The following is an 87481-nucleotide window of genomic DNA, read 5'->3' as shown; positions in this document are numbered from 1 at the left end:
CCTCTATCGGGGCTAGATTCAAACAATTGGCTTTTCAATACAATATAAAATATAAATCTTACAAGATATAAATAATCTTATATTTGCAAGACTTATTAAAAGATAATGAAAATAGTACTTACTGAAAATGCTGAAAAACTTATTTTGATATCACAAATCAATATCCTGAGACAAAAGCAGCTTTGTTTTCTAAAAATACTATTTCAATTCTAGATATGATTCAGTAAAATAATAATATTGGATCAAGACATAAAAAAACTCTCTACAGAAATTTTTAATATCAAATCAGGTGTATTTATTTTACAAAACTGAACAACAAATAATTTATGTTGCTTTATTCTGGAATAACAAGAGAAATCCTTTGAATTTAGATGTTATACTTAGTTCTTAGTTTTTCTTTAAAATCTTCAAAATTGATAGTTCTACCTGCTTTTATATCTTCCTCACTTTTTTGCAATTCCAGCATTAAAATTTCTTGTGGGAATAGTAAGGTTGTTAGCAACTTTACTTCTTGATTTGTAAAACTTTTAGATTTCAATTTTCTATAATATGTAGCATGTTTTAAACCCAATTTTTGCATAAAAAACTCAGCTTTATAGTAAGACTTACCTATCAAATCGGGTAAATTATTAATATAATTCTCGTAATTCTCTACTATTTCTATCATTTTATGATATTATAAGTTGTTATATTTAATACAAAGATAGTTTATAATTTGATAATCACAATTTAAAAACTCGTCCTTAATATTAAAAAAATCAGAACCTTAGCAACTCAGCCTCTCAGTGCCTTACTTATAAAACACATCATAAGCAAACCGAATTAAAGTACCGATTACAACAATCAAAAAGAAAACTCTAATAAAACCGTTTCCTTTATTTATTGCCAGTTTAGCACCAAGCCAGCCTCCAAAAGCATTACTCGCTGCCATAGGTAAAGCAATTGCCCAAATGATCTTTCCTTTTAACATAAACAAACAAATAGACCCAAAATTTGTCGCCAAATTAACCATTTTAGCATTTGCCGAAGCGTGCAAAAAGTCAAAACCCATTAAAGCTATAAAAGCAACTACAAAAAAACTACCTGTTCCAGGACCAATAAAACCATCATAAAAACCAACGATTATACTGATTACAACAGCATATAGAATTTGAGTTTTAGCCGAATGATCTTTGGCTACATGTTGCCCAAAATTCTTCTTAGCGTAGGTATAAATTAATAACAGAGATAAAACCACTAGTAACAGCGGTTTCATAAAATCATTACTTACATAAGTCAATAAAGTAGATCCTAAGAATGCTGATGGTACTGCTAAAACCATCATAATGAGTAACAACTTCCATTGAATAACAACTTTTTTCATGTATTGAAATGCAGCAAAAGCAGTTCCGCTAAACGCAGGTAATTTCAAAGTACCGATAACAGTAGAAACAGGTAAATTTGGTAATAAAATCAACCCCATCGGAGTTTGAATCAATCCACCGCCACCTACAATGGCATCAATAAATCCTGCAGCAAAAGCAGCTAAACAAAGTAAAATTATAATATAGTCTTCCAATTATTTTGTAGTATTTGGTTTGATTTTTAATGTTGGCAAAATTAACCTTCTTAAACAAATATTACAATTAAAATGATGTTGAATTACAACCAAAAAGTATATTTTTGTTTCCTTAAATTATAAAAATGGATTCAAACAAAATTATAGAAGTTCTAGCTTATACTATACCTTCAATCATAACTGGAAGCGTTGCTTATTATTTTTTCAAATCGTATCTTCAGGATAAACAAAATACGAGAAAGTGGTTATTGCAAAAAGATGCTCAAAAACAAGCCTTACCTTTGCGTTTACAAGCTTACGAACGTATCACATTATACTTAGAACGCATTAGTTTAACTAATTTATTGATACGCGTTGCACCGATATCTAATGACAAGAATGATTATGAAAATTTAGTTATTGCACAAATCGAGCAAGAATTTGAACATAACTTAACGCAACAAATATACATGTCTGATGAATGTTGGACAATTGTAACTACAGCTAAAAATGCTACAATCCAAATGATTCGTAAAGCAAATATGAGCGACCGTGTTGATAGTGCCGATAAATTACGTGAAGTAATCTTAAACGATTTATTCGATAAACAATCGCCAAGCAGCGCTGCTTTAGGATATATTAAAAGAGAAGTAAGCGAAATGTGGTAAGGCTTAATTTTAGATTTTAGAGTGAAGAATAAAACATCTGACTTATATAGAATTTAAGATTATAATAAAAAAGTTAACCATATAAGTGATGTAAGTTCATTTAAGTTTTATGCTGATTAGTTGCGCTTATATTTACTTATATCACTTACATCCTTAAAATGATTCAGTGAATACTAACTTTTTTAATTAAGTTCAATCTTTATTAATCTAAAATCTAAAATCATCATCACCTGTTATCACTCATAATTTCAGATTTATTCTGAGCATATTCATACCCTTCTTCCCACCATTTTTTCATTTCTTCTTTATTAAAAATGAGTGCGTTATTAGTTAGCTTTGTTGGAGTATAAAATAAATTTAGTTTTACATTTTTGTTTTTTGCAACCAGTTTTCCAAGAGCGATATCGTGTTTTTCGACTTGATCCAGGGCAATTCGGAATAAATCAATCATTAACGAAAACGGATTTTTACCAATTGTACTTTTTGTAGTATTTACTTCAGTTTCCAGAATAACTACATCTATTTCGGTGGCGCCGCGTTTTATTGCTTCACGTATCGGAACCAAACTCGAAAATCCTCCATCGCCATATTCCGAGTTATTTTTGGATACTAAACTCATAAACGGAATGTAATTACTGGAGATCCAAATCCAATCACAAAACTCGTCGTAACTGCAGTCATTTATCGATTTATACTCGGCTTCATTTCGAGATAAATTTGTAACTGTTACAACAACATCGGTTTTGAGTTTTTTTAGCTGGTTAAATTCTGATATTGAGAAATGGTCTTTAATATATTTTTGCAATCTTTTGCTTTCTCCAAACGTCCTTTTTCCTCTAAAAAACTGACGAATTACATTAAAATGATTAATTGTAACAATATCAATACCTCCTTTTTCTTTCACTACAAAAGGGCTAATATTAAATATTTTACTCATGTTTACATTGGTGTAGATACCGTGGATTTTCTCAATATTTCCAAGTGCCAAATGCGGAATAAGTAAACTTCCTGTAGATGTTCCTAGGAATAAATCATACTCACATTTTTTTATTTCTAACAAATATTGTGCAACTCCTCCGGCAAAAGCTCCTTTGCTTCCTCCTCCTGAAATAACCAATGCTCTCATAAATGTATTGTAATTTTTTTTAGAGACGAAAATAGATGAAAGAACAAAGAAAATAGACAAAATCTACACTCTTTATTTTCTTCTCTTAACTCTCAATAATCTTGATTCTATTTGCTCTTGACTCTATAAACTTTCTTCTATTCTCTACTATCTATTCTCTAGATCCTATTCTTTCAACAGACGATTCAATTGAAACTGTTCATTCGAGGACAAATTAGGAAAAATTCTCTCAAACGAACTACGCATTTCACTATTTTTTAATAATAAGCGAATGGAATCCCTTCCAAATTTAGAAAACTGCCACATATGGTGCGTTGTAGCATTTACCAAATTTGTTAAAACAAGATCATTTATTAAACCAAAATCAATTAATTTTTCTAAAGCATTTTGACGTGTTGTAGCTTCATATTCTGGAGAAGAATAACTAATTAATTCATTTATTAAAACTTCAGGCTCAGTTGTGTAATTAGGTGTAGATAATGCCAATGAAAGCCACAATGTTTTCAAATTATAATCATTAAATCCAATCCATTTTTTTGATTTATCCAAATATTCTGCGCGATGAGAAGGAAAATTATTCCACAAATAAAACAACGCAATTTCTTGGGTTTGATAGGATTTATCATCCAGTAGAGTCTCATATTGAGTTCTAAAATCTTCCGGAATTTTAGGTAAGCTACTTGCAACTTCCTGACGTACCTGTAGATTCCCTGTATTCAATGCTAATATAAGTAGTTCTTTTTTCGCGTCGTATTTTTCATTCCTCAACTGGCTCACAATCGCTTTTTTAACTGTATAATAAACATCCGATTGTAATACTTTGGATAGAAAAGCTTCTTTCTCTATCAACGGCTTTTTACTCACTTTATCAACTTCAAAACGAACTTGAATCGCTTTATTTCTACCCAATAACTCATTAGCTTGTTGTGTATTAAAAGCAAATGATTCTAACCAGATTTTCGAAAATGCTTTCAAATCATAATCAGATACTTTTTTTATTTCGTCAAAAAAATCTTCTGTACTTACAGTTTGAAATGCATATTTTTTCAGATAACTTTTGATTACTTTTTTAAAGGCTTTATCACCAAGAGCATCATGCAAAACAAATAATGTCCATGCTCCTTTTTCATAAAAAGTAAGCGAACTGGCTTTGGCATTCAAAACCGGAATTGTATCGGTTCGTGAAGCATATTTTAACTGTTGTGCAGTTTCATACAATTTGGAATAAAAATAATCTTCACCATAAATTTCCTTCTCGGCTAGTAATGCATAATAAGTCGCAAACCCTTCTTGCAGCCAATGATGTGTGCTACTCTCGGCAGTAATTAAATTTCCAAACCAATGGTGTGCCAATTCATGCGCATTAACATTCGTATATCTTCTATCTTCAAAACCAATAGAATCAACAACATATCGAGTAGAAAATAAAGTCGCGGTTGTATTTTCCATTCCGGCATATAAAAAATCACGAACAGGAGCTTGTTTGTAGATTTCCCAAGGGTACTTTACTCCTATTTCTTTTTCCAAAAAATCAAAAATTTGCTTCGAATAACGATATGTTGGTTCAAAACGCGACATATCTTTATTTTCTATATAATACTCTAAAGGAATTTTGGATTTAGATTTAAGTGTTTTCTCTTCATATTTTCCTATGGCAAGCATTAATAAATAAGAACTCATCGGATTTTGCATGCGATATTGCCAAACAAAAGAATCTACATTTATGAGCTTATTCTTAAGGACACCATTTGAGATAACCTCATAGTTTTTATCGAAAGTTATATCCAAATTAAAAACTACTTTTTCATTCACATCGTCAAAACTAGGAAACCAATTACTAGTGTATCTTCCTTGCCCTTGTGTCCAGATTTCCAGATCGTCTTTACTCTCTGTGTTCACAAAATACAAAGCCTGTTTTGGTTTTGTTATATAACTAAAAGTTAAGGTGTTTTTTCCTTTTTGGAACGGAAAAACCAGTTGTAACTGCTTGTTTGTATTTATATATATTATTTCGTTTCCATTTACTTTTAAATCAGAAAACGTCATATTTTGAGCGTCAATCTTAATAGTATCAATAGGTTGTGTAACCTCAAAATTATAATTTACATTACCCGAAACCGATCTATCGACTGGATTTATGTTGATTTCTCCTAATACAGTTTTAAAATCAACAGATTTTGTTTGTTGTGCAAAAGTAAAAATGGAAAAGAATAAAAATAGGTATTTCATATAGATGAATTTATATTGAAGGTATTAATAGATTCTGAATTCCAATTTGCAGGATTATTTGTTATATAAGAATCAATTTTCTCTAATGATTTATAATTCCGAACGATGTGGTCATGATAATTAGATTGCCAAATTGGTGTTCTAGAAACGAACGTCTTTTCTATAGACATACACATAGAAGCGCGTGCCAGTACGTCTACACCTTCTATATCATTTAATGAAAGAATTTGTTTTGTCGTAACCGATTTAAATATGGCGATAAATGATGAAATCGAATTGCGTTTACGGGATGGTTTTAATGTCGATTGGTTCGCGTTCTGGTTCTGTAGAGGCGCACCGCAGTGCGTCTCCGCAATATATGTATTCGCAAAATGCGTTTCTGTATTGTTTGATATGCTGGACGTAGACGCACTGCGGTGCGTCTCTACGGATTGTGTGTCAATAGATTGTGTATTTACGGTTTGAATTTCAATTAATAAATGAATATGATTGGGCATTACAATCCAATTATGAAAAATCCAGTTATCTCTGATTTCAATGGATTTTATAATTTCATTCTCAATAATTTTTCCGCTATTATTTAGAATCATCAAATCAGAATCGATTGATCCAAAAATACATTCTCTATCGTAAGTTGCTAATGTAATAAAATAAATACCTTCATTGGAATAGTCCCAATTTTGCAATCTATTTGACTCTGATTTGTATTTATTTTTGAATAAAGGCATAAATTGATTCGTGTGCTTTCAAAGTTACAAAGGTTTGATGAACAAATCGAAGGAAATTTGTATGTTTACTTACAGAAAAAATTAAACAATTCCATTGAAAAAAATCGCCTTATTTAACTGGAGCAGCGGAAAAGACTCTGCTTTAGCATTATATAAAATACAACAAGAAAAAGAATTTGAAATAAACTGTTTACTCACAAGTGTAAACCAACAGTTTCAGCGTATTTCGATGCATGGCGTTCGGGTAGAATTATTAGAACAACAAGCAAAAAGTATCGGAATACCCCTAGAAATCATGCAAATTCCCGAGATGCCAACAATGGAAGTTTATGAAAAAGTCATGACTGAAACATTGGCTAAACTTAAAAATCAAGGCGTTAAATATTCTATTTTTGGTGATATTTTTCTGGAAGATTTAAGAAAATATCGTGAAGATAAATTAGTTGATATAGGATTTGAAGCAGTATTTCCGTTATGGAAAACACCAACACAAGATTTAATTCAGGAATTTATTTCTTTGGGTTTTAAAACAATAGTGGTTTGTGTAAACGAACGCTTTCTAGATAAGAGTTTTGTAGGTCGTGTAATTGATCAGGATTTTATAAATGATTTACCAGATAATGTAGATGTATGTGGAGAAAATGGTGAATTTCATACCTTTACTTTCGATGGCCCTATTTTTTCGGAACCAATACAATTTGAAATTGGAGAAATTGTACATCGAAAATATGAAAAACCTAAAACCGAATCTAGTGATACTGCTTGTGATACGAATACAAGCGATGCGTTTGATTATGGATTTTGGTATTGCGATTTGATATGAACATCAGAAAATTAAACATGTAAGCAAGTGTAAACTTAAATGACTTATATCACTTATATGGTTGGCTTTTTCTTCTAGCAGTCTTAAATTTATGTAATCTAATGATACAACTCAATAATATTATTTAAAATTCATTAATATGCCAACAAAGAATAAAAGTTTAGAACTGGAAAAAGTTTTATCTTTCCTTGAAGAAATAGGGATTAACATTATTGAAAAAGAATTAGATACAACCTTTTTACCAGGATTAAGCTTAGGTCCAAATTGTCTTTATATTGATTTTGAAAAATTATTGTATCCCGGAGATATATTACATGAAGCCGGACATCTCGCTGTAACGCCTACATCTGACAGAATGCTCGCCGGAACCGATAAAATATCTGCCGATTGGCCTACACAAGGTGAGGAAATTGCGGCAATCTTATGGTCTTTTGCGGCAGCGAAACATTTAAAATTACCTATTGAATTCGTATTCCATCCCAATGGTTACAAAAATGAATCGGAATTGTTAATTTCAAATTTTAACAATGAAAATTATATTGGATTACCTTTTCTAGAATGGGCTGGACTTGCATTAGGAAACGAACGCGCAATGAAAGAAGGAAAAGAAGCATTCCCAACAATGATAAAATGGTTAAGAGAATAAATTATGGATAAATTGATACGCTCTATAAAATTCCCAATTGTTTTTGATAAAGAAAAACTACAAAATGATCTAAAAAAAATCATTGATAAAAATTGGATCGATCATTACAATACCAATGATTATTCGGGAAAATGGACATCGCTTGCATTAATGTCTCACAACGGAAAATCGGATACTATTATTGCTTTACCAAATAGTGATGAAAAACTTGTTGCTACCGAGATTCTTGATTCTTGCCTATATTTCAAAGAGATTCTGGATGGTTTTTTATTTGAAAAAACTGCTGTACGCTTATTACAACTAGCTGTCGGTGCCGATATTAAACCACACAGTGATCATTGTCTTGGATATGAAGATGGTTCTTTTCGATTGCACATTCCCATAATTACCAATAGTGAAGTAGAATTTATTCTGGACGGAACTCGACTAATAATGAATGAAGGGGAATGCTGGTATATAGATGCTAATTTTATCCATTCGGTTGCAAATCGCGGTACGCAGGATCGAATTCATCTTGTAATCGATGGCGTAAGAAACCAATGGACAGATAATCTATTTTACAATGAAGCTTCCCAAGATCAATTCATTAAGCCTGTTCCAGTGATGAGCGAAGAACAAAAACAACTTATGATTGCCGAGTTGCATCGAATGAATACTCCAATGGCAAATCAGATCCTTAAAGATCTGGAGTAATCGAGCATTTTAATTTCAATTACGAACGCGTTCAAAGCAATTATTTTAGATATAAATGAATATTTCAAATTTTCAAAAATACCAAATAATAATCCTCACGGTTATTGTGTCATTTTCATTTCAAAGTTGCTTAGTAAGCAGGTGCAAAAGACCACGACTTATTGGTTATATCTACGATGAAAGCACCAATAAGCCTATAGAGAGTTGCAAAGTAGGAGAAAGTTTGACCAACTCCGCAGGATATTTTGATTTAAAAGAAATACGGTATTCTCAATTTACCTTCGTGGCATTTGAAGCGCCTCCATTAAGCGTAAATGAACCCATTTATAAAGAAGGATACGAAAAGAAATCTATCAACTTTCTCAATCCTTTTAGTGGCGGAATGAGAAAGGGTGCTATCCAAAATATGGATACTATTTATCTAAAAAAAGTTGTGATCCCTGTTTCTAATTAATCTTTTAGGTCGAGACATCAATCCAAGTTACAAGTTTCCATTCTCCTTGAATTTTTTCGAAAAAATAATCAATAAAAATCCCATTATTAAGTCCGCGTTGTTGAATTACAGCTTTATCCTTATTTAGGATTAATGTTTGCTTGTAATCTCTGTCTTCATCCTTTTTGTCTAAATTTATTGGAGTATATTTTTCCTTAGTAATAGCATAATCAACGAGTTCTAAATCATCGTTGTTTATCATTACTTTTAGTGGAAATTGGATTCTGCTTATTTGAAAATTAGTATCGTGATTAAACAATTTAAAGAAACGATTAAAATCTTCTTGTGTCTTTTTATCGATTACAACTCCCGATTCTGTTTCTTCGGTAATAACCAATTTTTTTGTTTCGTTATTTAAAATCGGTTCATCTTGAAGCGCAACTTCTTTTTTGCAACTTATTAAAATCAATAGTAACATTATAAAATATAATACTGATATTATTTTATATAGCTTGCCTTTCTTCATATATTTTTAATAACTGAGTTACTGTATTCCAGTTTCTTATAGTTGCTGTAACATTTAATTTTTTCTCAATATATTTTTGATCAAATCTTGTTTTTCCTGCACCAACAGCATATTTAATAAATATTCTATTCTCATCAATACTTGCTTCATCTGGTTTAAACTGGCTAATTTTTAAATCATTGATGCTTTCGCTTCGCAATGCTATCGAGATAAAAGCTACGTATAGTTTTTTAATGTCAGCATCTTTTTCTTTCAAGAAAGGATTATTTTTAAAACAAGCTTCTAAGTCTTGCTTATTAATAACTACAATAGGCACTTCGTGTCCAAAAGCTTTAAATATTTCCTGCTTTATTAAAAATCCAACTTTGGAAGCATTATCTTCATCAGTATCTACAAAAACATTTCCCGATTGGATATAAGTTTGCACATTTTTAAAACCAATAGCTTCGAGTGTAGTCTTTAAAGCTTCCATTTTTATCATGTTGTGTCCAGAAACATTAATACCACGAAGGAGTGCGAGATGAGTTGTCATTGTATTTAATTTATTTTTTCAAAGATATAAATATTCAAAGTCTAATCTGTCGATTTTTAAATTTCCTAATTAAAATCTATCTTCGCCTTATGAAAAAAGAGTATCGAATAAAGAATATAGGTTAACATCTATTCTCTTTATTCCATCTTCTAAAATATCCAATAATCGAGCAAACAAAAAATGTCTAATAATCTCCTTCAAACTCCTATCGAATACTTAAAAGGTGTTGGTCCTAGTCGTGGCGAATTACTTCGTAAGGAATTGGGGATTCATAAATATGTCGATTTAGTTAATTTTTTTCCAAATCGGTATATAGATAGAACTCGTTATTATAAGATTAACGAACTACAGAATACTGGTACAGAGGTTCAGATTATTGGTAAAATCATCAATATAAAAACGGTTGAGTTTGCCAAAAATAAAAAACGATTAGTAGCGACTTTCGTAGATGATACGGGACAAATAGATCTTAACTGGTTCCAGGGACATAAATGGATTCGCGAAAGTTTAAAGCTCAACGAAGTATGTGTTATTTTTGGAAAATGCAGCTTATACGGAAGTCAGTTTAGTATGGCTCATCCCGAAATTGAGTTAATGAGCGAACATGAACAAAGTTTGCGTTCGGCGATGCAACCTGTTTATCCATCTACAGAAACACTAACAAATCGTGGAATTTCAAATCGTGTGATTAACAAACTCATGCAGCAGTTATTCCTCGAAACACATGCTTTATTTACAGAAACATTACCCGATTATTTAATCAATGAATTAAAACTGATTCCTAAAAGAGCCGCTTTATTTAACATACATTTCCCAAAAAGCACTGATGTTTTGGCGAAAGCCCAATTCCGATTAAAATTTGAGGAATTGTTCTTTATTCAGCTGCAGCTAATAACAAAAAACCTGATTAGAAAACATAAAATTAAAGGACATCCATTTACAAAAGTAGGTGAGTTTTTTAATGTATTTTATCAGAATCATTTGCCTTTTGAACTTACAAACGCTCAAAAAAGAGTAATTAAAGAAATTCGTATCGATATGGGTAGTAATGCTCAAATGAACCGATTATTACAGGGAGACGTAGGTTCCGGAAAAACTATCGTAGCGTTTATGAGTATGTTATTGGCACTCGATAATGGTTTTCAGGCTTGCTTGATGGCTCCAACCGAAATCCTCGCCAATCAACATTTTATAGGATTATCTGAGCTGGCAGCTACATTAAATATCAATATAAAAATACTAACGGGCTCGACTAAAATTGCTGCCAGAAGAATTATCCACGAAGAACTGGAAAATGGCAGTTTGCATATTATAATTGGTACGCACGCTTTACTAGAAGATAAAGTAAAATTTAAAAATTTAGGATTAGCTGTTATCGATGAGCAACATCGTTTTGGTGTAGAGCAACGTTCTAAGTTATGGAAGAAGAATGAGATTCCGCCACACGTATTAGTAATGACCGCCACACCTATTCCGCGTACTCTGGCGATGAGTTTATACGGTGATTTGGATATTTCGGTAATCGATGAATTACCTCCGGGACGAAAACCAATCCAAACCGTTCATCGTTATGATAGTAATCGTCTTAAAGTGTGGAAATTCCTGAGAGATGAAATTGCTTTAGGTAGACAAATTTATATCGTATATCCCTTAATTCAAGAATCCGAAAAAATGGATTTCAAGGACTTAATGGACGGTTACGAGAGTATTTCGCGCGATTTCCCTCTACCCAATTATTCAATTTCTATCCTTCATGGAAAAATGAAACCTGTAGATAAAGATGCCGAAATGAAACGCTTCTCAGAAGGGAAAACTAATATAATGGTCGCTACAACCGTTATAGAAGTTGGTGTAAACGTTCCCAATGCCAGTGTAATGATTATAGAAAGCGCCGAACGTTTTGGGCTTTCGCAACTACACCAATTACGTGGTCGTGTGGGTCGTGGCGCCGAACAAAGCTATTGTATCTTAATGACTTCACATAAGTTAAGCTCGGATAGTAGAACCCGAATGGAAACGATGGTTCAAACAAATGATGGTTTCGAAATTGCCGAAGTAGACTTAAAACTCCGCGGTCCGGGTGATTTAATGGGAACGCAACAAAGTGGTGTATTAAATCTACAAATTGCCGATATTGTTCGTGATCGTGATATTTTATCCCTAGCTAGAAATTATGCTTTAAAAATCCTAAAAGAAGACGCTCCATTGCAAAAACCAGAGAATGCAATACTTAAAGCGGTATTTATTGAGCTGACTAAGAAAAAAAGTATCTGGAATTATATAAGTTAGTTTTTTGAGGAAGGTTCTGAGATACTTCGGGGCTAAGGTTTCTTGTAGAGATGCACAGCTCAGCTTAAGTCGCTCTACACGGTATAGAGTAAACTCTCAATTTATAAAATAGACTATGTACTCAATAATATCCTACTCTTTAATTATCTTCCTAATTAATGCGATCCTTCCTCGGTATGGAAAACAAAATTAAAATTATGTGTGTTTTCGTGCCCATAAAAACGCACTGCTATACGCCTCTACAAGAAACCTTTGCCCCTCTTAACCGTTGTACCTTTAAATCTTTTTCTCAAAAGCTTTAAACCTTCCTGCGTGAATCAAGTCTAAGTTCAAAACTTTTGAATTTATGCAACTATGATCTTTATACATAAAAAACCTTCCTCCCTTTGTAACTCTGAACCTTTGAACCTCTTTGATCACTAAATAATTAATATTTGTACATACAATTGTTAAATAAAAGAATAAGGTCTTCAGTATTCATTGCAAAAAACTAAATTTGTGAATTCACTCAAAAAACAAAACTATTAATTCAAGCTTTACCAAAATCTCATGAAAATTAAAAACCTAGTTTATGCCCTACTAATTATCGGAATAGGAGGATTTATTGCCTATCGGATAGTATCTAATAAAAACAAAAATGACGAATCAAAGGGTCAAAACAGTAAAAATAAAACCATCACTGTTTCTGGAATTGTAGTAGACACGCAAACCTTTGACAATAATTTATCTTTATCCGGATCTATTGAAGCCAATGAACAGGTTGAAATTCGTAGTGAGGTTTCGGGAATTGTCGAAGGAATCTATTTTAATGAAGGAAGTAATGTAACCAAAGGTCAGGTGCTTTTTAAAGTTAATGATATAGAGTTAAAAGCACAATTAAGACAAGCTACTACTAAGGAAAGCTTGGCTGCCGAAAATGCAAGAAGAGCTAAACTACTATTACAAAAAGAAGCTATTAGTCAGGAAGAATACGATGTTGCCAAAGCCGATTACGCATCTGCGCAAGCACAAAGTCAATTAATTCGCGCACAAATCGCAAAAACATCTGTAAAAGCTCCTTTTTCGGGAAAAATAGGATTACGATCAATTTCTCCGGGTACTTATATTACACCAACAATTTTGGTGGCCAAATTGGTTAACACAAGTAAGCTTAAAATCACCTTCTCTATTCCTGAGAAATACGCAAGTGAGGTGAGAAATAATTCAACAATTACCTTTACAGTTTCGGGCTCAAACACTCAATATACTGCCAAAGTATATGCAATAGAACCAGAGGTTGCTATAGAAACCAGAACATTACAAATTCGCGCTATTGCCGAAAACAAAGACGGTAAATTATTCCCTGGAACTTTTGCCGATGTAAAACTACCTTTGGATATCATAAAAGACGCGATTGTAGTTCCTACAGAAGCTATTATACCTGTACAAAATGGTAAAAAAGTTTTTATCTCAAATTTTGGCAAAGCCAAAGAAGTAATGGTCGAAACTGCTACAAGAACAGATGCATCCATCTTGGTACTTTCTGGTCTTAAAAAAGGTGATACTGTTGTAACTAGTGGTGTTATGTCGTTAAAAAATGATGACAAAATTAAAGTAAAAACTAAATAAGTCTAGATTTTGAGATATGTAGTCTGATTTAGCATTAAATCTGAAACCTAAAATCTGAAATCTATCCCGAACCGTCGGGGCTAAAATATAAAATCTCGTATGAGTTTATCAACCACAAGTATAAGGAGACCCGTATTAACAATTGTATTAAACCTTGCAATTGTATTATTTGGTCTTATTGGATATAGTTTTTTAGGAGTCCGAGAATTTCCGTCGATCGATCCGGCGCAAGTTTCTGTTCGTACTAATTATACGGGAGCAAATTCCGACATTATAGAATCTCAAATTACCGAACCATTAGAAAAAGCTATTAATGCTATTGATGGGATTCGTAACATTACCTCGTCTAGTGTACAAGGAAGTAGCAATATTACTATCGAATTTAATCTGGATAAAAATCTGGAAGAAGCTGCAAATGATGTACGTGATAAAGTTTCGCAAGCCGTTCGAAGTTTACCACAGGATATCGATGCTCCTCCGGTAGTTTCTAAGGCCGATGCCAATGGTGAAGCTATTATTTCTATGACAGTTCAAAGTGATACGCGAAGTGCTCTTGAATTAAGTGATTATGCCGAGAATGTAATTTCGCAACGATTAGAAACAATTCCAGGAGTAAGCGGCGTGCAAATTTGGGGTCAAAAAAGATATGCCATGCGTTTATGGATTGACCCTGTAAAACTGGCCGCCTACGGATGTACAGTATCGGAAGTTCGTAATGCATTGAATGCACAAAATGTCGAATTACCATCTGGGAAATTAACCGGAAACAATACCGAATTAACAGTAAAAACAGTTGGTAATTTATCCAAACCCGAAGAATTCAACAATATCATTATTCGCTCTGATGGAGAAAAAATTGTTCGTTTAAGCGATATCGGAAAAGCTGAATTAGGCCCTGAGAATACCGAAACAAAACTAAGTCAATCTGGACTTCCTATGATTGGTCTGGCGATTGTTCCTATGCCGGGAGCTAATTATCTTGATATTTCGAAAGAATTCTACAAAAAATTCGACGCATTAAAAAAAGATCTCCCTAAAGATATTAAACTAGACATTGCAATTGATAGTACCCTTTTTGTTAAAAAATCGGTTCTGGAAGTTGCCGAAACATTATTAATATCTATCGTATTGGTTATCCTGATTATCTTTTTATTCTTTAGAGATTGGGCGATAGCTTTTAGACCTTTAATTGATATTCCAGTTTCCTTGATTGCAACATTCTTTATTATGTGGCTTTTTGGGTTCTCTATAAATGTATTAACATTACTGGCAATTGTTCTGGCGACGGGACTTGTGGTCGATGATGGAATTGTAGTAACCGAAAATATCTTTAAGAAAGTCGAAGAAGGAATGTCGCCTATCGAAGCTGCGATTAAAGGATCTAATGAAATATTCTTTGCCGTAATTTCTATTTCGATAACACTTGCAGCAGTATTTTTACCTGTAATTTTTCTGGAAGGATTTGTCGGACGATTGTTTCGAGAGTTTGGTGTCGTCATTGGGGCAGCAGTATTAATTTCGGCTTTCGTTTCCTTGACATTAACACCAATGTTAAATGCATATTTAATGAAAGGTGGAGAACAAAAAAAATCAAATTTCTATATTAAAACAGAGCCTTATTTTGAAAAATTAAATAGTGGATATGCCGATGCATTATCTCGTTTTATGAAAAAGAAATGGCTAAGTTTTCCAATTATCGCTATTTGTTTTGGATTGATTTATTTATTTTTCAGCATTCTGCCAAAAGAAACAGCTCCGTATGATGACCGAAGTTCGTTGGTTTTAAGTATAACAACACCCGAAGGTTCCTCTTATGAATACACAGATCGTTTCATGCAGGAAATAGGACAACTTATTGATGATTCGATTCCGGAGAAAAAAGTGAGTTTGGTAATTACTTCCCCAGGATTTGGTTCATCATCTGTAAACAGCGGAAGAGTTCGAATAGCACTTAGCGAACCTGATGAAAGAACTCGTTCTCAAAAAGAAATTGCGGACAAATTAACGCAATGGACAAAAAAATATTCGCAAGCGAAAACGTCTGTAACAGAGCAACCAACTATTGCGGTAAATCGTCGTGGTGGTTTGCCAATTCAGTATATTATTCAGGCACCGACCTTTGAGAAATTACGAGAAAAGATTCCGTTATTTATGGAAGAAGCCAATAAAAATGATACATTCTCGGTAACAGATGTCAATTTAAAATTCAACAAACCCGAAATTAATGTAAGTATCAATCGTGAAAAAGCCGAGAGTTTAGGTATTTCTATAATTGATATTGCACAAACATTGCAACTTTCATTAAGCGGACAACGTTTTGGGTATTTCATTAAAAATGGAAAACAATATCAGGTTATTGGGCAATTTGATCAAAAAGACCGTGCAAAACCATTGGATTTGACCTCTATGTTTGTAAAAAACAAAAAAGGACAATTAATACAAATGGATAACGTGGTTACGATTGAAGAGCAGAGTAATCCGCCGCAATTGTATCATAATAACAGGTACATGTCGGCTACGGTCTCGGCTGGTCTTGCCCCAGGCAAAAGTATCAGTGATGGTATTGATGCGATGAATCAAATAAAAGCCAAAGTTCTGGATGATAGTTTTACTACCGATTTAGGTGGAGAATCTAGAGATTTTGTTGAAAGTAGCTCGAATACTTCATTTGCCTTTGGATTGGCATTATTATTAATATTCTTAATCTTATCTGCACAATTTGAAAGTTTTATAGATCCGTTTATTATTATCCTTACTGTTCCTATGGCGGTTGCCGGAGCGTTATTCTCATTATGGTTGTTCAACCAAACATGGAATATATTTAGCCAGATTGGAACCGTAATGCTTATTGGTTTGGTAACCAAGAATGGTATTTTAATCGTAGAATTTGCGAACCAATTACGAGAACAAGGAAAACCAAAATTAGAAGCAATTCTCGAGGCTTCGGAAGCCCGTCTTCGTCCGATATTAATGACGAGTTTGGCTATTGCATTAGGAGCTTTACCAATTGCTTTATCACTTGGTGCTGCCTCTACAAGCCGAATCGGAATGGGAGTTGTAATTGTGGGAGGAACTATTTTCTCATTAGTTTTGACATTATTTGTAATCCCTGCGATGTATTTAATGTGGTCAAAAGCACGTAAACATTATCCGGAGTTTGATCATATCGAAGAATATGAAAAAGAAAGTAAATAATCTTTCGAGCTAAACTTTAAATAAAATAGTAGTCACGAATCAACTTTTAATAGAAAAATCGATTGCTGATTCGTGATAAAAAATATAAAAAATGATGTACACAAAAGCTCTATTTAAATGCTTGGTTTTATTACTTCTTTGTGTTGCAAAAAGCAATGCGCAAGAAGTTCTTACTATCGAAGACGCAGTAAAAGTAGCATTAGAGAATAATTTTGAAATAAAAATTGCTTCCAATAATCTAAAAATTAATGAGACTAATGTAACCATAGGAAATGCAGGAATGTTACCTACAGTGACAGCTACAGTTGTTGATAATAATGGTATTCAAAATAGTTCACAAACGCGTCAGGACGGAACATCTACCTCATTGAACAATGCCAAGAATAATAGCTTAAATTATGGTGTTGGACTCGATTGGACCATATTCGACGGTATGAAAATGTTTGCACAATTGGATCAATTAAAAGAACTTCAGAAATTGGGAGATGCCGAATTGCGACGTACCATTTTGGTTAAAGTTGGACAAGTAAATTCTACTTATTATGATTTAGTACAACAGCAGCAACAACTAGCTGCATTGGATACCACGATTGTAATTTCTAAGCAAAGATTAACTTTGGCACAAAATAGATTTACCATCGGAAAAGCTTCAAAATTGGAAGTTTTAAATGCTCAGGTAGATTTAAACACAGATCAGGTAGCACTTTTAAGACAGAAAGAATTGTATGCAAACACAAAGATTTTATTAAACCAAATTCTGGCTCGCGACTCTAAAATTAATTTCAAAGTTATTGATGCTGTTAAAGTCGATAATTCATTGATTTTGGATAATTTAATCGAATTGGCAAAAAAACAAAATCCGGAATTAGAATCGCAAATTATAAATATCCGAATTGCCGAATTGCAATTAAAACAAGTAAAGGCAAACCGCTATCCTACTGTAAAGCTAAATACTGGTTATAATTTTTCTGAAAATCAATCGAGTCTTGGGTTTACAAGTCAATCATCATCTCGAGGATTAAATTATGGTTTTAGCGCTTCGCTAAATATATTTGATGGTTTTGCCCAACATAGAAATGAAAAGACTTCTAAACTGCAAATCGAGAACACAAAATTTGCTTTGGAACAACAAAATCAAACTTTGACGACGCAACTATCAACTGCATATCAAACCTATTTGACCAATTTGGAGTTAATCAATTTAGAAGATAATAATGAAGCTATAGCTAAACAAAATTTAGATATTACGCTTGATAAATTCCGTATTGGAACTATCACCACTTTAGAATTTAGAACGGCGCAGCTTAATTATGTAAACGCAAAAGTACGTTACAGTAATGCCCAATTTGAAGCTAAATTATCTGAAATTGCTTTAAAGGAATTAGCAGGTAATATTAGTTTTTAACCTAAATTTGTTTAAAATTCTATTAAATGATCTCATACAATACCAAAGATTGGTTCACTTTTATCTTTCATTTTCATAAATCAGATACAGTTAGAAAACTGTTCCCGATTATGATTGCCATCGGAATTTATTCTGGAACTATTGGTTATCTGGAAGTTCAATATTTTAAAATAGGAAAAAACGATTATATACAAAACATCCCGATTATGCACGGAATGTTAGGTTTTGTAATTTCATTACTTCTTGTTTTTAGAACCAATACTGCTTACGACCGTTGGTGGGAAGGAAGAAAATTATGGGGAGGACTGGTAAACAGCAGTCGTAATCTTGCTATTAAACTTTCGGCAATTTTAAAAGATGAAAACGACCGAAAGTTCTTTAGAAAATTTATTCCGGTATATGCCGATATTTTGCATAAGCATTTAAACGACTCCGAAACTAGTAAACAACTTTTTGAAGATGTAGATTTAGAGATTGATCATCATAAGCATAAACCAAATCAGGTAAAAAGAATCATGTATCACAAAATCAATGATTTATACGATGCGAAAAAAATAACAGGAGATCAATTAATTATTTTAAATAGTGAATTACAAGCTTTTACAGATATTTGTGGTGCTTGTGAACGTATAAAAAATACGCCTATTCCCTACTCTTATAGTGCCTTTATAAAGAAATTTATTTTCTTTTATATAATGACTTTACCTTTCGGTTACTCTATTAGCTTAGGTTATTATGTAGCTCCTGTAGTTGTTTTTATATTTTATGTACTTGCGAGTTTGGAACTTATTGCCGAAGAAATTGAGGATCCGTTTGGTGATGATGAGAATGATTTACCTACCAAAAAAATATCGGAAAATATTAAAAAACATATAGAAGAGCTGATTTAATTAAACGTTAAATCTGCTTTTCTTATATTTATTTTCATTAAATTTAAGTTTTATCTTTTAAAATTTAATTGCAATGAATAATCAGCCTGTTTTAATAGATTTACCTAATTTATCCAAAGAAAAATCCTTAAAAACTCTTGTAGAGAATAGGACGATATACAACCTTAATCACTGTGAATTAAACCTTTTTGAGACTTATGAATCTTCTCAATTAGTTCCATTAAAATTCAATGATCTGGTTGTGACAAGTATGTTGAGAGGAAAAAAAATCATGCATCTTTATGATGGGCCTGGATTTGATTATTTACCGGGGCAAACTGTTGTGATACCTTCAAACGTAGAAATGAAAATTGATTTCCCCGAAGCAACCAGAAATAATCCAACACAATGTTTAGCGTTAGCCATTGATCAGTCCAAGATTACAGATACCTTAAATTTTCTAAACGAGCGTTATCCCAAAGAAGGTAATGATGCCTATTGGCAATTAAATTATCAAAATTATTTCTTTTATAACAATATCGATTTGGCCAACACCATCAATAAACTTATTAAAGAATGTATGAGTACATCGATAACCAAAGATGCATTGGCGGATTTAACTTTGCAAGAATTATTAATCCGAATCATCCAGACTCAAACTGCAAAATCTATCGAAGAAGGAATAGCAATACATGCAAATAATCCAATAAGAGAAGTTACAGAATTCATTAAACATAACTTAAAAGAAAATATAAATTTAAAAAGTCTTAGCGACAAAGCATGTATGAGTACAGCTTCTTTCTATCGTTTTTTTAAAAGAGAATTAGGCATGAGCCCAATAGAATATGTCTTGAATGAGAAGATAAAATGTGCCAAGAAGTTATTAAAAAATCCAACGATACAAATTAACGAAGTTTGTTATTTATCGGGATTTGATGATGCCAATTATTTTATTAGATTATTTAAAAAATACGAAGGTATTACACCTAAGCAATATCAGTTGTTGTTTGTAAACTAAAGGCTCTGAGAAAGGCTCAGGGTGCAAAAGGTTTCCCCGTAGAGGTGCACAACAGTGCGTCTTAGAGACAGAGAATCGACCTAAATAAACAATACAACCATAATCTTGCCACCCTGACATAGGAAGCGTCTCCATAAATTGCTCGACAATTATTTAACAAAAAAAGATGCACTGCTGTGCACCTCTACGGAAAAATCTTTGTCCCTTTGAACCTTTAGAGCACTGCTGTGTGCTACTACAAGAGACCTTTGTCCCCTTTTCATTCAATAACCTTAATCGGTTCCAAATCTTTCTCTTCGTCTTCGGTAAAAATTCTATATTCTATTTGGAATGTCTTTTTTAATGGTGTTTCCAAGGAGAATCCTCCTACACCAAAAGCATCGATTACATTTAGAGTAAAATGAGCATGTTTCCAATATTCGAATAAATCTTTGTCTACCCAAAATTCGGTATCTTCTAATGTACCAATACATACGTCTCCCATTCTTTGATAAAAACCACCTTTTTCAAAACATTGTGGTTGCGTTCCTTCACAGCATCCACCAGCTTGATAAAACATTAAATCACCGTGTTTTTCTTTTAATATTTTTATCAATTCTATAGCCTTTTCTGATGCATTAATTCTTTTTATCATGATTTTTATATTTAAAAAAGCAATACTTTAATTGATTAATTAAGAACAGCCAGTTTACGACTGGCTGTTCTTAATTTTATACTCTTATTAAAAGAAACCTAATCTCTTTTTATCATAAGAGATCAGCATGTTTTTGGTCTGACGGTATTGTCCTAGCATCATTTTGTGATTTTCACGTCCAATTCCTGATTGTTTGTAACCTCCAAACGGTGCTCCTGCAGGATACGAATGGTATTGATTTATCCATACACGACCTGCCTGAATTGCTCTTGGAACCTGATAAATTTCGTGCGCATCACGTGTCCAGACTCCTGCGCCTAAACCGTACATTGTGTCATTTGCAATAGCAATAGCTTCTTCGGTAGTTTTAAAAGTGGTCACAGCTAGAACTGGCCCAAAAATTTCTTCTTGAAAAATTCTCATTTTGTTATTTCCTTTAAACAATGTGGGTTTAATGTAGTAACCCCCTTCCAGATCTCCACCCAAATTATTCTCACTACCACCGGTAAGCAATTCTGCACCTTCTTCTTTTCCTAATTTTATATAAGAAAGAATTTTCTCTTTTTGAACAATCGAAGTCTGTGCCCCAATCATAGTTGTTTTATCCAATGGATTTCCCGAAATAATCGCTTCGGTTCTTTCGATTACTCTTTTAATGAACTTATCATAAATATCTTCATGAACCAATAATCTAGATGGGCAAGTACAAATTTCTCCTTGGTTCAAGGCAAATAAAACAGCTCCTTCTATAGCTTTATCAAAGAAATCATCGTCGTGATCTGCAATCGACGGGAAGAATATATTAGGAGATTTCCCTCCTAGTTCAAGCGTTACTGGAATAATATTTTCGGTAGCATATTGCATTACTAAACGTCCTGTTGTTGTAGAACCTGTAAATGCTGCTTTAGAAACTTTTTTATTTGTAACCAATGGACGACCAAGTTCGGCACCAAAACCATTTACAATATTTAAAACTCCTGGAGGAAGAATATCTCCTACAAGCTCCATTAATACCAATATAGAAATCGGTGTACTTTCGGCAGGTTTTAAAACGATTGTATTTCCTGCTGCAAGAGCTGGTGCTATTTTCCAGACAGCCATTAAAATTGGGAAATTCCAAGGTATAATCTGAGCAACAACTCCTAATGGTTCACTTAAAGCTATTGAAACTGTTTGTGAATCCAACTCCATAATCGAGCTTTCTTCGGCACGAATTACACTTGCAAAATACCTAAAATGGTCTATCGCCAAAGGGATATCGGCAGCAAGGGTTTCACGTATCGGCTTTCCGTTATCAATCGTTTCTACAGTCGCAATGTACTCTAGATTATCTTCTATTTTCTGAGCAATTTTATTTAATAAAATACTACGTTCTGTTACCGAGGTCTTACCCCAGGTTTTAAACGCTTCGTATGCTGCATCAACAGCCAATTCTATATCTTCTTTACCAGAATGGGCTGCTTGTGTAAAGACTTTTCCGTCTATTGGAGAAACTACATCAAAATATTCTCCTTTTATTGGTGCTACAAATTTTCCACCAATGTAATTATCGTATTTTGCCTTAAAATCAGGTCTTTTTGCTAGAGTACTCATAAAATATTATTTTTTTGATTCATTTCAAATTTAGTTTCATTCTTTTATAAAGAATAGCACAATTCATTCATCTAATAGCACAAAAAACGCACATTCTCTTTTATAAGTAAACTTTAATACTTTATTAGCAAAATATTACCACAAAAAATAAAGAATACTCAAAATTAAAAGGTTTTCACCAAAAGAAAAACAGCTATAAAAAACCAAATAAATTGTTTCCTACTCCAATGTGCAATCCTTATATTTGTAAACTTATTCAAGAATAATATTACTCAAATGAAAATATCTTACAACTGGTTAAAACAATTCATTAAAATAGACTGGAAATCCGACGAAACATCTGCTTTGCTTACTGACTTAGGTCTTGAAGTGGAAGTGGTTGAAAAATACCAATCGATAAAAGGCGGATTAGAAGGCATTGTTGTAGGACATGTACTTACCTGTGTACAACATCCTGATGCAGATCGTTTAAAAATTACAACTGTAGATCTTGGATTAGAACATCCTGTGCAAATAGTGTGTGGTGCTGCCAATGTTGCTGCTGGACAAAAAGTACCTGTAGCCACTATTGGTACCGTATTATACGATAAAAGCGGTGAAGCTTTTACCATTAAAAAAGGAAAAATACGTGGTCAGGAAAGTCACGGGATGATTTGTGCCGAAGACGAATTAGGTCTTGGAACCGGTCATGATGGAATTATGGTTTTAGACGAAGCTTTGGTTCCCGGAACTCCTGCCGCTGAAGTTTTTCAAATAGAAAATGATGAAGTTTTCGAAATAGGATTAACTCCAAACCGTGCTGATGCAATGAGTCATCTTGGTACTGCACGTGATTTACGCGCCGGATTATTACAAAGCGGAGTAAATGTAGAGTTGATTACTCCATCGGTAAGTAATTTTAGAGTTGATATGCGAACATTAAAAATAGATGTTACCGTAGAACAACCTGCATTGGCTCCTAGATACTGTGGAGTTACTATATCTGGAATTACTATTGCAGAATCTCCTGCTTGGTTACAAAACAGATTAAAAGCTATTGGAATAACTCCTAAAAATAATATTGTTGATGTTACAAACTATGTTTTACATGAATTAGGACAACCCTTACATGCATTCGATGCTAGTAAAATCAATGGAAAGATTATTGTAAAAACGCTTCCTGCCGGGACTAAATTTGTAACGCTGGACGATGTTGAAAGAACATTGCACCAAGAAGATTTAATGATATGCGATGAGAAAGGACCATTGTGTATTGCTGGAGTTTTTGGAGGAAAAAAATCTGGTGTAACCGAAAGTACTACTTCTATATTCTTAGAAAGTGCTTATTTTAATCCTGTAAGTGTTCGTAAATCTGCTAAGAGACATCAATTAAATACCGATGCATCTTTTAGATTTGAAAGAGGTATTGACCCAACAATTACAGTATATGCATTGAAACGTGCTGCATTGTTGATTAAAGAAATTGCCGGAGGAGAAATAACATCTGATATTGTAGAAATCTATCAAAAGAAAATTGAGGATTTCTCTGTTTTCTTAAATTTTTGCCATGTATCAAAAATCATTGGACAAGAAATTCCTAAAGATACTATCAAAAAAATATTAGTATCGCTGGATATTAAAGTTAATAGTGTTTCTGAAGCTGGTTTAGGATTAACGATTCCTGCATACCGTGTAGATGTACAACGTGAGATAGATGTTATTGAAGAAATTCTTAGAGTTTACGGATACAACAATATTAATTTTTCGAAAAAATTCAACGCGACAGTTTCCAACTCTCCAAGAACAGAAGATTATAAGGTACAAAATAGTATAGCTGCACAATTAAACTCACAAGGGTTTCATGAAATGATGGCTAATTCACTAACAACTCCTGCTTATGTAAAACTTTCTAATTTATTAAAAGAAGAGCATAATGTTACGATATTAAACCCATTAAGTAGCGATTTGGCCGTTATGCGTCAGTCATTATTATTCTCTGGATTAGAAGCGATTTCTTACAATATTAATAGAAAAAATTCGGATTTAAAATTATTTGAATTTGGAAAATCATACCATAAATACCTAAACGGTTACGAAGAACATAAACATCTAACCCTATTTATTACTGGAAACAGAAATAAAGAAACCTGGACGAATGGACAACAAGCTACAGACTTCTTTTTATTAAAAGGATATGTAAAAGGCATAATTACCCGATTAGGAATTGATAAAATCCTTAATATTCCAACTCAGTCAGATGTATTTTCTGAAGGAACTGCAATCGGTTACGGACATGATACTCTTGTAGAAGTAGGTCTTGTAAAAAAATCAATCTTAAAGCAATTTGGTATCAAACAAGAAGTTTTTTATGCTGATTTTAACTGGGATTTAATTTTAAAAATAATTACAGGTAAAATAAAATATACCGAAATTCCAAAATACCCAGAAGTACGTAGAGATTTAGCTTTATTACTGGATCAAAACATAACTTATGATAGTATTTACAATCTTGCTAAGCAAACAGAGAAATCACTATTAAAAGATGTGAATTTATTTGACGTATACGAAGGCAAAAACCTTCCTGAAGGCAAGAAGTCATATGCATTGAGTTTTACCATTCAGGATAACACAAAAACGCTTACCGACGCTCAAATAGATAAGATTATGGGTAAATTGCAACAAACTTTCGAAACTGAACTTGGTGCAACCTTACGATAAACTTATTTTACTATAAATTTCAAACCCGATAGCTTTTTAAAACTATCGGGTTTTATTTTTTTCAATACTTAAAATTTTAATATTAAGAGCTAAACTTTGCATAAGCTTTCATTAATTTCTCATCATATTTATTCGTTTTGTAAGCTGGTCCGTTATATTTCGAAGCAAAATCTGCCCATTTCTTGTTTCTTAAAAAACCAATTAGCTTATTTTTTTTCAAGAACATACCAAAAGACTTTAAACTCTCTCCTTCGTTTAAATACATTTTTTCTACATATTCATCTACATTTTGATATCCAATAGGAATCGCATTAAACCCCATAATTTGATACAAATTCCAAGATGTAGAACATTTTGCAGCATCACTGAAATTTTTATCAGGACTCAAATTAATTGCTTTTTCTAAGCGTGTGTATTCTGCCGTACCACCCAAGTAGAATTTTCTTGTGTAATTTTTAAACAAAATATCCAGAGTATTAGCATTTACATAAGTACTGGGATTTATTTTTCTTTTTTCAAGTTCTTTCCAGAAGATATGTCCTTCAAATAAAATTTTAGGGCGTCCATCTACAAGAAATCCCATCCCTCCGCTTTCGACTTCGTTAACCGCCTTAACAACTGCCAATTCAAGATCATAATTATTTGAAAAATCAATGAGATTCTTCTCCGAGAGCAATTTACTATTCGATGATAATCCTGCTTTACCTTTTTCAATAAGTGTAGTCCATGTTTTCAAGCCAACAACACCATCTACAACCAAATTATTCTTCAATTGAAAATCTTTAACAGCTTTATCTGTTTCTACTCCAAAATAATCAGAAACAACAACGCTGTAGTTCAATTTTGCAAGAAGTTCATTTAAATAATAAACTTCACTTGATTTTACACCCAATTTTATAGTTCTCATAATTTTTATTTTTAATTATTCTTGATGAAATTAAAAGTTAATTACAGTTAATGCCCCTCATTCGCATTTAAAAAACTGTATAGTAAATTTTGAATCTTCTGTCAGGATCTTTTGGAATCCTAGAATGCTTTGGGTAATACTAGAATTACATTGGTAAACCGATATCTGTTACCGGGGAATTATTAGGATTTGATAAATTTAATTATTGCTAATAGTAGTTACGCTATTTCGATCATCTTGTTAATTTCCAAAATAATCATTATAAAATTAATTATAATTAATTAAAAAACAACACATTACATTATTTTTAAATAAATTTGTATAATAAAAAAAAGGGGAATTCACCCTTGTTATTATGATGCGATTAAAATAATTTTGAGAAAAAATAGTACAAACCAACTCTTCACCTAATTAAATTTAAGAATCATGAAAAACCCACCCGCCCAACCAAGTCAGTTAATTACTAAAGAATTTGCCAAAGAGCTAAATTTGAATTACAATAAAAAGAAAACTCGCTCAACAACTGCCAAAACAACTCAGAAAGAAGATGCAAATGCAATTTGGTATTCACTAGAAGAACTGGAAAATTACATTCATTATATAAAAACCAAAGGAACAGAAGATGGTTATGCTGTTGATGGTATTCGTTTTTATTTTGGAGTTTATCCAGATGATAAAAAACATGGAGAAAAAGCTGGATTAACAACTTTATTTTTGGTTCCTACTGGAAAAAAAACACAAACAAATACGACTACAGCAAAAATCCAAACTTTTGCTCTCGTTGAAGAAGAAACTCCTAGCGACATCCAAAGTCTTTCTCCCATGAACTATGGAAACATAGGAAGACCACCTAGCTTAGTATACTAAAAATCATGTTTGCTTTTTTAAGGTTTTATATCATTTATTTAGCTTTATTATCAGGGACTGTAGGTGTGTTTTCACTGAATAAACTTCCTGGTAAAAAAGCTAAATCTATACTCGTTTTAATTTGGTTTTCGATAGTAACAGAAATAGTAGGCTATTACTTCACGCAATGGACAGGTTTATTAAATTATTATGTCTATAATTTTTACATATTTGTTAGCTTTTCAGCCTATATATTACTCCTTAAAAGCCTATTATTAAAACACAATAACAAAGTAGCTGCAACACTGTTTTTAACCTTATTTATAATCTCTTATTTTCTAAATATTCTATATTTCAAAGAGAATATTAATAAGTCATTTATTTACAGTTTTGCTGTTGGCGTTCTGTTAGTCATGATATTATCTTGCCTATACTTAGTAGAAATATTCAATTCTGACAAAATATTAAAATTTAAAAAGTCTGTTTTTTTTTGGTACATCTTAGGGATATTAGTCTTTCATGTACCATTTTTACCTTTCATGCTTGCAATTAAGTGGTTTTTAATCAAACAAGACGAATCGATTTTTAGTTTGGTATTGTTTATTCTAAATTTCCTATCGCATAGTTGCTATATTATTGGATTTGTATGGAGCGAAAAGAAATACAATTATTAGTCATTTCATTAGGTATTGTTTTCTTAACTTTACTAATCATTTTACTTGTTATTTTCTTTTATTTTTTGAAGAAGAAAAACAGTTATCTGGTTGAAAAAATGGAATCTGAACTTTATTTTCAATCTGAATTAATAAAAACCAGACTCGAAATTAAAGACCAGACTCTTTGTGAGATTAGTAAAGAACTACATGACAATATAGGTCAAATAGTATCTGTTGGGATTATGCAACTTAATATGTATATCGACAGCGGAAAAGCAATTAACCAAAATGAGTTAAGTGATCTCAAGGAAATATTAGCAAAATCACTAGATGAAATCAGGATTTTATCCCGAATCATTAATAAAGATAATTTACTGCAAAGCAACTTCATCGAAGCCATAAAACAAGATTTGGAACGAATAAAAAAGCTAAAAAAAATTCAATATAAATATACCCTCTTGGGGGAAATCCCTCAGATCAACAAAGAACATGATTTGTTTATTTATAGAATATTTCAAGAAGCATTACACAATAGTTTAAAATATTCACACAGTGATTTGTTTGAAGTAAATATTACAACAACCGAAACTTTTTTTTTATTGGAATTTAAAGATTTTGGAATTGGTTATGATCCGCTCAAAACAAATTCAGGAATAGGATCAAACAACATGAGATTAAGAGCCAAATTAATTGGAGCAACATTAATTATAAAATCTGAGACAACTGGAACAACTATAACCCTGGAATACCCCTTAACTAAACCCGATGAAACCTAAAAACAAAATTATTATTGTAGATGATCATCTCTTATTTTCCCAATCACTAGAGCTTTTAATCAATAGTTTTAAAGATTTTGAAGTAATAAATCGCTTTGAAAATGGAAAAGTCTTCATTTCATACTTACAGGAAAATATAGATTCGGAAATTGATTTAATTTTATTAGATGTTAATATGCCTGTTCTGGACGGTGTAAGTACTATGAAATGGATTAAAGAAAACAGACCTAATCTTAAAGTTATAGCATTATCTGTAAATGATGATGAAGAAATTATTATAAAAATGCTAGCCAACGGCGCCAAAGGTTATTTACTCAAAGATACTTCGCCCGAAATTTTTAAAGATGGGATGATATCTGTTATCGAAAAAGGTTTTTACTATACCGAATTAGTATCGGGAATGTTAGTAAAAAAAGTAAATTGTGATTCCTCAAAAATCAATTTAAAAGATAAAGAAATCATTTTTATAAAACACGCCTGCACCGAAAAGACGTATAAACAAATTGCCTCAGAAATGTGTCTGAGCCCAAAAACAATTGATGGTTACCGGGAATGCTTATTTGACAAACTTGAAATCAAAACTCGAATAGGCTTAGTTTTATATGCCATAAAAAACAAAATCGTCTTTGTTTAATTACCTTGGATAATCTTGAATCCTTTTAATTAAATTTTATCAATTTATCACTTGCCAAATCGTATTCATATAATTCTTTGGTCAATCTATCTACATATAACCATTGAATTATGTTTGTATGATGCTCAAAATCATTAGAAATCCCTAAAACTGTATAGGAACGTCCTTCTTTTTCGCCATCTTCTATTGAATAAATTAAATTAGCATCTGGATTTTTAATAGTAACTTTTACAAGTTCTACCTTAGAATTAGCTAGGTAATACTCTACCAAAGTATATAGATAGTCCTTGTATTCGGTTGTATAGGTATCCTCTTCTCCGCCCCAATAATATTTTATTGGTTTTTTATATTTTTTTCTAAAAAGACTCACACTGCCATCTTTTATCTTCTTGGCATCAACAAGCCATTCTGTAAAACTTACTCCTTCTTCTCCTCCAACCATAAGACTATCGATTTTCCATTTCATTTCGAATATATCACCTCTGGTGTATTTTGGATCTTTCTCTAAATTTGTTGCTAACGAAATTATCTCATTGTTCTTTTTTACAATAAATAATGGAAATTCGCCCATTTCATCGTATTCAACAAACTCAGCTATATCCGAGTATATCTTTTGTCTTTTTAACTCCTCCTTCGGTCTAATTAAGCTTGTAGCAACTTCTAGATTTGATTTACTAACAGAATCATTGGAACCTACTTCTGTTTTTTGAGGAATAATATTAGAATCAATTTCTTTCTTCTCTTTGCAAGCAGATAATAATACCAATAATATAAAAGAATACAGTAGTTTCATTTAATCAATTTAAAATTTAGATGATTGCATTTATCAACGCTATGATATATACGAATCTAATATGTTATAGCAGCAAAAATAGGATTTTCATTTATTTTTTCTCTCCCATTTAAAAAAGAAAGCTCCATTAAAAAATTACATTGCACAATTTCGCCACCCAATTCATTAACCAAATCACAAAGAGCCTTAGCAGTTCCTCCTGTGGCCAAAACATCATCATGAATCAATACACGATCTCCTTTTTTAATAGCATCGATATGCATTTCTAATGAATCGGTACCATATTCTAAGTCATAAGAAGCCGAAATAGTTTTAAAAGGAAGCTTTTTTGGTTTCCTTACAGGCACAAAACCTGCATTTAATTTGTCGGCAAGTAACATTCCGAAGAAAAAACCACGACTTTCTGCCCCAACTACTTTATCAATTTTTTGTCCTTTTAAAGAATCCAACAAAATTTTTAGCGATTCTTCCCTTGCAATTGGGTCATTTAGCAATGGAGTGATGTCTTTAAACAAAATTCCTTCTTTTGGAAAGTCCTGAATATCACGGATGTAATTTTTTATTTGCATTTTTTTTACTTTTTCTGTTGTTTTTCGCTTGTATATCTCACATTTGTTTCTATCTTTGCACCCGCAATAAGTGCTCAACAAAGCTACAAAAAATAAGCTAATTGAAAACTAAAAAAGGCCTCGTGGCGCAACTGAATAGCGCACTTGATTACGGCTCAAGAGGTTACTGGTTTGAATCCAGTCGAGGTCACAGAATTAAAATCCCATTTCTTACGAAATGGGATTTTTTTTTAATTTTTGAAACGCAGGGTTTTAATTCAAAAAATGGCTTTATCTTTAAGCCTTTAGAAAAAATTAATATTCGTTATGGAACAGAAAATACATCAGGGAAGAAATGTAAAACGTTTTAGAGAAATGCTTAATATAAAGCAGGAAGCATTAGCTTATGATCTGGGCGAAGACTGGAACCAAAAGAAAATTTCTATGCTGGAGCAGAAAGATGTAATTGAAGACAATCTGCTGAAACAAATTTCGGCTGTATTAAAAATTCCTGTTGAAGCTTTTCAGAATTTTGATGAAGAGCAAGCGATCAATATTATTTCTAATACTTTTGGAGAACACGCTTTCAGTAATTCATTTAATTACGGAACAATTAATATTCATCCAATTGAAAAGTTAATTTCACTTCACGAAGAAAAAATTGCATTGTACGAGCGTATGTTGAAAGAGAAAGATGAGATGATGATTAGGCTTGAGAAATTGATCAATAAATAATTTCTAGAAGATATATTGCTGTGTTAGGTTATTAAATTCTCCTTTTTTTAGCTATTAATACTAACGTCTTGGTACTAGATTCAGTTTTGGAATAAATTAAGCCCATTCTTCAGTTTGTCAAATAGTCCAAATATAAACCCTTTGTCTCTGCTAACACGTTTATTAACATTTGCGAATTTAGTTGAATTACCGTTTTTTATCGTATTTTCGTTCAGGCCGGAAATACACGTTTTCATAACTTGCAAACGTATAGAAGAGCGAGAACGTTGGTTGTAATTTTATGGACATATTCGACAGATATAATTTAGCAAAAAAAGATTTCCAAAAATATAAGAAAGGAAGTCTATATACAGCCACAAAGGGTGCTGAGTCTCTCTTTGATATTATGTACGAACTTGAAAAATCTAACAAAGATGAAAATCAAAGTTATCTACTAGCTCAGATTTACTACAAATTAGGCTGGAAGTGGGAATGTGAAAAATTTGTCAAAACCCATATATCTTCAAACAAATTAAATTATTTAAATCAGTGGAAGTGGCGACGCCTATTAAATAAAGTTGAAGATTTATTTGAGTTGGGACATTATGAATTAGTTGAATTCAGAGACTTAAGGACTGCTGAAAAAAGAAATGTACCACCGCCATTATTGAGAAGCGACTTTATATTTAATGAGGAAGTAAATTTTATAATAATAAGCATAAAACCAAACTTCAACGATGTTATACTCTTAAACAAAAAAGTATTAAATGATGAAGTAGAATTTAGTGCAGAAAAAGAAAGTAACATCACTAATTTTATTGAAAATACAAACTCGCATTTTTCCTGGACAAATAATTTCCATAAAGAGTTAATAAATTATTATAATGATAATTATCAACAAATTTTGAGTAGTATAGGGCGTCTAGACTATGGTAAGGCCGACGATCAATGGTATAATGGATTAAAGGTAGATAGTGTAGGTTTTCATTACAATAAAGATGAGAGTTTAGAAGGTTTATATACAATTTATGATTATTATAATATGAATTCCGGATTTCATATTGAGACTTTAGATAGCTCCATTGTAAAGCTATATTATAATACTGATTTATAAGAACTAACAGTAAAAAGTCGTGAGACTTCTATCAGGTTTGTAATTTCCATCGAAGAAAAAAATTGCGCAAAGTTAGGGACATTTTCGCAGCTTTTCATGAGAACACTTCGGAGAATGGAGAACGGGCAGGGAAAGTATCTTTGTGCATATGCGAACGATCTGTTTTTTCAATAATAACAATGTAAATCAACTACTGCAATGCTACTACAATGGATCAGGCAATTAATAAAAAAAAATAAAAGTATGGAGGAAATACCTAAAATAGAGGATAAAATAAAAGCTCTCTACTTGTACATTGATGGTAATGCATCAGATACTGAAGGTGATTCTTGGTATTATGGACATAATCCAATAATAGTTTCTCATATAAATACTTTATCTAAAGCAGAATGTGAAAGATTAGTCTCTGAAATTTGGAATTGGAAAGAAGAAATCCTTGTAGATTTAGCTGATCCATTTCTTCAAATAGAAAATCCAAATTTGGACGGTTGCTTTTTGTATTGTAAAATCTTTATGAATATAACCGATATTGAAAATGAGCAATATTTAATTGAGAATATACATCTCGTCAATACTATTCCAAAAAGAAGTCAACCAATAAGTTTTTTCCTTGATTTAGAAAACAAAATCATAAGAGTAAACGAAAAATTAGATGGAAGATATAAATATTGCGTCGAGCAAATTAAACTAAAAATAAATACTGAATATAGTTAACTAACACCTTTGCTAAACCCGATCGCGCGGATTTGTAATCCGTGCCCGCAAAGTATATCTTAATAGATTAAAAAAAAGAAAAAACAGTTTTTATACAGGAATGGGCACGGAAAGAATTTCCGCGTTATCGTTGCGCATATCCGAGCTATCGGGAATAAAATTAATTATAAGTCGCGAGATTCAAAATTTTAAATACATGAAAACAAAGATTATTCTTCTCTTTTTAGCCTTTCTAAGCAGCACGTTGTATGCACAAAGCAAAGCTGATAAAAAGATCATGAACAAAATTGAAAAACAAATTCTGGATAAAAATATTAAGAAAGAAATTTTTAATGATCTTGATTCTGCAACTATAACTATTTATTTGAAAGGAAATGTTCCAATTTTAGTAGAGAAACAAACGGGTCAATTTCGTCATACCTATAAATTTACAGCAGATAAACGGGTTGAACAGGATTATCAAACCCTTATTAATGCTAAATTTTATATTCGAAATTGGAAAAAGAATATTTATATTAGAGTTGGTAAAATTATTAAAATCAATTCAGAAGTAAATTCTGCGGTACCAATGCCGGCTGACTATATTTTTGATTATAACAAAAGCCAAATTGAAAATGTAATTATAAAATAATAAGAAATAAAAATACATTAAATTGAACCCAATCGCGCGGATTTGTAATCCATGCCAACAAAGTATATCTTAACAAATTAAAAAAAAGAAAATCCAGTTTTTATTAATATAGGAACGGGCACGGAAAAAATTTCCGGACTATCGTTGCGCATATCCGAGCGATCGGGTTTAACGGTACAGAATAGAGTTGTTTTCATAATTTTAATTATTGTCGTTATTCTTTATTTCGTAAAACACTTTATTTTGTGGTGTCACCAATACTGCTTTTTTACCTTGTTTACATTCAAAATATCCCTTCTTTATATATCTGATATCATCATAAATAAGTGAAATAATTATGGAATTCGATAAATCTACCACTCCTTGTTTTTGTCCTTTGGAAACGATAGCGAAATTTGTCCTTTCAAGGATTTTATAATCATCATAGTCTTTATTATTTTCCGATTTTGTTTTATCATTTTCCTGATTTGCAGGGGTAATTTCATACGGATTACGGTCATTATCAATTAGGTTTCCATAATAATCAATTCGTCCCTTTTTTCCATCTTTTATAAAGGTATAACACCAATATGGAAGATTTTTTTCTCTATACAATGTATCGCATTCAATTGAAAATTGTTTTTCTCCATATCTTCCATACATTGTGCGGGTTTTATTCTTCCGGCCTTGGATCCCTTCTGTTTCTGAAAAATTTAAATCATCTTGTTCTATCGGAATTATTACGCGACCGCTCAGAAAATCTAAGATTCCTTTTTTCTTATTTTTTGTAACGACCAATACTTTTCGTTGTTCCATAGATCTTTTGTTAAAATCAATATCTTTAATAGCATCGTAAACAAATTCATGAAGCATCTGATTTTTATTGGTAAGCACTCCATATTTAGTACCTCTTTTAGCAATGAAATTGATATTGTCCGGCGTATATAAGCTATCATTTACAAAGGGTATTAATATGCTTTCGTTTGCATCAATTACCCCATATTTATTATTCCTTTTGACTATAAAAAGTGTAGTGCGTAAAAAAGGATCGTAATTACGATCATAATACTCCATTGTTTTTGAATCTTCAAAAATCAAGCGACCATATTTACTATATTTAATCATTTTCACACTATGATTTTTATCGTCATATTGCCTATCTGAATAACCTCCATCAATGTCGTCACTAAATTTTGTTGCTATAGTTTCTAAATCTATTTTTTGCGTTTTTAAATTCAGCAGCTTAATGGTGTTACCGTCCCTAAGTATCAAATGATGATTGACGGTTATATCACTAAAATCAAATTTCCAGTTGGCAGGCACTATAAACGAAACTATTTTTTTGTTTTCTGGGCCTAGAATATCTACTTTGTCTTTGGTTTTGCAAATGAATATTTTGTTGACATATTCTAAAATAACATCTCTTTTTGCTTTGTTGCACCAAACACTATTATGATTTTCAAATGGAAAAATGATTTCATCATATTTGTTGTCTGCCGGCATTAAAACTTTTCCGTCAAAGTCGACTATACCGTATTTATCGCTTTTGGCATCGGTCTTAAACTTAAATAAACTAAAAATTATCTTTTGATTTTCAGAAACTTGATTTCTTTCTTTATCATTTTGATAATAATAATCTACTACTGGATACTTAAACTTGGCGATTTCCAATTTATCGTTAATTGCTCCATACAGGTCTTTATCTTTATAGATGAAAAATTTATTTTTATATGAAACTATTGGATATGGAATTTGATGCATATTCAAATCCGTATCAAAAAACACTTGTTTTTCGTCGGCAGTGTTTGCGAAAATAAATTTTTGATCATGCTGTGGATTAGTATAACGTGCCAATATTGCTCCCGAATCCTTTCCGTTTTGAAGATTGTATAATCCGTATCGACCTAATTTATCCTGATAACCAAGAATAATATTATGGATATCAGTTCGGATATTATTGCAGTTATCCAATACCTTGGTAAGTGTGTCTCCCTGTATTTTCAACAAGGATATTTTGTAATCATAAATTTGTCTCCCATTATCAAAATAGGTAATGTTTTGATGATTTACTTTTTCAGAAATAATGTAATAGTATGTTTTTATGGAATCATTTCGGATAATCAATCTTTCTATTATATCCTGAATGACAAAAGGGTAAATGCTTTGTCCTTTGCTATTATACAGACTATAATTATTATCTTTATTTTTTACTTCAAAGACAAGGGATTCTTCTCTTTTTTCGTTATAGTTTGGACTCGGATAAATAGTAATACTTTCATATTTTATGGGTAAAACTTCTTTTCCATTAATATCCAACAAACCTTCAAGCGATTTAGAATCTTTTATATCATTTCCAGCTAAAAAAATATTTTTATTAGCACGAACTATATACGAGTATTGAGCCTTTAGAATTTCATTACCATCAACATCCGCAATACCATATTTATTATTTTGTTTAAATAATTGTCGATCTGTGTAACTATCATTCATTCCATCAATCGGATTTTGGCTTGATACATATTCTTTAGGATTATTGTCCTTTAAATCGCGGTATAATTCACCATTCAATTTATAAAGGGTCTTTTTTTTGTTACGATAAGTTGCAATATGTAAATCCTGCGCTTTAGAATAATCTATACATACAAAATCATACTGTGGTTTTTCTATTTTTTTATTATTCAAAATGGTAAATCCCCATTTGTTTTTTATCCTATAAAATAACACATCTTTGTAATAGATATTACTGCTAAAACTTTTAATTTCATCATATTCATTATCCAATAGCATTTTCCCATCCAATAGTCTAGCGCCAAACTTATTTTTATTTTTAGTAATGAAAATATAGTATTTCGAAAATTCTTTTTGTTCTACAACAGGCTCTGGAAAGAAAAGATTCGAGTCCTTACCTTTTAAAAATGTATTTCCCATATTCGAAATCGAATCATAAATAGGTTCTGTATGATACTCAAATTTGCTAAAGTTATAAACCCCCGCTTTGCTGTCTTTTTTTACAATTAAATATTTGTTTTTATCCTTTAAAGGAACTTCTTTGGGTTCGATAAAATTTTCTTTACAAAAAATAATCTCTGACAAAATATTCTCATCCTGACTTTCTTTTGTATAAGAATCAAAAACATCCTTGATCAATTGGTTCGTTTGCGGACGGTAAATAGAAAGGTGATTGCCGATGTGTAAAATAAAATATTGTGATTCCTTTTCTTCAGCATAATTCGGATACATTTCTTCATAAGAATCAATAGAATCAACTAAAACTTCATTGTTTTTTAAATTGATAAATTTCCATCTACCATCTTTTTTAGCCAATAACAGGTTATTTTTATACAGTATAGCAGAAGAACACTCAAAAATCAGTTTACAGTTTAAATCATAAATGCTAATGGTTTCCTGAGTTTTTGAATTTTTGTCCAAATCGGTTACGATAAAATATTCTAACGTCCCCTGCAAACCGTTGTGATAAGTAAAATAATCTTCGCTGGTTGTAATTTTCTGATTTTTAAATGGTATTACAATTTTTCCAGTTTTATCAAGAAGTGCTTGCTGATTATTTTTAATGACCACAAAAAAATTAAATTTATCATCGCACAAAGCTAAAATCCAATCGTAAATAGGTGCAATCACATAACTATTTGTCTTTCTATTAAAAACACCTTCAGATACAATATTTACCGTTTGTACTCTAACTTTAATGTTCAGGGTATCTTTATCGGATATACTATATTTCTCCGAAAAATTATGATTGAGAATCGAAGCAATATGCTCTTTCCAAACACCAATATTGGTATTTTGTAAAAGTTCCTTATCTTTTATTTTATCAAATGTTTTAAGAGATTCATTAAATTTTCCTTCATTGTAAAACTGCATGGCTTGTTTTCTCAAAGCTTCGCTATTTTGGGAGAAACTAATTAAAGGCAGTAAGGCAAATAATATTAGTAATATTTTTTTCATGCAGTTATAATAAATTAGTAGCATTTTTTTGAAATACTTTTTTGGTTTTTGCTGTTCAATTTCAGCCATAATACTGTCTCTTTTTGTTTTTCTATACCCGATCGCGCGAATTTGTAATCTGTGCCCGCAAAGCATATCTTAACAAATTAAAAAAAGAAAATCCAGTTTTTATTAATATAGGAAAGGGCACGGAAAGATTTTCCGTACTCTCGTTGAGTAAATCCGTATCCATTATTCAAACTTAAAATAAAAAATAATTAAAATACTTCAAAATTGTATTATTTTCGTTTTACATTATAACTTATCGTTTACGTAATTAATCGAAAATGGGACAATATATTACTATTATTTATGCAAATGAAAAATTAGAAATTGATAATAAAATACCGCATTTTTACGAAAATGGGCGTTTAATAATTCCATACAATAATGAATCACGCTATGCGGTTGAAGAATTACAAAAGATATGTAAAGAAGGGATGACGCTTAACGAATTATTTAATTTTTATATTAATACAAGATTTACTTCAAATGAAAACAAAATTAAAGTTCTTGGAGAATATGAAGGATTAAATACTGATTTAGATAATTTAGAAGAGATAGATTTAGTCGAATTTTTAAAACTATTAAATCTTCCTGATTTTACAGTTTTAAGCTACGATGATTTGGCTGGAGATTACATTTTAAATTTTGAAAATTTTATTTATAAAAATTCCGATAGAGAATTCTATAGACTTAATATAAGAATGGATAAACCATATCTCTATCAATATGAAGGTTGTAAAAATCATTGCTTAAAAGAGATGGAATCTAGAAAAAATAAATAGCAAAAAAGAAATTAAAAATCTCATTTCGTTAGAAATGGAATTTTATTTCAACAACATTCTCTCCGTAATTATTTTATTTGAGGAAGTCTCAATTCCGGTAACTTCGGCATACTTTACATTTGGTAACCAAAACGAACCTCCTTCAATGCGCACAAATATTTTTTCTACCTGTATTCTTTTCTGATTTACACTTACAAAAACATGATATTTTTGATCTGAATCTATCTTTTTCAAAGTTAACGGCAGCTTTTTGTACGATACAAATTGAAGCTCAAACTCTTCATTATTTACCGTTTTACTTTCTATTCCGTATGCATATTTTCGTTGCATATAATTAAAGTCTTTCTTCTCCCCTTTCTCAGCATATCGAATCCAATAGGCTTTTATAGGATTGCTTTTGTTTATTTTTCCATTTTCGTCATAGTTTATGGTATAAATTGCAGTGTTTACATTTGGATCACGCTGAATGTAAAACAGCATATTATCTATATTCTTGGGCGTTGGAAAATTTAATGGCGATGGATTTTTAGATTGTGCCAATAGATTTCCTGAAATTATATTTACTAAGATCGTAATAACGATTAGTGATTTTGTAAAATATTTAAATGATAATTTTCTCATAACGAAGTTTTTATACAACCTGCTGGTTGCAATTATTTTAACACATAGTTCCGAAGTCCAATGTTATTAAGTTAAGCTTTTTAGAAAATAAAATTAATCACGCAAAGTCGCTAAGACACAAAGTTTAAACACAATATTGTCATTTCGACGCAGGAGAAATCTCCACGAGAAGCTCGACAAAGATTGGATTTGCGTTGCGGAGTTACTTACGGAGATTTGCTTCGCCTGTTCACTATCGCTCGGGTTTCCTGCGTCGAAATGGCATTGGGCTTCGGGTCTATCTGTTAAATAGAAAGCTACGAATTGCACGCAACTGGTTATTTTGATACTAATCTGATTTAATTACATTCTTTTTTCCTTTACCCTAAAAACCCAATATTTAATCAGTGGATAATTAAAACCATAAGAAACAAAGCTGTCTGTGATTAATCTTCCGATTCTATAATCGATTAGAAATCCTTTTTGCAAAATAAGCGTACCAAATGACTTTAAGGAAATGCTTCCCAATACAACTAACGCAAATTTAAAAAGCTGACTATTGATGTGGCTGCTATAACCGGATTGATTTTTAAATACCCAAAATCTATTGATGCTGAAATTGATAATGGCGCCAACGGTTCCGGAGATTAAAATAGAAAAGGTAAAATGCAGTTTAAATACTTCTGTTAATAGAATCATTAAACCATAATCGGTAATACCACCTACAAATGCTGCAACTTGTGCTTGTAGAAAAATCAAAATGGATTTTTTACTGAACATATCAGCCTTGGTTTTTATCTTTTAAATCACCCAACTTTAAAAGCTTCAAACTATCAATAGTATTGATTATAAATAATAAAACAGAGATTAAGCTAGCCAAATACGTAATTGATCCATGAAACAAAACTTCTATAATTAAAATTAAAGCAATAATAAATCGAAGTTCTGTTGGGCCAACAAAGCCAGAATCTATACGGTATTCATCTGTAATTTTGTAGCGTAACTGACTGATGATAATTGACCAGCCATACAATGCAACAAAAGCAAAAGCTAATACTTGTGTGCCGTTTTTAGCATAAATATAATAGCCAAAGCCTATGAGTACAATACCAATCCAATCGGCAATAATATCGAGTGCAAAACCATACCAACGACGCGGAATATTTCTATAATAAGCCAATCTTCCATCTAAAGAATCGCCTAACCAATTTATAACCAAACCGATAATACCGAAAAGCAAATACCAACTTGTTAAATAAGTACCTAAAACAAAGGCTAAAAAAATTAATCCAGAACCAAACGTACCAATTAAAGTGAGTACGTTTGGAGAAATGAATTTAGGTACTTTTGGAAGCAAAAATACAATCGTTAACTGTTCTGCTCTTTTTAAAATATTAGTTCGCTTACGGTCAGAGAATGTTCTTTGTGCAATTGCACTATAATCTTCAATCTGTATTTCTTTTCCCATTAATAGCGTAATATTTGTAAGCCAGATAGTATAGCCAATTCTAGTTTTATAATTTTTAGTTTTACTTTTCTTTGACTATTTTTAAAAAAATCTGTGGTACTCTTTAGCTTACCTGATCTAACCAGATAACTAAATGCGATAATAAACAGCATAATTATTTAACAATACCTGCAAAACGTTGATAAAAAACCGTTGGGCTATTCTCATTTTTAGGAGCGTACTTTCCAGCTATAATCGGAATGTAAATAACTCTTCTTCTGCTTTCTTCGCCACTAATAGATGATTCTGCAACTCTGTGCCACAAACGGCCATCGTGAATGGTTAAATCTCCAGCTTCGGGATTAATGGAAACTTCCTGTGGATCGGCTTTATTATCTAAAAAGTATTTTTTACGGAAAAGCATTTGATAAATACTTTGTTTGTGAGTACCCGGAATTATTTTAAGGCCACCGTTTTCGGGTTTTAAAGTGCTTAAGTGAATACCCACATTTAGCATTGGGTTTAATTTTGCACCATAAAAAATATCTCTCAAACCATCTGTATGCCAGCCCATTTTAGTAAACTTACTTTCTGGCCCATTGATATAATGATTGAAAACCATTCCGTCTTTTTCTTCAGTTCCTAATCTTGCACCCTCGCCTGCCAATGGTAGTAAACCATTAAATCTTGGATCAAGTAAAAGACCGCTTAAGGCTTGATGATGTTGATTGATAAAAGCAAAACGTTGTACAATAGGAGAACCATCTAAATCTTTTCCGTATTTTATTGGAACACCATTTACTTTTTGAAGATCGTTTTCAATCCAATTTTGCTCTACTTGTTTCGAGGCATCAATGATGGATGAAACTGTTTCCGGATTTATAAATTTTTTGAAATGGATGAAGCCATGTTCGTTAAAAAACGCAATTTGCTCATTAGTTAATTGCTCCGTAAGGGTAAAGGTTTTATAAGAAGATACCATGATAATATAGATTTAATAAATGAAATAATATAGTTTTTAATTTTATCTAAAATAGAATAACAACAACAGCAACAGCACATTCGCATGTTGGCGTGCATTCGGTTTTCAGATAAATTAAGCCTATTTTCTCTTTTATTTGACATACTCTATAGAATTAGTAGAATTTAATACAAACTTAATATAATTTTTCTTTTTACAAAGAATATTTATTTATTTTTTGTAAAAATTAAATTTTATAAATTCCAGCTGCAGTTTTTTCGATAAATGCCTTTGGTAGTATACGGTTGGCATAAACCGAAATGATATTTTTAAAACCTGGAATAACTTCGGATTTTTTGTTAAACATCGCTTTTACTGCAATTTTTGCAACTTCATCAGGTTGCATATTAAACTTTTCGGCCATTTTGCTAAAAGCGTTTAAACCAGCTCTTGCAGCAAAACCAGTATCAACCGGGCCTGGACTAAAACAGGTTACTGAAATTGAAGTTTGAGCAAGTTCGAAACGCAAGGCACGGGTAAACGATAAAACAAAAGACTTTGTAGCCGAATAAACAGCTAGCGTAGGTACAGCTTGATATGCAGCAGTACTTGATATATTTAAAATGTAGGCTTGTTTTTCTTGTAAAAGTATGGGTACTAATAAATGTGAAAGTTCTACAACTACATTCATGTTAAGTTGCATCATGCCAAGCTGATCGGTTAGAGAAGACTGACTAAAATCGCCCCACACACCATAACCAGCATTGTTAACTAAAAAGCCCACTGGATAGTTATTCATTTTTATCCAATTGGTTACTTTTAGCGATGCACCATTTATCGAAAGATCAATCGATAAAATAGGAGCATTGATGCTGTATTTAACTTGAAGATCTTCAGATAGTGCTTTTAATTCCTCTTCACTTCTTGCAACAAGCAATAGTGGATAACCCTGTTTAGCCAATTCATAAGCAATAGATTTTCCAATGCCTTTGCTGGCACCAGTTATTAAGGCATACGGTTTAGTTTTTCCTCTCATTTTATTAATTTCATCATCAAATATAAAGATTAATTGTAAACCGTTGTGTACAGTGTGCAAAATGGTTACCCTCTCCCTCCCTATCCACTGGGACTTATTGCAATCCGCATCCTTTAAGCAGGCAGGTTGTTCCCCTAAGCTAATTATCCAATCCTAATTACTTATTTTATAATACCATATCAATCCCCAACAGGACATCTAAACCAAATTTACAAAGCCAATGAAAGACAGACACTACATATAGTAAGCCAATTTCTTCAAATCATCCAAAAATGATGTTGAAATTTGTCCTGTCCCTGTCACTAGCTGAAAAGCCCATTTCTTACGAAATGACTTTTTTTATGTCTTTTTTATTATCACCGCTATTAAAGGTTCTGTCCCATCTGGATATGCAAACAAAAATCACACATTTAATTAAGCTACATTTTATATTTAATTTGATTGTTGAATTCTTCAACAGTTACATAATTGAAAGATGAGTGTCTCCTTTTCCTATTGTAAAAAATTTCAATGTATTCAAAGATTTCTAGTTTCATATGTTCTTTATAAATTAATTTATAGCCATAAATCAATTCAGTTTTCAAGGATTAAAAAAACTTTCCTCAACTGCATTATCTCCACAATTTCCTTAACAAATCAACAACAACCGATATTCCCCTTCATTTTCTATTGGCGCTCTATGAATACAAGGCGGCACTTGTTGTTTTGGATGATCTACAGCCAGCCGCCAGAGATGCCCTATTCCTAAATTAATAGGTTCTGCATCGTGATGTACCTGATAATGCAAATCAAAATAATTTTCCTTCAAAAAGTTTTCGAATTCTTCCTCTGATCCATCATACAACTCTTTTAGCTTTGCTCGGATTTCTGGAATTAGAATTTTTTGCCCTGCTTGAGAATTAGCAATAATATCACTTGCCGCCCCGTGATAGGTACATAAAAAAGTATCTGCTGCAATGGGCGAACGATCAACATGAAACGAATACACATCGGTGGATATGAAATCTAATTCGTCATCACGCTCATAACACTTCAGTAAATTAAGAGAGGGCGAAGCTCCAAAATCAGCTAATAATTGTAAATCATTTAAGATTATTTCCCTTGCTATATTCCCCTTTTCTGATAGCTGGAGTGTGATTAAATCTTCAGGATAAACTTCGGTTACGTTTTCTTTTAAAGATAACTGGGTTACAATCTCATTAAAATCACCATCTAAATTTCTGTACCAGCATAGCGCATTCATTTCTCCCTTAAAATTGGTATCTACAAGCTCAGAAAAAGTAGATACTATCCCAATTTGGCTGCTGTCAGAAAATATATTGCTCATAGTATAATAGTAAGAAGCTAGGTACTTCATGCATTACAAAATTATGTAATAATAGTTAGTTGAGAAATTTTTATCACTATAAACTTTTGGAGCTGCTCCCTTTTTTTGCCACAAAAAATTAAGGCTGTAATCTTCTGATTCTTTATTTTTGCAGATGTCAGCCAAAGGACAGTAATAAAATTCAATAGACGGATTACCTAAAGAAACTTGATGTTGAAGTTTTCATACTATCGTATTTTAAAGTTTGGGAAAAGGATATTTTATTCCGTTACACAATCAATCTTATCCGTTTTCTTGATTTTCTCAATACCCCTTTCTCTCATTAGTTCCACTGCATCGAGCATTTTTATTAAATGAATGTAAGGCGTCGCCAGATCAAAGAAAGGATCTCCGGCATAGGGAGATAATGAAAGTTCCAGGATTAAACATAGAAATGATTCAAATTCTTCCAGCGTTTTTTCATCAAATGCTTTTTGAAAAACCATAAAAGGATTATCGTATTCTTCCTTCGTCAGGGAAGAAAGATGAAAAACCGTTTCAGAGTTCAAAGACGCTTTCACTTTCCATTTTTTGCCTTTCTGTTGCAAGCAGTAACACACTTTGAGGAAAGAGTTTATAGCAGTATAAAAAACAAAAGCATTGGAGGGATTGTTCGCTTCATAGACTTCTCTCTTATAGCTGTAAACTAGAACTTCGGTTAAATTCTGTTTGTAATAATCCAGATCTGCAAAGGAAAAAAAGGCTTCAATTGCCTTAAATGGATTTCCTGACATATATCCTCTCCAAAAGCTGGTTTCGAAAGATATTTTATTCTTTTTCATAGTAAAGAGATTTAAAATTCACAAGCGAAGTTCCTTTCTTTGTAAAGGATAATCTATTCGAAATGCAGATATAATATCTGACAAAAGGGATATTTACGGGATATTTTTTTATCTTTGAAACTCAGGATTTTTACCACAAATGGCTTTATCTTTGAGCCTTTAGAAAAATTGATATTCATTATGGAACAGAAAATACATCAGGGAAGAAACGTAAAACGTTTCAGAGAAATGCTTAATATAAAGCAGGAAGCATTAGCTTATGATCTGGGCGAAGACTGGAACCAAAAGAAAATTTCTATGCTGGAGCAGAAAGATGTAATTGAAGATAATCTGTTGAAGCAAATTTCAGCTGTATTAAAAATTCCAGTTGAAGCTTTTCAGAATTTTGATGAAGAGCAAGCGGTGAATATTATTTCTAATACATTTGGTGATAATGGCATTGGATATCAAAGAAATGATAACCCTACTTTTAATCCAATTGATAAAATTGTTCAATTATATGAAGAAAAAATTGCGTTGTACGAGCGTATGTTGAAAGAGAAAGATGAAATGATGGTTAGGCTTGAGAAATTAATCAATAAATAATCATTTATAGAAGATATATTAATTCAAAAAAGAGACTTTCGAGTCTCTTTTTTGTTTTGCCAGTATTTGTTCTATATGAATTACAAAATATTACATTAATTATGTTACCACTGCTTTTAAAATTCAAACTGTTATACTTCAAAATGTAAAAACTAATCTCTAATTGGGATTAATCATCAAAATTATTTTTGTTCATCTGATCAAGATGTGGGTGCGAAGTCAGGAGACATTCGCACAGCGTTGGAATTAAATTACCCCCTGCTCTGCAAAGTGTACCTCACAAGCGCTGGCAAATATCTCTGACTTTGCGCCAATTTACAAATATCTAATTTAAAACGTATAAGTCATAAAGTCTCAGACTTTAAAACTAAATTTCTTAGATGTAATTTCTGGAGAAGAAAGAATGAAAACAATATTAAAAAATAACTGCAAAAAGTCGGAAGACTTTTATAAACTTTAATAATTCATAGGTGCAAAAAAATTCGCAAAGTCAGAGACATTTGTGCAGCTTTTCAGTTGAACATTTTGGAGATCTAGGAAACTTAGTTTTTGTGTTTTCCTTGTCTTTTGAACGTCTAAACCTTAGATGCGCATAAGAATTCATAATTCCTGTCAATATTCTTTGTGATCCACATAGAAAGTGCAATCTGGAAACATATCTTCCAGCACGATTATCTGTTCCAAAATCTGCTCGCTCTCCAGCTCAGGAAAAGAACCATCTATTTCTGCTAAAGACGAAACATATACCTTTTTTAGATTTTTCAACTGATTGAGTGTAACCAAATCTTCCAGAATAATCCCCGTTCGCCAAATGTCCAAATATTCCAGATCTGTAAGTTGGTTAAGGTAGAGTAAACTGGCTTTTGTGATTTTTGGCTGTTTCATGAGTGTGAGGCTTTTAAGCTGCTGCACTTTGGAGATATGTTTTACACCTTCATCTGTAATGGCGGTTTCTTTAAGATATATAGAATGAATGATTTTTATTTTGTCGGTAAGCATTGCAAAATAATCGTCATTATAGTTCGGGTCATCTACTCCAGCAACGACAGACACTTCTATAGGAATGTCTTTGGAATCATTGATTTGACAAAAATGCCACCAAAATGTTTTTTCTTGACCTTTGAGTTTCATCGCTTTTGTTTAATTAAAAATATTTGGAACCCCTGCAAAGTATACCTCACAAACGCTGCGCAAATATCTCTGACTTTAAAACTAAATTTATTAGATGTAATTTCTAGAAAATAAAAACAATATTAAGAAATAATTGTAAAAAGTCGGGAGACTTTTATAAACTTTAATAATTCATAGGTGTAAAAAAATGCGCAAAGTCTGAGGCATTTGCGCAGCTTTTCAGTTGAACACTTCGGAGATATGGGGTTTGTACCCAACAATTAAAAACTATTTCATTTAAATATTTTTTCCATTTCTAAATTTTGGTGTAAATTTACACCAATCTAAAAACTTATATTATTATGACACGACAAAGTATATCATTAACTGCCCCTAATGATGAATGGTTGAAAAATCAGGTTAATACAGAAGAGTTTAGTAGTAAAAGTGAAGCTATTAATTATTTGATTAAGCAAGCTCGTTCACAAGAAGAATACTATGAGTTTGTGAAAGCTAAAATAGATAAGGGAGAAAAAAACGGTTTTGCAAAGAAACAAACGAGACAAGAAATGTTAGCCGAATTTAAAAAAGATCTGCCTGATGTATAGTTACTATTTAAGTAGCGAAGCCAAAGAAGATTTAAGAAAAATATATTATTATGGTGTTAGTAAGTTTGGCATAAATCAAGCTGACAGCTATTTTAATATGTTTTATGATTGTTTTGAAAAAATAGAGGGAAATCCTTTTTTATTTCCATCTGCTAACCACATTAAAATAGGATATCGCTATTGTTTTTGTGGTGTTGATACTATTTACTACCAAATTAACGGAGATAAACGAGTGGAGATTATTACCATTATCGGAAGACAAGACCTTTAAAACAGTTCAATTTGTCGAGAATACCTTTTTGTCATAGAAATTTAACACGAAGATTTTAGACCGTAATAATCCAAAAATATTTGCGTTAGCTATTAAAATTAAACTTTATAATCAATACTATGGAATACTCAAAAAATTACACCGTTGCAGATGCACATATAGATGTACAAGGCATTATGGATGGCTTATATTACCCGTTTTATATGGAGGAATGCCGCCATGATTATATTAGGGAGATTCTAGGTTTTGATTTTGTTCAACAGGCAGAAAATGGTGTATTTATGGTTTTATCAGAGTATAAAATCAAATTTATACGCTCGCTCAAAAAAGACGATAATTTTGATGTGACCTGTGCTGTATATACAGATGCTCAGGGATTACCAAGACTACATTTTAAACAATCAATAATAAAAAACGGAAAAATAATGGCTTCGGCAGTATTTACAGGAACTTGTATTCCTGCAACTGGAGGAAGACCTTATTTACCTGAAGAGTTGAAAGCAAATTTTGCTGATGCGGCTTCATTGCAAGTTTAATAACTATAATAAAATTAAACTACAATTTAGCTTCACCAAAAATAGCATACCATGTTCTATAGGTAAATATGATTTTAGAATTAAAAAGGCATTGAAAATCAACTACAGATTGATAATCAATGCCTTTTTTTAATATAGCAAAAGCTATTATATTTTGGTTTTAAAAACTTTATAGCATACAAAAAGAATACCCAACCAAATAGGAATCAATTCTACAGATAACTTCATATTAGTGATCCACATGATGGATAAAATACCAAATAAAAACACAAAACAGATGTAATTACTTACTGGATAAAATAAGGAAGGAAACTTAGTTTTTGTATTTTCCTTGTCTTTCGATTGTCTAAATTTTAGATGCGTATAAGAGATCATAACCCAGTTAATAATTAAAGAAGACACCACCAGAGACATTAAAATACTAAAAGCTTCTTCTGGAATTATTTTATTTATTATAATACAGATAGCTGCAAAGCATGAAGATATTAAAATGGCATTAATTGGCACTGATTGTTTGTTTAGCTTCATTAAAAACTTAGGTGCATTGCCTTGATCTGCCAAGCCATATAACATACGTGAGTTGCTATATACGCTACTATTATAAACTGATAGCGCTGCGGTTAATACAATTAAATTAAGCACATTGGCAATAAGGCGTGTAAAAAATATTTTGTTGCCAAATAGCTCAAATTCCATTCCGTTTAAATTTTGAAAAACCATTACAAACGGACTACTATCTGTAGTAATTTGTTGCCAAGGCGACAGAGCAAATAAAATTACCAATGCTCCTACATAAAATATAAGTATTCTATAAATGACCTGATTTGTTGCTTTTGGAATGTTTTTTTCTGGATTTTCGGCCTCAGCAGCGGTAATTCCTATTAGTTCTAAACCTCCAAAAGAGAACATAATTAACGCCATTGCTGATAATAAACCTTGAAAACTACCAGATGGAGTTTTTTCGAAGAAACCTTTTGGAAAAAAACCTCCATCGTTATATAAATTATGAATTGTAGCGTGTTCTCCTCCTGTACCACTTATTAATAAGTAAGTACCAAAAAGGATCATTGCAATAATTGCAACAACTTTTATGATCGAAAACCAAAATTCAGTTTCTCCGTATACTTTTACAGAGGCAAAATTTAAAGCGTTAATAACCAGGAAGAAAAATAAACTGGATGCCCACAGCGGGATTTCAGGCCACCAAAACTGTACATAAACACCAATGGCTGTAAGTTCGGCCATGCTAACTAAAATATATAAAATCCAATAATTCCAACCAGATGCAAAACCGGCAAAAGAACCACAATATTTATAGGCAAAGTGACTAAAACTTCCTGATACAGGCTCTTCGACAACCATTTCACCAAGTTGTCTCATAATAAAAAAAGCGATAATTCCAGCAACAGCATATCCTAAAATAACAGATGGTCCTGCTAATACAGCTGCTGGACCAATGCCAAGGAAAAGACCTGTTCCTATAGATCCGCCTAAGGCAATTAACTGAATGTGGCGATTCGTCAGCCCGCGTTTAAGCTGATTCTCTTGTACGTCTTCCTGTGTGTTTTTCACAAATTAGTTTTTTAAATGAGTAATATGTACTCACAAATGTATAAACAGCGAATATAAGTTAAAAAAGGAATCCTACAAAGCATGCACTATGCAAAAACTCCGACAAAGAAGTTCTGTCGCATCTGTCAGAATCAAATATAAGTTTTAAAAGTTAAGCTGCCAATTTACAGTATGATTTAAACATAGTTATTCCTGTGTGCAAACTTATATACCCAACGTTGAATTGTTGCATGGTCAACTTGAACTCCATGCATTTTCATTATCTCTTCAACATCCCGATAACTTAAAGCAAATCTAAGCTTAAAATATATGGCGTGTATAATATAGATTTTGGATAACAATAACCCTTGATATTCATTAATTTTAGAATTTAAAGAAAAAAAGTAAAGCTTAACTCTAAATGCAACAGAACCCATTTTACGGCAAATATAATCGAGTTAACAGGCATTTATGAAAGCTATTGCTTTAACATTCATGTTATACACAAACTGAAAAATAAAAAAAAGTATAATAAGAATGCAGAAAATAAATGTCCTTATCGTTGAAGATTCTGTAGAAGACAGTACGTTTCTTTCAGAAATTTTGATTGCCAATAACTATAATGTTGTTGTTGCTTCTAATTATCAGCAGGCTCTTCAGTATTTTTATCATAAGGCTGTAGATATTCTTGTTTTAGATATTTTCATTGATGGTTATCCTGAAGGCATTAATCTTGCAAAAATCATAATTGCTGATCCCAAAACAGCTAAACCGTTTATCTTTGTTACCAGTTCGTCTAATCGCCAGGTTTTTGAAAAGGCAAAACTAGCAAAACCATTCAGTTATTTGCTGAAACCTTTTAATGAACTTAAGATATTATATGCCCTTGAAATGGCAATGGAAAGATTCTATGAGCAAGATCAAGGAAATAGTATACGGCAAGAGTCCATAATAGTCAGTGATTCAATATTTATTAAAAAAGGAAAAAGTCTTGGAAAAGTATTAATTGAAGAGATCATCTATATAGAAGTAGAAGAACGATACTGCAATGTAATCACTAAAACCAAAAAATTTGTCATCCAGATTTCTCTGACTAAAATTCTTCTTCTGTTGGAATCTCACAAATTTATACGCACCCACCGAAACTACATTGCCAATCCCGATAAGATTCTTGAAATCATACTATCGAAAAAGACTATTGTTATGGAGGGAAACCACATCATAACTCTTGGCAATAAATACAGAAATTTCCTAAGTACCTATAAAATACTCTAGTCAGATATTAAACCAAAGCGCTTAAGTATTTTGATTTAGTATTTTATGTCCTATTTCCTCATCCTCGTATCATAAAATTTTCATCTGATGACATTATACTTACTATACCATTTTGATCCTTGTACTTTTATTTCAGATTAACAAAGAAGCTAGCACGTTAGTTATTTTTTATTCAAAGGTTTATTAATCAGGAGATAGAATCATATGTATTATGCATGATACGTATTAGAAGTTGATTCTGGTTGTTATACTTTTAAAGTAAAAGAAAAGGGGCTGATCTCCCAAATAGCAAGTTAAAACAAAAAGTGTAGCAGTACCCACTTTTATAAAAAAAAGGACATTTCTTATTATGTCAATTTAATGAGAAGCGGTAACCGAAAAGCTTTATGAGTAGGGAATTTAAATTATAATAAAATGACAGATATAAATAAACAGGTACAATTTGGAGATTTAATTCTTACATTTACCAATCAATTCTCTTTTGTTTACAACGATCGAAAAACAGGTTCTTCACAGGATGGTGCTTTTTGGCAACCAGTTCCTCCAGCAGGATTTAAAATTTTGGGAACTTATGCAATCGGTAACTATTCTGATGTAAATATTGATGGAAATAATTGGGCTCTTTGCGTTAAAGAGGCGCCTAATTCTAATGCACCATTGGCAAATCCCGCTTCATTTACTGAAATTTGGAACGATCATGGTTCTGGTGGGGAAAATGATGGTTCTTGCTGGAGACCGAATGCTCCAGATGGATACGTTGCATTAGGTGATGTGATGGTAAATGGTTATGACGCACCATCTATTGATTCTGTAGTGTGTGTCCGTAAAGACCTTACGGTAGCAGGAATGGCAGGAACGCAAATTTGGTCTGATAAAAATTCTGGAGCTAAGATGGATATCGATGTATTTTTAATTACTCCAGACACAGCAGTTGATACTAGTCCGAAAAATGGTTACTTTGCTGTAAACACTTTTGTTGCTAATAACTCTCATTCTATACCAAATCCCAAATCTTTACCTGAAATGAATGTGCTAAATTTACCTTTTCCAGTTAGTACATTAGAAGAGCCCGCTACACCAGTATTACAAAGTGTAAATATACCACCGAGTATTAGTGGAAAAACTGTAGATCGTATTACTATTGTACCATTTACAGCGATTACTGATGCAGGACGAACCGTATCATGGCAAGTCAATAACTCCCCCTTTTATTTCTTGGAAAGAGCTGTCTATTACCAATTGGAAATTTTTGACTTCAATACAACAAGTGTAGATCAAACAATCGGCAAAACGGTAACAACGGGTATAACAGAATCTCAAACTTCGACTTTTAGTCTTACTACAGGTATTTCTGTTACTGCTGAAGCTGGTGTTTCCTTCCTGGCTGAAGGTAAAGTATCTGCCACTGTTTCCGTCGAGATGGGATATGAGACTAGTACAAATGTTGAGGTCTTTAAGGAGATTAGTGTTGATCGTCAGTTAGTAACTCCATCTGGAAAAGCTGCTGCAATGTGGTCCTTGGGTTATAACATGAATATCGTACGAGCAGACCAGTCGATTGTTGGAACTTCTTTGGTTCTAGATGTTAATTCCTTTGTACAATCGCAGTATCCAAGCTAAAAATAGAGACTCGAAAAACAGCTTGTATTTATGGTACAGACCAGTTTTAAAGAATTATTTCCAATATTAATATTAAAAAATGGCGTCACTTGACTGTAAGTGACGCCATTTTACGATTAAATGGGATTGCTCCCTTTGTTAGGATCCCTATACTCTTTATCTATAGAAATCAAATATTCGATTTAATACATTGTTAAAGTAATTTAAATCAAAAGAATTACAACACTCATTTTGAAAAAAATTAAACCATTAAAAAAGTTTTTTTACTTTAAAAAATTGGTATATAATAAATCATGGGTTCTGTCGAATCTGTCAGGATCAAATATAAGTATTCTAAATACAACCTTCTGTAATCTGCAAACCTATGTTCATACTCTTTCTTTCGAAATTTGTATTCAACTAAAATTATAAAAGATGAAACAGATTAAATTAGGAAATCAGGGATTAATTATTCCTCCACTTGGTTTGGGATGCATGGGAATGACAGGCTTTGAAGAAGCAAATATCTATGGTCCTGCAGATGAAAAAGAAGCTATTCACACTATTCACCGTTCTCTTGAACTAGGAGGTATTTTTTTGGACACAGCAGACTTGTATGGTCCTTTAAAAAACGAACAACTAATAGCTAAGGCTGTCGGAAAAGAACGTGACAAATATATTTTAGCTACAAAATTTGGCTGGGAAATCGATGACAATAACAAAGTAACCTGGGCTATAAACAGCAGCAGAAAATATATCAAAAAAGCAGTAGAACGTTCACTTAAAAATTTGAATACTGATTATATTGATCTTTATTACATGCACCGTTTGGACAAAAACACACTAATAGAAGAAACGGTCGATGCTATGAGCGATCTTGTAAAAGAGGGAAAAGTGAAATATATCGGACTCTCGGAAGTATCATCTGAAACTATCAAAAGAGCGCATAATATTCATCCCATAACAGCCGTTCAAAGCGAGTATTCCATGTTTGAAAGAACCGTAGAAGAAAGAGGCGTACTAAAAACATTGGAAGAACTAGGGATAGGTTTTGTGGCTTATTCTCCCTTAGGGCGTGGATTTTTATCAGGACAAATTCGTTCAATAGATGATCTTCCCGAAAATGATTTCCGTAGAACTATTCCACGATTTCAGGAAAACTATTTCTATAAAAATATTGAACTGGTAAAAGCAGTTGAAAAAATGGCCGAAGAAAAAAATGTAAATTCCTCACAGCTTGCTCTGGCATGGATCATCAGCAAAGGAATTGTGCCTATTCCCGGAACTAAACGCAGAAAGTATCTTGAACAGAATATAGCCTCGACCAATATAGAATTGAGCCAGAACGATCTTCTAAAACTTGAAAGTATCGTACCTTTGGGAACAGATACCGGAGCTCCGTATGATGAATTCAGTATGGGCCTTCTGGACTAAACTTAAAAAGACCTCGTTATGAATACTATTGCATCTGTATCTGCTTTTCATCGCCTGCTTTCTCTTCCGGAACCCAAACACCCAATGGTTAGTGTCATAAATTTATCTGAAAGTATTTTTCTGGATGATGAAATCTGGAAAGGATTTATCAATAAATTCTACTGCGTTGCTTTAAAAAGAGATTCCAAAGGAAAAATCAGATACGGTCAAGGACATTATGATTACGATAAAGGCGTACTAAGTTTTACTGCACCTAATCAGGTGCAGTATTTGGATTTTCATAATATGGAATGTGGAGCGGGTTATCTACTGATATTTCATGAAGATTTTCTTTTGAAACATCCGCTAGCCCAAAGAATATTTGATTTTGGATTTTTCTCCTATGCGGTAAATGAAGCGCTGCATTTATCAGCACAGGAAGAAAAATATCTGATAGAAATACTGGATCGAATTGACAAAGAATGCCAGCATATTGACCGCCACACTCAGGATATTATTCTTTCACAGATTAATCTGCTTCTAAACTATTCAAGCCGATTTTATGAAAGACAGTTTATAACACGCAAAAACAATAGTCATGCGTTGCTTACAAAATTTGAAAGGTTTATCAATGATTATTATAATGACAACACAGCCGAAAAAAGTCTTTTAAGTGTTCGTTTAATTGCCGAAGCTCTAAATATTTCTCCAAATTATCTCAGTGATTTCTTGAAAATACATACTGGGCGAAATACAAAAGAGCATATTTATGAAAAGCTAATCAATAAGGCTAAAGAAAAACTATCGGCAACTGAATTATCCATCAGTGAAATCGCCTACGATCTTGGCTTTGAACATCCTCAGTCATTTAGCACGCTTTTTAAAAAACGAACGCAAATGGCTCCCTTAGAATTTCGGGAAAAGATTAAGAATAACTGATTCAAACAATCAAAATACTATTTCATAATCAATTTTTAAAAAATTAATTTTCTTTTCAGAATTTATAAAGATGTTATTTTATTTATTTCTCTTCGAAATACCTTCTGCAACAAGTTGGTAAGATTTCGTAACAAGATCTTTGATCAATTCTTGGGAGACATCCCCGTTTAAAGCAACACTTATCCAGTGTTTTTGGCTCAAGTTAAACGGTTTATCAATGCCCTTATGTTCCCTAAGCTCATCAATGAGCTTAGGGTCGCATTTTAATGTACAACGATCAAATTTATCAAGGTCGATTAAGCAAAACATTTTCTTACCAACATAAAATACGAGGATAGACTGAGCATTCTTAAAGAAAGCTCCGAACGGCATGCCTTCATGCGTATCGGGGAATGACAGACAGAAATCTCTAAACTCTTCTACATTCATATAATAATTGATTAATTTCCATTTTAAAATAAGGAATCAGCTTTTACCATGGTAATACTTCGCCAGACTGAGAAAAAGTTCCTGTTGGTCCATTTTTATCAAGCAAAGCTAATGCAACGCCTGTTTTTGCACCTTCTTCTGGTGTAAGCGGCGCCTGATTTGATCCAATTGATGTTTGAACCCAACCTGGATTTGCTGCGTTTACTTTTATATTGGTTTCGCGAAGTGCGTGAGCCAGAAAAACTGTAAACTGGTTTAAAGCTGTTTTTGATGCACTGTAGGCATATGGTTTTAAAGCATACAGCCAGTGAGCTTCATCCAGGTGAACATCGAAAGAACCGGAAACACTGCTGATGTTTACAATACGCCCAGATTTACTTTTTTTGATTGCCGGTAATAAAGCCTGGGTCAGTTCAACGGTACCAAAATAATTGATATCAAATGTGTCACGAAGCGTTTGCAATGGAACAGTTTCAGTGTTATTTCCGAACCATGCGCTGTCTAAAAATACGGCTGCGTTGTTGACCAGGATGTCCAATACACCATATTCGCCTTCAATGTAGTTTTTAACATTCACTATATCTACTGAATTACTGATATCCAGTTTAATGTAGGTAACATCTAGCGATAAGCCTCGTAAAGCTCCTTCGGCCTTTTTACCTTCAGTTTCATTTCTTGCGCCTAATAAAACCTTGATGTTCTGCTCGGCAAGTTGTTTAGCTGTTTCAAAACCAATGCCTTTATTGGCACCGGTAACTAATGCTATCTTTGTCATATTTGTAAATTATTTAATTTAATACAAAGGTAGAACGGAAAGCGTAGCCTGTATTAGCGTAAATAAAACCGATCCTTACTATAATCAAACTTACTTGTCTAATATCTATGAAAAAGCAACTTATTCTTTATGTAGCTTCCTGTAATCTGTAGGGGAAGCGTTTGCATGCTTTTTAAAAAATAAATTGAAATGTGATGGCTCCGCAAAACCAAGTGTAAAAGAGATCTCCGCAACATGCCAGTTGGTTAATTTTAATAAAATCTTAGCCTCCTGAAGAAGTCTTGCAGCGATGATCTCACTTACGGTTCTGCCTTTGGATAATTTTACCTGGCGGTTCAAATAATTGGGATGAAGAGACAGGCTGTCTGCGAAATCCTTTGGAGTTTTAAATTGGATTATATTCTGCGGGGATTCTATGGGAAACTGCGATTCTAGTAATCTTATGAAGGAACAGGCGATGACCTCTGTCGTATTATTTGTTTTGACGAAAGAGCTAACCGGAGCGAGCTTTTGTGCATTAAAAATGATTTCAAGTAAGTAAGTACGTTGCAAATTATTTTTATAGGCACTATTTTCGTGTTTTTCATTAAATATTTTCGTGTAAATATCAATAAAATCTTTCGTTTGCTTATCTGTTAACGAATAGATATTCTGCCTACCTGGTTTATAAATCGGGAATTCAAGTAATCGATAACCACTGTTGGCTTTAGTAATAAACTCCTCTTTAAACATGCAGCTGATCCCTGCATATCCCAAACCAGTCGAATGTATCCCAAAAGGAATTTTGGTAGTAGTGAAAAGTAATGAATTGCCAGAAATATCAATATTTCTATCTTCAAATTCAAGATGATATTCCCCTTGTAATAAAGTGGCTGTGTAAAATATCTTTCGGTTATATTCAAATGAAAAAAACGGGTTATCAGCAATGCTCAGATCCAGTATATGGAAAGTGTTAGCATCATTTTGAATAATGTTTGATATTGCAGCAGATTTTGCAAGGTCGATAGAAGATGTAGCATCAGATATTCTCATATACAAAAGTAATTATTTTTTTTAATAGAAATTTAATTGTCCTTAAGACTAAAACAAATGATTTAATGACATTGCCTATAAAGTCTCTGGTATCACATACAAATTGCCAAATCCGGACAAATACTAAACCAATTTTCCATTAAGCTAATTCCCTAGATCTGTTGTAGCAATTAGGGTGCGTTTTTTTCTAACTTTTCATTGTTAATTTCCATTAAGTTGTCTGAGTATTACTTACTAAGTTCTGAAGGCAGAATATTTACAGGAATGGACTTTACTTCCTAAACTTATATATTTCATCCGTAAAACAAAGGTAGTTTTTTTGAGATTTATAAATTTCAACCAAAATAATAAGATCATTTAATACAATAATGCATTAAATCACCAACAAATTATGAGAGGATTACTTAATTGTATCATGAATATAAATGATATTTCGAAAAATTATTTCTTCCAAAACAAATTGTCAACTTGAACTCCCTTCATTTTCATTATCATTTCGATATCTTAACGAAAACCTAAGTTTGGAATACACAGCCTGAAGAATAATAGATTTTGGAGAACAATAACCCTTGATTTTCTTTAATTTTAGAATTTAAAAAAAGACAAAGGTAAAACTTAACTCCAGATGCAAGAGAACCAATTTAGATTCCTATATTAATATATGATAATGTGCCAATAAACCACGACTGTTAGCATTTATTTTTTTTCAAAATAAAGATAGTTAGTGCTAGTACTTACATCACGTAATCGTATCTGCGAATTATTAAACTCAAACAATTTCCAATTACTATTCAATTTACTAAGTAATTCTGAACTGAAATTTATTTGTAATTCTCTAACCCCATACTCTAATTTACTGTCCCATTGACCGGTTTCCATAATCGCGCCTTTAGTAGCTACTATAGATTTGTCACTTTTAAACACAAATGAATATCCGCTGTAAGATGCCGTTTTCTCTGAAGTATTAAAGAAATAAGGTATTCCCCAAGAACCACTTGTTATTGTTGCTACAAAATCAAGTGTTACAATGTTATTTTCAGGGCAGTAATCAATAGCATATTTTATAGCATTTTCGAACTCTAAATTATTCGTAATTGATTTTGTCTGATTGTTGTAATCTGCTATTGTAATTGGATATTGTAAGGAAATATACTGACTGCTATTCAAGTTTTTTATAAAATTAAAAAAGGCCTGATCACTTACAATCGATTGAGAACTTGCAATTTGATTGGCACTGTTATAACTATTAATGGTTATTGGATAGTTGATGTTTAGTCCATTAATTTTTGACAACAGATCAGGGTAAAGATTCCAATAATCGATTAAATCATTAAAATCAGCTTCATTCGGAATATTTTTTTCGATGTAATTATAGTATACCATCATTACGGGAAAATCAATTTTTACAATGTCATCATCATAAGTATTTGCATTAATATTATCTATTACTTTTTGATAATCGGCAGTGGTATTAATTGCAATTTTTACATTATTAACAGTAACTGTATAAGGAAGTTTTATAGTACAATAACTAGACCTGTCGATTACATTATCCTGAACCGTTTGTACCATTGCAACCCTTTGCAAATAAGAAGTAAGAGGAGAAGTATTTGTAACTGTTCCTTGTGCATAATTATTTTGCTCATCCATTTCACTTTGGCAAGACAATAAGAATAGGAGTGCTACTATTGATAAATATTTTTTCAAAGGGTACATATTTATATTTTTACAAAGGTAATAATTTTTAGAAACTGTTTTTTTTTATATAAATTCAGTATCAGAGAATTTGTTCGTTCAATATCAATAATTTAAGAATTTTTACATTGAAGATTAACGATTGGAGATTTTTGATGTAGTATTGGTAAATACTAATATTATCTATTTCTCTAGGTTTCATACATCCAAAATTGTTACTCGAGCCAGAAAGAGCAAACAGGCGAAGTAATCAAAAATTAGCAATTATTTTATTGATTTTTCCTTAACTTAATGAGATTGTTTTTTAGTTCTATTTCTTCAATACTAAATTATCAAAAGGTAATAGCATTTTATACCTTTATAAAACAATCAGCTTTGCTTTTACCCTACTTAAAGTAAAAACAAATACTTTTGCATCGTATCAACTGAAATCGAAATGCCACAAAAAAAACTATCAAATACTTGTGACGAAATAATTTTTTCGTCTTTTTTCAAAAGTCATGTAAAAGCACTTCGGAATTTTCTTTTTTACAAATTTGGCAATTTAGCCCAGGCAGAAGATGTTGCTCAAGAAGCATTTGTAAAACTTTGGCAAAACTGCGCTTCGGTACCACTAGAAAAAGCAAAATCTTATATTTATACTATTGCAAATAACAGCAGTCTCAACGAAATTGCACATCAAAAAGTGGTTTTGAGATATGAAAAAAACTTCAACGGTTTAGATAAAACAAATGAAAATCCCGAATATATTCTGGAAGAAAAACAGTTTCAAACCAAACTATTAAAAGCCATTGAAAACTTAAACGAAAAACAACGTATTGCTTTTTTGATGCATAGAATTGACGGAAAGAAATACAGCGAAATTGCTTTAGAATTAAATATTAGTGTAAAGGCAGTCGAAAAACGCATTCATGTCGCTTTGTTAAGCTTACGTAAAGAAATTGATTTATAAAAAAGTAGGGTAATTATAGTTCTAATTGTTTTAATAATATAGTACAGTACAATGAAAAAAAATCGCTTATTAGCAAAATGGCTCAACAATGATTTATCACCAGATGAATTGGCTGAATTTGAGGCAAGTCCCGATTTTGAAAAATACCAAAAGATAAAGAATTATACAGATCATTTAGAAGTAGATGATTTGGATGAAAATAGCATGCTGTCAGATATTCTAAATCAGAAAAAAGTGACTCCAAGAGTAGTTCCTCTATACAAAAAATGGATGTTTCAAATAGCTGCAGTCTTGGTGTTGGCTCTTGGAATCACATTTGCCTTCAATTTTTTTGTGCCTCAAACTCAGAAAGCAGATTTTGGAGAAAGAACCACTTTTTTATTGCCTGACAACTCTGAAGTGGTGCTAAATTCCCTTTCTGAAATAAACTATAAAAAATGGAACTGGGACAACAACAGATTCCTTAAATTAAAAGGAGAAGCTTATTTTAGAGTAGCCAAAGGTAGACGATTTGAAGTACAAACCGATCTAGGAAATGTAACCGTTTTAGGTACTCGATTTAACGTTAAAGCCCGAAAAAATAGGTTTGATGTTGTGTGTTACGAAGGACGCGTAAAGGTAAATTATGGAGATACACAAATTTTATTAACACACGGACAAAGCGTTACTTTTGAAAACGGAAAACAATTCAATACCGTTGTAAGTGCTCCAAAACCGGAATGGATGGACAATCAAATAGCTTTTTATCAAGAAAACATCAAAAGCCTGTTAGACGAAGTTCAAAGACAATACAATATTACGATTGAACTGAATGCAAAAGATACAACTTCGCTTTTTACCGGAAAATTACCAACTAAAGATCTGGATGTAGCTTTGCAAATTATTAGTACAACCTACCATTTAGAGGTGAAAAAAGTCTCAAATAATAAAATAATTTTTGACAAAAAATAAATGCTGTTCCCCAAATCATTTCATTTTTTGTTTCTCACATTTTTCCTTGTCCTGAAGCTTTCTGCTCAGGACAAAGGAAAACTTATGCCTTTAAAAAACATCATAAATGATATTGAACAACAGCATCAGGTTAGTTTTAATTACACTGAAGACAATATTGTTAATCTTCAATTAAATCCTCCAAAAAGATCACTTTCCTTAGAACAAAAATTACAATATCTAGCTAAAAAAACCAATTTGTCTTTTGAAAACATAAAGAACAAATTCATTAACATTTATAAAAAAGATAATACTGTTCAAAAAATTTGCGGATACGTTTTTTCAGGTATAGATAAAAAACCTATTGAAAATGCCAATATTAATTCTCCCAATATAGCACAGGTTAGAACTAATTCTGACGGTTATTTTGAGTTAAAAAAAGAAGATGCAACTACTTTTTCGATTAGTCACGTTGGGTTTATAACCAAAAAAATTGTGACCGATAAAGTAGATTCAAAAAATTGTATCCAAATAATATTAGAGCCTGAAATCACAGAACTTCAAGAAATCAGAGCCAATGCTATTCTAGCTTCGGGAATTTCAAAAAATACTGATGGATCACTTGAAATTAAACCCAAAAAATTTGGTATTTTGCCGGGACTTATTGAACCCGATGCTTTACAAACAATGCAGCAAATTCCAGGTGTAAACAGTCTGGACGAAAGTGTATCCAGCATCAATGTACGTGGCGGTACACACGACCAAAATTTATTTTTATGGAATGGAATACGAATGTTTCAGACAGGACATTTTTTTGGTTTAATATCGGTTTTCAATCCCAATTTGGCACATACCATTTCTATTTATAAAAACGGAAGTTCTGCATTTTACGGGGAGAGTGTATCCAGTGTCGTTGCTATTTCATCTACGCCTGAAAAAGCAGAAAAGAATTCTTTTAGTGCTGGAATAAATATGATTAATGCTGATGTTTATGCGAAGTACAATCTATCGAAAAAGAGTTCTATTGAAATCTCGGCACGTAAATCGATTACTGATTTTGTAGAAACACCAACATATAAAGAATATTTCAATAAAGTTTTTCAAAATACTACAATCACTGATTTTTCAGACAAACAAAACATTAATTACCGCAGTGATAAAAAGTTTGGCTTTTATGATGCGACGCTAAAATATGCTCAAAAAATTGGGCTTAAAGATCAAATCATACTTGATTTAATCACAATAAAAGACAATCTGGAAGTTTTTAAAAGTGCCGTTGCATACAATATAAATAAATCTCAAAACAATATTTTAAGGCAACAAAATTATGGTGGGAATTTGTCATGGAGGAGAAACTGGAATAACTTCAATACCACTAAAATTAATGTTTACAACTCTTCTTATGAGCTTTTTGCCAACCAAGAAAGTACCACTGATCAAAATGTAATCCAGGAAAATACCGTTAACAATAATGGAATTAACTTAGAGAACAACCATATCATCAACTCAAAATTCAGTTTTAACGATGGGTATCAGTACAATGAAATTGGTATTACTAACTTAGAACAGGTAAGTAATCCTGATTTCTATCGTAAAGTAAAAGATGTACTCAGAACTCATGCCCTTATTCTAGAAGGAAAATACAACGACACACTTTCCAGAATATATTTTAAAGTGGGAACACGCATTAATTATATCGAAAAATTTAAAAAATATATTGTAGAGCCTCGAATTCAATTTAGCTATGGAATTAGTAAAAGCCTAAATTTAGAATTACTGGGCGAGCTTAAAAGTCAAAACTCACAGCAAATTATTGATTTGCAAAAAGACTATTTTGGCATTGAAAAAAGACGTTGGATTATCTCAAATAACACCACAATTCCTATTCAAAGAAGCAAACAACTCTCTTTAAATTTATTTTACAAAAAGAATGACTGGCTGCTGGATATCGAAAATTTTTATAAGAAAGTATCTGGAATTACAACTTCAAGCCAAGGTTTTCAGAACCAATTAGAGTTTGTTCGAATGACTGGCGATTATGAAGTTTTTGGGACAGAAATGCTGATTCAGAAAAAAATGAATCACTTTCTGACTTGGTTAAGTTATACTTATAACCATAATAATTATCTTTTTTCTAATTATGAATACCCAAGTTTTCCAAACAATTTTGAGTTAATGCATACGGTATCATGGGCAGGAATTTATGAGAAAAACAATTTTAAAATTGCCTTGGGAACAAAGTGGTCTTCTGGCAGACCAAAAACCTCTCCTGACCTCTCCCAAATTAATCTTTCGGATCCTCTATTGGTATACAACAAACCGAACAATACCAATGTACATATTTTTTCACAGGTAAATATTTCCTCTACTTATAAGTGGGAAACTACAAATGGAATTCAATACAAATTAGGGCTGTCTATCTTAAATATCCTAAACAGGAAAAATGAAATCAGCGAATATTATAGAATTAGTTCTTTAACAAATTCTATAGAAGACATCCAAACATTCTCGCTGCAAAGAACTCCAAACATCAGCTTTAGAGTTTCATTCTAGCCCTATTTCAACGAGGTTTGTAAAAAAACTTTGTCCTTCTTTTTATTTTTTTTATAAAATATCAATTCTTTGGTAGGGTAATCTGCATCAAGACTGTTTTACTATTGAACCCTATCCAAAAGAATAGAAAAATGACCCCATTACAATACCTGATTCTACATCATCAAGGCTACTGTTTTTATGACAGTTCATAACAATAAAAATTATTGAACGAAATACGCATCAAAAAAAATGAGCCTAATTTCTTGATATAATTTACAACAAAATACTTTACTAATTCTGTAAAGCTTATTTCCCTTTTCGATATAAACTAAATAAAAGAACTATGAAATTAAAACAAATCAAATTCGCTGTAGTTGCTGTTATAGCAACAACATTATTCGTAAGCTGCAGTAGTAGTGACAAGGAGAGTGATAATCCCACTCCTCCTACTCCAGAACTAAAAACAGAAGTTAATCTTTCTACAAGTACAACATTAGGCTCTTATCTTTCAGATAAAGATGGAAAATCATTATATTTTTTCGCAACAGATGCAAACGGGCAAGCATCGTGTACAGGCGGATGTGAAGCGGTTTGGCCGCCCTTTTATGTAGATAATTTAACAGCAGATAAATTAGCTGCAGGATTAACATTATCAGACTTTGGAACTATTACTACTTCAACCAATAAAAAACAACTTACCTACAAAGGATGGCCATTGTATTACTATGCACCTAGTGTAAACGGAACAAACACACCAGAAACTAAAGGTCAGACAACTGGAGATGGAGTCGGTGGCGTTTGGTTCATCGCAAAACCAGATTACTCTATCATGATTGTACGAAGTCAGCTTTTAGGACATGATGGTAAAAACTACAAATCAGATTATACTGTTGGAGATGGTCTAACCACCTATTTTACAGATGCTAATGGTAAAACACTTTATACCTTTAAATTTGATAATTCTAAGAAAAACAATTATACTAACGCTGATTTTTCAAACAATGCTGTTTGGCCAATATATGAAACAGATAAAATTGTTGTTCCTTCTATTCTCGACAAATCTAAATTTAGTGTTATCACAGTATTTGGTAAATCACAACTGATTTACAACGGTTGGCCTTTGTATTATTTTGGACAAGACGCAAACATAAGAGGTGCCAATAAAGGAATTAGTTTCCCTAGCCCAGGAGTTTGGCCAGTACCAGTAAAAGATATACCACTTGCAATATAAAAATTATAAATTTCCAAGAAATTCATAAAGCACCTTTCTATATTTCAAATTAGTTCAATGAGAATTGGACTAATTTGAAATAATAAAAATATACTAGTTTGTGACATGAATGAATGATAACTCCACTTATAAAAAAGTTAACTGTTAAAATATCTTTTACTTACTGATGATAAAAATGGGCAAAAATAAATCATCAGATGACTATTCAAATAAAATCACAATTAGAAAGATAGCGTGTTAGAGATAAAAAGAGAATTAGTTCTAACGGAAAATTAAAGCATAAATATGAAAAGAAAAAAAATAGCATTTGTAATTGCAGCCTTGTTGCTATTGGTTTCGGCGGGCATTTATTTTTATTACGGATTTCTCTTTAAGGAAGCACGCAATATAGAATCAGAAATGCCGGATTTCAGTATGACAGCAACAAAATTACTTAACGAGTATAATTCAAATCCAAAAAAAGCGGATTCATTATATCTCAATAAAACTATTGAAATAACTGGTAAAGTAACCAAAGAAACAGATTCTGTTGTGATAATTGAAAATAATCTTTTTTGTCTGTTTACTAATAAAACAAAAGATAAACTTATAAATAATAACACGACAGTTAAAGGTAAATGCATTGGTTATGATGAACTATTTCAAGAGGTTAAATTAGACCAATGCACCATTAACAAACAAAATAATTAATCAATTTATGAAGAAATTTTTAGTTCCAATCTGTCTTTTTTTAGCCACGATGGCTTATTCACAAGATGACCTGCTCAAAAGTCTTGATTCAACTCAAGTCGAAGAAAGTTATTCTACAGCAACTTTTAAAGCTTTACAGTTGGTAACCTTACAGACTACAAAAATGCCTGCCAAAAAAGAGTTCTATTTTCTAGTCTCGCATCGTTTTGGCACCGTTAAAGATGGTTTTGATAGTTTTTTTGGTCTTGATAATGCTACAACAAAACTTGGTGGTATTTATGGAGTTACAGATTGGTTATCGGTTAGCCTTTCCAGACACACTTTAAACAAAATGTATGAAACCGGTGTAAAATACCGAATGATGAGACAAGATGCTCGTTTTCCTGTAGACATTGTCGGGTACAGTGTTGCAGATATTAATACCTTTTTAGAAAAGGATCAATATCCAGGCTTAGAATTTAAGCACCGTATGACGTACGTACAACAGTTATTGATATCAAGAAAAGTGAACGAAAAATTATCCTTAGAATTAGTGCCTTCCTTTGTACATAAAAACCTTTACAATCCTGATATTGAAAACAATAATCAGTTTTCTTTTGGAGGAGGAGGACGTTATAAAATTACAAAAAGATTATCCGTCAATTTAGAATATATGCACAATTTTGACAAACCTGAATTTTACAAAAATCCATTATCAGTAGGTTTGGATGTCGAAACGGGCGGACATGTTTTTCAATTGATATTTACCAATTCACAGTCCATGAGTGAGAGCGGCTACCTTACTAATGCGTCTGGAAATTGGGGCAAAGGAGATTTCTTTTTCGGATTTAACTTATACAGAGTATTTTAAAAATTATAGACAACCAATTATGAAAAAAATAATAGCACTTACAATTCTACTGGCTGTATTTACAAGCTGTAGTAATTCTGACACCTATCAAGATATCGAAACACCGCCAGAAGTAGTTACACCTCCCGGACCGGTAACAACACCTGAACCAGTAGTTGCAACTACTTACACTAAAAATGCAAAATCAATTATTGATGCTAATTGTGTAGGCTGTCATCAAAACGGAAGATCTGCTGGTTTTAGACCATTAACGACTTATGCCGAGGTAAAAACAGCGGTTGAAAACGCCAGTTTATTAAATCGAATTCAATTACAAACCGGACAACAGGGGATCATGCCCCAGGCAGGAAGAATGTCTCAGGCAAATATTGATATCATCGTAAAATGGAATACAGACGGACTTAAAGAAAATTAATCATTATGAAAAAAAAGCTTATTAATTTCGTTGTAATACTGTTCCTTTTTATTTCAGGTACACAAGGATTTGCACAAAAACTGATTACTAAAACTGGGAGTATAAAATTTCAGGCTACTATGCCTTCATATGAAGAAGTTGCTGCCGAAAATAAAAGTGTGTCTGCCGTTTTAGAACAATCAACAGGAGACTTTGCTGCTTTGGTTCTTATAAAAGGTTTTAGGTTTAAAGTTGCCTTAATGGAAGAGCATTTTAATGAAAACTATATGGAATCTGAAAAATTTTCTAAAGCAACACTAAAAGGTAAAATAGAAGGTTTTGATGCTTCAAAAATTACAAATGCATCTAAAAATTTTACCTTAAATGGAGATCTTACCATTCATGGTAAAACAAAACCTGTATCAGTAATCGTAAAAATTTCGAAAGCAGCAAACGGAGTTAATGCCATAGGTACATTTGAAGTGAAACCTGAAGATTTCGATATTGAAATACCTAGCATGGTAAGGAAAAAAATTGCCGATAAAATTAAAATTACCTATAATTTTTTATTGATCAAATAATATTTTTCATCAAAACAGAATGTTTAGGTAATAGAGATATCCCCTAAACATGACTAATATTATGAGGTCAGTTTTATAATAGACTGACCTCTTTTTTTAATAACCTAAACCCATTGGGTGTAATTCACAAAATTTTCATTTAACACATAGAAACATAGATTTCATGTGTAAAAAAGAGTACAAAAAAATATATTTCTCTCACATAGCTAGCTTTGTGCATTTTAAACAAGTGAAATGCCTTTTTTGAGAGTATCAAAACCTATGTTTCTATGTGTTAAGATTAATTACACCCAACAGGTTAACCTAAACTAAACTCAAATGATCCGCAAAAATTATGTTGTTACTGGAGAAGATGTAAATGATGGTATGGTAATGGAAAATACTGCGTACATTTCATACGCCATTCGATTATTGTATCATTTTTTATTTCATAACGGATTTTCAAGAGAGAAACTCAATACTTTGCATTTAGGCTTGCAAGAAGGAAATCATATATTGATATGTTACAAAAATTTGATGTTTACCGAGCATTTTTTTGTTAAAATGGAAAATTGCTATATAGAGGATAAAATCAAAATTAAAAGCTGCTTTTTCAACTCAAAAAACGAATGCTGTGCAGAAGTTACTAAAGAAGTAGAATGGTTTGATCATATTCACAAAGAAGTTATCGCAGCCCCCAAACAAATTCTACAGCATTTTAATTCGAATACCAAAGAGCTCGTTAAGAATCCTAAGGGAGCTTTTAGGATATACTGAGCAGATTTTAACTGACCATTCATCCTTTATCTTTAACCAATCAAACATCTTAATAATTCGACGAAAACCAATTATTCAGCGAGAATCAAAAAAAAACAATCCTTTGAAATCAATGATTTTAAAGGATTGTTCTGTTAAAAAAATAGTTTAGGAATACTGAATGCTTTAAGCAAAGACTTTAAGATACTTTAATAACAAGCTTTCCAAAAGCTCCACGCTCCAAATGTTTATAAGCAGAAATAGCATCTGCAAAATCATATGTAGTATCAATAACCGGTTTAATATTATGTAAGTCTATAATTGCATTCATTTCTTCAAATGCATCACGGTTACCAACTAATATCCCATTAATTCTTACTGCTTTAAATAATATCTTTAGTAGATCAGCATTTGAAGTCGTACCATTTAAAAAACCGATCACATGAATTTGACCACCAATCGTAGCAGCTTCAACAGAGCGTTCAAAGTTATCTCCACCTATTACTTCAATTATATGATCTACACCAATCCCTTTTGTTATTCGTAAAACTTCCGTTTCCCAATTTGGGGTTTTTAAATAATTTATAACCTGATCAGCTCCTAATGCTTTGGCTTTTTCCAACTTTTCATCACTGCTTGAGGTTATAATTACTTTTGCACCAAGGGCTTTTGCCAGTTGAAGAGCAAAGAGAGATACTCCTCCTGTCCCTTGGATAAGTACAGTTTGCCCTTTTTCCAACTGTCCATGTTTAGTTAGGGCAAAAAAAGCAGTTAAAGCAGCAATAGGTAAAGTGGCAGCTTCTGCATTGGTTAATGTTGCAGGAGCTGCAATCGCAGCCTGCTCATCTAATAAGATATACTCTGCGAGTCCTCCATCCACTGGACCTCCTAACCCAGATAACGCTGTAGTTGATGTATGTTTTTTACCTTTAATCCAATTCCCATATAAATGTGAAGTTACACGATCATTAATAGCGAACCGGGTTACATCTGAGCCAATTCCAACGATTTGACCAGCAAGATCAGAAACTGGAATAAATGGAAATTCCATGATATCTGGTAGATATATCTTCTCAACAATTGCTTTATCCCTAAAATTCAAAGAAACCGCTCCAACCTTTACTAAAATCTGATTTTTATTTGGAATGGGTATTTCAGTAGTAATTAATTTGAGGTTTTCTATTCCAAAGCCCTGCAATTGCCAAGCTTTCATTGTTTTTATTTTGTCTGTCATTATATTTATTTATTATTCAACAAATCCTTCCCATTGTTTCAGGTATCCAATAAATTCTGGGCTTAATCCCTGTCTTTCTAAATATTCAGTTCTAACTGGTAATTGAGGGGATTTATAATTGTGATCAGAAATTAGTTCATTTACAAAATTGCTATCCAATATTGCAGCCCGACCAATCATGACAAAATCACAACCGTTTTCCAACATCTGAACAGCATGTTGCGCACTTAACACCCTGCCTGAAGCGCCAAGTCGGACGTTTTTTCTTGGAAGTTCGGTAAAGATTTTTAAAAACGGATCAATTAACAGATCATCCCCTACGTTCCCTACAGGTTTACCCCATGGGGCAAACTCTATAAAATCAATTTTTTCCTGTATCATTGCTTCTGCTGCAATATCTCTAATTTCTTCTATTACAGTTGTTCTTGATTCTATATTAAGTCTTAATCCAATATGAAAATCTTTACTGCAAGTTTTTCTTATACCCTCTATTATTTCAAATAAAAGTCTTGATCTGTTTTCAAGGATACCCCCATACTTGTCTTTTCTTCTATTAGTTAATGGTGAAATGAACTGCGCCAGCATATATCCAAATGCAGCATGGACTTCAACCCCATTAAATCCAGCTTTCTCTGCTCTCCCCGCAGCCGTTATAAAGTCTTCACGAAGCATTTCTATCTCACTAATTGTGAGTCCCCTTGCTCCTGAAATTAAGGAATCGGATGGACCAACAAGTTCATTTGAATAATCACTACGAATTCCTCCATGCTGAATTTGAATTGAAGCAAGAGAATTATTTGACTTGATTGCTGCTGCAATTTTTATCAGGCCTTCTAAATGAGAATCATTATATATCCCTAATTGTCCGGGAAAAGTCTTCCCGTTTCTCTGAACATTTGCAGCACAAGCCATAGTAAGAGAAAATCCACCACTTGCACATTTTTTATACCAGCTAAAATCATTGTCATTAGCTGTTCCATCAACATTGCTCTGCATATTTGTTAATGGAGATAATAAAAGACGATTTTTTAACGCAGGTCCATGCGATAGGGTTAATGGCTTAAATAAATCTTCTATATTCATTATAGTAATAACACTTTTCTTTAATTATCTCGATTCTCTCCATCCTGCAGTTAGAACATCTCCTTCTACACTACCAATTCCTGAACATTTTAGAACTCCATCCTGAAACCATTGTAGCATAAACTGATTTTTTTCTTGAATAATGATCAACTTAAAAACAGAGCTTTCCGTAGTACCATCTGTATAATAAGTTATTTCATATTCCCCTGCAAATGTGTTTCCTTGTGATCCAGTTGCTATACCTGTTCCTGAGAAAAACTGCCCGTCGGTATGATAAGACCAAAGAGCATCCATTTTTCCTGTTGCAAAATTTTTATGGTATCTTACATAACCAATGCCCTCATTTTCCATTATGCTGTTTTTTATAGTTAAATGATATTCTTTTATTGGTTTACCACCATTAAAATTACCCTTTGCATATGATACAATTGATAATAGAAATAATGGCAACAGCAAAATATTTAGTTTTAATTTAAAATTTATCATTTCTATTTTTAATAATTTACTATATTTCTAAAGGTTAGTTTACTAGTATAAAACCTTTCAACTTTTTATAATGAGTTGCCAAATTTGTTTATTATGCAGTCTCCACTTCTGTCAAGGATTTTTCAAGTTGATTAACTTTTTCCATCAGTATTGCAGCATGTGTTTGCGCTTTGCTAATTACATCTTCCTTTACTCCCATTATACCAGGTATATACATCATCGACTGTGTAACGACTGGCTCAACATAATCCATACCCGTGTAGTATGCTAATTGTTCTAGAGGCTTTAAAAATTCGGGTAATCTATAGTTTTCAATTCCTATTGGAGTATAGTCTGCTTCTCCGGCGCCTGTAGTAAAACTTAATTGCATTTTCTTTCCATGAAGTTTATCTCCTTCACTCCCGTACGCAAACTGATAGGTATAAACATCATCAAAATACTTTTTTAAAATTGCTGGTACACCATACCAGTGAAACGGAAATTGGAAAATGACAATATCAGCTTTTATTAACGCCTGTTGCTCTGCCAATACATCAATTTTATAATCTGGGTATAGTTCTGCCAGATTTCTGATTTCAATATCCGGAAGATTTTCTTTAACTATTGAGTAAATAATACTGTTCGCAAGCGACTGCTCTATAGCCGGATGCCCAAAAATCATAAGTTTGTTAGCCATGTCTTTTAATTTAAATTAATGATAAGTTGATTATTATGAAATACTCAAATAAATGATATTTGATAATAATGGCACAAAAGTAGAATCAAATTTACTGTTATAGAAATAGTTACCCTTTAGTTCGTTACATACTTTTTTGTGCGTATGATCACTTATAAACAAGCAAAAAATAATTTAACGATAATTATAAGTAAATTTGCATCGCCGTTATTTTAGATAAAACAGCTATGAATAATATGGGAAAACGAAAACTGACTTCTACTAATTTGCAAAATGAAAGATTTATTTCAGCCACTTGTGATCTAACCTATGCATTGTGCCTACTCTCGGGAAGATGGAAAATGCTTATATTATGTCACCTTAAGGATGACATATTGCGTTATAGCGAAATACGTGATAAAATTCCAGGAATTACAGAAAGAATGCTTACGGTACAGCTTCGGGAATTGGAAAAAGATGGGCTTATATATAGAACTGTTTATCCTGAATTTCCTCCACATGTTGACTATCGTCTTAGCGAAATGGCTATTGAATTGATCCCTGTCTGGGACATTTTGGAAAACTGGGGAACAGCTCATAGAAATAAAATCGATAGTCCTGTTCAATAATATTGTTGAGATATGTACATTCTCGGATTGCTAATAGCCTAACCTCAGGTTGAATTTAAGGAAAATCCTCCAACTATTTAATTTTTAATTTCAAAACGGTAACAGAATACGCTGGCAATCTCAATTGTGCTTCCTCCCCTTTCGGCTTATATACAGTAGTTTTTGGACTTATTTTTTCAGGATCCGAAAATGTATTTTCATCATGCAAATCTGGGCTAGTCAGTGTTGTCAAACTCCCTTTGGATGCTAATTTACTTCCTTTAAAATCAATTGTAATATCTTGTGTTTCTGCAGCTGTATTAACCAGTTTCACAATTACTTCTTTTGTATTTACATCTTTCACAGCAGATCCGTACAAATTATTTTGTCCTGTTAACTGTTTTCCTTCTTGGGTAATAGCTAATAAATCGGTTCCTTTATTGATCGAAAATAACTTTTGTACATAATAATTGGCAGAACCATACGATTCTAAATTATTAAACCAAATCATATCCGGTGTCCATTGCCACGCATCTTCATGAGCCATTAATGGTGCATACGAAGTTAAATTCACGACTTCGGCATTTCTTTCCAGTCCTGTTATGAATGCAGCTTCAGAAAAAGCGCATTCCCAATTATTCCTGTTATTTGGATTTGCACCCGAAACACTTTGCGCAGCATATTCTCCAGCAAATATTTTCGGTCCTTTTCTATCATATTTATCATAACGCGCTGCATTTTCTCTAAACCATTGCGGACTTTTATAATAATGTTCGTCTATGAGCTCAGCATCTAATTTTTTAAGTTCCTGCATAGCATAATCAAAATGTTCCCCATCTGGTGATGGCCCGCTTCCGGAGACGATAATTATTTTTGGATATTTTGCTTTTATTGCTTTTTCAAATACTTTATATCTTTCAATATAATCCGGTCCCCATTGTTCATTTCCGACACCAATATATTTAAGATTAAATAGTTTTGGATGTCCCATATCGGCACGTAATTTCCCCCACGGCGTATCAATTGTTCCATTGGCAAACTCAATTAAATCTAAAGCATCCTGTACATAAGGATCTAATTCTTCTATGGGTGCTAATTCTCCTGTATTATACTGGCATGCCATCCCGCAGCTTAAAATAGGTAATGGTTCGGCATCAATATCTTCCGAAAGCTGAAAATATTCATAAAAGCCCAATCCAAAACTTTGAAAATAATCAGGAGTTTGTTTATGACCAAATTCCATGTTCCAGCGATTGATCATCGTTTTTCGGTTCTCAACCTTTCCTATCGATTTTTTCCATTGATAACGGTCTGCCAAGGTTCTTCCTTCGACAATACAACCGCCGGGGAAACGCAAAAATCCAGGTTTCATATCATACAAAAGTTGTACAATATCTTTACGCAAACCATTTTTTCTATTTTTCCAAGTATCTTCAGGAAACAACGAAATCATATCTAAATCGATAATTCCCGTTCCTTCAAAAGTTATTTTTAATTTGGCTTTTGCCTCTGTTTGAGTAGCGATAAATTGTACCGTATAATTTTTCCATTCTTTCGATGACGGAATTATAACAGTTTCACCCAACACCTTTTGATCTTTATCAATAAACTGAATGATTATTTTTTTAATAGTTCCCTCAGGATTAGCTGCTTTTAAAGAAAGATTATATTTTGCATTTATCTTAACCCCCATTCCTCTAAATCCTTCATTGATAATCGCATATCCTTTATCATCATTAATAAGAATGCGGCAAAAATTAGGATTGGTTTTATTTTCGGATACATAGATGGGTGTTGCAACACCAGATTGCATATTTAAGGAAGATCTTTTGGTATTGGGTTGCTCCCATCCCATTAATGGTTTATCAAACTCAAAGGAACGGTTTTTAATCATTTCGGCATACAATCCTCCATCAGCAGCAAAATTGATATCTTCAAAAAATAAACCGAACATTGTGGGCTGTATCTTAGTAACCGTTTTAGCAATATCAACTTCTAATGTTGTCTTTTGGGCATTCGCATAAATACTGCTTAAAAGCAGACTATAAAAAATGAATTTTGCAGTTATATTATTTTTCATTGTAATAATCTAATTATTTTTTGACAGCTTCTAATTTATCTGGAAAAGCAGATTGTCCTTCCAGATTGTTTATGATTAATGAATCCACATTTTTACTTTCAACGGCGTAAGTAAAGTAAACAGGTTTATTCTTTCCCCATTCTACTGAGCAGTTTTGCATTTTGATTTTTTCTGCCGAATCAAAATAAAAACCAGCCGTACTTCCTTGTACAAAACCTTCCAACTCAGACGGACGACGATCATAAATACCTCCTTGATGTGTAGTTGTTTTATCGATAAAAACGCTCACATTGTCAAAAACAATATTTTTTATTTTGTCTTTAGATTCCGCACTTACATACACTCCATTTTCTCCCGTACATTGAATATTGGTAAAATAGATATTTTTTATTTCGCCCACTTTTCCTTGTACAGCACCTTTTGGAAAACGCCAATTTGCATCTTTATGATTCCCTTTTGCTCTGCGATATGCCGTTATATAAATAGGTTCTGCTTTTCCCCACCAAGTATCAGTGGTTAATTTAGCTTCGATAATTATATTAGAAAATAAAACGTCGCTCACCGTTCCTTCATCTCTATTTTGAATTCCTAATGCACGATTACTATTTTTTATAATGCAATTATTGAACATAACTTGTCGGATAGCATCCATATTTTCCGAACCAATCTTGATAGCGCAACTGCTGCTTGTCATGGTACAATTGGTAACAGTTATGTTTTCGCAGGCTCCAAATTCTTCAAACTCCCGTCTGTTTTTTAAGCAGATGCAATCATCTCCGCTTTCGATATAACAATCACTGATACGAACATTTTTACAATGATCTAAATCAATACCATCGCTATTGCGGACTTTTAAACTGTTCAGTAATGTTATACCACTAATAACAACATCATTACAACCTACAAGATGAATTGTCCAATAGGCCGAATTCCCGATATGAACATCTCTTATTCTTATATTTTTTCCTCCAATAATAGTCAGCACATGAGGTCTTGGGTCTAGAACAGTAAAAGGTTTCAAAACATAAGAATCTTCCAGTTCCTCTCCCATAAAAGAAATCCCATTTCCGTCTATTTCCCCTGTACCACTAATGCTGAAATTTTCTACATTTTTACCACCAATCCAGATGGTTCCTTCTCCGGGATTAGAACGAAAAGCACTTTTGGTATATAGTTTTTCATCAGGACTTGCGAGTAATTTAGCTCCAGCTTCTACATGAAGATCAATTCCTGATTTTACATCAAATGGTCCTGCCAAAAAGGTAAATGGTGCCGGTATTAATACTCTTCCGCCTGTTTTACTGCAAGCATCAATCGCTTTTTGAATCGCTCCTGCATCATTGGTTTTACCATCCCCTTTGGCTCCATATTTTTTAATATCATATACCTTTTGCGCTGTGGCAGTCAAAGAAAAACAAAAAAGGATTATGGCGATTATAGGTTTCTTTATCATTGCATTTTTATTAAAAAATTGTTTTTAAAATCTTTATGTAAGTTTTAGACAATCAGTTTATTTTGTAGGTAATTCGAATGTATTTTGTTTTGGCTCGCTCTTTCTTTTTAAAGCTGCTGCATCCAGATTATCAGACAAAACATCCTTAAAAACAATTTGATTCATTTTGTCCAAAGGCACATTTATATCCTTCATAACAAGACCGTTTACATCATCAAAAACAAAGGCGGGACGAAAATCTTCTTTTTCGAGAATCAATTTTATATTCTTCATTTCGATTCCGTTAACATGGCGAACATAAAATCCCCACGAAGGCAATTCTCCAAACATGGTAAATTCAGGATATCCTTTTATATTTTCTAATACGTCTTTTAATCTGGTCAAAGACAGATACGCCATTCCTTTTGAAGCTCTTCCGGGATATGTAATTTCGATATTTTCCAATGTTACATTTTCAATAGAATGTCCGGCTATTCCGGCAATCGATGATGGAAAAGGATTATGAAAATAATCTACTTCGGGCCCGCGTAAATCATAATCGATATCCGGACGACCGAAAGGAATTTGAGCTTTTACGTTTTTTATAGAAACATTTTTAATATAACCCGGTTTATCTCCGTTTCTATGACCTAACCTAATCAGGATAGCATTTCCTGTGTTTACAGCTGTAATATTCGAAACGGTAATATTCTCAATTTCGGCACCATCCACAGATTCTATAGCAATCGCCGATCTGAAAGTATCAAAAATCTGAATATTTTCTATAGTTACATTTTTGAAACTTCCATAGGAACCCGTCCCGAACTTAACGGCATTGGCACTTGATCTAATGATGCAGTTTGCGATATAAATATTATTATTTTTCAATCCTGGAGAATCCGATTTTAAACAAATCCCATCATCGGCAGAATTAACATCACAATTTGTTACTCTCACATTTTCACATCCATCGATATCAATTCCGTCATTGTTCCAATATGCTCTGCTGTCTACTTTTACATAATCAACTACAATATTGCTGCTTTGCTCAAAACACTGTACCCAACCCGAACTATTTTTCAAGGTAATATGAGTCATTGTAATCGAGTCACATTTTACAAACGAAACCAATTTTCCTCTTCCATCAGAAGGACGCAGTCGTCTATAATTATAATTAGGGTCAATTTTTATTCCGGTATGATGAAGGCTGTCAACCGCCAATGCCAGTTCCCTGCCTTGCCCATCAATAATTCCTTTTCCAGAAATGGCAATATTTTTTGAATCATAAGCCAAAACCAAAGCCCTTATTCCTTCATATTTTGGATAATCATTAGGATCTGTACTTCCTAACAAAACTGCTCCTTCCTCAAAGAACAATTCCACACCACTTTTTAAGATAATGCAGCCTGATAAAAATTTTCCTTTTGAAAAAATAACTCTCCCTCCTTTATTTTTATTGGCGGCATCAATGGCTTTTTGAATTGCTTTTGTATTTAAGGTTTTACCATCAGCGACAGCACCAAATGCAGTAACCAAATACTCTTTTTTCTTACCTGCATACATTTCGACATTAAAATTGAGCTGCAACAGAAAAAGTAAAACGATACAACTTTTAAAAATCTTCTTATTATTATTCATAATCATTTGTTTTTATTAATGCATATTAAAAATTGCAACCAGATGCTGTACTTATTATCAGACTTAGCTGGTTTTCAAAACCTGTTAAGTCTCTAATCAAATAGGTACTTATTAATTTAAAACTACCAAAAAACAGTATATAATGCCACTAAAATTCCACTGATAATGAATGATCCAATGATAAACTCTGAGGAAACGCTGAACATTGATTTATCAATTTCGATTTTTAATCTTTCCTGTTGTTTTTTGGTTTCAGGTTTTAAAATACTGATAACTACCATTATCAATACGATTAAAAAGAAAGAGATCGTCATTCTGTCTAAAAAAGGATAATCAGGAAAAGCACCGTTTGTCCATACCGGCAGGAATTTTAATATTGCTGCAATAGGCACTGTAAGCAATGCGCCTGCAAGTCCGGCCGAAGGTGTTGTTTTTTTCCAGAACATTCCCAGTAAAAAAATTGCCAAAACTCCCGGCGAAAAGAAACCTACATATTCTTGTATAAACTGATAGGCCTGATCTAATGATTTTAATGCCGGAGCAACAAGAGCCGCAATACACATGGCGATTATAACAACCCATCTTCCGGTGAGAACTAATTTTCTGTCTGACGCATTTTTATTAAAATATTTTTTATAAATGTCTAAAGAAAAAATCGTCGAAATACTATTGGCTTTACCTGCTAAAGAAGCCACAATTGCAGCTGTTAATGCGGCTAAGGCAACTCCTTTTAATCCCGCTGGTAATAAATTCATTAAGGTTGGATAGGCCTGATCCGGTTTTAAAACTCCAGCGGCATCTACCATTTCTTTTTGAAACATACCATTTTGATGCATTACATACATGGCAATTCCTGGTAAAACCGCAATAATAGGAACTAGCAATTTTAAAAAAGCAGCAAACAGGATTCCTTTTCGGGCAGTTTTTAAATCGGCTCCCAAAGCTCTTTGAACAATGTACTGATTACAACCCCAATACGCCAGATTATTGATTAACATACCACCTACAAGTACTGAGATTCCAGGTAATTCAGCATAATGAGGATTTGATTTATCAAGGATCATATGCAGGTGACCTGGTGCTTCTTCTTTTAAAACCTGCAGCCCTTTTAGGATATCTTTTCCAAAGCCGAACTGCTCCGATAATAAGGTTAGTGACAAATAAGTAGTTACCAAACCTCCCATAATCAATACGATAACCTGAAACATATCTGTATATCCTATCACCTTCATTCCTCCCAAAGTGACTATAATCGAGAACAAACTCAATCCGATAACACAAAACTGAAAGCTGACGGGGGCAATCGATGAAATTGCCAAAGCACCTAAATAAATAATCGAAGTAAGATTTACAAATACATAAATCAACAGCCAGATTATAGCCATGATGGTACTTACTGTACCGTTATATCTTTTTGCCAAAAATTGTGGCATCGTAAATATCTTATTTTTAAGATAAACCGGTAAAATAAATATCGCAACAACAATTAATGTGGCGGCAGCCATCCATTCGTAAGAAGCAATCGCCAGTCCGATTGCAAAACCGGAACCGCTCATTCCTATAAAATGTTCTGCCGAGATATTAGAAGCAATTAATGATGCGCCAATTGCCCACCAAGTAAGGGAGCCTTCGGCAAGGAAATATTCGTTTGAGCTGGTAGTTGCACTTTTCTTACTCCTGTAAATATACATTCCGTAACTGGAGACCAAAACAAAATAAATAAAGAAAACAATGTAATCTGCGGTTTGTAATACATGCATAATATTATGGTTATTTTTTGGTTAGTCAGTAAAATGTATTTTTTTAATGCTTGAATATTTAAACAAGTTTTAAAGCTTAAAATAAGTCAGCCTTTCTATTATTATTCTCTCTTTCCACTTCTCTCTTTATTCTCTAAACTTTCATAAACCATTTTTTTTTGTACAGGAAATAAAGCAAAATAAGCTGCACTATAGTTACAGACAAAGCGTTAAACACTGGCTGCCAAATGAATGGCAGGAACTTGATGATTCCTCCAAATACATATTCGGCAGTATGTTTAAAATCTACCAAGCCCTCGGCTGCTATATAAATTAAAATCGAATTTGAACCGATTAACAGTAAGGGAAATGCCCATTTATGAAATCCTAAAAGATCAATTATCAAATAAAAAAAAGTAAAAAACAAAATACTAAATCCACCTACAAAACATACAAAAGAGCTTGTCCATAAATGTTTATTAATCGGGAAATCATAATCCCAAATAATTCCAATCCCAATTAAAACAATCGCCGAAACAAGCATTACTACCAATTTATTCTTTGATGAAAAGTAATTGTACGTCTTTAAAAATGTCCCTAAAAACACTCCCAATAAAGCTGTGGCAACTGCAGGTACTGTCGAAAACAAACCTTCGGGATCATACACTGTGCTGTGCAATCTCCCGGGTAAAAATAAACGATCAATATATCCTTCTAAGGAACCTTCTTTCGTTAAAATACCTGCACCAAAATCAGGAACGGGAATAAATTTCATCGCCAGATAATATCCCGCCAGAATACCTGTAAACCAAACCAGTTGTTTTTTCAAATCAAAATTCAAATAGATCAATCCGGCAAAAAACCAAGCAAGTCCAATACGTCCTAATACACTAGCAAAACGAGTTTGGTCGAATCCGTCAAAACGCAATAATCCGTTGACTACAAAACCTAAAAACAATAAAACACAAGTCCTCTTTAACATCGATCTGTATATTTTTTGTTTTTCTTTTGATGGCAGTTCTATTGGAGTTTTAACACCTGCCAGATTCATTTTATTTTCGAAAGAATACGGCATCGAAACTCCGGCAACAAATAAAAATATTGGAAAAATCATATCATAAAATGTGATTCCATTCCACTCAGCATGATGCAATTGTGATGACATCCAGATAAAAACAGGAATCGGGATCGCCTTCGCTAAAGCATGCATGATATGCTCGCCACTCATAATCCAAAACATGACAAACCCTCTTAGAGCGTCTAAAGAAATTAATCTATTCTTTGTAATTGTTTCACTCATATTGTACTTATTTAAAAGCATAATTCATCTATTGATTTCTCCATAAGAGTATCAATAATTATAAATAATATTTTTTATTCGAAATCTTTAAAGAATTATCTATCACATAAAAACATAGATTTTATTTTTTTATAAAAGAGAATAAAAAAGAAACTCGTTTCTTCTCACATAGTTACTATGTGAATTTTACTAAATGAAACGTCTTTTTTAAGCGACTAAAACTATGTTTCTGTGTGATAAATTTTTAAGGTTATTTATTCTATTGGTTTTATAACAAATCCATAGCTGTATTCATTTTGGTTCAATATATATTTTTCATGAGGGAATGCTCCCCAACTATTATCTCCACCCAAACCACGCTGGGTTAAGTCTACACAAACCACAACCTCTTTTCTAGGCGTAACATCACTCGAATGAAGATTCTTTTTTGATATTCCTCCATCAAAATCACTTGGATAATTATTCAAAGTACTTATTCCCAGTGGCTGTAAACCTTTAATTTCTAGTCCGTTCCCATTATTATTCGAAAGTGTAAACCAGCGAACATCTGTTTTATATCCATTTTCCTGCGGACGTGTATAAGGCACATATTGGTCTGTTACTTTGCTTTGATAAATTCCTTTGAAGGATGCTGTTTTTCTATCTGGATAATTTTCCAAAGATCCTCTTCCGTAATAATCAAGATTTTCAAAGTTATTTTTTAAGACGAAAAGCATTCCAAAACGAGGTATTTCCGGCACTGGATTATTTCCTTTTTTGTATGAAGGAATAATCTCTAAAGCTCCGTCATTACTCAGGGAATATTTAATTGTATAATCTGAAAAAACATCGTTAAGTTTCATTTTTGCAACAATATATTTTTTTCCCTTTTCCTCAATTACCTGAATCGTTTCTAAGGTTGTGTTTTTACCTGCTGTTCTCCATACATTAGATTTTAACTGCATTTTATTTCCGAAATCATTATCTGTAGGTGCTCTCCAAAAATTAGGTTCTGGATATTGTTTAAAATATTCCTCGCCGTTTAAACTATAATACGAAATCAATCCTGTGGTTTTGCTTATTTTAACGGTAACATTGGCTGTACTCAAAATAAATGCGTCTTTCCCATCCTGAACTTTTGATAAAGAAGCTTTCATTATTTCAAAATAGTTATCACTATCTAAAACAAATTGCTCTTTGGCAATTTCAAAGTTTTGAGGCAATAATTCCGATCCTGTTTTGGTATATGCAAAAACATTCAATAAATATTCTACACCTTGTTTTGACTGTAGTTTTGGTAAATCAAGTTTGAATTGTTTTTTAGATTTCGGATTCAGCATCACATTAATTATTCCTTCTTTAATACTTTTTCCGTTTTCTAAAACCTGATATTTAAAGTTGTATTGATCTAAATTTGTAAATCCAAAATCGTTTATGATTTCAATTACTCCATTCTTGACATCAATAGCTTCAAATAAAATATCCTGATATACTTTTTTTACTTCAAATGCTCCGGGATGCGGCGTTCTATCAGGATAAACAAGTCCGTTATGACAGAAGTTTTCATCATTTAAATAATCCTGACTTCTCATATCTCCTCCGTATGCCCAATATTTGCGTCCGGATTCATCTGTCTCTTCAAAACCCTGATCTACCCAATCCCAGATAAAGCCGCCCTGCATGTTTTTACTACTTCGAATAATGTCCCAATATTCCTGAAAATTACCACTGCTGTTTCCCATTGCATGCGAATACTCACACATAATATATGGACGTGTAACTTCTTTTCGGGCTGCATATTCTTTCATATAGGCAATCGTTGGATACATCGGACATATAATATCTGTGTTTTCATTTTCTTTTGCCTGTTCAAACTGTACTAATCTGGTATTATCTCTCTTTTTTATCCATTTGTAAGCTTCATGAAAAACAGGTCCGTTGGCACATTCATTTCCTAATGACCAAAGTATTACTGATGGTTGGTTTTTATCTCTTTCAACCAGACTGTAAATTCGGTCCAAATGCGCTTCTCTCCATTCTGGAAGATAAGCAGGATGTGTTTTGGGGTTCATAAAACTTTGTCCCTCTACTCCCATTCCGTGACTTTCTATATTGGCTTCATCTACTAAAAACAAACCATATTTATTACACAATTTTACCCACAAGATATTGTTTGGATAGTGACTGCAGCGCACCGAATTTATATTCAGTTGTTTCATCATCTTGATATCCTTCATCATCGTAGCTTCATCCTGATAATGTCCTGTTACAGGATTATGTTCATGAATATTTACTCCGTGAACCATTAATCTCACACCGTTTACCAGTAATTGTCCTCCTTTTAATTCTACTTTTCTAAATCCTATTTGGGTTGCAACTGTTTCTACTATACTTCCCTTTTGGTCTTTTAAGGTTAGCAACAATGTGTATAAATTAGGCATTTCGCTGCTCCATAATTTTGGACTGGAAACCTTTTGAGAAAAAGTAATAGTTTGCATTTTATTGGCTCCAAAATTTACTTTTAAATCCTTAACAAAAACATTTTTCCCAGAAGCATCTACCAATTTTGCTTCTAATTTTTGATTATTAATTGCAGTCAAAGTCAAATTTTTTAAAACAACATCTACACTTAAAATTCCGTTTTTATAATTGGAATCTAAATCAGGTTTTGCAAAAAAATCTGCAATTCTAATATCATTGGTACTATACAAATAAACATCTCTGTCAATACCGGAAAGTCTCCAGAAATCCTGATCTTCGAGGTATGAGCCATCACTCCATCTGTACACTTCAATAGCCAAGCTATTATTTCCGGCTTTTAGATATTTAGTAATATCAAATTCTGCCGGACTTTTTGTGTTTTCTGTATATCCCACTTTTTCTCCATTTACCCAAATGTACATTGCCGATGTTCCTGCTTCAAAATGAAGATAAACATGGCGATTTTTCCAGTTTTCGGGCACAACAAAGTCTTTTTTATAAGACCCAACAGGATTATCCGAATGATTGATAAAAGGTGGATTCCTATCAAAAGGATAGGTAATATTGGTGTAAATTGGAACTCCATAACCATTTAATTCCCAGTTTGAAGGCACTTGTAATTCTTTCCAATATAAAGTGCTGTAATCTGTTTTATAGAAATCTTTCGGACGTTGATCGGGTTTTGGAGACCAGGAGAATTTCCATTTTCCATTTAATGAAAAATACCACGGCGAATTACTGTATTGATCTATTATTGCCGACACTTCGTCTGCATAAGGAAGAAACGCAGCTCGTGCCGGTTCTCTATTGATCTGAAATACTTCCGGGTTTTCCCAATCGTTTCTGTCTTTTTTTTCCTGTCCAAAAACTATTGTTCCATAGATTGTAAACAGGCTTAATAAAAATATTCTGGTTTTGGTTTTCTGCATTTATTATTCTTTTAATATCTTCAAATTAGAAAAAGTGCAAACGTCAATAGAAACGTTATTAAAACTTCATTTTCTCTGGTAAATATTTAGCAACTAATTCTTTATAATAAGGTAATAACGCTTTTACATCCGGTTTCACAGGTGCCTTTGTATATAAATCATAAGGATTGAATTTACGTACCCAGTCAAACATTTCTACATCTTTCTCATTCATCAAATGGGCATAGGCATTTTCTTTGTGTTGTGAGTAAAACGAATGGTAACGAATCATATATAAGGCTGGATCGGGCAGATAATCTTTCATAATCTGATATAGATATTCATCATGTCCCCAACTCATTTTTACTATATCAAGTCCACAATTTTCAGTATAAACACCAAATTTCGTATTGAATCTTTCATCTGTATAATCTGGGTTTTCCTTGAAAAAATCAGGATATACAATCTTATCTGAATACGAACATCCAACAGGAAATGTATCGCCAACAACGGCCCATTGCGGTTCGCCAAACAAACAGAGAATTTTTCCTAAATCATGTATAAAACCGGTCAAAACAAACCAATCCGGATGGCCGTCTGCCCTGATGGCTTCTGAGGTTTGTAAAAGATGTTGCGTTTGATCTAAATCAATATCCGGATCACTGTCGTCTACAAGTGTATTTAGGAAATCAACGGCTTCCCAAATCGACATTTCTTTTTTATTAAACTGTAAAAATTCGGCTTCTTTACTGCACACAAAATCGTAGGTTTGATAAGTATGATTTATTCTGTAAAACTCCCTAACAGTTTCTACACGTTCTGAATCGACATAATTTCTAAACTCGTCTTTTTCTTTTACAGGTTCAGATGGATCTGGATATCGTATTAACAAATCATCTTCCCACTCATCCAAATTTTGTAACGGATTATCGCTCTCTATTGGTTTTTTCATAAGATTAAAAATTAATTGTTACCTGACAAAAATAGAATTACCTATAGAAAACAAAATGGACTAATACATCAAAAACATGGATAGATTTTAAATTTGTGTGATTTTCTCATTAAAAAATAGTTCACAAACTAATTGTGATTCAGTGTTAAAGGTTTATTGCCACAGATTTCAAGAAAGTCGGTTTGAGACTTTGACACCCGCACGATAGTAAAAATGGATTTACAAAAGTAAAACCGCAGATTAAAAACTGATTTAAAAATAAAATCCGTTTAATGCGTGTTCCTTTCGCAAAGGAGTTAGATAGAATTAAAAAGATTACATAGATTAATTTATTGTGGTACGAGATTTTGCCATGAATTACAAGAATCTACACAAATTTAATTCGCGATAATTCGTGTAATTCTCGGCAATGAAAAAAATTAATTAATCAACTTACTTGGCGGAAAACCAAACTGTTTTTTAAAACATCTACTAAAATATAACGGATCATTAAATCCTACCAAATTGGTAACTTCAGAAACGTTATATTTCTTTGTTTTTAACAATTCAGCCGATTTCTTTAAACGTATTGTTCTCGTAAATTCATTAGGGGCTAAATCTGTCAGTTCCTTAATTTTTCGATACAATTTAGAAGAACTTACGCCTAGTTTATCACATAAAAATTCTGTCGATAAATCTACTTCAGCCAAATTATCATTTATCAAGGTTGTAATTTTTTCCATAAACTCTTCATCAATTGGAGAATGTGTAAGTAAACTTATTTTACTTTCTACATCACCAGAGAATTTTACTTTGAGTTCTAATCTTGATTTAATAATATTTTCAATAACTGTTTTTAATAACAATGGTTCAAAGGGTTTAACCAAATAACCATCTGCCCCCATATCATATCCTTTTACTTTATCTACATTTTCAGCAAGTGCTGTTAATAAAACAACTGGTATATGACTAATAAACTCATCGTTTTTTAGTTCTTTACAAAATTCTAATCCACTCATAACAGGCATCATAACATCTGCAACACATAAAATAGGTTTTATTTGTCGACAGATTTTCAAGCCTTCTTCTCCGTTTTCGGCATCATAAACTTTATAATAATCAGACAAATAATCGACCAGATATTTCCTAAGTTCAATATTGTCTTCTATAACCAGTATTTTTTCTTTTAACTCTGTGTTCTGAATAATCTTTTTTGCTGCCTTTTCTGGAATAAGCATACTTTGATTATCATTTTTTAAAGCATATTCAAATACTTCTTTGTTGCCGTAAGACGCACGATCTATTGGAATCTCAACCTTAAACGTACTTCCTTTTCCCGGAGTACTTTCTACAGTTATAACTCCTTTATGAAGTTCAACCAAAGATTTTACTAACGACAAACCAATTCCCGACCCGGTATTATTTGCTTTACTATTTGTCGCCTGATAAAATCGTTTGAAGATTTTTTCCTGACTTTTTATCGGGATTCCGATACCATCATCGCTTACTTCGATAATTAATACGCCTTCAATGTCGGGTTTTAGTTTAAGAAACAAATCTACATTTCCGTATTTATTGGTAAACTTTAAGGCATTCGACAACAGATTATAAAGAATCTTATCGTATTTATCATTATCAATCCAGCCGTTAATACTATCAACTTCGGAGATAAAACTTAATTTAATTTTCTTGTTGTAGGCCATCTCTTTATACGAATCAAAGATATTTTTTGAATAGGCCAAAATATCTGTTTTTGAAACTTTAAGTTTTAATTCTCCCGACTGTGCTTTTCTAAAATCAAGTACCTGATTTACGAGATTTAAAAGTCTGCTGGCATTTTGATAAATTAAATTGTACCTGCTTTTTTCGTATTCGGTTGCGTTACTATTATTTTCATCCAATAATTGCTTAGCGGGACCTAAAATAAGCGTCAATGGGGTTCTTAATTCATGTGAGATATTGGTGAAAAATCTTAGTTTTTCATTATTTAGCTTAACATCATGTTCTCTATTTACTTTTTCGGTAAGCAGTTCTTGTTTTAGTCGGATACGGTGTTTAATCTCCCTTCTAATAAAATAAAAAACACAGGACAGTCCTAAAACAAACAACACAAATGAAGTTGGCGTTAACCAAAAAGGCGGTAAAATTTTTATTTGATACGAAACAACCTTACTCCAATGTCCGTCACTATTACTCGATTTTATTTTAAATACATATTTGCCAGGATAAAGATTGGTATATTGAACAATTCTGGAGTTACTATTAACCGTAACCCAATCTTTATCAAAACCTTCCAGCATATATTGAAACTTATTGAGTTTTTCATTTGCAAATGAAGGCGTCGAAAACTGAAGTGAAAAATTGCGGTTCTTATAGTTAAGCTCTACCTCTTTGCCATAATTCAAATCTTTCAAAAGCGGAATTTGCCCATTGATTTCCATATCTGGAAATACTTCTTCATTCTGAATTTTAAACTCGGTAATAATAGGTTCAGGCGACCATTTATTTCTCTTCATTGCATGAGGCGAAAAAGAAATGATACCGTTTTTCCCTCCCAAATAAATAGTAGAATTATTGAAATTAAAAAAACCTCCAGAACTAAAAACATCGAGTCTGTTGCCGCTGTTAACATGGTAAATGTTGATGTCTTTTAGATTCGATTTTACCCAGGCAATGCTATTATTATTGATATTTAGCCATAAGTTTCCGTCTATATCAGATACCATATCTGTAATCCACTTTCCTGAAAGTTCTTTAAAATTGGTAATTGTTGTAAAAATATTCTTTTTAACATCATACAGACATAATCCAAAACGCGTTGAAGCCCATATTCTCCCTTTGTTGTCTATGATAACATCGCTTACATTGTCTTCATGCGGTATAGCGTTTTCTTTTTTAGAAAGTGTTTTGTAAGTTTCTATTTTACCCGATGGGTAATTGTATCTTACAACGCCTGTTTCTGTTGCAAACCAGACATTATTTTTACTGTCTTTTTCTATGGCATTAATCTGAAAACCGGGTAATAATTTACCTTTGGCTGCCTGAACTTCCAAGGTTTTAGTATTTAATATAACAGCTCCTTCTCCAAAAGATCCTACTATAATCGACTCCTCATTAATTTTATTAAATGCAAATACAGGCGATGTATCAAAGCCAACACTGATTTCTTTTGATGAATTGGTACTGTAATTATAAACCAGCACATTCCCATTCCAAAGACCGCAATAAAAAATCCTGCCATCATCTGAGTAAATACTGGCAATATCTTTTTCTTTATTGTACAGCGGCACAAATCCTTTGGCACTCGAAATAAAAAGTCCGTTATGACTTGTTGTTACAATTACTTTTCCGTCATACGTTTTAGAAAAACCACGTATACGAGGTGCCTGATTGCCTATAAAACGGGATATATCCTTATTGAGTGTAAACTGATTTTCGTATGGATCGTATTTATCCAATCCGTCTTCTGTTCCTATCCATAAAACCCCTGAGGCATCAAAACACAATGCCGAAACTAAATTATCTACTATCGAAGTATCATCTGATAATACAGAATAATACCATTTATAATCACCAGTTTTAATATCTTCTAACTCATTACAAACCAACAATCCTCCTAAAGTACCTACCCAATATTTACCATCCGGCGCCTGAGCAACAGACAA

77 protein-coding genes and 1 tRNA gene (1 of these 78 running past the window's edge) are annotated in these 87481 nt (G+C 32.5%); 39 read left to right on the top strand and 39 right to left on the bottom strand.

Features of this window, described 5'->3' with window-relative positions; all coding sequences use genetic code 11:
* Nucleotides 1-367: 367 nt before the first annotated feature.
* Both OIU83_RS08305 and OIU83_RS08300 read right to left on the bottom strand, forming a co-directional pair.
* Nucleotides 368-667 carry a hypothetical protein gene (locus OIU83_RS08305; RefSeq protein ID WP_264205783.1) on the bottom strand — a complete coding sequence of 100 codons (300 nt, stop codon included), beginning with the start codon at nt 665-667 and terminating at the stop codon, nt 368-370.
* 123 nt (nt 668-790) lie between these two features.
* A complete protein-coding gene (locus tag OIU83_RS08300) occupies nt 791-1558 on the bottom strand; it encodes a sulfite exporter TauE/SafE family protein (RefSeq protein WP_264205782.1) in 768 nt (255 codons plus the stop codon).
* A gap of 125 nt (nt 1559-1683) precedes the next feature.
* Between OIU83_RS08300 and OIU83_RS08295 the strand changes: the two genes are divergently transcribed.
* The gene (locus tag OIU83_RS08295; protein ID WP_264205781.1) at nt 1684-2205 is read left to right on the top strand and encodes a DUF7935 family protein; all 522 of its coding nucleotides are present in this window, start codon (nt 1684-1686) and stop codon (nt 2203-2205) included.
* A gap of 226 nt (nt 2206-2431) precedes the next feature.
* On the opposite strand, the gene OIU83_RS08290 is transcribed toward OIU83_RS08295, so the two are convergent.
* From OIU83_RS08290 to OIU83_RS08280, 3 genes are all read right to left on the bottom strand, one after another.
* On the bottom strand, nt 2432-3331 hold the full coding sequence (locus OIU83_RS08290; protein ID WP_264205780.1) for a patatin-like phospholipase family protein: 900 nt from the start codon (nt 3329-3331) through the stop codon (nt 2432-2434).
* A 165-nt stretch (nt 3332-3496) separates the two neighbouring features.
* Nucleotides 3497-5560, bottom strand: coding sequence for a M1 family metallopeptidase (locus OIU83_RS08285; protein ID WP_264205779.1), 2064 nt, complete (start codon nt 5558-5560; stop codon nt 3497-3499).
* On the bottom strand, nt 5557-6288 hold the full coding sequence (locus tag OIU83_RS08280) for a transposase (protein WP_264205778.1): 732 nt from the start codon (nt 6286-6288) through the stop codon (nt 5557-5559). Before OIU83_RS08280 ends, OIU83_RS08285 begins: the two co-directional genes overlap by 4 nt.
* A 94-nt stretch (nt 6289-6382) precedes the next feature.
* Between OIU83_RS08280 and OIU83_RS08275 the strand changes: the two genes are divergently transcribed.
* From OIU83_RS08275 to OIU83_RS08260, 4 genes are all read left to right on the top strand, one after another.
* Nucleotides 6383-7111 carry a Dph6-related ATP pyrophosphatase gene (locus tag OIU83_RS08275; RefSeq protein ID WP_264205777.1) on the top strand — a complete coding sequence of 243 codons (729 nt, stop codon included), beginning with the start codon at nt 6383-6385 and terminating at the stop codon, nt 7109-7111.
* Nucleotides 7112-7250: 139 nt separating this feature from the next.
* Entirely contained in the window at nt 7251-7757 is a 507-nt protein-coding gene (locus OIU83_RS08270; protein ID WP_264205776.1) for a hypothetical protein, read from the top strand.
* A gap of 3 nt (nt 7758-7760) precedes the next feature.
* The gene (locus tag OIU83_RS08265) at nt 7761-8450 is read left to right on the top strand and encodes an aspartyl/asparaginyl beta-hydroxylase domain-containing protein (RefSeq protein ID WP_264205775.1); all 690 of its coding nucleotides are present in this window, start codon (nt 7761-7763) and stop codon (nt 8448-8450) included.
* 55 nt (nt 8451-8505) lie between these two features.
* Complete coding sequence (locus OIU83_RS08260) at nt 8506-8904, top strand: hypothetical protein (RefSeq protein WP_264205774.1); 399 nt, start codon at nt 8506-8508, stop codon at nt 8902-8904.
* A gap of 4 nt (nt 8905-8908) precedes the next feature.
* Here OIU83_RS08260 and OIU83_RS08255 read toward each other — a convergent pair whose 3' ends face one another.
* Together OIU83_RS08255 and OIU83_RS08250 are read right to left on the bottom strand one after the other, a co-directional pair.
* Nucleotides 8909-9409 (bottom strand): DUF4348 domain-containing protein, encoded by a 501-nt coding sequence (locus tag OIU83_RS08255; RefSeq protein WP_264205773.1) that lies wholly within the window; start codon nt 9407-9409, stop codon nt 8909-8911.
* Nucleotides 9387-9941: a DUF1697 domain-containing protein gene (locus OIU83_RS08250; RefSeq protein WP_264205772.1), complete on the bottom strand. Its 555-nt coding sequence runs from the start codon at nt 9939-9941 to the stop codon at nt 9387-9389. Before OIU83_RS08250 ends, OIU83_RS08255 begins: the two co-directional genes overlap by 23 nt.
* 180 nt (nt 9942-10121) lie before the next feature.
* Between OIU83_RS08250 and recG the strand changes: the two genes are divergently transcribed.
* The 6 genes from recG to OIU83_RS08220 all read left to right on the top strand — a co-directional run bounded on the left by recG (nt 10122) and on the right by OIU83_RS08220 (nt 20325).
* A complete protein-coding gene (gene recG / locus OIU83_RS08245; protein ID WP_264205771.1) occupies nt 10122-12230 on the top strand; it encodes an ATP-dependent DNA helicase RecG in 2109 nt (702 codons plus the stop codon).
* Between the two features lie 549 nt (nt 12231-12779).
* Entirely contained in the window at nt 12780-13838 is a 1059-nt protein-coding gene (locus OIU83_RS08240; RefSeq protein ID WP_264205770.1) for an efflux RND transporter periplasmic adaptor subunit, read from the top strand.
* A 99-nt stretch (nt 13839-13937) separates the two neighbouring features.
* Nucleotides 13938-17033, top strand: a complete 3096-nt coding sequence (locus OIU83_RS08235; protein ID WP_264205769.1) for an efflux RND transporter permease subunit — start codon at nt 13938-13940, stop codon at nt 17031-17033.
* Between the two features lie 94 nt (nt 17034-17127).
* Nucleotides 17128-18438, top strand: coding sequence for a TolC family protein (locus OIU83_RS08230; RefSeq protein ID WP_264205785.1), 1311 nt, complete (start codon nt 17128-17130; stop codon nt 18436-18438).
* 26 nt (nt 18439-18464) lie between these two features.
* Nucleotides 18465-19328 (top strand): bestrophin family protein, encoded by an 864-nt coding sequence (locus tag OIU83_RS08225; RefSeq protein WP_264205768.1) that lies wholly within the window; start codon nt 18465-18467, stop codon nt 19326-19328.
* 73 nt (nt 19329-19401) lie between these two features.
* On the top strand, nt 19402-20325 hold the full coding sequence (locus OIU83_RS08220) for an AraC family transcriptional regulator (RefSeq protein ID WP_264205767.1): 924 nt from the start codon (nt 19402-19404) through the stop codon (nt 20323-20325).
* 259 nt (nt 20326-20584) lie between these two features.
* On the opposite strand, the gene OIU83_RS08215 is transcribed toward OIU83_RS08220, so the two are convergent.
* Nucleotides 20585-20959: a DUF779 domain-containing protein gene (locus OIU83_RS08215; protein ID WP_264205766.1), complete on the bottom strand. Its 375-nt coding sequence runs from the start codon at nt 20957-20959 to the stop codon at nt 20585-20587.
* An 87-nt stretch (nt 20960-21046) separates the two neighbouring features.
* A complete protein-coding gene (locus OIU83_RS08210; RefSeq protein WP_264205765.1) occupies nt 21047-22552 on the bottom strand; it encodes an aldehyde dehydrogenase family protein in 1506 nt (501 codons plus the stop codon).
* A gap of 276 nt (nt 22553-22828) precedes the next feature.
* Between OIU83_RS08210 and pheT the strand changes: the two genes are divergently transcribed.
* Nucleotides 22829-25249, top strand: coding sequence for a phenylalanine--tRNA ligase subunit beta (gene pheT, locus OIU83_RS08205; protein ID WP_264205764.1), 2421 nt, complete (start codon nt 22829-22831; stop codon nt 25247-25249).
* Nucleotides 25250-25331: 82 nt separating this feature from the next.
* On the opposite strand, the gene OIU83_RS08200 is transcribed toward pheT, so the two are convergent.
* Nucleotides 25332-26156, bottom strand: coding sequence for an N-acetylmuramidase family protein (locus tag OIU83_RS08200; RefSeq protein ID WP_264205763.1), 825 nt, complete (start codon nt 26154-26156; stop codon nt 25332-25334).
* Nucleotides 26157-26582: 426 nt separating this feature from the next.
* Between OIU83_RS08200 and OIU83_RS08195 the strand changes: the two genes are divergently transcribed.
* The 3 genes from OIU83_RS08195 (at nt 26583) to OIU83_RS08185 (ending at nt 29068) form a co-directional block, all read left to right on the top strand.
* Nucleotides 26583-27023: a hypothetical protein gene (locus tag OIU83_RS08195; RefSeq protein WP_264205762.1), complete on the top strand. Its 441-nt coding sequence runs from the start codon at nt 26583-26585 to the stop codon at nt 27021-27023.
* A 751-nt stretch (nt 27024-27774) separates the two neighbouring features.
* A complete protein-coding gene (locus tag OIU83_RS08190) occupies nt 27775-28434 on the top strand; it encodes a sensor histidine kinase (RefSeq protein ID WP_264205761.1) in 660 nt (219 codons plus the stop codon).
* Nucleotides 28424-29068, top strand: coding sequence for a response regulator transcription factor (locus tag OIU83_RS08185; protein WP_264205760.1), 645 nt, complete (start codon nt 28424-28426; stop codon nt 29066-29068). Before OIU83_RS08190 ends, OIU83_RS08185 begins: the two co-directional genes overlap by 11 nt.
* A 25-nt stretch (nt 29069-29093) precedes the next feature.
* On the opposite strand, the gene OIU83_RS08180 is transcribed toward OIU83_RS08185, so the two are convergent.
* The gene (locus OIU83_RS08180) at nt 29094-29861 is read right to left on the bottom strand and encodes a hypothetical protein (RefSeq protein WP_264205759.1); all 768 of its coding nucleotides are present in this window, start codon (nt 29859-29861) and stop codon (nt 29094-29096) included.
* Nucleotides 29862-29917: 56 nt separating this feature from the next.
* Nucleotides 29918-30430 (bottom strand): adenine phosphoribosyltransferase, encoded by a 513-nt coding sequence (locus OIU83_RS08175; protein ID WP_264205758.1) that lies wholly within the window; start codon nt 30428-30430, stop codon nt 29918-29920.
* A 116-nt stretch (nt 30431-30546) separates the two neighbouring features.
* Between OIU83_RS08175 and OIU83_RS08170 the strand changes: the two genes are divergently transcribed.
* From OIU83_RS08170 to OIU83_RS08150, 5 genes are all read left to right on the top strand, one after another.
* Nucleotides 30547-30620 (top strand) — tRNA-Arg (locus OIU83_RS08170).
* Nucleotides 30621-30736: 116 nt separating this feature from the next.
* Entirely contained in the window at nt 30737-31144 is a 408-nt protein-coding gene (locus tag OIU83_RS08165) for a helix-turn-helix domain-containing protein (protein ID WP_264205757.1), read from the top strand.
* A gap of 280 nt (nt 31145-31424) precedes the next feature.
* A complete protein-coding gene (locus OIU83_RS08160; protein WP_264205756.1) occupies nt 31425-32237 on the top strand; it encodes a hypothetical protein in 813 nt (270 codons plus the stop codon).
* A gap of 243 nt (nt 32238-32480) precedes the next feature.
* On the top strand, nt 32481-32951 hold the full coding sequence (locus tag OIU83_RS08155) for a hypothetical protein (protein ID WP_264205755.1): 471 nt from the start codon (nt 32481-32483) through the stop codon (nt 32949-32951).
* A 196-nt stretch (nt 32952-33147) separates the two neighbouring features.
* On the top strand, nt 33148-33582 hold the full coding sequence (locus OIU83_RS08150; protein ID WP_264205754.1) for a hypothetical protein: 435 nt from the start codon (nt 33148-33150) through the stop codon (nt 33580-33582).
* A 201-nt stretch (nt 33583-33783) separates the two neighbouring features.
* Here the strand turns inward: OIU83_RS08150 and OIU83_RS08145 are convergent, their stop codons facing one another.
* Nucleotides 33784-37527, bottom strand: coding sequence for a WG repeat-containing protein (locus OIU83_RS08145; RefSeq protein WP_264205753.1), 3744 nt, complete (start codon nt 37525-37527; stop codon nt 33784-33786).
* 326 nt (nt 37528-37853) lie between these two features.
* On the opposite strand from OIU83_RS08145, the gene OIU83_RS08140 reads away from it, so the two are divergent.
* A complete protein-coding gene (locus OIU83_RS08140) occupies nt 37854-38354 on the top strand; it encodes a hypothetical protein (protein WP_264205752.1) in 501 nt (166 codons plus the stop codon).
* Nucleotides 38355-38396: 42 nt separating this feature from the next.
* Here the strand turns inward: OIU83_RS08140 and OIU83_RS08135 are convergent, their stop codons facing one another.
* From OIU83_RS08135 to OIU83_RS08100, 8 genes are all read right to left on the bottom strand, one after another.
* Complete coding sequence (locus OIU83_RS08135; protein WP_264205751.1) at nt 38397-38975, bottom strand: DUF4833 domain-containing protein; 579 nt, start codon at nt 38973-38975, stop codon at nt 38397-38399.
* Between the two features lie 342 nt (nt 38976-39317).
* Entirely contained in the window at nt 39318-39734 is a 417-nt protein-coding gene (locus tag OIU83_RS08130) for a GtrA family protein (protein ID WP_264205750.1), read from the bottom strand.
* 1 nt (nt 39735) lies between these two features.
* Nucleotides 39736-40422: a CDP-alcohol phosphatidyltransferase family protein gene (locus tag OIU83_RS08125; RefSeq protein ID WP_264205749.1), complete on the bottom strand. Its 687-nt coding sequence runs from the start codon at nt 40420-40422 to the stop codon at nt 39736-39738.
* A 154-nt stretch (nt 40423-40576) separates the two neighbouring features.
* Nucleotides 40577-41383: a phytanoyl-CoA dioxygenase family protein gene (locus tag OIU83_RS08120; protein WP_264205748.1), complete on the bottom strand. Its 807-nt coding sequence runs from the start codon at nt 41381-41383 to the stop codon at nt 40577-40579.
* 226 nt (nt 41384-41609) lie between these two features.
* Nucleotides 41610-42398, bottom strand: coding sequence for an SDR family NAD(P)-dependent oxidoreductase (locus OIU83_RS08115; RefSeq protein ID WP_264205747.1), 789 nt, complete (start codon nt 42396-42398; stop codon nt 41610-41612).
* Nucleotides 42399-42817: 419 nt separating this feature from the next.
* Entirely contained in the window at nt 42818-42982 is a 165-nt protein-coding gene (locus OIU83_RS08110; RefSeq protein WP_404827668.1) for an IS3 family transposase, read from the bottom strand.
* A gap of 44 nt (nt 42983-43026) precedes the next feature.
* A complete protein-coding gene (locus OIU83_RS08105; protein WP_264205784.1) occupies nt 43027-43725 on the bottom strand; it encodes a DUF1826 domain-containing protein in 699 nt (232 codons plus the stop codon).
* 260 nt (nt 43726-43985) lie between these two features.
* Nucleotides 43986-44546 (bottom strand): hypothetical protein, encoded by a 561-nt coding sequence (locus OIU83_RS08100; RefSeq protein ID WP_264205746.1) that lies wholly within the window; start codon nt 44544-44546, stop codon nt 43986-43988.
* Between the two features lie 180 nt (nt 44547-44726).
* Here OIU83_RS08100 and OIU83_RS08095 point away from each other — a divergent pair, with 180 nt between their 5' ends.
* Nucleotides 44727-45131, top strand: a complete 405-nt coding sequence (locus OIU83_RS08095; protein ID WP_264205745.1) for a helix-turn-helix domain-containing protein — start codon at nt 44727-44729, stop codon at nt 45129-45131.
* 612 nt (nt 45132-45743) lie between these two features.
* On the opposite strand, the gene OIU83_RS08090 is transcribed toward OIU83_RS08095, so the two are convergent.
* Nucleotides 45744-46262: a hypothetical protein gene (locus OIU83_RS08090; protein WP_264205744.1), complete on the bottom strand. Its 519-nt coding sequence runs from the start codon at nt 46260-46262 to the stop codon at nt 45744-45746.
* A 341-nt stretch (nt 46263-46603) separates the two neighbouring features.
* Between OIU83_RS08090 and OIU83_RS08085 the strand changes: the two genes are divergently transcribed.
* The 3 genes from OIU83_RS08085 to OIU83_RS08075 all read left to right on the top strand — a co-directional run bounded on the left by OIU83_RS08085 (nt 46604) and on the right by OIU83_RS08075 (nt 47656).
* Entirely contained in the window at nt 46604-46849 is a 246-nt protein-coding gene (locus tag OIU83_RS08085; protein WP_264205743.1) for a ribbon-helix-helix domain-containing protein, read from the top strand.
* The gene (locus tag OIU83_RS08080; protein ID WP_264205742.1) at nt 46842-47120 is read left to right on the top strand and encodes a type II toxin-antitoxin system RelE/ParE family toxin; all 279 of its coding nucleotides are present in this window, start codon (nt 46842-46844) and stop codon (nt 47118-47120) included. The genes OIU83_RS08085 and OIU83_RS08080 overlap by 8 nt, the downstream gene beginning before the upstream one ends.
* Before the next feature lie 119 nt (nt 47121-47239).
* The gene (locus OIU83_RS08075; RefSeq protein ID WP_264205741.1) at nt 47240-47656 is read left to right on the top strand and encodes an acyl-CoA thioesterase; all 417 of its coding nucleotides are present in this window, start codon (nt 47240-47242) and stop codon (nt 47654-47656) included.
* Between the two features lie 147 nt (nt 47657-47803).
* Here the strand turns inward: OIU83_RS08075 and OIU83_RS08070 are convergent, their stop codons facing one another.
* Nucleotides 47804-49228, bottom strand: a complete 1425-nt coding sequence (locus tag OIU83_RS08070; protein ID WP_264205740.1) for an amino acid permease — start codon at nt 49226-49228, stop codon at nt 47804-47806.
* A 516-nt stretch (nt 49229-49744) separates the two neighbouring features.
* Here OIU83_RS08070 and OIU83_RS08065 point away from each other — a divergent pair.
* From OIU83_RS08065 to OIU83_RS08050, 4 genes are all read left to right on the top strand, one after another.
* Complete coding sequence (locus tag OIU83_RS08065) at nt 49745-50482, top strand: LytR/AlgR family response regulator transcription factor (RefSeq protein WP_264205739.1); 738 nt, start codon at nt 49745-49747, stop codon at nt 50480-50482.
* Nucleotides 50483-50896: 414 nt separating this feature from the next.
* Nucleotides 50897-52102, top strand: coding sequence for a Vps62-related protein (locus tag OIU83_RS08060; RefSeq protein WP_264205738.1), 1206 nt, complete (start codon nt 50897-50899; stop codon nt 52100-52102).
* A 414-nt stretch (nt 52103-52516) separates the two neighbouring features.
* Nucleotides 52517-53515, top strand: coding sequence for an aldo/keto reductase (locus tag OIU83_RS08055; RefSeq protein WP_264205737.1), 999 nt, complete (start codon nt 52517-52519; stop codon nt 53513-53515).
* 18 nt (nt 53516-53533) lie between these two features.
* Nucleotides 53534-54433 (top strand): helix-turn-helix domain-containing protein, encoded by a 900-nt coding sequence (locus tag OIU83_RS08050; protein ID WP_264205736.1) that lies wholly within the window; start codon nt 53534-53536, stop codon nt 54431-54433.
* A 78-nt stretch (nt 54434-54511) separates the two neighbouring features.
* On the opposite strand, the gene OIU83_RS08045 is transcribed toward OIU83_RS08050, so the two are convergent.
* The 4 genes from OIU83_RS08045 to OIU83_RS08030 all read right to left on the bottom strand — a co-directional run bounded on the left by OIU83_RS08045 (nt 54512) and on the right by OIU83_RS08030 (nt 58385).
* The gene (locus OIU83_RS08045) at nt 54512-54862 is read right to left on the bottom strand and encodes an MmcQ/YjbR family DNA-binding protein (RefSeq protein ID WP_264205735.1); all 351 of its coding nucleotides are present in this window, start codon (nt 54860-54862) and stop codon (nt 54512-54514) included.
* A 43-nt stretch (nt 54863-54905) separates the two neighbouring features.
* On the bottom strand, nt 54906-55637 hold the full coding sequence (locus OIU83_RS08040; protein WP_264205734.1) for an SDR family oxidoreductase: 732 nt from the start codon (nt 55635-55637) through the stop codon (nt 54906-54908).
* Nucleotides 55638-55757: 120 nt separating this feature from the next.
* Nucleotides 55758-56669 carry a helix-turn-helix domain-containing protein gene (locus OIU83_RS08035; protein WP_264205733.1) on the bottom strand — a complete coding sequence of 304 codons (912 nt, stop codon included), beginning with the start codon at nt 56667-56669 and terminating at the stop codon, nt 55758-55760.
* A gap of 696 nt (nt 56670-57365) precedes the next feature.
* Entirely contained in the window at nt 57366-58385 is a 1020-nt protein-coding gene (locus tag OIU83_RS08030; protein ID WP_264205732.1) for a hypothetical protein, read from the bottom strand.
* A gap of 415 nt (nt 58386-58800) precedes the next feature.
* On the opposite strand from OIU83_RS08030, the gene OIU83_RS08025 reads away from it, so the two are divergent.
* The 9 genes from OIU83_RS08025 (at nt 58801) to OIU83_RS07985 (ending at nt 67283) form a co-directional block, all read left to right on the top strand.
* Nucleotides 58801-59316, top strand: coding sequence for an RNA polymerase sigma factor (locus tag OIU83_RS08025; RefSeq protein ID WP_264205731.1), 516 nt, complete (start codon nt 58801-58803; stop codon nt 59314-59316).
* 51 nt (nt 59317-59367) lie between these two features.
* Nucleotides 59368-60267, top strand: a complete 900-nt coding sequence (locus OIU83_RS08020) for a FecR family protein (RefSeq protein WP_264205730.1) — start codon at nt 59368-59370, stop codon at nt 60265-60267.
* On the top strand, nt 60268-62799 hold the full coding sequence (locus OIU83_RS08015) for a TonB-dependent receptor (RefSeq protein WP_264205729.1): 2532 nt from the start codon (nt 60268-60270) through the stop codon (nt 62797-62799). It begins immediately after the preceding gene.
* Nucleotides 62800-63124: 325 nt separating this feature from the next.
* Nucleotides 63125-64012 (top strand): COG4315 family predicted lipoprotein, encoded by an 888-nt coding sequence (locus tag OIU83_RS08010; RefSeq protein WP_264205728.1) that lies wholly within the window; start codon nt 63125-63127, stop codon nt 64010-64012.
* A 285-nt stretch (nt 64013-64297) separates the two neighbouring features.
* Complete coding sequence (locus OIU83_RS08005; RefSeq protein ID WP_264205727.1) at nt 64298-64702, top strand: OB-fold putative lipoprotein; 405 nt, start codon at nt 64298-64300, stop codon at nt 64700-64702.
* Nucleotides 64703-64709: 7 nt separating this feature from the next.
* Nucleotides 64710-65552, top strand: coding sequence for a DUF5777 family beta-barrel protein (locus tag OIU83_RS08000; RefSeq protein WP_264205726.1), 843 nt, complete (start codon nt 64710-64712; stop codon nt 65550-65552).
* 19 nt (nt 65553-65571) lie between these two features.
* Nucleotides 65572-65967: a c-type cytochrome gene (locus OIU83_RS07995; RefSeq protein WP_264205725.1), complete on the top strand. Its 396-nt coding sequence runs from the start codon at nt 65572-65574 to the stop codon at nt 65965-65967.
* A gap of 5 nt (nt 65968-65972) precedes the next feature.
* Nucleotides 65973-66527 carry a YceI family protein gene (locus OIU83_RS07990; protein ID WP_264205724.1) on the top strand — a complete coding sequence of 185 codons (555 nt, stop codon included), beginning with the start codon at nt 65973-65975 and terminating at the stop codon, nt 66525-66527.
* Between the two features lie 318 nt (nt 66528-66845).
* Nucleotides 66846-67283, top strand: a complete 438-nt coding sequence (locus OIU83_RS07985) for a hypothetical protein (protein ID WP_264205723.1) — start codon at nt 66846-66848, stop codon at nt 67281-67283.
* Nucleotides 67284-67461: 178 nt separating this feature from the next.
* Here OIU83_RS07985 and OIU83_RS07980 read toward each other — a convergent pair whose 3' ends face one another.
* From OIU83_RS07980 to OIU83_RS07965, 4 genes are all read right to left on the bottom strand, one after another.
* Nucleotides 67462-68496, bottom strand: coding sequence for a zinc-dependent alcohol dehydrogenase family protein (locus OIU83_RS07980; protein ID WP_264205722.1), 1035 nt, complete (start codon nt 68494-68496; stop codon nt 67462-67464).
* Between the two features lie 12 nt (nt 68497-68508).
* Nucleotides 68509-69579 carry an NADH:flavin oxidoreductase gene (locus tag OIU83_RS07975; RefSeq protein WP_264205721.1) on the bottom strand — a complete coding sequence of 357 codons (1071 nt, stop codon included), beginning with the start codon at nt 69577-69579 and terminating at the stop codon, nt 68509-68511.
* 24 nt (nt 69580-69603) lie between these two features.
* The gene (locus OIU83_RS07970) at nt 69604-70065 is read right to left on the bottom strand and encodes a hypothetical protein (protein ID WP_264205720.1); all 462 of its coding nucleotides are present in this window, start codon (nt 70063-70065) and stop codon (nt 69604-69606) included.
* Between the two features lie 91 nt (nt 70066-70156).
* The gene (locus tag OIU83_RS07965; RefSeq protein WP_264205719.1) at nt 70157-70741 is read right to left on the bottom strand and encodes an NAD(P)H-dependent oxidoreductase; all 585 of its coding nucleotides are present in this window, start codon (nt 70739-70741) and stop codon (nt 70157-70159) included.
* Nucleotides 70742-70968: 227 nt separating this feature from the next.
* On the opposite strand from OIU83_RS07965, the gene OIU83_RS07960 reads away from it, so the two are divergent.
* Nucleotides 70969-71349, top strand: a complete 381-nt coding sequence (locus tag OIU83_RS07960; protein ID WP_264205718.1) for a winged helix-turn-helix transcriptional regulator — start codon at nt 70969-70971, stop codon at nt 71347-71349.
* Nucleotides 71350-71422: 73 nt separating this feature from the next.
* Here OIU83_RS07960 and OIU83_RS07955 read toward each other — a convergent pair whose 3' ends face one another.
* The 8 genes from OIU83_RS07955 to OIU83_RS07920 form a co-directional block, all read right to left on the bottom strand.
* On the bottom strand, nt 71423-73408 hold the full coding sequence (locus tag OIU83_RS07955; RefSeq protein WP_264205717.1) for an alpha-L-arabinofuranosidase C-terminal domain-containing protein: 1986 nt from the start codon (nt 73406-73408) through the stop codon (nt 71423-71425).
* Nucleotides 73409-73421: 13 nt separating this feature from the next.
* A complete protein-coding gene (locus tag OIU83_RS07950; protein WP_264205716.1) occupies nt 73422-74861 on the bottom strand; it encodes a glycoside hydrolase family 28 protein in 1440 nt (479 codons plus the stop codon).
* 57 nt (nt 74862-74918) lie between these two features.
* A complete protein-coding gene (locus tag OIU83_RS07945) occupies nt 74919-76478 on the bottom strand; it encodes a glycoside hydrolase family 28 protein (RefSeq protein WP_264205715.1) in 1560 nt (519 codons plus the stop codon).
* Nucleotides 76479-76600: 122 nt separating this feature from the next.
* Entirely contained in the window at nt 76601-78238 is a 1638-nt protein-coding gene (locus OIU83_RS07940) for a sodium/sugar symporter (RefSeq protein ID WP_264205714.1), read from the bottom strand.
* 133 nt (nt 78239-78371) lie between these two features.
* The gene (locus OIU83_RS07935; RefSeq protein ID WP_264205713.1) at nt 78372-79517 is read right to left on the bottom strand and encodes an acyltransferase family protein; all 1146 of its coding nucleotides are present in this window, start codon (nt 79515-79517) and stop codon (nt 78372-78374) included.
* A 254-nt stretch (nt 79518-79771) separates the two neighbouring features.
* A complete protein-coding gene (locus OIU83_RS07930; RefSeq protein ID WP_264205712.1) occupies nt 79772-82906 on the bottom strand; it encodes a glycoside hydrolase family 2 TIM barrel-domain containing protein in 3135 nt (1044 codons plus the stop codon).
* 58 nt (nt 82907-82964) lie between these two features.
* Nucleotides 82965-83837: an inositol oxygenase gene (locus tag OIU83_RS07925; RefSeq protein WP_264205711.1), complete on the bottom strand. Its 873-nt coding sequence runs from the start codon at nt 83835-83837 to the stop codon at nt 82965-82967.
* A 419-nt stretch (nt 83838-84256) separates the two neighbouring features.
* Nucleotides 84257-87481, bottom strand: partial view of a hybrid sensor histidine kinase/response regulator transcription factor gene (locus OIU83_RS07920; protein WP_264205710.1) — the 3' portion only. It continues 777 nt past the right edge of the window; 3225 of the gene's 4002 nt are visible here — the last part of the coding sequence; the start codon falls outside the window, past its right edge — the gene reads right to left on this strand; the stop codon is at nt 84257-84259.

Source organism: Flavobacterium shii, assembly GCF_025847235.1.
Taxonomy (GTDB): Bacteria; Bacteroidota; Bacteroidia; order Flavobacteriales; family Flavobacteriaceae; genus Flavobacterium; species Flavobacterium shii.
This window is presented reverse-complemented; position numbering and strand designations above follow the sequence as displayed.

Excerpts from the sequence above, each read along its gene's own strand:
- OIU83_RS08195 (WP_264205762.1), top strand. The coding sequence starts at position 26,583 with ATGAAAAACCCACCCGCCCAACCAAGTCAGTTAATTACTAAAGAATTT.
- OIU83_RS08115 (WP_264205747.1), bottom strand. The coding sequence starts at position 42,398 with ATGAGAGGAAAAACTAAACCGTATGCCTTAATAACTGGTGCCAGCAAA.
- OIU83_RS08140 (WP_264205752.1), top strand. The coding sequence starts at position 37,854 with ATGGGACAATATATTACTATTATTTATGCAAATGAAAAATTAGAAATT.
- OIU83_RS08130 (WP_264205750.1), bottom strand. The coding sequence starts at position 39,734 with ATGTTCAGTAAAAAATCCATTTTGATTTTTCTACAAGCACAAGTTGCA.
- OIU83_RS07990 (WP_264205724.1), top strand. The coding sequence starts at position 65,973 with ATGAAAAAAAAGCTTATTAATTTCGTTGTAATACTGTTCCTTTTTATT.
- OIU83_RS08270 (WP_264205776.1), top strand. The coding sequence starts at position 7,251 with ATGCCAACAAAGAATAAAAGTTTAGAACTGGAAAAAGTTTTATCTTTC.
- OIU83_RS08160 (WP_264205756.1), top strand. The coding sequence starts at position 31,425 with ATGGACATATTCGACAGATATAATTTAGCAAAAAAAGATTTCCAAAAA.
- OIU83_RS07945 (WP_264205715.1), bottom strand. The coding sequence starts at position 76,478 with ATGAATAATAATAAGAAGATTTTTAAAAGTTGTATCGTTTTACTTTTT.
- OIU83_RS08065 (WP_264205739.1), top strand. The coding sequence starts at position 49,745 with ATGCAGAAAATAAATGTCCTTATCGTTGAAGATTCTGTAGAAGACAGT.
- OIU83_RS08175 (WP_264205758.1), bottom strand. The coding sequence starts at position 30,430 with ATGCAAATAAAAAATTACATCCGTGATATTCAGGACTTTCCAAAAGAA.
- OIU83_RS08010 (WP_264205728.1), top strand. The coding sequence starts at position 63,125 with ATGAAATTAAAACAAATCAAATTCGCTGTAGTTGCTGTTATAGCAACA.
- OIU83_RS07950 (WP_264205716.1), bottom strand. The coding sequence starts at position 74,861 with ATGATAAAGAAACCTATAATCGCCATAATCCTTTTTTGTTTTTCTTTG.
- OIU83_RS07925 (WP_264205711.1), bottom strand. The coding sequence starts at position 83,837 with ATGAAAAAACCAATAGAGAGCGATAATCCGTTACAAAATTTGGATGAG.
- OIU83_RS08025 (WP_264205731.1), top strand. The coding sequence starts at position 58,801 with ATGCCACAAAAAAAACTATCAAATACTTGTGACGAAATAATTTTTTCG.
- OIU83_RS07930 (WP_264205712.1), bottom strand. The coding sequence starts at position 82,906 with ATGCAGAAAACCAAAACCAGAATATTTTTATTAAGCCTGTTTACAATC.
- OIU83_RS08020 (WP_264205730.1), top strand. The coding sequence starts at position 59,368 with ATGAAAAAAAATCGCTTATTAGCAAAATGGCTCAACAATGATTTATCA.
- OIU83_RS08155 (WP_264205755.1), top strand. The coding sequence starts at position 32,481 with ATGGAGGAAATACCTAAAATAGAGGATAAAATAAAAGCTCTCTACTTG.
- OIU83_RS07980 (WP_264205722.1), bottom strand. The coding sequence starts at position 68,496 with ATGACAGACAAAATAAAAACAATGAAAGCTTGGCAATTGCAGGGCTTT.
- OIU83_RS08040 (WP_264205734.1), bottom strand. The coding sequence starts at position 55,637 with ATGACAAAGATAGCATTAGTTACCGGTGCCAATAAAGGCATTGGTTTT.
- OIU83_RS08105 (WP_264205784.1), bottom strand. The coding sequence starts at position 43,725 with ATGAGCAATATATTTTCTGACAGCAGCCAAATTGGGATAGTATCTACT.
- pheT (WP_264205764.1), top strand. The coding sequence starts at position 22,829 with ATGAAAATATCTTACAACTGGTTAAAACAATTCATTAAAATAGACTGG.
- OIU83_RS08060 (WP_264205738.1), top strand. The coding sequence starts at position 50,897 with ATGACAGATATAAATAAACAGGTACAATTTGGAGATTTAATTCTTACA.
- OIU83_RS07995 (WP_264205725.1), top strand. The coding sequence starts at position 65,572 with ATGAAAAAAATAATAGCACTTACAATTCTACTGGCTGTATTTACAAGC.
- OIU83_RS08055 (WP_264205737.1), top strand. The coding sequence starts at position 52,517 with ATGAAACAGATTAAATTAGGAAATCAGGGATTAATTATTCCTCCACTT.
- OIU83_RS08285 (WP_264205779.1), bottom strand. The coding sequence starts at position 5,560 with ATGAAATACCTATTTTTATTCTTTTCCATTTTTACTTTTGCACAACAA.
- OIU83_RS08290 (WP_264205780.1), bottom strand. The coding sequence starts at position 3,331 with ATGAGAGCATTGGTTATTTCAGGAGGAGGAAGCAAAGGAGCTTTTGCC.
- OIU83_RS07970 (WP_264205720.1), bottom strand. The coding sequence starts at position 70,065 with ATGATAAATTTTAAATTAAAACTAAATATTTTGCTGTTGCCATTATTT.
- OIU83_RS08165 (WP_264205757.1), top strand. The coding sequence starts at position 30,737 with ATGGAACAGAAAATACATCAGGGAAGAAATGTAAAACGTTTTAGAGAA.
- OIU83_RS08295 (WP_264205781.1), top strand. The coding sequence starts at position 1,684 with ATGGATTCAAACAAAATTATAGAAGTTCTAGCTTATACTATACCTTCA.
- OIU83_RS08085 (WP_264205743.1), top strand. The coding sequence starts at position 46,604 with ATGACACGACAAAGTATATCATTAACTGCCCCTAATGATGAATGGTTG.
- OIU83_RS08255 (WP_264205773.1), bottom strand. The coding sequence starts at position 9,409 with ATGAAGAAAGGCAAGCTATATAAAATAATATCAGTATTATATTTTATA.
- OIU83_RS07985 (WP_264205723.1), top strand. The coding sequence starts at position 66,846 with ATGATCCGCAAAAATTATGTTGTTACTGGAGAAGATGTAAATGATGGT.
- OIU83_RS08095 (WP_264205745.1), top strand. The coding sequence starts at position 44,727 with ATGGAACAGAAAATACATCAGGGAAGAAACGTAAAACGTTTCAGAGAA.
- OIU83_RS08015 (WP_264205729.1), top strand. The coding sequence starts at position 60,268 with ATGCTGTTCCCCAAATCATTTCATTTTTTGTTTCTCACATTTTTCCTT.
- OIU83_RS08030 (WP_264205732.1), bottom strand. The coding sequence starts at position 58,385 with ATGTACCCTTTGAAAAAATATTTATCAATAGTAGCACTCCTATTCTTA.
- OIU83_RS08180 (WP_264205759.1), bottom strand. The coding sequence starts at position 29,861 with ATGAAACTACTGTATTCTTTTATATTATTGGTATTATTATCTGCTTGC.
- OIU83_RS08005 (WP_264205727.1), top strand. The coding sequence starts at position 64,298 with ATGAAAAGAAAAAAAATAGCATTTGTAATTGCAGCCTTGTTGCTATTG.
- OIU83_RS08240 (WP_264205770.1), top strand. The coding sequence starts at position 12,780 with ATGAAAATTAAAAACCTAGTTTATGCCCTACTAATTATCGGAATAGGA.
- OIU83_RS07940 (WP_264205714.1), bottom strand. The coding sequence starts at position 78,238 with ATGCATGTATTACAAACCGCAGATTACATTGTTTTCTTTATTTATTTT.
- OIU83_RS08230 (WP_264205785.1), top strand. The coding sequence starts at position 17,128 with ATGTACACAAAAGCTCTATTTAAATGCTTGGTTTTATTACTTCTTTGT.
- OIU83_RS08210 (WP_264205765.1), bottom strand. The coding sequence starts at position 22,552 with ATGAGTACTCTAGCAAAAAGACCTGATTTTAAGGCAAAATACGATAAT.
- OIU83_RS07960 (WP_264205718.1), top strand. The coding sequence starts at position 70,969 with ATGAATAATATGGGAAAACGAAAACTGACTTCTACTAATTTGCAAAAT.
- OIU83_RS08260 (WP_264205774.1), top strand. The coding sequence starts at position 8,506 with ATGAATATTTCAAATTTTCAAAAATACCAAATAATAATCCTCACGGTT.
- OIU83_RS08135 (WP_264205751.1), bottom strand. The coding sequence starts at position 38,975 with ATGAGAAAATTATCATTTAAATATTTTACAAAATCACTAATCGTTATT.
- OIU83_RS08050 (WP_264205736.1), top strand. The coding sequence starts at position 53,534 with ATGAATACTATTGCATCTGTATCTGCTTTTCATCGCCTGCTTTCTCTT.
- OIU83_RS08250 (WP_264205772.1), bottom strand. The coding sequence starts at position 9,941 with ATGACAACTCATCTCGCACTCCTTCGTGGTATTAATGTTTCTGGACAC.
- OIU83_RS07965 (WP_264205719.1), bottom strand. The coding sequence starts at position 70,741 with ATGGCTAACAAACTTATGATTTTTGGGCATCCGGCTATAGAGCAGTCG.
- OIU83_RS08215 (WP_264205766.1), bottom strand. The coding sequence starts at position 20,959 with ATGATAAAAAGAATTAATGCATCAGAAAAGGCTATAGAATTGATAAAA.
- OIU83_RS08035 (WP_264205733.1), bottom strand. The coding sequence starts at position 56,669 with ATGAGAATATCTGATGCTACATCTTCTATCGACCTTGCAAAATCTGCT.
- OIU83_RS08125 (WP_264205749.1), bottom strand. The coding sequence starts at position 40,422 with ATGGGAAAAGAAATACAGATTGAAGATTATAGTGCAATTGCACAAAGA.
- OIU83_RS08190 (WP_264205761.1), top strand. The coding sequence starts at position 27,775 with ATGGAATCTGAACTTTATTTTCAATCTGAATTAATAAAAACCAGACTC.
- OIU83_RS08220 (WP_264205767.1), top strand. The coding sequence starts at position 19,402 with ATGAATAATCAGCCTGTTTTAATAGATTTACCTAATTTATCCAAAGAA.
- OIU83_RS08120 (WP_264205748.1), bottom strand. The coding sequence starts at position 41,383 with ATGGTATCTTCTTATAAAACCTTTACCCTTACGGAGCAATTAACTAAT.
- OIU83_RS08090 (WP_264205744.1), bottom strand. The coding sequence starts at position 46,262 with ATGAAACTCAAAGGTCAAGAAAAAACATTTTGGTGGCATTTTTGTCAA.
- OIU83_RS08280 (WP_264205778.1), bottom strand. The coding sequence starts at position 6,288 with ATGCCTTTATTCAAAAATAAATACAAATCAGAGTCAAATAGATTGCAA.
- OIU83_RS08100 (WP_264205746.1), bottom strand. The coding sequence starts at position 44,546 with ATGAAAAAGAATAAAATATCTTTCGAAACCAGCTTTTGGAGAGGATAT.
- OIU83_RS08150 (WP_264205754.1), top strand. The coding sequence starts at position 33,148 with ATGAAAACAAAGATTATTCTTCTCTTTTTAGCCTTTCTAAGCAGCACG.
- OIU83_RS08185 (WP_264205760.1), top strand. The coding sequence starts at position 28,424 with ATGAAACCTAAAAACAAAATTATTATTGTAGATGATCATCTCTTATTT.
- OIU83_RS08000 (WP_264205726.1), top strand. The coding sequence starts at position 64,710 with ATGAAGAAATTTTTAGTTCCAATCTGTCTTTTTTTAGCCACGATGGCT.
- OIU83_RS08225 (WP_264205768.1), top strand. The coding sequence starts at position 18,465 with ATGATCTCATACAATACCAAAGATTGGTTCACTTTTATCTTTCATTTT.
- recG (WP_264205771.1), top strand. The coding sequence starts at position 10,122 with ATGTCTAATAATCTCCTTCAAACTCCTATCGAATACTTAAAAGGTGTT.
- OIU83_RS08080 (WP_264205742.1), top strand. The coding sequence starts at position 46,842 with ATGTATAGTTACTATTTAAGTAGCGAAGCCAAAGAAGATTTAAGAAAA.
- OIU83_RS08075 (WP_264205741.1), top strand. The coding sequence starts at position 47,240 with ATGGAATACTCAAAAAATTACACCGTTGCAGATGCACATATAGATGTA.
- OIU83_RS08265 (WP_264205775.1), top strand. The coding sequence starts at position 7,761 with ATGGATAAATTGATACGCTCTATAAAATTCCCAATTGTTTTTGATAAA.
- OIU83_RS07975 (WP_264205721.1), bottom strand. The coding sequence starts at position 69,579 with ATGAATATAGAAGATTTATTTAAGCCATTAACCCTATCGCATGGACCT.
- OIU83_RS07955 (WP_264205717.1), bottom strand. The coding sequence starts at position 73,408 with ATGAAAAATAATATAACTGCAAAATTCATTTTTTATAGTCTGCTTTTA.
- OIU83_RS08145 (WP_264205753.1), bottom strand. The coding sequence starts at position 37,527 with ATGAAAAAAATATTACTAATATTATTTGCCTTACTGCCTTTAATTAGT.
- OIU83_RS08200 (WP_264205763.1), bottom strand. The coding sequence starts at position 26,156 with ATGAGAACTATAAAATTGGGTGTAAAATCAAGTGAAGTTTATTATTTA.
- OIU83_RS08045 (WP_264205735.1), bottom strand. The coding sequence starts at position 54,862 with ATGAATGTAGAAGAGTTTAGAGATTTCTGTCTGTCATTCCCCGATACG.
- OIU83_RS07935 (WP_264205713.1), bottom strand. The coding sequence starts at position 79,517 with ATGAGTGAAACAATTACAAAGAATAGATTAATTTCTTTAGACGCTCTA.
- OIU83_RS08305 (WP_264205783.1), bottom strand. The coding sequence starts at position 667 with ATGATAGAAATAGTAGAGAATTACGAGAATTATATTAATAATTTACCC.
- OIU83_RS08235 (WP_264205769.1), top strand. The coding sequence starts at position 13,938 with ATGAGTTTATCAACCACAAGTATAAGGAGACCCGTATTAACAATTGTA.